A 115,343-nucleotide genomic window follows, 5' to 3' on the forward strand; every position below is an offset into this window, starting at 1 on the left:
TGCTTTGTTCACGGCTGTTTGCAACGACTTTCTTCGTTCTCACCAGTTTCACTGTGAACTATAGCCGTTCAAACTGAAAAAAGTTTGCCCTTTTCCTGGAAGGAATACCGGTGTGTCTTGACCGGTTATAGTGAGAACATAGGCATTGCAACTGAAGGAGATACACTTATGTCTGAGTTCAAACCTGGCGTGGGTAAAGTCGTCAAAGACTGGCGAGAAGTTCTAAACCCCCAGGAATTTGCCGTACTTCGCGAAGGAGGGACCGAGCGTCCCTTTACCGGTGAGCACCTAGATAACAAAACAGAAGGTGTCTATAAGTGCCGCGCCTGTGACGCCGAGCTTTTCCGCTCTACTGAAAAATTCGACTCCCACTGTGGTTGGCCCTCCTTCTTTGACCCCGCAGCCTCTGACAGCGTGCGCTACCTCGAAGACTACTCTTTGGGCATGAAACGGATTGAAGTCCGTTGCGCCGCCTGCGATTCTCACCTAGGTCATGTCTTTGAAGGCGAGGGATACGATACTCCCACCGATCAGCGGTACTGCATCAACTCCATCTGTCTCACCTTTGAGCCGCAAAAGTAAGCTCACGTGAGAAAAAATCCATCACCTCTGACGCCTCCGCCTTAACGAGGGCGCCAGAGGTGTTCAGCGTTAAAGTCATCTTCCGCCCAAAAATGCAACGGCAGTCGTAGAATAGAATTCTGTGCCAAGAATCAAAACCTCGGCAATCGGAAGAGCTATTTTTGAGGATCAAACGGATGGGTGGGTCTCGTATGAGTGGGCAGTCTGAATCTGTTGCTCCCACGTGCGAGCAACTAGGGCTAGGCGAATTCGCTATTCCTGACATCGTCCTCCTCAATCGGCCAGCCGACGGCATCCCTGCAGTCATCAGTACAGAACGCGGTTTGCGCAATGCTGCGCAGGTTCTCAAAAACGCCGAAGGTTCTGTGGCAGTGGACACTGAACGTGCTTCGGGAATCCGCTACGGTCAGCGAGCCTTCCTGGTACAACTCAAACGGGGAGACTCAGGAATCATCCTGATTGACCCCGAAGCATTTGAAGACCTCTCCCTCATTAACGAGGCATTACGCGGCGTCGAGTGGGTTCTCCACGCCGCCACGCAAGATCTACCCTGCCTCGCAGATTTAGGTATGCACCCCGATTTTCTCTTCGACACAGAACTGGGTTCACGCCTTGCTGGCTTTGACCGCGTGGGGTTGGGAACCGTCGTCGAACAGCTACTGGGCTACCGCCTAAAAAAAGAACACTCGGCAGTAGACTGGTCCAAACGACCTCTGCCGGCTGAATGGCTAAACTACGCGGCGCTCGACGTCGAAATCCTCGTTGACCTCAGAGACGCCATCGAAGACGTGTTGAGGGAGCAAGGAAAACTCGAAATAGCGTTAGAAGAATTCGCCTACCTAGCTTCAGCCCCTCCCAAAGAAACCGCTCCTGACCCCTGGCGCAAAACCAAGGGGATTCAGGCGTTACGTAACAGACGCCAGTTGACAGCGCTGAAAAATCTTTGGTTTGAACGCGACCATCTCGCTCAGAAAAAAGATATAGCACCCAAGCGCTTACTACCCGATTCTTCATTAATTCAAGCAGCTCGGGCAATGCCCCGCACTGTCCCAGCTATCCTGGCGATTCCAGGCTTCCAAACGCGATCGCTGCGCCGGGAAGCGCCCCGGTGGGTGCGGGCTATCCATGATGCAAAATCCGCTGAACAACCGGTGCCCTACACCACCCCTGCCAGTGGTCCGCCGCCCATCAAGGCTTGGGAGCATAAGCGTCCAGTGTCGCACGCGTTGATTCAGGCGGCAAAGGAAACGCTCAACGACTTGTCGGACGACATTAATATTCCCCACGACAACATCCTTCAGCCCGATACTTTACGCCGTCTCTGCTGGGAACCACCCCAAGAAATCAGCGAAGATTCTCTGGCATACGAGCTTCGCTCTTTGGGCGCGCGTAACTGGCAGATAAACTTAGTGGTACCAAGACTTCTGCCGCTCTTTGAAAAATATCTGGAGTAACCAGGTTTTCAACCCAAATGAGCCGGCACCCCTATGGGAGGAACAAACATGGAGAATGAAAAGACAACCGAGACAGGCGCAGTCAGCCGCCGTCTAGCCCTTGGCGGAGCGGGCGTAGGCGTTGCGGGTGTGACCCTCACCGCTTGCGGATCGAATAATTCAGATGCGGGCAAGTCCGCTGAAGGCGGTCTGACCGAGGTGAAAAAGCCTTCGGCTCCCACCGATGTTGCCGCTGCCGCAGATGTTCCCGTCGGCAGTGCTCTCAAAGCTACTTCTGGTAATCTTTCGGTCATGGTAACTCAGCCCAGCGAAGGAAAGTTCAAAGCATTCAGCTCCGTGTGCACTCACCAGGGTTGCCAGCTCAACGTGCAAAATAAGGACCTCGCATGCCCCTGCCATGCGTCGCAGTTCAGCATTGAAGATGGCTCCGTCAAGGGCGGCCCCGCCCCCGAACCTCTGCCCGAGTACGCCGTAGAGGTAAAAGACGGGCGAATCATCGTCTCCTAGCCTTCATGCCAGAAAAAACCGCTTGAACCTATTCAGATTCAAGCGGTTTTATTTATAACTCAATATTCTATGCAGAGGTAGCTATCAACGAGCGTGCTTGGGCTTAATTCCTTTGCCACGAGCGTAAGGAACCATTTCCCCCGAAAGCTGAGCCATAATATCTCCGGTAATTTTCTCGGTGGTGAGCCCAACTTCATCAAAAATTTCACTGCGTGAAGCATGGGGAATAAATTCAGAGGGCAATCCCACTTCGTTCAAAGCGGTATCCACACCTTGCGAACGCATCTCCTGACGGATTCGGGAGCCAACTCCCCCAGCCTTGACGCCGTCTTCTAGTACCACGACGATTCGGTGGTCGCGTGCTGCGCTGACAACCGACCCCGGTACGGGCATGATCCAGCGAGGATCAATCACCGTGCTCGATACCCCCTGCTGTTCCAGGGATTCGGAAACACTCAACGCCAGGGGCACCATCGCGCCCACAGCAACCAGCAGTACGTCCAGCTGCCCGCTGGAGCTATCTGAATCGCCGGATTGCCTCAGGACGTCCACGCCGTCGTCCATGCGGTGGATAGCAGAGATGTCGTCGCCGACGTCGCCCTTAGGGTAGCGGATAACGGTGGGAGCATCGTTAATAGCTACTGCCTCCCGCAGCTCTTCCCGCAAAGTCGCAGCATCACGCGGAGCTGCCAGATGCAAACCGGGGATGAACTGCAAAAGAGCAAGATCCCACATACCATGATGAGAAGGACCATCAGGACCTGTGACACCCGAGCGGTCGAGAACGATGGTCACTCCAGCACCGTGTAGCGCAACGTCCATTAATAGCTGGTCAAATCCGCGATTCAAGAAGGTAGCGTAAAGGGCAATCACCGGATGCAGTCCGCCAAAAGCAAGACCTGCGCTCATGGCGATGGCATGTTGCTCGGCGATTCCCACGTCGATTACACGGTTGGGGTAAGCCTGTTGCATGGGTTTGAGCCCCACAGGAATCAACATAGCGCCGGTAATGCCCACGATATCTTCACGCTCGTCGGCAATATTCTTAATCTCTGACGAGAAAACGCCAGTCCAAGACTGCCCACCCTTTGAAGCAAGAGGTTGACCGGTTTCGGGGTCGATAATACCCACCGCGTGGAACTGGTCGTCCTCATGTGCCCGTGCAGGAGCATAACCCCGGCCCTTTTCGGTAATCGCATGCACAATAACGGGGCCACCAAAGTTCTTTGCAGCTGTCAGCGCGGTTTCCACGGCATCTTGGTCATGGCCATCAATCGGTCCTACATATTTCATGCCCAAATCTTCGAAGAGACCGTTGGGCACCACGATATCTTTGAGTCCCGCTTTCATACCGTGCAGACCGCGGTAAACCATCTCGCCCACAGGACCAGACTTCTGTAGCTTCTGGCGCATCACATCGAGAGTCTTATCGTAGCGGCGATCCAGGCGAACCTGATCCAGACGATTCTGTAGTTCTTGCTGAAGCTCAGCCATATGGTTGGCAAAACCACCCACCGTAGGAGCATAGGAACGACCATTATCGTTCACCACAATCACTACTTTGCGCTGGCGGTCAGCAGCAATATTATTCACTGCTTCCCACGCCATACCGCCGGTTAGTGCGCCATCGCCAATCACCGCGACAGTATAGCGGTCGTCCTCCCCGTTATACTGGTGGGCACGAGAAATACCATCAGCCCAGCTCAGCGACGACGACGCATGAGAAGACTCCACGATGTCATGCTCTGATTCTGCACGGTCGGGGTAACCTGCCAGTCCGCCTTTTTGACGTAGAGTCTCAAAATTGTGGCGACCGGTCAAAATCTTATGTACGTAGGACTGATGTCCTGTATCAAAAATGATGGAGTCGTGTGGCGAATCGAATACGCGGTGAATACCGAGGGTCAGTTCAACCACGCCCAAGTTTGGTCCCAAGTGACCACCGGTCTGCGCCACATGCTGCACGAGGAAACTACGAATTTCCTGCGCCAGCTGATGCATCTCGCTCTCCGAAAGACGATCTAGATCTTTAGGCGTCGAGATGTTCTCAAGCAATCCCACGGTGATCTCCTTTAGTATGCACAATCTTCAGCGGTGACCAGGGTATCTCATCTCAGTACCCTGATGGTTCCGCTGTCTCAACTTTACCCGTCCCAGGGAATAACTTTGGAATTATCAGCCTTCAATCAGGCGAACAGGGCGCTTTCTAAACTTGGCGAACTGAATCTGCTGAGCTTCTTCTTCGGCGTCGATAACGCGCGTAAAGCGGGTTTTCATCGTGTCAAATGCCTGCTTGTTCTTATCAATGAGTAAGAATTTTCTGCCCAGCTGGCGGGCGGCATCACCGGTAGTGCCGCTGCCGCCAAAGAAATCCAACACCCAGTCGCCTTCGGTAGAACTCGCCTGGATGATGCGCCGCAATACGCCCAGAGGTTTTTGAGTGGGATATCCCGTTTTTTCTCGTCCGCTCGGAGAAACTATCGTATGCCACCAGACGTCGGTGGGTAGCTTTCCTAAGGCTACTTTTTCTGGAGTAACCAGGCCCGGCGCCATATAAGGCTCACGGTCAACCTCAGTATTGTTGAAATAGTAGCCTTTGGGGTCTTTCACATAGACCAAAATATTGTCATGTTTAGTAGGCCAACGCTTCTTCGAACGAGCCCCGTAATCGTAAGCCCAAATAATCTCGTTGAGAAAGCACTCTCTGCCAAAGAGGGCATCGAGAAGAACCTTGGCATAGTGAACTTCGCGGTAATCCAAATGCAGGTAGAGGGTTCCCGAAGAATTCAGCAACCGCCACGCTTCTTCTAACCTGGGCTCTAAAAATTCCCAAAAATCTTCAAACGAATCGTCGTAGCTAGTAATTTTTCCACGGATCGTCTCGTAAGTTTGCCCTTTGTACCCCACGCGAGTGCCCTCCTGCGAGCGCACCGTCTTCAGAGACTGGCGTTTTTGCACCTTCCCTGTGTTGAAAGGCGGGTCAATATAAATTAGCTGAAAAGACTCATCCGGAAGTTCACGTAGCACATTGAGGTTATCTCCTTGAATCACCGTGTTGGGTGAAGTCGGGGTCCAGATGGGTTCGTGGGGCATGAAGTCATTTTAACAGTATTACTTTGCTTGACAAGAATTTAGCTCTGAGTCCCAATGGAAGAATCATCGAAAGACCAGCGGTCACAATAGGAGTATGAGTAAACTACATCCTTCCCCTTTGCAGGGGCGTCGCCCGCATAAAGAGGAACTGCATCACTTCGAAAACGGTGAAATCACCGACCGTTTGCCTACCGAGGAAAATCCCTATCCGGTGAAGTTGTTGATGGTTGGCATAAACCCTGGTCTATGGACCGCGGCAGTCAACGCACCCTTTGCCCACCCGGGTAATAGGTTTTGGCCCTCGCTCGACGTCGCCGGTATTTTGAGTCCTAAAGTAGATGCTTCGACCGGTCTCAGCGATGAAGATGAACAACGCCTGATCGATGCGGGAATCGCCATCACTAATCTGGTACCGAGGGCAACAGCTCGTGCCGACCAGTTGACGGCAGAAGAGCTCAAGGAATCGCGCCAGCGCATTATTCGTCTTGCTGAAGAGCTAAAGCCTCGCGCCGTTGCCATCATTGGTATTACCGCCTACCGCACGGCGTTTTCAAATAATAAAGCTAAGCTGGGTCACCAGGATACATCGGAGATGGATGATTGGCCTCAGGATATCGAATTATGGGTGACCCCGCAGCCATCTGGTCTTAACGCTCATGAAACGATACAGACGCTCGGTGAGAAATGGAAAACTATCTGGGACTCGGTGAATAACTAGTCAGTCTGAGAATAATCCATCGCTAACTCATTTCTTATAAAAAACAATGGGCGGACTCCCTCCAGGGGACCCGCCCATTGTTTGTGTTCAACGATGAGTTAGAACTTGACGTTCAACTTACTTTGAATCACGAACCAGGTTACGCAAAACGTACTGGAGAATACCGCCGTTGCGGTAGTAGTCAGCTTCACCTGGGGTATCGATGCGTACTACAGCATCGAATTCGGTGGTGGAGCCATCTTCAGCGGTTGCAGTAACCTTTACGGTCTTAGGAGTCTTGCCCTCATTCAGCTCGGTCAGGCCGGTGATGGAGTAAGTCTCGGTACCGGTCAGACCCAACGACTCGTGAGACTCGCCCTCGGGGAACTGCAGAGGCACAACGCCCATGCCAATCAGGTTTGAACGGTGGATGCGCTCGAAGGACTCAGCAATAACTGCCTTGACGCCCAGCAAGGTGGTGCCCTTAGCAGCCCAGTCACGAGATGATCCGGTGCCGTATTCCTTACCGCCCAATACAACCAGAGGAATACCAGCAGCCTGGTAGTTCTGAGAAGCATCGTAGACGGTGGACTGTTCACCATCGCGGGTGAAGTCGCGGGTGAAACCACCCTCGACGCCGTCCAGCAACTGGTTCTTAATGCGGATGTTCGCGAAGGTACCACGAATCATGACCTCGTGGTTACCACGGCGTGAGCCGTAGGAGTTGAAGTCCTTACGTTCTACGCCATGTTCAATCAGGTACTGACCCGCAGGGGTTTCAGATTTGAAAGAACCAGCCGGTGAAATGTGGTCGGTGGTGACCGAATCGCCCAGCTTGAGCAGAACGCGAGCGCCTTCGATATCTTCCACAGGGGTGATATCCATGGTCATGCCCTCAAAGTATGGGGGCTTGCGCACGTAGGTGGAATCGGCATCCCAGGCGAAGGTATTGCCGGTGGGAGTATCGAGGGACTTCCAGCGATCGTCGCCATCGAAGATGGTTCCGTATTCGTTGTTGTACATCTCGGTATCCACTGCCGAAGCAATGATTTTCTCCACCTCGGCGGGGTCGGGCCAGATGTCCTTGAGGTAGACATCGTTGCCGTCCTGATCCTTGCCCAGTGCGTCCTTCTCAAAATCGAAGTCCATGGTGCCAGCCAGCGCATAAGCGATAACCAGAGGAGGTGAAGCCAAGTAGTTCATCTTGACGTCAGGTGAAATTCGACCCTCAAAGTTACGGTTACCTGAGAGAACTGCAGTTACTGACAGGTCATTTTCGTTGATAGCCTCAGAAATCTCAGGCTCCAGCGGGCCGGAGTTACCGATGCAGGTTGCACAACCATAGCCCACTACATAGAAACCAAGCTTTTCGAGCTCAGGGAGCAAGCCAGCCTTCTCGTAGTAGTCAGTAACTACCTTAGAACCGGGAGCAATGGAGGTCTTGACCCAAGGCTGCGCGGTGAGTCCCTTAGCCGCTGCGTTGCGCGCAAGGATACCTGCGGCAAGCATGACTGAGGGGTTCGAGGTGTTGGTGCAGGAAGTAATCGATGCGATGGATACAGCGCCGTGATCGAGCTGGAACTCGCGGCCGTCTTCCATCTTGACGTCGACCTTCTTGGACGCGCGGCCGAGGAGCTTCTTGGGGGCGTTGTTGTCGAACTCCCCTACCTTCTCTTCATCGCTTTCATCACCGGGACCACCCACAGCGTCAGATGCAGGGAAGGACTCTTCGATGTCAGAATCTAAATCGGTTTGCTCGACGTAATTGGGAAGATCCTTGCGGAACTGCTTCTTCGCTGAATCCAACTCAATGCGATCCTGAGGACGCTTGGGACCAGCGATAGAAGGCACCACGGTGGAAAGATCAAGTTCGAGGTACTCAGAGTATTCAACCTCAACTGAAGGATCATGCCACAGGCCCTGTTCCTTGGTGTACTGCTCAACCAGAGCAATCTGTTCTTCTGAGCGACCGGTGAGGCGCAGGTAGTCCAGTGTGACGTCGTCAATCGGGAAGATTGCAGCAGTCGAACCAAATTCGGGGCTCATGTTACCGATGGTCGCACGGTTTGCCAGAGGAACCTGGGTGACGCCCTCGCCGTAGAATTCAACGAACTTGCCGACTACGCCCTGCTTACGGAGCATTTCAGTGATGGTGAGAACGACGTCGGTTGCCGTAGCGCCCGAAGGAATGGAGCCGGTGAGCTTAAAACCAACAACGCGAGGAATCAGCATGGACACGGGCTGGCCGAGCATAGCTGCTTCTGCTTCAATACCGCCAACGCCCCAGCCGAGAACGCCGAGACCGTTCACCATGGTGGTGTGGGAGTCGGTGCCCACGAGGGTATCGGGGTATGCGCGCATGACTCCGTCAACTTCACGGGACATGACGGTGCGAGCCAGGTATTCGATATTGACCTGGTGAACGATACCCATTCCCGGGGGCACTACCTTGAAGTCATCAAAGGCGCCCTGACCCCAGCGAAGGAACTTGTAACGCTCGCCGTTGCGCTCGTATTCGATGTCCATATTGCGGGTAATTGCATCTGCAGTGCCGAACTTATCAATCTGAACCGAGTGGTCGATGACGAGTTCAGCAGGTGCCAAAGGATTAATCTTGGAGGGATCGCCACCCAAGTCCTTCACAGCTTCACGCATGGTAGCAAGGTCCACGATGCAGGGAACACCGGTGAAGTCCTGCATAATCACGCGTGCGGGGGTGAACTGAATTTCGGTGTTGGGTTCAGCGTGAGGATCCCAGTTAGCCAAAGCTTCAATGTGATCTTTGGTGATGTTCGCGCCATCTTCGGTGCGCAACAGGTTTTCTAGAAGAACCTTTAGGGAGTAAGGGAGCTTCTCAGATCCCTTGACCGCATTCAGGCGGAAAATTTCATACTCGGTGCCTTTGACGTTCAAAACGCCCTTGGAACCGAAGCTGTTCACAGTAGTCATGTGAACTCCTCTCGACACTGGTCTTTGGGGTAAAGCTCTTTCAAACCGCTCACTTTGCGCCGTTTGCGCCAGCCAATGACGCAAACGGCGAAGTTAGAGACAGTTTGACACTAAGCTCTATTACACACCAGTGTACCTGCTTATACCTCATTCCTATTTTCGCAACAAAACACTGACTAAATACAACGTCTTTTTCAGAAGTGGCTTAGCGGCGTTCGAAGCGGGCAATAGTTTCAACGTGGTGAGTACAGGGATACATGTCCAACCCCTGAACCTTAGCCAAAGACCAGCCCAGCTCTCGCAAGTAACCGGTATCGCGCCCCAGTGCCGCTGGATCACAGGCAACGTAGACGATAGCACGAGGGTCTAGCTGGTCAATCTGTTCCATAACTTGACGCCCGGCACCTTCACGAGAAGGATCAAGTACGACGACGTCGGGACGAGCGAATGCACGGTATTCAGGTTTAGTGGAAACGTTGCGCAGAACTTTAGCTACATCGCCACGCACCACTTTGATTACGGTTTTGGAAGAGCGTTCGGTGCGGGAGATTCCCTGACGGGCAAAGTTCTTTTCAGCGTTTGAGCTGGTCACCGGTGAACCTTCAACAGAGAGAACGTGCCCCTTCTCCCCCACTGCATCCGCGAGAACGCCAGTGAGAAGACCTGCGCCAGCGTAGAGATCGAATGCGGTCTCTCCGCTCTTCAAATCAGCAAATTCACGCACTAATGCACTGAGGGTTGCAGGCGCTGCCGTATGATTTTGCCAGAACCCCGCACCGTCCACCTCAAAGTTCAATTTCGCGCCTTCGAACGAAACGTTCTCTTGTAAGACGGGGTCACCCCAGAGAACATCCGCTGCTCTGACGCCGCGACCGCGACCGGAAATACGTTCCGCCGTGAAGCGAACCGCAATACGTCGTTCTTGGAAATCTCCCCAGAGTTGTTCAAGCTGAGGTTTGAGGTTCTCGGCAACCACTGCGGGTTTATTTTCCGCGCCTACAGTAAATTGCACAAAACGCTGCCCGGTAGAAGACACGGCGGCATCCACTCGGGAAATACCAGAAAGTTCCAATTGTTCCAGGTGCAGGTTCTCTAGCGCTGCTGCTGCCAGGGGGAAGCCATCCACAGTCTGAGGCTCATTCGACTGGTGCGGATACATAGCAATATGTCTCTGAGCGTCTACACCAAAATGAACACGTGTGCGCTGACCTAGCTCTTTTTCACTCACGGGTTTCACGGTCAACTGCTCCAGAAGCGGGTGGTCAGCAGCAATACCGCCCAAACGTTGGAGTTGCTCTGCTATCACGACGGCTTTCAGCTCCTGCTGAACCGACGGGGTAATATGCCCAAATTCCATGCCACCGACTGGCAACCGGTTCTCTTGAGCTGCCAGGAGAGCATCGGCAGGTGCCCAAGGGTGCTGCCGTCGGTTTGCAGAAGCAGAGAGAACCTCTACTGTATCTGCAAAAAAGAATCGGTTTTTCGGTCCGCTGCCCGTAATCACAGCTCGGACTGTTTCGCCGGGCAAGCTGTGACGCACGAAGAAAACTCTGCCGTTGGCTCGTGCCACGAAAGACCCACCGTGGGCAACTTTTTCGGGGTTAAGCTCCACAATATCGCCGATGGAAAAGTTAATTTGATCTTCGGACTGATGATTCATTAAAAACTACTTTCTACGCTCATCTGGCTGTTGAGACAGTTCCTGAGCTAGGGATGAAGGTGATGCCTGAGGCTTTTCCACCGGATGACTACGCCCAATATTCCAGGGAACCGAAGCAATAACTACTCCGTTTTCTCGACGTAGCTGATGGGCAATCCGATGAACGGTGCGGCGGTGAATCAGCGATTCCCACCAGTGGCTCACCACGTACTCGGGCAGATAAACCACCGTAACATCTCCAGGTGAAGTTTCGGCGCGGCGGCGCACATACTCCCGCACAGGCTTGACCTGGTCTCGATAGGGAGAATCAAGAATTGTTAGGGGTACGGGAACAGCCAACTGCTCCCATTTCGTGGTCATGGCTTTTGTCCGCTCTTCCACCACGTTGACTGCAATCGCTTCAATGCTCGACGGGCGGGACGCGCGGGCGTAGGCAACTGCTAACGCAACGGGCTTACGCACCCGCGGTACATAAATAAGAGCGTGGACTCGAGCGGGAAGAACTCTTGCTCGGGCAAGGGAATCATCGTCTGAGCCCAGTTTGAGGTCTTCATCAACCGTTTCATAGTGTTTGCGGGTCATCAGCATCAGTCCTACGGTGGCAGCAATAAGTATGAGAGTAATCCAGGCTCCCTGGGTGAGCTTGGTGAACAAAACGACGATCAGCGCAGCCACGGTGACCATCAGCCCAAGAACCGTTACAGCTAGGTCACGAAACAGCTTGCGCCGCTCCATCTGATCGAGGGTAATGCGTAGCGTGCGGAAACGGTGCCAGGCAACAGCGCACTGAGTCAATGACATCGAGGTAAAAGCACCGACAATATACAGCTGGATGAGTGCGTTCACGTCGGTTCCAAAAATCAGTAGCAGCACGGCAGCACTGACCGACAGCATGATGACGGCGTTGGAGAAGAGACGGCGCGAGTACCGGGCGCTGAGTTGAACGGGGAGGTACTGGTGCTCAGCAATAGTTGAGGTGAGGAGAGGAAATCCAATGAACGCAGTGACCGCAGCTATCATCAGGATCCCCACGGTTGCCAGAGAAACCAGCTCTGTCATCCACCCACCGCGGAACACGGCGTCGGTAATTTGAAAGAGCAACGGTATTTGGTGGAAATCTGCACCCACCTTTTGCCCGTCGACCAGGAGGAATCGCTGGGGGTCTTGCACCACCACAGCACCGGTCTTCTTCACCAGATAGGTAATTCCTACCATCAATACAGCTGAAATCAGACCCAAATACATGAGAGTACGGGCGGCGTTGTGCTTCTTGGGAGAGGCAAAGAACCGCATTGAGTTATTGACCGTTGAGATACCGGTAATTGCGACTGCACCCGAGGAGAACGCTCGGGAAAGCAGCATGGCCAGACCCACGCCAGTCACCAAATTCTGCACATGGCCTTGAGGAATCACCTGATAGTGGCTACTGGTAGCACTGTGCAGAGTACCCAAAGCATGCTGGATAATTCCCGCGGTAATCGTCAGTCCAAGGAGGACGAGGAAGGAATAGGTTGGAATAGGGGCGATTCTTCCCATTGACCGCAACCCGCGCAGACAAAATATGGTGATGAGCAGGAGCAATCCCAGGGCTATCCCCCGGTTATAGGGCTGAAGCTGGGGAAAAACAGAAATGATGTAGGTGGTGCCCGATGCGATAGAAACAGCCACCGTCAGCAGATAATCCACCATTGAAGATGCCCCCTGGATCATCGCAGGTACAGGCCCTAAACGGTTGTGTACCAGCATATAATCACCACGCTCAGAAATCTGCGAGATGTTATAGCGGTAAGTTCCCACCACAATCAGAAGCGTGAGTGAAATGCCAAAAGCAACCCAGGGGGAAAACACCAAGCCGGCAGTGCCAGCAAAAGAAAGCATGAGCACAATTTCATCGGGAGCATAGGCAACAGAGGAAATACCGTCTGCGCCCAAAAGTGGCAGGGCACGCCTTTTTGAGAGCCCCAGGCTCTCAATATTTGCACGGTGTGCAGGGGTTCCCCACACCGAGTTTGCCACACTGCTCCAAAATTTACTCACAGCCACTAAGAGTAGTCATTTGTGAAGATAAACAACAGCGCGCAACTAGCAAACACTGCAATAATCACAGAGAACACACCATTCCCGCCGTCTGCAGACGCGTAGTCTAGAATCGACATTGTTGTTGACGCTGCAAGTGAGGAAAAATCAGTGCCACATTTCGTGATTATGGGTGCCGGACGAGTCGGCGTCATGCTTGCCCACACGCTAGAAGATTCTGGTCACACCGTTGCGGTCATTGACCAAAACGAGCAAGCCTTTCGCAGGCTGCGTAAAGACTTTAGCGGCAAAAAAATCACCGGTGTAGGCTTTGACCGCGAAACGCTCAAACGTGCCGGAATTGAAGATGCCTATGCGTTTGCCGCCGTTTCCTCAGGAGATAACTCGAACATCATTTCCTCCCGTGTGGCACGAGAAACCTTTCGCGTTGCACATGTGGTAGCCCGCATTAATGACCCTAATCGTGCAGAATTCTACCAGCGATTGGGTATTCCCACCGTGGCAGCAGTGCGCTGGTCCACTGACCAGGTTCTACGCCGTATTCTGCCCGAGCAAGCTATGGCAGGCGACTTCCGTGAAGCTTCTGGTCGGCTTATCCTGGCAGAGCTTCAACTCAACGATGAATGGGCTGGGCACGCTCTGACCGACATTGAAGAAGCCGCCGGCGTCCGTATTGCCTACGTCACCCGTTTTGGCGAGGGCATCCTCCCCTCGGCACAGAGCTCCTACCAACAGGGGGACGTGGTTCACGCGATGATGCGTATTGAAGATATTAATGAGATTTCAAGCGTACTTGCCAGCCCTCCGCTGACTGAGGAAGAACGAGAAGAGCAGGAGAACTAACCATGATCGTCCTTATCGTTGGCGCAGGCTCGGTCGGTTCATCTATCGCCCGCGAGCTCGTCTCCCACGGACACCAGGTCACCATCTTGGATGAAAAACCAGAAACAATCGGCCGCACCGAAATAACCGGAGTTCAGTGGGTCATCGGAGATGCCTGCGAGCTATCCGTACTACGCCGCGCAAAGCCAGAGCTGTGCGATGTCATTGTTGCCGCTACCGGCGACGACAAATCCAACCTAGTGGTTTCCCTGCTCGCCCGTAGCGAATTCGGCGTACCCCGCACGGTAGCTCGCGTCAATAACCCTAAAAACGAATGGCTTTTTGATGACTCTTGGGGTGTCGACGTCGCTGTTTCAACACCGCGCCTGATGACCTCTCTGGTTGAAGAAGCAGTGGAAGTGGGCGACGTCGTGCGCCTGTTGGATTTGCAGACCAGCGGAGCGATGCTGGTGGAATACACAGTTCCTGCGGGCCACCCCATTATTGGCCATACCGTCAGCAACATTCAGTGGCCAGAAGCTACAACTCTCACCGCTATTTTGCGTGACGCCCAGCCTATCGTTCCCACCGGAGATGAACCCATCGTCGGTGAAGACGAACTCTTTTTCATCACCACCGCCGAGGGCGAAGAAGACATCCGCGCGCTATTTAGTTAATTCAGCGAAGTTTAGCTAAATCAGCGAAAGATCCCTAGCTGAGGTCGGTCGATGCCACGTCAGCGGGTTTTCTCGTCATCATCCAGGTCAGCCACAACAGCGCAATATAAAGCGGCATGCCCATGAAGAGGCGAGCGATGCCGAGCAAGGGCACATTATCTGCGAAGTAGAGCGGAACCTGAACTGCCAATCGTGCGACAAACATGGCAAAGATAACCCAAGTAGCCACGGTATAGGCTTTCAGTCTCGCCGGTTCAGCGCGCCAGGTCTCTGATTCGTTGCGGAGGAAAGAATAGAAAAATCCCAGCACCGGCCAGCGGAACACGATGGAAACCAAAACCAGCAGTGCATACAGACCGTTCAAGAGCAGACCGGGTAGATAGAAGTCAGCGGCATCGCCGGTGCGCAGTGATGACCACGCACAAATGAGTACTCCCACAAAACCTGAAAGCGATTGCACCAGCGAACCTCGCTGCGCCAGACGTACAAGGCTAAAGACCAGCGCCACAGAACCTGCTGCCGCCAGCGCAACGTAAAGATTAGCTGTAGCAATAAAAACGCAGAGAAAAAGAAATCCCGGAAGCAACGCCTCGACCATACCGCGGACCCCGCCAACGGCATCCATCACATCAACTTCCCCATTCTCGCCGCGCTTAAAACGCGTGCCTGCTTGAGATAGTGCAGAAGAAAGATTGGGGTCAGCTGATGATTCGGTGTCGATCGGGCGCTGGGGCTTTTCTGTTGGCATTAGAGACCTTGTGATTTCTGAAATTTTTGGTGGCCGCGATGGCGGATGAGGCGCAAAGGAACAATTTCGTAGCGCGGATTATAGATTCGAGCCGGCATTGGTGAAACGGTAAGCATACCACTACACCGAATGTAGGTACCCGCCACGATACCGGGCACATCTTTTTGTCCGTGCCAGATGAGAGTGACCCGCTCCCCTGGATTCAAAGGCGGATAGGTGGGATACAACGGCGGTGGAGATTTCGGACGCGGCGTGTACACACGATATTGGGGAAACGCTACAGAAGCGTCCTGCTCCTCGTCGTTTCCTGCAGAATCCTGATCCTCGTCGTCATCGTCGTCGCTACCTGCACTGATATCGACGGGCTCCACATCATCATCAAGAACTTCAACGATAGGAATACCCGTCAACTGATGGGAGCTCGACGGCGGAAGGGGTCGAGATTTTTCAACTTCAACCACTGCCTCATACCGCGGATTAGCACCTGACGCCGGAAGAGTCACCTGAATAACTCTCCCGGCAAGTCTCGCACGAAATCGCGAAGGATACTCGGTTAGTCGCTTAGGCGCTTGCTCTACCATTAGCCGATTTCAGTGATTTCAGGGCCGCGGCGGGGTACCTGACGGCTCTTAGAAGACTCCGCGGCAGATTCCGTTTGCTGGTTTTGCTGATTGTTTTGCTGAGCTTCCACCACCGATTCAGGAACGGTCATGGGTAGAAGATCTCGCGGAGGGCGAGGATCATCGCCACGTACTACCACGATAGAGCGGAAAATTTCTTCCATCTCTGCCGCTGATTCGGGCTTCACCGCCGCTTCGCCGGAGAGAACACCTCGCAAGAACCAGCGGGGACCATCTACACCCACAAAGCGAGCGACGCGGAAGCCTTGGCGTCCATCAGCAGTCTTTGCGGGAAGCTTTGAAATGAGCTGGCGTCCCAATGGACCATTGGAGTACTCCACCGTTCCGCCCTGCTGGCGCACAGAGTCAGCAATTTCTCGGGAGATATCCTCCCAGATGCCGCTTGACTTAGGGGCAGCAAAAGCTTGAACCTGCAGATTACCTTTACCCTTGGTGAGTGTGACAGCAACCATCTGCTGACTCTTCTGCTCCACGTCCAAGCGCATACTGAGACCATCGCTCATCTTGACCTTCATGGAACCAAAGTCTAGGTAACCCTTGTCTGTATCTTGCTCGGAGCTATCCCAAGGACCATTAGAGCGGTCAAATTCGAAAGAAACGAGATTATCTTCGGACGACGGCGCGCCCGGACGGGACACCTCTTGTTCTTGCTTCGAAGCGCTCTGTGACTCTGGCACCGCAGAATCATCTGGTGCGGTCGTAGCAGCTACGGAAGTTTCCTCCGCCTTAGCTTTTTTCTTTTTACCCAAACCAAACACAGCGAATCCTTCTCATTCTGGGGTCTTCATCTATTTCACATGACTCGATATCTATTTTATTTTAGTCACGCGTACTCTTGAATTCTTAAGGGAGCTCTAGCGAACGCCGCTTGAACCAAAGCCGGTGGAACCACGCGCCGATATTTCCAACTCTTCTACCTGGCGGAAATTAGCGTGTTCATACTTCTGAATAACGAGTTGGGCAATACGATCCCCACGCTCGATAGAAAATGATTCTGAGCGGTCGGTGTTGAGAAGGCACACCATAATTTCGCCCCGGTAACCAGAATCGATCGTACCCGGCGCGTTCACTACGGTGATCCCGTGTTTGACCGCCAGTCCAGACCGGGGGTGAACCAGACCCACATACCCGGCAGGCAGAGCAATCGCAATTCCGGTTTTCACGAGTGCTCGCTGCCCCGGCTCCAAGACCAGCTTCTCTGTGGAACGAAGGTCCACTCCGGCGTCGCCGTCCTTGGCGTAACGAGGAATTTCTAGCTCAGTATCAAGTATCTGAATCTGCACATCAATCGGTTTCATCACAGCTGTTACTGTACTAGAACTCTCTGAGCACTTCCCTGGGAAAACAGACTAGGATGGTAAAAGATTGTTATCTCAAAGAGGAATCCGACGCTCTCCAAGAGAAATGAAAATTCAGAAAGGTGCCGCATGCAGTATCAGGAAAGACTTTCCCCGGGCTTTGGAACGTGGATATTGATTGTCTGCGCAGGTGTGGCATCGTTTTTCGTGGGTGCGCCCATTTCAATCACCGTAGGTGTTATTGCCGCCATTGTAGTCACCATTCTTCTAGGACTCATTCTCTACCTGAGCTCCCCCGTCATCGAAATCACTCCCGAATTTGTTCGAGTAGGACGGGCACAAATTGAACGTGAATATGTAGGTCTTGCCGAAGGGTTCAGAGGGGAAGCTGCACGAATTGCAGCGGGGCCGCAGCTCGACGGGCGTGCGTTCATGTGTTTTCGCGGTTGGATTGATCCCAAAATCCGCATCGACATCACCGACCCAGCAGACCCTACTCCCTATTGGCTAGCTTCGACTCGGCATCCAGAAAAAATTGAAGAAATTCTCAACGCAGGAAAAGAGCTGGGCACCCCAGCTGAGACAGTGAGCTAAGGGCTTCGCCTCGTTCACTGATATAAAAAGGGAGGATGAATCAAATGATTCATCCTCCCTCTTATACTGCTGGAGCCAGGTTCAGTTCAGCTGAAATTTAGCCTTCGCACTCTACACAGAACTTGAGATTGCCCTCTTCGCGCGCAATCTGTGAACGGTGGCGAACCAAGAAGCAGGAGGCGCAGGTAAATTCGTCTTCCTGTGCAGGTAGAACAACAACGTTGAGTTCTTCATTAGAGAGGTCTGCACCGGGAAGCTCAAAACTTTCAGCAGCAGCGTTTTCATCCTCATCTACTGCACCGGACTGCATTTCAGAACGGTGTCCGTTGAGTTCCTCAATGGACTGGTTGTTATTGTCTTCATCTTGCTTGCGAGGTGCATCGTAATCGGTAGCCAAAGTTAGCTCTCACGCTCCGTTTGTCAGCGGTGGGGTCTCTTGTATGATGCCCAGCCTAGGTCAAAAAATTCGTTGTCAGCGCCACGAGGGATCATCTGCGATGTTCTTTTTTCGTTCGGTAACGCGTAGCATTTTCCACTATTAATTCTCATATGTCTAGTTCAGGCAGATAAATCAACTTCATACTCTGCCTTGCGAAGTAATTTTTTTTGGATCCTACAAGGGTCTTTTTTGCTGTTCTCTCTCGAAGATGAGTGAGTTTTCCTCTCAAAATCGGTTTATTTTTCCCATAGTTATCGGTAAACAGGTAGTCTTTTCATGAATCCCTGTTTGAGTTGAGGAGAAGTATGTCCGATTCGCACGCCATTGAGCTACGACTGGTCAAAATTCATGACGATGGTGAACATCTTGTTCTTAAATCGTCAGACGGCACCGAATTCACGTTGCCCATTGACCAAAATCTGCGCACCAGCGTCGCTAAAGCTCGACGCCTTCAGCCAGCTCGTTCGCGCAGTGGCTCAGGCGCGTTTGGTCCCCGCGACATTCAGGCACGATTCCGCCAAGGCGCAACAGTAGAAGAAATCGTTGAAGAATCAGGGTGGGACGCCGAGCGTGTACGCCGCTACGAATGGCCTATTGTTGCTGAACGCGCGCATATTATTACTGCAGCTCGATCCGTCTTAATCTCCTCCATTGATTCCTCGCGCAATGGCGAGGGCAAAGCTGCCAACCTCGATGAGCATATTGCTCGTCAGGCTCAAAAATTTGGCTTCGATGAAAACTCTGCCGACTGGAATACTTTCCAGCAAGAGTCTGGCTCTTGGACCATCTCTGTGGACTTCAATTTGCCCGATGCTGTAGCAAATGACTTGCCTCGCGGTGTCGTCTTTCCCGCACGGTGGAACTATAACCCTGCAAATCAGGGGATCTATGCTTCTAACGAAAGTGCCTACTTCTTGATGGGGCGTGATGATTCTTCCGACGGGCCGCTCCCAGGAATCGGGCACCACGAGACTCACGCAGAGGAACCAGAATCAACGCCTGCAGTACAAAAACCGGCTCGATCGGTGGGCGCTTTGGCGCCTGCACTTACCGCTGAACAGATGGAATCTGTACGACGGGCAGAAAAGTCTGCGGGAAACATCGGTCAAAGTGGCACTCGTAACATTCACTCCGCTCGTGAGCGCAAGCTAACTGATTTGCTGGAACGTGCACGCCGAGCATCACTGGAAAAGTCCGATTCGACTGTCGCATCTCAGACAACTGCAGAGCCCGTTGCACCGATGCCTTCTCCTGAAGTTCCCCAGGAGATGCCGCCCAGTGACTCTGCAAAATTTTCTCAGTCCGAGGAGAAATCGGCTCCAGTTAAAGAATCTTCTACTGAACAAGATTCAAAATCCAATGGGGATCAAACTGAATTCACTGTCCCGGTAGTTGTAGATACAAACGTCATCAGCGGTTATCAGCAGTATTCACCCCGGGAAAATCAGCAGGAGCAGCCTGGAGAAGATACATCCGCTACTGCGTCTGCGCCCAGCGCCCCCGAGTATGAGCAGAAGGCTTCTGAAGAACAGCAACCAGCCAAGCCTACCCGCCCCAAAAGGGCGTCAGTGCCGAGCTGGGACGACATTATTTTTGGAAACCAACGCAAGTAAGTTGATTGCATCGCCCTGAGATGTCCGCGCTGTCTGGAGTTCTTCATGAAACCAGGCAGCGTTTTACTCGTATCTGCAAACTTTAGATGGGTAAGATACTGTGAGAAGAAGTACCCTTTGATATTCCCCCATCAGGCGTACTATATATTGTCAGGCTTGAATAAATCACTCGCAATCCAGGTCTGAAGTTCGCATCACACCGCAATAACTAGGGAATCATTTCATGACGAAACCCCATCAGGACACATCCTCAGAGTTCGAGGACTTTTCCTCTGCTGACTCCCCCACAGAAAATCTGCCTATCCAAGAGGATTCAACTGAACAGTACTCCACCGATGAACTGGCAGAGGGCTATGAATATGTGCACCCCGATGGTACTACCACCGGATCTCCCGTCGAAGAAGATGACTCGCTCTCTCATCAGCTATTTCTCAATGGAACAGTAGTAGAAAAACGGTCCCTAGCAGACCGCCTTCAAGATCGTAAAGAGTCGCAAGCGCAGCAACGCGCTGAAAAAGAAGAACGGGAACGGCAAGAGCAGGCAGCGAAAATCGCTGCTGGTATCGCCGCAGTGCGTGCCTCACGAACTGACGAAGGTGTCGTAAGTTCCGTGGCCTCTGAAGAAGAAAAGCGCTCTCACCGTGGGCTTTGGGTGCTTGGCGCCTCTGCTTTTCTCGTTCTACTAGGTGGAGGTTCTCTATTGGCGTTGGGAAGCATGAACAACGACCCGCAACCCATGGCTGTGCCTGCCGAATCTTCTAGCTCCGCGGCATCTTCTACCTCCGCAACTCCGAGTTCGGCAAAGCCCTCCGCCACGCAGACAGTTGCTGCCCCTGAAGTCAAATACGTAGAGCAAACTACTGTTCCCGTTGCACCGGGTCAGGTGGATTATGTAGAAGATCCGGCAACACAGGCTACCGAACCGTCAGTTCCTGCACCCGTCCAGACTCCAGTGGCACCTGTTGCTCCTCCAGTTACCGCAGCACCATCGGCAGCGACCGCCGAACAGCCTTCGGTGGAACCGACGACCGAAGATCCCACTTCTGCTGCTCCTACGACTCCAGCTACGCAACCCCCAGCAACCCAAGCACCGGCACCGTCCGCTGCTCCTCAAACTGTTGCCCCAGTTCCTACAGTGGCTCCGGCATCGCCCAAGGGACAAACCGGTGCTCTACAGCAAACAAGCGCGGCAAATATACAACAGATGCCGGCACCCACTAACTAACGGGCGAGCCCCCGAGCGATCTACAAAGTGGTAGAGGTAGCGTGATTATCTACCTAGCGTTAAGTACACGCAGGGGAACAGCGGTTTCCTCACATGTGAGCGATCCGTGTTGCCCCACCATGTTTAGCGCATGCGGCTTGAAATGACGCATGTCATACAGTGCAATGGGTTCACGGCAGCTGATGAGCACATCACCAATACGATCCCGTGCCTGCTTGTTGAGATGAGGCCCAAAATAACCCTGCTCAAACAATTCTTCGCTGTCTAGAATCCAGGCTTTTGACCCCCATCGCTCTGCCCAACGCCGCATGGTCTCCATTTTGGCGGGCGCACTGGAATCTTTGAGGAGTAATTGCACCATCCGAGGCTCACCCGCTGTATGAGCCACATTCTCAAGCAACTCGGCATCTTCTGAATAATCGATTCGGTTTTCAACGGCAATATCAACCATGCCGTGGTCAGCGGTCAGCAGAATGAGTACATGCGGGGGCACGCGTTCTGCTAGCCGTCGCATGGCGAGGTTCAGTTCTTCGAGCTGTTCAATCCATTCTTGCGATTGAACACCATAGCGGTGCCCTGCCTGGTCAATTTCACCCCAGTACATGTAAACCAGCGAGGGCTTACGAGCAGAGAGAATACTGCTTGCCATAGTGATCCGAGCTGTAGTCGATTGAGCGTGGATAAACCGTCCACCGCGAAGACCAGATAGGCTAAGCCCACTTTTCTCATACTTATTCAGGGATACCGTAGCAACATCGCAGTGGTTCTCAAAGCGCTCGAAGACCGTGGGATAGGGTTGCCATTCTTTGGGGTCTACTCTTTTGTCCCAGCCAGAGAGCTGATTCATCACCGATTCGGTGCCGGGGTTATAGACCTCATATCCTGCAACGCCGTGATACCCGGGAGGTAGAGCGGTGCCAAAGCTCGTCAATGATGCCGCCGTGGTGGAGGGGTAAGCGGAGTGGAGCGGACCCAGGGAGCTTGTCTTTTTAAGGTAGGGAGCGTAGGAGCCATAGCGGTTGAGGAGGTGCTCTCCTAGCCCATCAACCATCACTACGCACACGCTACGATATTTTTTCGAATCAAATCCAGCGTGCGTAAGACGTTCTTCCAAGTTCAGTACGTCATGCCGCCCCTGCCCTAACCAGGGGTGGGGATCAGGCGTCAGCGATTGCCCGGCAACCAGCGTGCCTGCAGATTCAAAGAGATCTGCCACATTATTTTCAAAGTAACGCGGGGGTTCTGGCAGCTCAACGCCGCAATAATCCTGCAATTTCATCGTTTAGAGTCCTAGCTGGCGGCGTCGAAGTTCTTTCGCAAAATCACGAGCACGGTGCACGGCTTCTATACCATCTGCCGGGCCGCTAACTCTCAGCACTACGTCCTCACTCGGTGCGACCCCGGTATATCCGTGATCGGCGGTACAGGTTGGATCAGGACACTGTGCCGGTTGCACATCGAGACGCTGCCCGCCCGTCCACGAAATGGTTAGCGAAATTTCCGACGGATCAGTGGTCTGTTCAAACTGCTGGGGCTGTGGGTAGGAATAGCTCATACCCACAGAACGGAGGGCAGAGATTTGCACAGATTCCACGTTGACGTGCGCCATCACCGACTCCCCTTCGTCATCTAACTGCTGATCATCCAGATGAGCGACCATCAGCAATTCTTCGGCGATAGCCAAAACGGTGATGTGGCGGTGGATTTCGGCATTATCGATATGCGTTTCCAAATGCACCAAATGTGCCGAGGGTTCTAGTCCCAGCAGCCCATCATTGACGGCGCTCTTGACGAGTTCCGGATAAAAACCCAATCTGGAAATAGATTCTTCTAAATCCTGCATCACCGTATTCGCCACTGTTCACTCGCTTTCGCCAAAAAATACTGAGGTTAACCAGTCTAATAGTTTCTGCTTCTCATCCTATAAACCAGCTTTAGAATCCGTCGCTTCTGCCATTTCTGTGAACGCCTAGGCGCTCAAAGAACGACGCGCGGAATCTGTTCGTTGACGGGGATTACCCAAGGTAATTTTGGCTCGAGCTACGGTCAAAGTGGTCTCGGAAACGATAACGGGACTCAGCTGAAGTGAGGCTATTTCTGGGTGGTTATCTTTCATCAGCGCCACTCTGGTCGCTAAATCCTCAAGAAGATCCACACGCACTTCGGGCAAATCATCATCCCCAAAGAGTTTGGAGGCAGCTTTGGGCGAGCGAATGAGTTTTTCTACATCACGTTTAGTCAGCGGAGGAATTCTATAGGCCCAATCTTCTAGGAGAGCCGTGGTATCGCCGCTCATACCGAATGAGATTACGGGTCCCAACAGGGGGTCTTCGATAGCTTCCATTACTGCAGATTGCCCGGCCTCTGCCTGCTTTTGTAGCTCAATTTCCTGCTTGCCATAACGAGCCAACCGCTTTTTCATGGTCTCAAATTCAGCGCGCAACTGCTCTGCATTTTCAATGCCCAGGCGCACACCGCCCAAATCAAGTCGCTTGCTGAGCGCCTCGTCGGTGGACTTGAGAACCACTGGGTAGCTACCTAGTTCTTCCACCCTATCTACCGCTTCTTGCGGTGAGTCAACAGTGGTGGACGGTAGCAACTCAATACCGTAAGCATCAAGTAAGGACGCCACGTCCTCTTGAGCGAGAGGAAGAAGATTTTCTCCTTGAACTCGGGGCATAAAATCAGCAATCAGATGAGCCGCGGTATCGGGGCTCACTCCTGAAGGGGTAGCGTAAGTTCCGCCTTCTTTTTCACGCCATTCCACATAATTCATCACGGCAGCCAAAGAATCGACCGCCCCCATAGGCGATGCGTAGCAGGGCAACCCTGGATGCTCAATGGTCGAATCTTGTACCAGCCCCACCATCGAAGCGGCATTTTCAATGATCCCCGGAAAAACAGCAAGTATAGGTTTAGTGATTTCCTCTGCTACACGCTGGGCAAGTGAAGCGATTTCCCGGCAGACCTGCGCGTCCTCGTGCATAAAGACCACAATGAGGGCGTCGACGTCCGAGCTTTCCGCAGCGGTACGAAGCATTTGCTGAACAAACGCACTGTCCTCATGCTCGAGATCCAGAGCAGCATCTGCAAGCTTTACCTCTATTTCTTGGGTATTAGCCCGATCAGCTACCATCTGAGCCAGTGCGGTGGCATTAGAGACTACAGCCAGGCGGCGACCAGAAGGAAGTGGCATCGAGACTAATAACTGTGCAATATCCAAGACCTGTTCGCTGGAATCGGCGCTAATGACACCCGATTGTTTAAACAGAGATTCCAAAGCGGTCGCCGGTGCAATAGACGTCCTACCGGTATGCCCCGGAGGCAACTGCATTCCAGTGACGGCGTTCTTAGCTACAATAACCGGTTTGTTACGAGATAATCTGCGCGCAATTCGACTAAATTTTCGGGGATTTCCAATAGATTCAAGGTAGAGAGCACATACCGAGGTCCCCGGATCATCTTCCCAATACTGCATCAAATCGTTACCGGAGACATCGGCGCGGTTGCCCGCAGAGACCAAGGATGAAACACCGATTCTCCGGCGAACAGCCATATTAGAAAACATCTCGCCCATCACTGCAGACTGGGTAAAAACGCCAAGAGTTCCAGCTTGGGGATCGTGTTGATTCACCGTGGCATCTAGGTTGATTTCGGGAGAATTGTTGAGAATACCAAAGGACGCCGGTCCGATGATTCGCATGCCGAAAGAACGCGCTGTGCGAACCAAAGCTTTTTGGCGAACCTGCCCTCGTGCGCCGTCCTCTGCATATCCTCGTGTGAGAATTAAAGCGCCTCGGATGCCCGCCCGACCGCAGGATTCAACCACTCTCTCCACCTGTTCAATGGGAACCGTGATGAGTGCAAGTTCAACGCCTTCCGTTTGATCTACGGAAGTAACGATGTTGGGAGACTCACCTGTACTGTCAGAGATCGCTCCGCCTTCCAGGCAAACTCCCCAAATCTTGCCTTGAAACCCTCCCTGGCGAATAGTCTCAATCATGGGCTGCGCCTGATCAGACCATGTAGAGGAACTACCCACCACAGCAATCGACGCAGGATTGAGAAGCTCACTAATCGATTTGGCTTCTGCACGGTGCTCACGCGATTCCATGACCTGACGGGACCGATCGGTAGGGTCAATATCAAAACGCACCATCACGAACCCGTCATCAAACGCCCGTGAGACGTCGTAGCCGGTATCTGCAAAAACGTTGAGCATCGCACGGTTCTGAGGGAGAACTTCAGCGGCGAACTTATTGATTCCTAGTTCTTTGGCGGCCGCTGCCAAATGTTCGAGAAGAATAGAACCAATACCCCGCCCTTGGTGGCGGTCTGAAATCATGAATGCGACTTCTGCCTCAGTGGGGTCGTCGGTGCGGTCAAAACGGCCGATACCTATCATTTCGTCGCCCAGCATCAGCACAAATGCAACTCTGTCTTTATGGTCCACTGTCGTAAACCGAGTGAGCTCCTTTTCACTCAACTGAGGTTTGGGCGCAAAGAAGCGAAGGTAAATCGTTCGTTCGCTTTGCCCTGCATACATCTGCTGGAGAGCGTTACGATCGGTAGGAATCACGGGGCGCAGGTGAGCTGTTGCGCCGTCGCGAAGTACCACGTCTGCTTCCCAATGGGCGGGGTAAATAAAGGGGATTTCAGCGGTGGTTGGCGCGCCCTTAATTAATGGTTCCCGCGAACCTATTTGATGTGATTCGGTTGCGCGCAGTTGTTCAGACATTTTTGTTAACCCCTACCCGGTTGGCACAGTACTTCTGAGAGAAAGATTTATCAAAAGACATCTGGGGCATTCTTTCAATAACTCTTAGCCACTAGCCTATATCGAATATGGTGTGGATAACACAAAAACGATGCCCTCGTTCTTCATCTGTGAAGAACGAGGGCATCGTTTACATCTCGCAAACTGCAAGCGCAGAATCTACGGAGAGATTATTGCTTAGGCGTGACGGCGGCGGGAAGCCACAATCGCTGCACCGCCCAAAGCGAGCAGAGCTACAGCACCGATAGCTAGTTGCACGCCGGAGAAACCGGTGTGTGCTAGACGCTGACCTAGGCTAGGGGTCTCCGCCGTTGCGGTTCCTTCAGCAGGAGCAATTTCCTGGGAAGAGCCCACTACTGGGTTGTTATCCTGCGCTTCTTCAACGATGGAAGGCTGTGCAGAAGGAGCAGCAGCTACTGCAGCGGGTGCCGAAGACTCTTCTGAAGGAGCAGCCACCGTTGCCTGTGCCTGAATATACTGCAGTGGTTGCCTGCCCGGAGGTCGAAACACCCACGGCATTGAGTGCCCAAGTGTTGGTTGCTTCGGCGATGCCAGCGGTCGGAGTGGAAGAAACAAGGATGTGGATCAACTGATTTGCCGCAATCTGATCCATTTTCAGAGTGAAACCGTCCGCGAAACTGATCCTACTGCCATTCCGCCGATGGAAAGTGTGGCAGCTGCGATAGCTGCGACGTGCTTGCGCATATTTTCCTCTAAGTTAAGAAGCGCTGCTGAATTTAAATGGGTGTTGTTTTCAGCATTGTTATTTCAATTCAAGGGAATTGGTAAATCTAAGAAACAGATAATTATTATTAGATGTACCGCCAATTCACGATATGTTGTCCCTCATTGGCATCCCCGGTAGGCAATATTTCATCCTCGAAGTATCGCTTGATTGAAGCCTACCAACCCCATCCACCATAGAGTGAGACCCTGGGCACATCTAATACAAATGTCCCCTAACGTATTAGTTTTATCCATCCTTTTGGTTAACAATATTCCATTCTTTTTGTCGATTCTTTATCCTTTTTAATAATTAATTTCTTATCTTTTAAGAGAAATTAAACTCTCCTCAATAAAAGAAAATTAAGCACCTTGGCACCGCTGACCTGGAGTAATACTCTCTAGGCAAACCCTCATTTGAAAGTTCCTCTCCCTGTTCATCCAGGCGGTAAACTAGAGAGAAACAAGAACCCACAGCTGAAGAGGTATAGATGGCGCGCCGCTCCAAGACATTTCAGGATGATTACCCCACCGATGTCGTCGAAAATATCGTAGATATCGATGTTTCTTCTGAAATGGAAACCAGCTTCCTGGAGTACTCATACTCAGTGATTTACTCTCGCGCGTTGCCCGATGCCCGTGATGGTCTGAAACCGGTTCAACGCCGCATCCTCTATATGATGCAGCAAATGGGTTTACGCCCTGACAAGGGGCATGTGAAATCTGCCCGCGTGGTCGGGGAAGTCATGGGTAAACTCCACCCCCATGGCGATTCAGCGATTTACGATGCGATGGTGCGCCTTGCTCAACCCTTTGCTATGCGCATGCCCCTGGTAGATGGGCATGGCAATTTCGGGTCTCTCGATGACGGTCCGGCGGCGTCTCGCTACACTGAAGCTCGGATGGATCCCGCAGCTCTTGCCTTGACGGCGGATCTCGACGAGGACGTCGTCGATTTTGTACCTAACTATGACAATCAATTCATGCAACCTGCGGTTCTTCCCGCAGCCTTCCCCAACCTTTTGGTGAATGGGTCCTCAGGTATCGCTGTGGGTATGGCGACCAATATGCCGCCGCACAATTTACGGGAGGTTATCGCCGGTGCTCAACATCTGCTTGCGAATCCCGATGCCTCTCTCAAAGACATCATGAAGTTCATCCCCGGTCCCGATTTACCCTCCGGAGGTACAATCGTAGGTTTGCAGGGTATCAAAGATGCCTACGAGAACGGTCGGGGTATTTTCAAAACTCGTGCCACAGCGTCCATTGAGCAGGTTTCAGCGCGAAAACAGGGCATTGTAATTACCGAGCTACCTTACATGGTGGGTCCGGAAAAGGTCATCGAAAAAATAAAGGATGGCGTCAACAAGAAGAAGCTGGTAGGCATCTCAGACGTTACTGATTTGACGGACCGCAAACACGGTTTGCGCATGGTAATTGAACTCAAAAACGGGTTCAACCCGCAAGCTGTTCTTGCATCGCTCTATAAGTTCACCCCGCTTGAAGACTCATTCGGTATCAACAATGTGGCACTCGTTGATGGGCAGCCTCACACTCTCGGTCTGCTGGATTTGCTGCGGGTCTACGTCAACCACCGCGTTGAGGTTGTACGCCGTCGTACCGCTTTCCGCCTGAAAAAACGCCAGGACCGTTTGCATCTGGTGGAGGGTCTGTTAGTTGCGATTGTAGATATTGACGAGGTTATCCAAATCATTCGCTCCTCGGACGAGACTGCTCAGGCTCGCGAACGCTTGATGACTATCTACGATCTGACCGAGGTTCAGGCGAACCATATTCTGGAGCTTCGCCTCCGCCAGCTCACCAAGTATTCGCGAATTGAGTTAGAGAAAGAGCAAGAAGAACTTCAAGCGGAGATTTCCGAGTTAGAGTCAATTCTGGCGCAGGAATCTAAATTGCACCGGTTGGTTTCAGACGAATTGCAGCAGGTTGCCGATTTGTATGGCACCGATCGACGGACCAAGCTAACGCAGCGAGACGATTTGGAGAAAGCCGTTTTGGCAGCGGCTCCCGATGCGCCGAAGAGTAAGAAGTTGGGTTTGGCGCTCGAAATCGCTGACGATCCGTGCTGGGCGGTGCTCTCAGCATCAGGCATGATGGGGCGCACCAACTCAATCCGAACTCAATTACAGGCCTTGCCCGATCCCGCTAAGCGAGTGAAGCATGACGCGCTCCTCTCTCTTGTACCGACCACCGCTCGTGGAGAAATTGGTGCAGTTACTTCTGCCGGACGCATGATTCGTGTGAATGTTATGGATTTGGTGGTGCTGGAAGAGAGCAATGGCGCTCCCCTGCTGAATTCCGGAGTGAAAGCAACAGAGGCAATTACACTAGCGCGAGGTGAAACGCTGGTGGGGATTGCTCCGCTGAATCAGATTATTGCTCTAGCAACCGAGCACGGTCTAATTAAGAGAGTGAATCCCGAATACCCGCTCAACGCCGATGAGTGGGAAATTATCAAGCTCAAGCCCCGAGATCGTGTGGTAGCGGTGCATCAGTGCGCTTCTAACGATTTGAATCTCACCCTGGTCACCGAGCAGGCGAAGTTGCTGACTTTCGATGCCGCCAAGGTCCGACCCCAGGGCAGATTGGGAGGAGGCATTGCGGGCATCAAGTTGGCAGAGAACGACCGAGTCATTGCCTTAGGCGTTACGGCCCCCGGTGCTCCCGCTCAGGTGGTGACCATAACGGATGGTTCGGCAGAGGACGGCGCTGCTGCCTCCGCGAAGGTAACCGAACTCAGCGAATTCCCTGCCAAGGGACGCGCTACCGGTGGTGTACGAGCGCATCGGTTCTTAGCGGGGGAGACAAAACTTTCCGTAGCCTTTGTGGGAGTTGGTCCTGCTCGCGCCACCACTGCCGCCGGGGTTGCTCGTTCATTGCCCACCGAGTTTGGGGTGCGAGACGGCTCAGGAGTTTCACTGAACCAATCGATTGCTTTGATCGGCCCCAGTTTTGAAGAAACTCGCTACTTGCTAGGTGCATTGGGATCCCGTCAAGAAAAAGTAAAGTCTCCTGGTGCCCCGGCGGAAACTTCCGACCAGCCAGAGGCTGAGTCAACTGCCGTAGCTGAGTCTATGGACCCGCTCTTCTAAGAGCAATTCATCTTTAGCAAAGAAGACCCCGCGCCATCGCGCGGGGTCTTCTTTCGTTGTTCTGCTCTCTCGGCTCTAGCCTAATTTGACCGTGCGATCGCATGCGGCAATATCTTCTGCTCGGTGCGAGACGAGGATAACTGCCGGGTGCGTTACTCCGTTACGACGTCGAGAGGTGCCTTTAGTGCCTTCGGCAACTTCCTTAATCAGAGCTTGAGCTGCAGGAGCATCGAGGTGGGCAGTGGGTTCATCCATGAGCAGTAGCGGTGAGGCAGTTAACAGTGTACGGGCGATTGCAATACGCTGGCGTTGTCCACCGGAAACGTACGAGCCGCCCGCGCCCACCGGCGTCTGCAGCCCCTGGGGTAGGGATCGGACGAAGTTACCCAGCCCTACACGATCGAGCACCTGGAGCATCTGCTCATCGGTGGGTCGCTGAGAGCTATCGGTGGCTAACGCAAGATTATTGGCGATGGTCGATTCGAAGATGTAGGCGGACTGGGGACACCACGCAGCGTATCCCCTCAAATCTTCCTGAAAAAGTTCTTTGCCATTGATACTGATAGAACCTGATTCCAGGGGTAAGAAGCCGAGTAGGGCTGCTAGCGCCGTCGTCTTACCTGAACCCGATGGACCAGTGATGCCCAGCCACTGCCCTGACCAAATATCGGCAGACAACCCGCTAAAAACAGGTTCTTTCATCCCGGGCCAGCGCGTGGAAACATTATCCAGCATCAGGTTGATAGGAGCGCCAGTAGTTTTCTGCCGCAGCAAATCGGCTGGTGTTTGCGCTGCTTCTTGTTCTTCTGTTCGTAAAGAAATGAGCGGGCGCATCCGGGCAACTAGGTGGGCGAATGCCGGCCACGAACGAACCGCTTCAAGATGGGCAATGGTGGTTTCAAAAAGGGCGGTACACATCAGGACCACTACCGCTACCAAAGGAGCAGCAATTTCTCCTCCGCGCACGTCATTCCAGGAGAAAGCTACCACGCCCAAAGCTGCTCCCCACCAGCACAGGACGGTGAGGGCCTGACCGAATCCGCTGGCACCCGCAGTTGCTTGGGTAGCTTCAACGTTTTTCCGATCCTTATTCTCAAAGGTCTTAACCGCCAGGTAGGTCAGACCGTTTGCACGCAGTTCTTCTGCCGAGTCCATGGTAGATACACCGAGTCGGAGCATTTCAGAGGTTGCCTCGCGCGCTATGGAATCTGCCTGGTAATCCAGGTAGAGGGCTACTGCGGGAATCACAAAGGTAGCAACTGCCACGGCAATGGCCATGAGCGGAAGAACAGATGGGACTGTCAGAGCCGTCACTCCAAGCACCAACACCATTACAACGAGGTGGGAGGCTACCGGCAGAATAACTCGAGGCAGGGCATCCCGCAGTTCATCGATGTCTCCGATGAGTCGGTCAAGAATATGGTCGCCCCTCAGAAGCGAGCGGATAGAGAGCACTGTATGACCGGCTGATTTCCAGGCGCGAACGCGCAGACTATTTGCTGCTCGCAAAATCGCATCGTGAGTTTTCAGCCGTTCAGCGTAGCGCAAAGTAGCGCGCCCCAGCCCAAAGAACCGCACGCCCACTACAGCAATGAGCAAGTACATCATCGCTGGTTGTTCTGCGGCACGCACAATCAGCCAACCAGAGAGTGCCGTTAGCGCGACCGCACAGCAGACAGAAAGTACCGATAGAACGATGGGAACTATCGATTGGGCTATGGTTAATCCGCTGAGGTCCCTTACGTCACTAAGGGTCTGCAGAACGCCTCCCGCTTTCACGGGTTCAGCCTGAGATTTCTTTCGAACTGGTTTGGCTACCTGTGTGTCATTTTGTTGGTTCACTGCGCGTTTAAACGCTGCAAAATCCCAGCCAATGGATTTGGAAGGTTCGAGCTTCCACCTTGTACCGCTTGCTCCTGAGACTGCATGTAAATGGTAGTCGGTGCGGCGGGTCAGGGATTGGTCGTGCGTCACGATCAGTAAGGTCGCGCCCGTCTTCGCGAGCGCCGCTAATGAAGCATTCACCCTCAGGGCTGCCGCGGTGTCCAAATGGGCGGTGGGCTCATCGACCAGGACGGTCACGCGCTCCCCCAGCTCTTCCAAAGCATCGACGCGCGCCAGTGTACGGGCAATGGCCAGACGGCGCATCTGCCCGGCGCTGAGCGCTTCTGGGGAAAGGTCTGCATACTCTTGTAAACCTACAATACTGAGATAGTTCATGTAGCGGGCGCGACCGTTGGGCGAGAGCGCCAGCGGGCTTTCCTGGGTGATCAGCGATTGGGCGGCGGTGAGGTCTTCGATGGAGTGCACTTCGACCGGGAATCCGTAGAGAGCCACTTCGTTGAGGACAGTGGTGGCGATGAATGACGGTGATTGACTCACCCACACGACCGATCCGGTACCAGAGACTTCCCCGCTGACGCTCATGGGTTGGGAGTTACCGGTAGGTATGAGTCCCGGTGCCACCGAGCCGCTGATGACGCCCAACAAGGTGGATTTTCCGCAACCCGAATACCCGGTGATAGCCGTGGTTGATCCGTGGGGGAATGAAAAACTGACTCGGTCGAGGATTTGGGGTCTGCCGGGGTAGCTGACCGAAACGTTGGAAACGCGCAGTTCATCACCTTCGAAGGAAACGATGCTTCCGGGTACTGGGCGGTCAATCATTTGCTGGGCAGTACGAAGAGCCGCTATTCCTTCTTCAGATTGGTGGTAGGCAGAGCCGAGGTTGCGCAAAGGCTGGAAGCACTCGGGTGCGAGAAGAAGCGCGAACAGTGCGACGTCTAGCCCCATTTGCCCATGCACCAAGCGAATGCCGATAACAACTGCTACAACCGCCACCGATATCGTGGTCATCAGTTCGAGCCAGAATGAAGAGAGGAATGCCGAACGCAGGGTTTGCATGGTGGTTTTGCGGTAACGTTCGCCCAGGTCACCCATTGCCGCAGCTTGACTCCGTGCACGTCCCAACCCTACGAGGACAGGCAGACCTTTCACCAGCTCGACAATATGGTCGGATAGCCGAAGTAGCTCGCGTTGAGCCACCGCGGTGTCTTGCCGGGTTGTCTTACCAATCAGAACCATGAAAAGTGGAATGAGCGGAAGGGTAAGAACCAGGATGAGAGCTGAAATCCAGTCGTAGAACGCAATAACAACCAGCAAAATAAGGGGTGTAATGAAGGAGCTAACCATTGCCGTCAAAGTTTTTGCGTAGTAACTATCTAAGGCGTTGAGCCCACGTGACAGGAGGACGGCGGTGCCGCCTGTACCGTCCGGGGTATCGACGCCGCCGGTGGCCAGCACTCGCTGAATCAAGTTTGCCCGTATCTGAGATTTCACGCCGGTAGCAGCCCTTTGCGCGCTATAGCTTAAAGCCCAATCAGCCAGCGCCCGCCCTAGTGCGGCGAGCGCCCCCACGCTCACCAGCAAGAGGACTGTAGGCTCGTGCCCGAAGTTTGCCCACCAGAGTCCGTCCACTCGCGCTTGAGCATTTCCCTCAAATATTGCTCGTTGCGCAGCGTGTACTGATGGGTATTCCACCCCGGAGTTAACGGCAACGTAGGTGAGCCGTGCTAGATAGGCGAGGGCTGTTCCTATGACCGCAGCGAACATGATGGAACACAGTGTTCGCAGAATCGTAAAGATAGCAAAGACACTCAGGTGCTTGCGGGCTGAAGGCCCCAGCGGTGGAGGTTGATCCATTGATGGTGCGAATCCTTTGAATCGGTGCGAGTAGATTCTTTCAGTCTAACGAGGGTCAGCATTTTGGTGAATTAGCCGGCTCTTTTTGGCGAGACCTGTGCGTCACAGCTTGGTTGCTCTCCCCTAGTTCTGTGGGGTCATGAGCATCTGGAATATGTTCTACTTTCATGCGCTGGCGGAACTGATAGTAGCTCCAGCATTGGTAGCCAATGATGAGTGGCAACATGATTCCCACTACCCACGACATGACGGTCAGGGTGTAGGGCGAGCTGGATGCATTGGTAACTGTCAAGCTGTGTGCCGGGTTCAGAGTTGAGGGGAGAACGGTGGGGTAAAGTGCCAGAAAAATACCCAGCATTGAACCGCACACAAACAGGGAATTTCCTACGAAACTGCGTCCCTCGCGTCCTTGAAGCGCACTGATATATCCCAGGATTAGCCCAAGGACACCCACCAGGCACAGGATATAACTCAGCATCCCGGCACTTTCTCCCTTCCACTGCAGTAGCAGAGCCCAGATTAGCAGCGGCGCGGAGCCCACCAGCATGAGGGGACGCTGAACAGCTCTCGCCCTATAACGAATAGGACCATCCGTTTTGAGAGCAATAAACGCTAACCCCTGAATGAGCGAAAAACAGACGACGGCGATACCGCCTAAGTAGGTGAAAGGAGAGGTGGCCCAGGCGAAAATATCAATGGAATTTCCACGCTCGTTGAGAGGAATCCCAGTGGTGGTGAGTGCAAGAAGCGCTCCGATTAAAAATGCGATACCGAAGCTAGAGAGGCTCAATAGCGTGTTCCAGGTACTAATCCATCGCGGATTATTCTGTTTCCCGCGGTAGTCGATAGCTACTACACGCAGGATAAGAAATACCAGCAGGAGAGTCAATGGAATGTAGAGGGCGGAGAAGAGCGAGGCGTACCAGAAGGGGAAGGAAGCGAACATTCCTGCCCCTGCGGTAATAAGCCATACTTCGTTACCGTCCCAAACTGGGCCAATCGTATTCAGCAAGAGACGACGTTCTTTTTCAGTCTTGGAAAAGAGTCTGCTCATGAGCATCCCCACTCCTAAATCGAAGCCATCAAGCACTAAATACCCGCAAAAGAGTATCCCGATGACGATAAACCAGATGGTAGGCAACAACGGTTGATCAGCAAAAATTTCAAACATGTCTATCCCCTAGTAGGCAAACGCCAAAACGTCGCGATTATTGCTGTTCTCATCCGAATCCTCATGCTGCTCCACCAGCTCAGGCATGGCGGCTGGAATCCCAGCCCGCACATACCGCGTGAGCAAATAAATCTCCACCACAGCCAAAATGGCGTACAGAGAACCGAGCGCGATGAGCGAGAACAGGATGGTCCCACCACTGACCTCCGGCGATACACCGGCAGCGGTAAACAGCATGACCGACGTATCCTCCTGAAAATTAGGCGCCACGACAAAGGGCTGCCGCCCCATCTCGGTGAAAACCCAACCGGCAGTGTTTCCAATAAAAGGGAACCAGAGAGCAATTAAGTGGAAATTCTTCAACCACCGAGAATCAGGAACAGTTCCCATACCCTTCTTGCGAGTAATCCACAGCGCATAGATTGCCACAACTGCGCTCATCCCGCCAAAAGTAAACATCCCCCGAAATCCGTAATAGGTAATCTCAAAAATCGGGGTATAGGTAATCTCCTGCCCCGCCATCTGCCCAAAACGCTCAGGATCATCAGGATAATGTGTGCCCAATTCATCCTGATATTGCTTCAGCAGAGTCTCCACCCCAGGAACCGGCTCAGAGAAATTCTCATACGCCAAAAACGAGAGCAAACCTGGAACTTCGAGGGGCGTAGTTAGATGATCACAACTCTGCGACGACGGATCTATCGAATAAGAGAACACAGAGAAGGAGGTACCATCTTCACACGCAGCCTCTGCCGCAGCCATCTTCATGGGCTGCTGCTGAATCATCAACTGCGCCTGAGCGTGACCGGTAAAGGCTGTGCCCAAGAAGCCCGCTATCGCGATGACGGCACCAAAACGAAGCGCGTAACGCCAAGCATGGAAATCTTCTGCATCGCGAGCACCTTCACTGCGCTCGCCAATAACAACTTTGCCATCCACTACCGTGTCGATGCCCAGTTGACGACGTCGCCACAGATGCCACCAGGAAAGACCGACCAGGAAAGCGCCGCCTACCAAAAGGGCACCGGCGAGGACGTGGGGAACGGTTACCAGGGCTGTGCTGTTGGTGAGCACTGCCCAAACGTCGGTCATGACCGGGCGTCCCTCTTTCATCTCAACACCTACAGGGTGCTGCATCCACGAATTAGCCACCAGGATGAAGTAAGCAGATGCCCACGAACCAGCAACCGCAATGGTGATGGTGGTGGCGTGAATTGCTGGTTTGAGTTTGCCCCAGCCGAAAATCCACAGTCCGATGAAGGTTGATTCGAAGAAGAAGGCAAGCAAGCCTTCAAGCGCAAGCGGTGCCCCAAATACATCTCCTACGAAGCGCGAATATTCGCTCCATGCCATGCCGAATTGGAATTCTTGCACGAGCCCTGTGGCAACACCCATGGCAAAGTTGATGATAAAGAGTTTGCCCCAGAATTTTGTGAGTCTTTTATACCGTTCTGCGCCGGTACGAACGTAGCGCCAGTGAAAAAACGCGACCAGAGGTCCTAAACCTAGGGTCAGTGGCACCATAAAGAAGTGGTAGACGGTGGTTATACCGAACTGCCAGCGAGCGATGGTGAGCGGATCCATGCCTTCCTCTTTCGTGAGAAGTCAGGTGTTGTGATGTAACCAAAAAGTTTCCCCTCACCATACCCCCGATATTCTGAGTGTTCCCCGGTAAAACAGTGCGCTTCTCTGCAGTGAATCAGCGCTCCTCTTGACGCACGAATTAAGGTTCTGAAAACCTCAACTGCCTGATGGACGTATGTTTTTTTGTTATCTTGTGTGCCCCTTGTGGATGTTTTCCCACGTCCCCCACGAAAGCCTCTTCCTTTCTCCTTTTAAGCGCAAAAATCCCCGAATTCTTCCTGGGAAAACTTTCGGGAATTTTCGCTACGATTTTCAAATTATCCTGAAAATGGAGGAGCTGACATAACCCTCTTTTTCATGATGATTCTCATAAGGTATTTTTTACCCTATCGGCTGGTCTCATCCTATCGATTACCCAGCAAACCTAGGCTTTCAACCGCCGCTTTTTCCTGACGGAGTTCTTCAACTGATTTTTCAAACCGGCGGCGTCCTGCCTCTGATAGCTTCAGCCCTTCTTGCACACGGTATTCGCCACCTCCACAGGTAACGGGGAACGAACAAATTAGCCCCTCTTCAACGCCGTATTCCCCTGTGCTGGGTACTGCCATGGAGGTAATCTGCGGCCCTTTCACAGAATTGGATGTGTTCCATAGGTTGACATGTTCCAGAGCTGCATTTGCCGCTGACCCCACCGATGATCCCCCACGTACCTGAATGATTTCGGCGCCGCGGTTGGCTACGCGCGGAATGAATTCTTTAGAAAGCCACTGCTCCCCTAGATTCTTCTCGGCAAGAACTTCAAGAGCGGCTCGACCTGCGATGGTTGCATGTTCTAGCGAGGGAAATTGGCTCGCCGAATGGTTGCCCCAAATAGCCACTCCTTCGATATCTCGGGGATGCACCCCGGTTGCTTTCGCCAACTGAGCCACCGCGCGGTTGTGGTCCAGGCGGGTGAGTGCGGTGAATCGTTCAAGCGGGATATCCGGTGCGTGCGAAGCTGTAATCAGAGCATTGGTGTTGGCAGGATTACCCACCACCGTTACACGTACATCGGAGCTAGCGCCCTCATTGAGAGCGCGCCCTTGTTCAGAGAAAATTGCGCCATTTGCTTCGAGCAGATCGGCTCGCTCCATCCCTTTGGAACGCGGTTTAGCGCCCACGAGTAACGCGACGTCACACCCTTCGAATGCTCGGCGGGGATCGCTGAAAATATTGACCCCATCAAGCAGGTCGAAAGAACAATCGGTGAGTTCCATGGCAGTACCTTCTAAAGCGCCAAGCGCCTGAGGTATTTCCAAAAGATTAAGACGGATGCGGGTATTGGCCCCCAGCATGGCACCGGAGGCAATTCGGAAAAGCGTGGCATAGCCAATTTGACCGGCAGCGCCGGTGAGAGTAACAACGACGGCGGGTTTCTGTGCATTATGATGAACCATACTTATTATTTTAGTGGTTCAAATCACATTTTGGGGTGCGATTCCACCAAAATAAAAAGAGCTTTTACCTCGCAGTGCACACCGGACTACATATCAATTTGGCTTTCATCGAGCTGATGCGCCCCATTGATTATAAATTCCTTACGTGGAGCGACCTCAGACCCCATGAGGAGCGAAAAAGCTCTCTCCGCCGCTTCCGCGTCCTCAATACGCACCCGGCGAAGCAAACGGTGGCGCGGATCCATCGTGGTCTCTGCCAGCTGATCGGCGTCCATTTCACCCAAACCCTTGTACCGCTGAATTGGCTCTTTGAAGTTCTTCCCCTGAGCCTGCAACTGGGCAAGATAATCGCCCAGTTCCTTTTCCGAGTAGGTGTAGACCATCTCATTGGGCTTGCCGCGGTGAATCACCTCAATGCGGTGTAGCGGTGGCACAGCAGCATAGACATGACCGGCTTCAACCAGAGGTCGCATATAGCGGTAGAACAGAGTGAGTAGCAAGGTTCGGATGTGAGCGCCATCGACGTCGGCGTCGGTCATCATGATGATCTTGCCGTAACGCACTACCTCTAAATCAAAAGTACGGCCAGAACCTGCCCCAATCACCTGGATGATGGCAGCGCACTCGGCATTCGCCAGCATATCGGTGAGTGATGCCTTTTGAACGTTGAGAATTTTGCCTCTGATAGGCAACAACGCCTGATAGCTCGACGAACGAGCCAGACGCGCGGTACCCAGCGCCGAGTCGCCCTCTACGATGAACAGCTCAGACTGCTCGACGTTATCGGACCGGCAATCCACCAGTTTTGCCGGCATTGAAGAAGTTTCCAGGGCGGTTTTGCGCCGTTGGGTTTCTTTATGAACGCGCGCGGAGATTCGTGATTTCATTTCCGCTACAACTTTTTCACTCAAAGAACTTGCCTGCTGTTTATCCGCGCGGGCAGTTGCTTTCAACTTGGTGGCTAGTTCCTTGGAGACCACTTTGGACACAATCTGCCGTACCGCAGGCGTACCAAGAATCTCTTTAGTCTGTCCTTCAAATTGAGGTTCAGCCAGGCGCACGGTCAGAACCGCGGTCAGACCGGCTAAGACGTCGTCTTTTTCAATCTTTTCGTTTGCGCCGACCTTAAATTTGCGTGCGTTATCGCCCAGGTGCTTACGGAAAGTTTTCAACAATCCCTGTTCAAAACCGGTGAGGTGAGTGCCGCCCTTGGGAGTAGCAATAATATTGACGAACGAGCGGATATTGGTTTCATAGCCGATACCCCAGCGCAGGGCAATATCGACTTCGCACTCGCGCTCCACTTCGGTGAGCTGAGAATGCCCGTTCTCATCGAGTACCGGCACGGTTTCTTTGAACGTTTCCTGTCCCTGGAAACGCCAGATATCAGTCACTGAAGAATCGGTCGCCAGATAATCACAAAATTCGGAAATTCCCCCATCGTGCTGGAAAACTTCCTCGTGGGTTTCAAACTCACCGCGAGTACCTGCTAAGCGCCGTTCGTCGCGAATAGCAATACGCAATCCGGGGATGAGGAACGACGTCTGACGAGCGCGCTGTGCCAAATTGTCATAACTGAATTTGGCATCGGGAGTAAAAATCTGCGGATCAGCCCAGTAGCGCACACGAGTACCTGTTACACCTCGTTTAGCTTTTCCCACTACAATGAGCGCGTCATTGGGCTTCTGTGAGGGTGTAAATTCTGCCTCTGGTTTGGGGGTACGGCTCTTTTCGAACTGCCCTGGGATTCCGTGGCGGAAACTCATTTGATACGTCTTGCCACCACGATCCACCTGAACATCCAAGCGGCTTGAGAGCGCGTTCACAACCGACGCGCCCACGCCGTGCAAACCACCCGACGCTGAATAAGATCCACCGCCAAACTTACCGCCGGCATGAAGTTTGGTGTACACCACTTCGACACCGGTGAGCCCGGTGCGCGGTTCAATATCAGTCGGAACACCACGACCGTCATCGCGTACCTCAACCGAACCATCTTTATAGAGAATGATTTCTATGGACTGGCCATACCCGGCGAGTGCCTCATCCACCGAGTTATCGATGATTTCCCAGAGACAGTGCATCAACCCGCGAGAATCGGTAGAGCCGATGTACATACCAGGCCGTTTGCGAACCGCTTCCAGCCCCTCCAGTACGGAAAGGTTTTGCGCGGTATAGTTCGAAGCTGCCAAGAGGGGCTCTCCATTCTCTGCTCGGGTACCTAGATATTTTATGTTGTTTTTGAAACCGGCGCACTGATCTGGGGCAACGTGCGCCGTGAGCTGAGACGCCCACGAATTTCCACTGCACAATAAGACCTGCGCTCTATTCTGAAAGCGAAAGCCGGAATGAGAACCAGTACTGCATGGTTATATGGATACAACCTCATCATCTATGAAAGGACAAAATCATGACTGCAACACTTCAAAGCCGTGAACTCACTACTGCCGACCGTTGCGATGCATGTGGAGCGCAGGCGTACGTGCGCGTCGTCCTCAATTCAGGCAACGAGCTCTACTTCTGCGGCCATCACGCACGGGAGAATGAAAGCGGACTGCAGCAGGTAGCTGCTGAATGGGATAATCAGACTGACCGCTTAGCATAACTTTTGACGATAAAAAATAGTCGGTGCCTCTCCAGGTGTTAGAGAGAAGCACCGACTATTTTTATGCCCAGATTCTTCAGATTTTCTTAGTCAAGATAATCGCGCAGAACCTGTGAGCGGGAAGGATGGCGCAGTTTAGACATCGTCTTGGACTCAATCTGGCGGATACGTTCGCGAGTGACGCCATATACCTTGCCGATTTCGTCTAAGGTCTTGGGTTGCCCGTCGGTCATGCCAAAGCGCATGGCGACAACGCCAGCTTCGCGCTCTGAAAGCGTATCGAGTACCGAGTGAAGCTGTTCCTGCAACAGAGTGAAGGACACAGCGTCGGCGGGTACTACAGCTTCGGAGTCTTCAATCAAGTCACCGAATTCCGAATCTCCGTCTTCACCCAGGGGGGTGTGCAAGGAGATAGGCTCGCGGCCGTACTTCTGAACTTCGATGACCTTTTCAGGGGTCATGTCTAGCTCTTTTGCCAGTTCCTCAGGGGTGGGTTCGCGGCCTAAGTCCTGAAGCATCTGACGCTGTACGCGCGCCAGCTTATTGATGACCTCAACCATGTGAACAGGAATACGAATGGTACGTGCCTGGTCAGCCATAGCGCGGGTAATAGCCTGGCGAATCCACCAGGTTGCGTAGGTGGAGAATTTGAAGCCCTTGGAGTAATCAAACTTCTCTACCGCGCGGATCAAACCGAGGTTACCTTCCTGAATGAGGTCCAAGAAGAGCATTCCGCGGCCGGTATAACGCTTAGCCAGCGACACCACGAGACGAAGGTTAGCTTCTAGCAGGTGGTTCTTCGCGCGACGTCCGTCGTGAATAACCCAGCGAAGTTCCTTCTTAAGTTGCGCATCCATATCCGGGTTGTCCTTGAGCTTATGCTCAGCGTACAAACCGGCTTCAATACGCATAGCCAAGTCGACTTCCTGCTCAGCATTCAGCAGGGAAACCTTACCGATCTGCTTCAGGTAGTCCTTGACGGGGTCCGCAGTAGCGCCGGGGGCAATCACGCGCTGCGCGGGGGCATCGTCGTCATCGTTGGCGGTGAGCACAAAGCCGTTACGCTTTGCAGCGACTTTTTCAGACTGCTTCTTTTCTTCTTCTTTTGCAGTCTTCTCTTCGTTATCTACATCCGAATCTTCCTCTTCAGAGTCTTCATCGGAATCTAACACCTCATCTTCATCAAGATCGGTGCTCGCTACCTCGTCGTCTTCTTCGAAGTCGTCGGCAACAGCCTGCGAGGTTTTCTTCGCAGTTGTCTTCTTTGCCTTCGTGGCAGTGGTTTTTTTTGCAGTTTTTGTGGATGAAGTAGCCGTGGTTTCTTCTACTTCTTCAGCTTCTTCATTTGCCTTTGCCGCTTTAGTGGTTGCCTTTGAGCGGGTTGAAGGCTTCTTTTTAGCCGTGGTGGTCTTACTAGCCTTTGTACTATCAGACGCCTTCTGTTGTGCAGCAGGTGACACAGAGAACCTTTCCTTATACGTGACCGATGGAAAAAATCCAGAACAGTCAAAACACCTAAGACCCTGTCAAGTCTGAACTGAAAAATTCAGTAAAAACAGTAAGTGCCTGACGGGAACTATTCTTTTCAACGGCTTGGCGTAGAAAGATATTCCCATTTCTCTTGACAATTTACTGTTTTCGGACTTAAACGGGGTCAGTACTAAAGTATGGCAGATGATGGGCTAGTTCGTGTGCAGAACGGGCGCGCCGCCACGTGCTGTTGCTCAATTTTTGCATTTTGTCCCCCAATGAGCGACAGCACACAGCGCTTATGTCCATTTACTTTCTTTGAAACACTGGGATTCTTCTTGAAGCCAGCGAGGTAACAATGAATTTTCCAACAGGGCATCGAGCGGCAGGAGCGAAATCTCCCACGTCTGGCGGGCCCGAGCGAGATGCCGAGAAGCGGTTGAACTCGAACCCTTGAACCATGCAATCCATGCCTGGACGACGGCAAGGTAGGCGCTACGCTCGTCATCGGCTATTTCCTGCATTTGCAGGATGACCTGCTCCAGGAGACCAATATTTTTCCAGTCTGGGCCCAAGATACTGTTCCCCATCATCATTTCAGCGAAGTCTTCTGCCCCCGATGATAGTTCATCATTCTGGTCTACCACTTCTGCAAAATTCTTGATGTCCGCCAGTTTTCGGATGCAGTCATCAATGAAAGGCTGCCCGGTGTGATCAACAGGAACCAATAGAACAGAGGAATTCTGGAAATTTTCAGCACTGGCAGTTAAATGAGTTTGCTCTCGATGTAAATCTGCAAAGAGTTGGGTGAGAAGGTTGGTGGACGTCGCAGCCGCATAAAGAATGAATTGCCCGGATGTCACCGACGAGAGGGTTGCTAGCAAATACCCCGCAAGCTGGGGCGTCAGTATTTCTCTGATGTGGTCTGCATAAAGTGCATCTTCATGAAGACGCTCTTCTGCGCTGAAGCGTTCCCTGCGCGTCCTGGAAATAGTTTGAATCGCGGCATCCCACAGCAGATTTTCGGCATATTTTTGACCGAGATAGTCCCGGCAATAATCAGAGTCTGCACCATGGATGACTTGCAGATAGTGGGCAAACCAGTATTCAGCGTCGTCCAGCCAAGCCTGATATTCTGCCTGATTATTCGTTGCATTGAGAGGCGACGATTGTGCTTGAACCGCTTGTTCTTCGGTGGGGAGAACTGAAGACCCCTTCAGCATCAGGTCAAGATAGAGCGGGCATTTTTGAATGTCATCGATAAACCCGGAGAAGACCATCGCTGGTTCAGTGGGTTCCATTTCCCAGCGAGAGACCGACCCGATAAAAAGTAAATCGCAAAACAGGATTCCTCGAGTATCTGTAATGTGCATTCCCGCTCTAATCCACGCCTGGCAAATTTTTGCCTCAGCAGCGTCCTTCTGAATTTCTTCGAGGGTTGGAGTCTGTCTGAGCGAGGCTGTGAGCTGACGTGTGCGCACTTCACCGCCTTCGCCAAAGATCAGCAAGAAGAAACGATCAACCTGTTCCCCCTCTGCCAAGGAGGTGGGCATCATGTCAAAGAGGTAATCCAACAGTGCAGAAGCCTCATTTTCAGAGATATCTTCTAAGTTCACTCTTAATACGGGACCCATATGGCGGGCGCCGGTAGCTACCAGGACGACGGAGCGTGTGGGCCAAAAACCGAGGTTATGAATGGTGTAGGCAACGACGTCGCTCACCCCGCGTACGGGAGAAGGAGTATTGAAATCGGAAAAAGCATCAAGTGTAGTCATAAACTTGATTATTGATGTCATTTAATGCAGTTTGAGATCATATGAAAAAATGTGGAAAACTTATAGGCACTGTCATTCTCTGACAAGCACACATGAGTTTTCCACATTTTTCTCGTGCTATCGGTTCCCCAATCAGCCTATGGCTTCAACGGAAGTTACATTTAGCAGTTAAGCTACGAATCAAGCTCACGACTGGTGGCAGAACCACCTTCGTCGTCCATTCGAGCCAAATAATCTTCGATAACAGCACCCAGCTCATCACGATCCGGCAACTTACCTTCCTCACGTTCTGCCAGCGTGAGCATAGAAGATTCAACGTTCTTCATATTGAAGTCGTAACTCTCTTCCAAACGATTGATCATTGCCCCCACCTCAGGGTTAGCCTCAACCTGCTCGTTAATCTGAGTCAGAGCGGCATCGGCAGCATCAATCAATTGATCGGTGGGCAACGAAAGTTTGACCGCCATTGAAAGGTGCTCCATGGCCAGCAAAGCTGCTTGAGGCAGTTCTGCTTCTGCTAGATATTGGGGCACATTTACACCAAACCCTGCAGTACCAATTCCAGCATCGGTCAATGCTACTTCCAACAAGCTCGAAGCCGAGCCACTCATTTCTGCAACCGGCTTCCATCCAGAAATACCCCGCAATAAATCTTTACGGGAACCATGCGCAGTAACCGGCAAAGCTCGGGTATGCGGCACGGGCATAGGAAAACCGCTGACAATCAGTGCTACTGAGACTTCTAGCTGTTCAGCAATTCCTACAACGCCCTGCACAAACCGTTGCCATTGGAGATCAGGCTCGGTACCTGTCAACAGTAAAAAAGGCTTCTCAAGTCTGTCCTCTACCGCGTAAAGCTTAAGCTGAGGCATCACAGGATCTTCAAAGTGATCCTGCACATATTTAATACGCGGACGACGGGCGCGATAGTCATGCAAGCGATCAGCATCGAATTCTACGATAGAGGCATGCTGGAGTTCCTTGAGGAGAACATCTCCCAACAAACCTGCCGTCCCACCTGCGTCTTGAGGATGGTGAAGCGAAATCACCAGGGGCAAATGATGAAGTCTCTCGTTATCTAATGCGCCAGATTGCACCAGGTACAGGCTTTCTGGATCTAGCATTCTAGCCCCTCTTTCTTTACAACGATTCAGACTACTTTAATACATTGAATGTACTGCCACGTGAAAGTGTGGCACATAACCTACTATGCTGAAACAGTAAGTCATATTGAGCCTTCATGGTTCTATAACTCTAGGCGGTGGAGTTCTATTCCGCCTCAATGTACACCAGATATATAAGGAGAGAGATGACTGAATCAGCTGATCTCATGTTTTCCGTTGCCTCATCAGATTTAGAAGCGCTTGAAGCTCAGGTTCTTGTCCTCGGTGCCTACTCTACCGAGCAGGGTCCGCAGTTGGCAGAACATTCGCTAGATTCCAAGACTGCTGAAGGGCTCCAGGCCATCCTGAAAGATATGGGAGTGACCGGTTCTGCCGATCAGCTAACCCGTCTGCCCGGTTTCGAAGGAACTGCCACCGACGTCGTCGCAATTATCGGCCTAGGCGCTCCCACCGAGAACCCTCAAGATCAGCTCAATACGTTCCGACTGGCAGCAGGTTCGGCAGTACAACAACTCGCCGGTTTCGCAGAAATTGCCATTGATTTTCGTGCAGATTCAGTTGAAGCTGTTGCAGCTATCGCTGAAGGTGCAGCATTTGGTGCTTTCGTTGACACCCAGCTACGCACCAAGAATCTAGAAGAGGTCAAGGCACCGGTTGAAAGCGTCGTCATAATTAGCGATGTGGAAACCTCACAGGCTACTCCTGCCCTCACCCGTGCGCTCATCTTGGGACAGGCGGTGGATTCCACCCGTCGTCTCGTGAACACTCCTCCCAGCCACCTTTACCCTGATTCCTTTGCTCAGAAAGCTCAGGAGCGAGTCGCAGATCTAACCGACGTTTCGGTCAAAATCTTTGATGAGAAAAAACTTGCTAAAGAGGGCTTTGGCGGCATTTTGGGCGTAGGACAGGGCTCCGTTCGCCCGCCCCGTCTGGTAGAAGTTAAGTACTCCCCCAAGAAGGCCAAAAAATCGGTTGCACTCGTGGGCAAAGGCATCACTTTTGATACCGGCGGTATCTCTCTGAAGCCTGCTAATTCCATGATTCCTATGAAGTCAGATATGGCAGGTGCAGCGACCGTTCTCAACGCTGTTGCAGCTGCTGCTGAACTGGAATTACCGGTAGAAGTTACCGCTTACCTTTGCATCGCCGAGAATATGCCCAGCGGATCGGCGATTCGACCCGAGGACGTTTTGGTGATGCGCGGTGGCACCACAGTGGAAGTTTTGAATACCGACGCCGAAGGTCGCCTGGTCATGGCAGATGGGCTAGCGTATGCCTCAGAATCCAACCCTGATTTTATTCTCGATGTCGCAACCCTGACCGGCGCACAGATGGTCGCACTCGGCACCCGCTACGCTGCAGTCATGGGTGAAGAGACCACCCGCAATAAAGTTGTGGAAGCATCCTTAGAAGCCGGTGAAGATTTCTGGGCAATGCCCCTGCCTGAGCACATGCGCTCAGAGTTGAAGTCCCCCGTAGCTGATGTGAAGAATATGGGTGACTCCCGTATGGGTGGCATGTTAATTGCCGGTCTGTTCCTCGAAGAATTCGTCGGTGAGAAAAATGGGAAGAAAATTCCATGGGCTCACCTCGATATTGCAGGTCCTTCCTTCAACGAAGGTTCAGCCCACGGTTTTACACCAAAAGAGGCAACGGGTGCATCTCTTGCAACCGTGGTGAAGTTCCTCGAAAACCTGGTCTAATCTCCAGGTATTGACCAAAGCCCATAGAAAACACAGCTTTCTTATCATTTCTTCGAGATGCGGTACTGTACCGTTAGAAGAAAGTTCATTGTTTATCACATTCAACGGAAATAGACCGAATATTTTAGGTCATATTCACCATCGACTAATAAACTAAGAACGACGATAAAAAGTAAGGGTCATATTGACCCAGACCTACGCAAGGGAGCGTTACAGTGCCCGAAACAGCAAAAGAATTCGACATCCTCATCCTCGGTGGCGGTAGCGCAGGCTACTCAGCTGCTCTGCGAGCAGTGCAGCTTGGCTTCACTGTTGGCCTCGTCGAAAAGGGCAACCTGGGTGGTACCTGCCTCCATACCGGTTGCATCCCCACCAAGGCATATCTGCACGCTGCAGAAGTTGCTGAAGAATCACAGGAATCTGAGAAGTTTGGCATCAACGTCAAATTCGAGTCCATTGATATGGCTAAGGTTCGCGATTACAAAGACGGCATCGTTGCCGGCAAGTTCAAGGGTCTGACCGGTCTTCTGAAAATGAAGAAGGTCACCGTCATTGAAGGTGAAGGTAAACTCACCGGCAAAGACACCATCACCGTTGATGGCACCGAATACAAGGGTAAGCACATCATCCTTGCTACCGGTTCCGTTTCTAAGACCTTTGGTCTTGAAATCAAGGATCGCGTACTCACCTCCACCGAAGCTCTGCAGATGGATTACCTCCCCAAGAGCGCTATCGTTCTTGGCGGCGGCGTCATCGGTTCTGAGTTCGCTTCCATGTGGAACTCCATGGGTGTAGAGGTCACCATCATCGAAGGTCTGCCCCACCTGGTACCTAACGAAGATCCCTCCATTATCAAGGTGGTTGAGCGCGAATTCAAGAAGCGCAAGATTAAGTTCAGCACCGGCAAGCTCTTCAAGACTGTTGAGCAGAACGATTCAGGTGTGAAGGTAACCCTCGAAGACGGTAAAGAGTTCGAAGCCGAGATTTGCCTCGTTGCTGTCGGTCGCGGTCCCAACACCGAAGGCTTCGGTTATGAAGATCAGGGCATCACCCTGGATCGCGGTTTCGTTATCCCCAACGAGCGTCTGCACACCGGCGTAGGTAACATCTACGCAATCGGTGACATCGTGCCCGGTGTTCAGCTTGCTCACCGCGGCTACCAGCAGGGTCGCTTCGTCGTTGAAGAAATTGCAGGTTTGAAGCCTCAGGTTGTTGAAGACATCAACATTCCCAAGGTCACTTTCTGCAACCCCGAAATTGCCTCAGTCGGTTACTCCCAGCCCAAGGCTGAAGAGAAATTCGGTAAGGATAACGTTGAGGTCGCTGAATACAACCTCGCGGGCAACGGCAAATCCTCCATCTTGGGCACCGGCGGTCTGGTCAAGGTTGTTCGTGAAAAGGACGGCCCCATCGTTGGCGTTCACGCTGTAGGTAAGCGTATGGGCGAGCAGATTGGTGAGGCTCAGATGTGGGTTGTTTGGGAAGCATTCCCCGAAGACGTTGCAACTTTCATCCACGCACACCCCACCCAGAACGAGTCACTGGGTGAAGCCGCTATGGCACTTGCCGGCGCTCCCCTGCACGGCTAATAAAGACTGAGAAGGTGGCGGTTGCGAAACCGCCGCCTTCGCACTGTACGACTAAGCATCTACACGAAAGAGACGAGAAAGAGCATGTCCCACACAGTAGAACTGCCCGCACTGGGCGAATCCGTTACCGAGGGTACCGTTACCCGCTGGCTCGTAGAAGTTGGCGACACCGTATCCGTTGACGATCCCCTTCTCGAAGTTTCCACCGACAAGGTAGACACCGAGGTCCCTTCACCCGTTGCAGGTACCGTTGAGAAGATTCTGGTTGAAGAAGACGAAGACGTAGAGGTTGGTGGCGCGCTCGTCATCATCGGCGACGGCTCCGGTTCATCCGACGACTCCTCAGCTCAGAAGGCTGAAGACGAAGCTCCCCTTGAAGAGGAAGCTGAAGAGCAGGCAGAAGAGACCGCTGCAGAGGAAACCCCTGCAACCGAGTCCAAGTCTACTTCCGGTTCCTCCGAGGGTCAGGAAGTAACTCTTCCCGCACTGGGCGAGTCCGTGACCGAAGGTACCGTTACCCGCTGGTTGAAGGAAGTTGGCGAGACCGTAGAGGTTGACGAGCCCCTTCTCGAAGTTTCCACTGACAAGGTAGACACCGAGGTTCCTTCACCCGTTGCAGGTACCCTTCTGGAAATCCGCGTTGAAGAAGACGAAGAAGCTGAGGTTGGCCAGGTTCTGGCTATCGTTGGCGATGCATCCGCTGCTTCTTCAAAGTCTGAAGCTCCTGCTGAAGAGAAGAAGGAAGATCAGAAGCCCGCTCCTGCTGAAGAAAAAGAAGAAGCTGAAGCTCCTGCGAAGGACGAAACAGAAGCTGCTCAGGCTGAGCAGGCTGACGTTAAGTCCAGCGATTCTTCAGAGTCCTCTGAATCCGGCGACGTCTATGTAACTCCTTTGGTTCGCAAGCTGGCGAAGCAGGAAAACATTGACCTTTCCACCATCAAGGGCACCGGCGTTGGCGGTCGTATCCGCAAGCAGGACGTTCAGGCAGCAGCAGAGGCTAAGAAGGCATCTTCCGAGTCATCCGCAGCAGCAGATACATCTGCTCCTTCGCTGGCTCCCGCTACCCCCGCAGCTCCTCAGAAGCAGGCAGCTCCCAAGGCTGCGGCGTCATCCAAGCGCGGTACCACTGAAAAGGCTCCCCGCATCCGCCAGACCATCGCTAAGCGTATGGTTGAATCCCTGCAGACTTCAGCTCAGCTGACCACTGTTCAGGAAATTGATTTGACCCGTCTGGTTGCTTTGCGCAACAAGGCTAAGGATGGCTTTGCAGCTCGCGAGGGTGCTAAGCTCACCTTCCTGCCCTTCTTCACCAAGGTAGTGACCGAGGCTCTGCAGCAGTTCCCGCAGTTCAACGCTTCGATGTCTGAAGACCTCAAGGAAATCACTTACCACGGTTCTGAAAACATTGGTCTTGCAGTAGATACCCCCAAGGGTCTGCTCGTTCCTGTAGTTCAGGACGCCGGCGATTTGAACATCTCCGGTTTGGCTAAAAAGATTGGCGACGTCGCAGGTCGTGCGCGCGATGGCAAGATTGGTCCTGAGGAACTCTCCGGTTCAACCTTCACTATCTCTAGCACCGGTCAGACCGGCGGTGTATTCTTCACCCCGATCATCAACCAGCCCAACGTAGCTATCTTGGGCATTGGTTCGACCAACAAGCGCCCTGCTGTAATCCAGGATGCTGATGGCAACGATGTAATCGCTATCCGTAGCCTCGCTTACTTCTCCTTGACTTACGATCACCGTGTAGTCGATGGTGCAGACGCTGGCCGTTTCTTGAACTTCCTCAAGCAGCGCCTTGAAGAAGCAGCATTTGAAGCTGAGCTAGGTCTCTAAACCGTAGAGATCCTCAAGGGTTGATAAGAAGGGAGTCGCAGTTTTTGCTGCGGCTCCCTTTTTGGTGCTCTGTTCCACTACATATTTAGTCACAGACTGTCGATAAAGGTGGGTTATCTTAAGTAGACTAAGGTCATGGCTATCGCAACAAGTATTCTCGTTTTCTTGCACGTTTTAGGTGCAACTATGGTGGTTGGTATCTGGATTGCTAACTTCAAAAAAGGCATTGTAGTGCCCGGGCAGTTCCATGCGGCTCTGCTACAGATTGTGACTGGTTTTGCCCTGTATTTCATTATGATGAGCAATCTGGGTTCAGAATCGAACACCATGTTCCACATGTACGTTGGCATCAAGATGCTTCTGGGCATTATCGTGGCTATCGCTGCTTTCTTCGGACAGAAGAAATATAAGCAGGCGCGCGCAACTGGCAATCTGGAAGCCGCTCGCAATATTCCTTTGGCTCACACCGTAGGCGGCTTGGGTCTGATTAATATCGCCATCGCAACGATTCTTCTCTAATTCGTTCACCGTTGATTTAAAAGTGCCTCCGCTGTTGAGCGGAGGCACTTTGAGTTTAAGAGGAAGTCTTTGAGGGTGAACGAGGTTCCGCAGAAATAAGACGCCACCCTTCATCGCTCTGCCGCACCGTGAAAGTCACCTCTTGTTGGACCGTATTACCTTTAAGGGTGAGCCCCATGCTCTGGGCGTTCTCAGGGGTGAAGTTATCTGGTTTATCTGCGGAAAGAGTTACTCTCATACTCAGCTCCCCGCCGTCCGTCTGCATATCTTCGATAGAAACGATGTTCAAGGGCATAGATTTCAACGTTCTATGCGTATCCCGGGAGAGTAACTGAGCGTCCTGCTTTTCCAGGTTTGAGCCAGATAGAGCATAGGAGGAAATGAGAGTACGCTGTCCTTGGGCGAGTACAGAATTTCGTTGCTCCACCAGATGAGTCATGATTTCCTCAGGGTTTTGTTCAGCCATGGGTGATGCTTCCAGCGATGTAGTTGCCATAGAAGTCTGGGGGGAAGTTTCCTGGCTCTCAGCAGTAACCGGTGCTGTAGGAGAGTTGAGGTGTTCGAAAAGTGCATAAGAGCCTGCACCGATGATAGCCAAAATCAGACATGCGCTGCCGGCACGTCTCAGTTTCTGCTGTATTCCCTGCGCTGGTTGAGAGACCTTACTCCCCAGTACTTTCTGCGATGTTGCCTTTTTCTTGGAGGGTTGGCGACGCGCGGGTAGCTCCCCTCTGACCGAGGGATGGGCGCTAGCAAAAAGGTCAACGGGCTGCGCAGAGAAATGATGCTGAATGATGGCGTTGATTTCTTGAAGGCTTGGCTGCGGCTTATCTTGGTCAATGGCGTGTTCAAGAGTGACGCCGAGCTCTGGTTTGGTGGCGGGAAGCAAGAGTTTAAGCGGCGGACGGTGGAGAACGTCCCCGGGTGCCTCACCTGTCAAACATTCCCACAGGATAGATGCAACAGCTGCGATATCTTTTCGATAGTATTCTTCGGCAACCGTAGAGTTCTTGCCCCGCAAATCTACATCGGGCGCCAAGACCTTGAGTGTACCGTTAGAGGTGAAAAATATGCGGTGAGCGGTGAACTCTGTAAAAGCCATTTGTTGCTGATGAAACCACGTCATGGCAGATACAAGCCCCGCAGCTATGGTTGCTACTTCTTCACCGGGAAGTTTACCGCGCTGGGAGATAGCTTGGGCAAGGGTTCCGCCGTCAACCTGCTCGTACCAGATTTGGTCCCTGGCTCCGGAGCTGGCAAGAGCAAATACCGTGGCAACGTGCTGGTGCTGGGTGAGTGCGCAGAGGCGATCCGCAGGGCGCAGAAGTGCTTCGGAAGCTGGTCCGTGGGGAATTTCTTCCATACAGTAAGTCCCAGCAGGGATACCTAAGATGTCCTGTTCTGAAGTAGGTTGATACCTAGCTGACCAGATGGATCGTTCAGTATCGGAGTACATCGAAAATCTCAGGTCAATGAGCTGGTTCGACGGCGCAGATACGGCTTGATTCTCTGGTGCGGTTTCTTCGTTCTTCATAGGGATACTAATACCGCACCGCGCCAATCCGCGCCCAGAGTTATCCACAGCTTCAGTATCGGTACTTGTCACCTTCCCTTTGAAGTTGAGAGCGAAACCGTCTTAAAGCGTCACATTGGTTTGTAACGCAGATTCCTTCTGTGGGGTGCGGATTATTTGCTCGTTCAATCTCACAGTCCCCGCGGTTTCTCTCCTTTCCTCAATGGCGTTAGGGTAGATACATGACCGTGAACATTGAACGGGTTGGTTTTGCACCCGATTTTGTAGATTATGTTGAAGCGCTAGAACTTCAGCAAAAAGTACATGCGAAGGTGGCTGCCCAGGAACAGCAAAACACCGTTCTCTTGCTAGAACATGAGTCAGTTATTACAGCCGGTAAACGCACCGAAGACCACGAGTACCCGCAGGATTCCTCCACGCGCGTCGTCAAAATTGACCGCGGCGGTAAACTCACCTGGCATGGTCCCGGACAACTCGTGGGCTACCCCATCGTGCGCCTGCCCGAGCCAATTGACGTAGTGAAATACGTTCGCATTATTGAAGAAATTTTGATCAATGTGCTAGCTTCGCTAGATATTCACGCCGAGCGGGTCGAAGGTCGCAGCGGTGTGTGGATGGTCGGTAAAAATGGTGAGCAAGATAAGAAGATTGCCGCCATCGGAATCAGAGTTGCCAAGAACACCACAATGCACGGATTCTCCATCAACTGCTCTAACGATTTAGACCCGTTCGGGCAGTTCATTCCCTGCGGAATTTCTGACGCCGGAGTCACGAGTATTTCCGAGCAGCTCGGCAGGAATTTTGAGCCGGTTGAAATTGTTGAAAGATTAGAGAAAGAACTGATTGCATACGCAGATCAGTTAGCGGCCCAGTTTGAGCCCCACTCCGCCTAGGAAATCTAGCAAGAGTCGGAGTCAACACAACCGCCTGGGGTATATCCACTTGAATTTTTATCCCGTGAGGGAAGCACCACAAAGGAGCAGAGAATGAGTGTAACGGCCGAAGGACGTAAGTTGCTTCGCGTTGAAGCGCGCAACGCCGAGGTACCTATCGAGAAGAAGCCTCACTGGATTAAGACCAAGGCTAAAGTCGGCCCCAACTACAAAGAGATGATTGATCTCTCTACAGGCTCCGGTTTGCATACTGTGTGTGAGGAAGCGGGTTGCCCGAACATCTACGAGTGCTGGGAAGACCGTGAAGCGACCTACCTCATCGGTGGTTCAGAATGCACCCGTCGCTGTGACTTCTGTGCGATTGCTACGGGTAAGCCGGTTGCTCTCGATAAGACTGAGCCGGTCAAGGTTGCCTTGAACGTGAAAAAAATGAACCTGCGCTACACTACAGTCACCGGTGTTGCACGCGATGATTTGGAGGACGGCGGAGCGTGGCTGTACGCCGAGACAATCCGCCAGATTCACAAGGTCTCCCCCGGTACCGGCGTCGAAATTCTGATTCCTGACTTCAAGGGTAAAGAATCAGATTTGCAGCAGGTAATTGATGCTAAGCCCGAGGTTTTTGCCCACAACCTAGAAACCGTTCCGCGTATTTTCCGCAAGATTCGCCCCGCGTTCCGCTATGAGCGCTCGTTGGAAGTTATCCAGCAGGGTAAAGAAAACGGCATGATTACCAAGTCAAACCTCATCTTGGGTATGGGTGAGACCGACGAAGAAATTTATGAAGCCCTGTGCGATTTGTACGACTACGGGTGCGACACCATTACACTCACCCAGTACCTGCGCCCCGGTCCCCTGTTCCACCCCATTGATCGATGGGTGAAGCCTCAGGAATTCCTCAACTACGCCAAGATGGCTGAGGATATTGGATTTGCCGGTGTGATGGCGGGACCGATGGTTCGCTCCTCCTACCGTGCAGGTCGTCTCTGGGCTCGCGCTATGAAACACAATGGTTACCCGATTCCTCCCGAATTGGCACACATCGATGACGACGGCGCAGCGCTGCAGGAAGCTTCGGCGCTGGTGGCGGCAGGCTACTAAGCCGTGAATACGCCACGCATCGTTGAGGCTATTTGCAACGGTCAGCTAGAATGAGACCGAGAGCGGTGGGTCTGACCCGCCGCATAATTCAAGACCCTTTGGACGAAGGACAGATTGTGGCTTCAAGACGCGAAGATGCACGCGCTGAAAAAGAACAGAAGAAAAAAGATAAAGGTCCGGGCATGTTTGCCCAGATGAAGCAGGTCTTCGCCATGACCCGCAAGTCAGACCCTAACGTTGTTTGGGTTATGTTGGCATGTGCTCTTGCTGTTCTGTTGCTCTTCATCCTCATCGGTGTATTGACGGGTAACTGGATTACCTGGACTCTCATCGGTATTCCCTTTGCCATTTTGGTTGCTGTTTTGGTTCTTTCGCGCCGCGCAGAACGAGCTGCTTTCAATCAGATTGATGGTCAGCCCGGTGCCTCTGGTGCCGCTTTGAGCTCATTGCGCCGCGGTTGGATTGTCGAAGAGCGCCCCGTAGCAATGAACCCCCGCACTCAGGATTTGGTGTTCCGTGCCCTCGGTCGCCCCGGCGTCGTCTTGGTCGCTGAGGGTCATTCTCAGCGTGTGGGCGGACTTATCGCCCAGGAGAAGAAGCGTCTCAAGCGTATTGCGCCCAACGTTCCTGTGCATGTGATTAAGTCCGGAAATGGCGAAGGTCAGACTCCGGTCAAGAACATCACTAAAGAAATGCGCAAACTTCCCAAGACTCTCACCGAGCAGGAAGTTCACGCTATTAATGGTCGACTCTCGTCGCTGGGTAATAACCTGATGCCCATGCCGAAGGGGATTGACCCCACTCGCATGCGCCCCGACCGTAAGGGTATGCGCGGCCGCTAAGTGATGGTTACTCCGTTTTTCTCTACAAATAGCTCCCTGGTGCGCCGGGGAGCTATTTTTGTGCGCTATTGTCTGAAGGGAGCAGTGCCCTCCCGTTCTTAGTTAGCAGGTAAACATGTAGAAAATAGTCCCTTCTCTCTGGTCAGACCACGATGCAGATCACTTGGCAGAGCTCTACGGAAGGGCATTGGGGGCAACTATTACCCAAGAAGTGCGGTATCCAGAGAAGCCTATCGGGTATTAGTGGACGACGGCGCCCAGGTACTGATGGAGTTAGGTTCCTACCCTTTTAGCGACTTATATGCCTGGGTCGAAGACCGCTGTGAGGTGAGCTGGCAGTTGATGCTTGCGCAGCCAGAGAATGAGCCCCGACCCTTTATTATGCCGGCGCTGATGTTTACGCGAGGTCATCACACTCAAGAATTTACCCAGATGCTTCTGTGCCTTTTCCCCGGTTCCACTGCAAAAACTCCAATTTTGGTTCCCGGACAAGACCAGCAAGTGATGTTCTCCGAAGCTCGCATCGCAGGAGACTGGATGATGATTTCAGACGGCGGCGACGTCCACGACTTTACATTCACGATGAAAAAGATTGAAATCGATCAGTTCTAAAAAGAGCTGTTAACGGATACGAACCAGCGCAGTATTGCGAATACGATCGTGAGCACCGCGCTGATCAGCATCCATCAAGAAGACAGGAATTACCAACATAATCAGGGAAGAGCGGATAAAACCGGTTGCCCACCCCGCTGGGGTGCCGTCCAAACGCTGAACCTGCATGCCCAACAGAAGATGCCCTAAGGTGTGCCCCATAAATCCTACGCACACGCTCTGATACAGCCATACGAAAATCAGAAGGGTTATGGATTGAGCGACATTGCCCTGAGGCCAGCCGATCAGTGCCAGAATTCCCCAGCACAGATACCAGTCGACAATAAAAGCGAGGATACGCCGTCCGAAGCGAGCCAGGGATCCAGGACCTTTTTGCGGTCTGCCCATATACTCGCCGGGATAATTCTGGGTAGTGGGAGGGCCGTTGAGCCAGCCGCCCACGTCGTTGCGATCAATCACAACAACAAGACTACCGAATCAGTCCGAGGAGGGGGAAACTACTGCAAACCCTCCCTTGAAAACTAGGTTTTGGGTGATTCATCTCTCAATTTACTGTTACAAGTACGAAACAAAGATGATACCGAGCCGCAAAAAGGGAACAATAGACTGTAGAGACAACCTTTGAAGAAAACGCTTCAGAGAAAATCGGGTCGCCTCAAACTCGACTAAGGAGAAAACCGACCATGTTTACAAGCTCACAGGAAGTTCTGGATTTTATCCGGGATGAAGAAAACGGCATCAAGTTCGTCGACATTCGTTTCTGCGATATGCCCGGCGTCCAGCAGCACTTCAACATGCCCGCAAAGTCCATTGACGAAGACTTCTTCGTGACCGGACAGATGTTCGATGGCTCCTCCATCCGAGGCTTTCAGGGCATCGCTGAATCGGACATGCAGCTGATTCCTGATCCCAAGAGCGCCTACGTCGATCCTTTCCGCGTTGAGAAAACCCTCAACATCACCGGTTCCATCGTGAATCCCCGCACCGGCGATTCCTACCACCGTGATCCTCGCGGCGTGGCTGAGCGTGCTGAAGACTACCTGAAGTCCACTGGTATTGCTGATACCGCGTTTTTCGCCTCTGAAGCAGAATTCTTTGTCTTCGAAGATGTTCGTTACGAAGTCACTCCCCAGTCCACCGGTTTCAAGATTGATTCCGATGAGGCTTACTGGAACACCGCTCGCAAGGAAGAGGGCGGCAACCTGGGTAACAAAACTCCCATCAAGGGTGGCTACTTCCCCGTTTCTCCTGTAGACAAGCAGGCGGATTTGCGCGATGCCATGAGCGTCGTCATGGACGAGGTTGGACTAGAAGTTGAACGTGCCCACCACGAAGTTGGCGCAGCAGGTCAGGCTGAAATTAACTACAAGTTCTCCACTTTGACTCAGGCTGCAGATGATTTGCTGAAGTTCAAATACGTCATCAAGAATACTGCCGATGCCTATGGCAAGACCGTTACGTTCATGCCCAAGCCTGTGTTCGGCGACAACGGTTCTGGTATGCACTGCCACCAGTCACTGTGGCAGGACGGCGAGCCCCTCTTCTTCGACGAGCGCGGCTACGCAAACCTCTCCGATACCGCACGCTGGTACATTGGTGGTCTGATTGAGCATTCCTCCGCTGTTCTCGCGTTCACCAACCCCACGGTGAACTCTTACAAGCGCCTGGTACCCGGTTACGAAGCACCCATCAACATGGTGTACTCGCAGGGCAATCGCTCAGCAGGTATCCGCATCCCGATTACCGGCACCAACCCCAAGGCAAAGCGTCTTGAATTCCGCGCGCCGGATCCCTCCTGTAACCCTTACCTTGCTTTTGCCGCACAGCTGATGGCTGGTTTGGACGGCATCCGCAACCGTATCGAACCCCCAGCACCCATCGACAAGGATCTCTACGAGCTCCCCGCCGAGGAAGCTGCAGATATCAAGAAGGCACCGGAGAACCTCGAAGAAGCTTTGGCAGCACTCGAAGAAGATCATGACTTCTTGTTGCAGGGTGATGTCTTCACCGAGGACCTCATCGAAGCATGGATTTCTTACAAGCGCCAGGTTGAACTTGAACCCCTCAAGCTCATCCCCCACCCGCTTGAATTCCAGATGTACTTCGGTGTCTAATATTTTGATTCTGATGTGACTTTGTGAAAGGGAGATTCCACCATCTGTGGAATCTCCCTTTGCTTAGGTCCAGCGAATGATGGAGGAAACCATGAAAACCCCTAATTTAGCCAGCGCCCATCAGCCTATTCAGCGCAGGAACGAGGTATTCCAAACCGGATTGATGTCCCAGCTATTGGATGGCATTTACGACGGCGAGCTCACCATCGACGAGTTGCTCACCCACGGCGATTTTGGCGTGGGTACCTTTGACGGGCTCGACGGCGAGATGATCGTTCTCGACGGGATTTGCTATCAGATGCGCCATGACGGCACCGTTACCCCAGCCGGACTAAATCAACGCACCCCGTTTGCCGTCGTCACCCATTTTCAACCGGTACTACAGCGAGAATTGCCTGAGAATCTTTTGCGCACTTCTGCCGCTGAAATCCTCGATCATTTCACCGGTTCCAAGAATTATATGTATGCACTAAAAATCTGGGGCGAGTTCGATTGGGTACGCACCCGCACGGTCATCAAACAGAGTAAGCCCTACCCCAAAATGGTAGATGCCACCGATAACGAAGAGATTGTGCAGTTCGACGACGTCGAGGGCACCATTGTGGCGTTCCGAACGCCCATTTATGAGCAGGGCATTGGCGTTCCCGGCTGTCACGCACACTTCATTGATTCATCACTCACCCGCGGTGGGCACGTGGTCGACTTCAAGCTGAAAAGAGCCCACGTCGAAATCTGCCCAGGCACCGATTTGCGCTTGCAATTGCCGCTTACCGAGGCATTTTCTGAGGCAAATCTATCCCCCGATAACCTTTCTGAGCAGATTTCAAAAGCGGAGAAACACTAGAACCGAGGCTCCAGCCGCAGTAAATCGGTATCGAAGAAGAGTCGTTCAAACACCTGCCGCGAATGGCGGGTGAGCCGCAGGTAATCCTCTTCAAGATCACGTGCGTGCCCGGGCGCATAACCGCACCAGCGGGCTATTGCTTCCAAATCTGTACGCTGGGAGGTCAGCACGTCAGAGGCGCGCCCGGTACGCAGCACATTGCATCCGCGGATTTTGGTGGCGAGTCTCCAGGCGTCTTTGAGGGTCTCGGCATCCTCTTCCCCTACTAGACCCAACTCTGCAGCAGCGTTTAGCGCGGAGATGGTGCCGGTGACCTGAAGCTGCGGAAAATCGTGAGCAAAACACAGCTGCAAAAGCTGAACGATCCACTCCACATCGCTCAGCCCGCCTCTGCCCAGTTTGAGTTGCCGGGTACGGTCGGCACCACGCGGCATCCGCTCATTCTCCACCCGCGCTTTCATCCGGCGAATTTCAATGATTTGTTTCTGCTCGAAACGAGAGGGATAGCGGTAGCGATTAATCAAATCGACAAAAGCCGCCGCCAGCTCATAGGAACCCGCAATAGGACGGGCGCGCAGTAACGCCTGGAATTCCCAGGTATCTGCCCAACGCTCATAATATTCGCGGTAGGAATCAAGCGAACGCACCATAGGCCCTGATTTACCCTCGGGCCGCAAATCCGCGTCAATCTCTAGAAGCTTTTCAGCGCGGATAGGTGGCTTGCATGGCTGCTTGAGCAGGTGAACGGTGCGCTGAATCAGCTCGTTTGCCTCGGCGAGAGCTTCGCGTTCGTCCGCCTCGGGGCGGGGCTGGTGAACGTACATCAAATCGGCGTCAGAACCGTAACCAATCTCGCGACCACCTTGTCGCCCCATGGCGATAATGGCGACGTCGGTGAGAGGCTCGATGACGTCGTCTGAGTCCTCGCCCAGGTAACGCTCGCGCTGGGCAATCATCAGCGCACCTTCTATGGCCGCCTGGTCTATGTTGGACAAGCCAATCGCAATGTCTTCAATATCCAGCAGGTTTGCCGATTCGCCCATGGCAAGTCGGAGAATTTCCCGACGGCGAATCAGGCGCAGATTTCGGATGGCGCTGTCGGTTTGGGGATGGCGAGTGAGCTGATTACGTATTTGAGTGTTGAGATCATCAAAACTACGCGGTTTGAGCTCGGCGTCCCGGTCGAGCCAGGCAATGGATTCGGGAACGTCTTCAAGAATATCTGCAATAAAACGCGATGAGGCGAGAATCTGGCACAGGCGCTCTGCTGCTGCCGGTGAATCTCGTAGCATTCGAAGATACCAGGGGGTGGTACCTAGTGATTCTGAGATTCTGCGGAATCCCAGAAGACCAGCATCGGGATCTACGCCTTTGGCAAACCAGCCTAGAAGTACCGGCATGATGGTGCGCTGGATTTCTGCTGAGCGTTGGATGCCCTTGGTAAGCGCCTCAATATGGCGCATCGCTCCACGGGGGTCTTTATAGCCCAGGGCCGCAAGACGATCCTGTGCAGCTTCTTTAGTCAACGCAAGCTCGTCTTTGCTCAGGTTGGCAACCGCTGCCAGCAAGGGCCTAAAGAAGAGTTGCTGATGCAGCGATTTTACATGGCGTTTGAGCCGGTTCCATGCCTTCATCATTTCATCAACGTTGAGCTTGCCGATTTCGTCTGTGGGAACAATAGAACGAGCAAGAACCCTCTGATCTGCCGGTTTATCGGGCATCAGATGGGTTCGGCGCATGCGCAGAAGCTGGATGCGGTGTTCTAATAAGCGGAGATATTTATAGTCATCGGTGAATTGGGCGGCATCGGCTCGCCCAATGTAGCTGGCGTTAGTGAGTGCTCCCAGCGAGTCAACGGTAGCTTGAGTTCGCACCGTAGGGTCGGTTCGACCGTGCACCAGTTGCAGAAGCTGAACGGTAAATTCGACGTCCCGCAAACCGCCCGGGCCGAGCTTAATCTGCCGGTCAATTTCTGCTTTTGGAATGTTGTCAGTCACGCGAGCGCGCATTGCTTGAACCGATTCCACAAAACCATCACGCGCCGCTGATTCCCAGATGAGAGGGTGCATGGCGCTCATCCAACGTTTGCTCAGTTGAGCGTTGCCAGCAACCGGGCGGGCCTTGAGGAGCGCCTGGAACTCCCAGTTCTCTGCCCAGCGTTTGTAGTAGGTTTTGAAGGAATCTACGGTACGCACTAACGCGCCGTCTTTGCCTTCGGGGCGCAAGTTTGCGTCAACTTCCCACAGCATCGGTTCTGGGGCTGGGCCCATGATGGCGCGGGCGAGACCTTGCACGAGCTCGCTACCAATGGCGGATGCGGTAGATTCATCTATCTGCTGGGTATCGGCGGGCAGGTCGGAAAGCGGCACACGGTCCACCGCGTAGACAACGTCGACGTCGGAGATGTAGTTGAGTTCACGGGCGCCGCATTTGCCCATACCAATGACGGCAACTTCAACCTGTGCGACTTCGGCTGCATCAAATTTTTCGCCGGCTTCTTGACGGGATATCGCCAGCGCTGCGTCGAGTGTGGCGGCAGCGAGATCGGAGAGCTTTCGCCCCACGGTGGGCATGAATTCGTGGGGTGCTGGTGAGCACGTATCACGAATAGCTATTTCACAAAGGAACCTGCGGTATTGCGAGCGAAGGGTAACGTAGGCATCTTTTCCGCCCATAGTGGCAATCGGGTTGGCCGCTGCAGGGTCTGCCCCTACCGTTTGAAGCATCTGTGTGCGGTACTGGGTGTCAAGCGGCGCAAAGGGGGTGAGGTGCTCGTGGTCTATTTCGGGTAGCAGAGTGCGGGGAAATTCGTCGACCTGCGGTGCAGTCGGATCAATGTTGAAGACGTCGGTATGCTCCGGTCGTCGCATCAAAAAGTCTCCGAGAGCCTCTGATGACCCCAGTAACCGGAAGAAAGGCAGTTGCTGATCGCCCTGTTCCACATAGCGGGCAAGAGTCGGATCTTTGTCCAGCATGCGCACGATTGCAGGCAACGCGATGTCAGGAGAGGGCGCATACCGGAGCCCGGCAAAAAGCTTCTGGCGATCGATGCTCTCTAACTCAGGAGATTTGAGCCAGCGGGCGCTTTTGGCAGCGTCGAAGAAACCGATGCTAACCATTTCGGCGAGCATACGGCTTTCGTTGCGCTTGGCTATTTCTGCCAGACTCATGGCGTCAGTATTGGGCTCATTTCCTGCCACTGATCTTCCTTCCGGTGAGGTGTAACGAGGTTAGGACAGGGGTTAGAGGATGCCGAGATTATGTTTAAGCTCGTAAGGGGTGACTTCGGCTCGGTAGGCGTCCCAATCATTACGTTTGTTGCGCAGGAACTGTTCGAAAACCTGTTCGCCGAGGATTTCTGCCATGAAGTCAGAATCTTCTGTGCGCTGGATGGCATCGTGTAGGGAGCTAGGGAGCGAATGGTAGCCCATGGCGCGGCGCTCTACTGAGCTGAGTGCTTGAAGGTCTTCGGTGACTTCTGGCGCCAGTTCGTATTCGTTTTCAATACCTTTGAGCCCTGCTCCGAGGATAACGGCGTAGGCAAGGTATGGATTCGCTGCCGAATCAACACCGCGATATTCGATGCGAGCTGATTGCATTTTATTGGGCTTGTACAGCGGTACACGAACCAGTGCTGAACGGTTATTATGCCCCCAGGACACGTAAGAGGGTGCTTCTCCCCCACCCCACAGTCGCTTATATGAGTTCACAAACTGATTGGTCACAGCGCTAAATTCTGGTGCGTGTTTGAGCACGCCGGCAATAAAGTGGCGGGCTGTGCGGGAGAGCTGGAACTCTGCCCCTGCTTCAAAGAAAGCATTGGTGTCCCCCTCAAAGAGGGAGAAATGAGTGTGCATACCCGAGCCGGGGTGGTCGGTGAAGGGCTTGGGCATGAATGTCGCATAGAGGTTCTGTGACAGTGCCACTTCTTTGATGATGGTGCGGAAGGTCATGATGTTATCTGCTGTTTGCAACGCATCGGCATGGCGCAGATCAATCTCGTTTTGACCGGGACCTGCCTCGTGGTGGGAGAATTCCACCGAAATACCGACTTCTTCCAGCATGGTTACCGCGCGTCGTCGAAAATCTTGGACGATACCGCCGGGAGTGTGATCAAAGTAGGATTCGCTATCGACCGGAGTGGGAAATCCGTCGGCACCGAGTTCGCGTGATTTGAGAAGGTAGAACTCAATCTCCGGTGAGGTGTAGCAGGTAAATCCCATACCCGATGCCTTTTCTAAGGTTCGTTTGAGAACTCCGCGAGTATCCGCGGCACTAGGCTCACCATCGGGTGTGAGAATGTCGCAGAACATGCGAGAGGTAGGGACTTCGTCCCCGCGCCAGGGAAGAATTTGGAAGGTGGATGGATCAGGCTGTAACAGCATATCGGATTCATAGATGCGAGAGAGCCCTTCGATGGCAGAGCCATCAAACCCCAGCCCCTCGGCAAAGGCACCTTCAACTTCTGCAGGAGCGAGCGCCACCGATTTTAGGGTGCCCACCACATCGGTAAACCACATGCGCACAAAGCGAACGTCTCGTTCTTCAATGGTGCGCAATACGAACTCTTGTTGGCGATCCACGGGGCTCCTTCAATACATGGTCGTTTTCTTCCCAGCGTGGGAAGAAAGTTGTTCTCTTTCACTTTATAAGGTTCTGAGCTCAAGGCGGGTAAAGTCGTGGGTATGACTTCTTCAGATGATTCATTGGGTGCCGGTTCTGAGGAAACCGCACCGTATTCCGAAAGCTCCCCTGACCCAGTTACTCCGGCGGAGCACCCAGAAAAACAGTCTGCCAGTGTCTTTGATGGTGTCCGCAAAATTCGTACCGTACATCTTGCTGCGGCAAAGAAACAGGGTGAAAAGTTTGCGATGCTGACCAGCTATGACTATCTCACCGCTCAAATCTTTGATAGTGCGGGAATCGAGATTCTTCTGGTGGGCGATTCTGCCGGATCCAACGTGTTAGGGCACGAATCAACTCTCAGCATCACCGTGGATCAGATGATTCCACTCGTTGGAGCAGTAGCTGCCGGGGCACAGCGAGCACTGGTTGTAGCTGATCTGCCCTTTGGTTCCTACCAGCAGTCCCCTGAGCAGGCTGTGGCAACAGCTGTTCGAATGATGAAAGAAGGAGGCGCTCACGCCGTCAAAATGGAGGTCAATGATTATTTCGTTGACCACGTCCGCGCGGTTGCTCAAGCTGGTATCCCTGTCATGGCGCATATCGGATTCACACCCCAGTCTGAACACGCTCTGGGCGGTTATCGAGTGCAGGGGCGCGGCGAAACAGGGGCAAAGGTTGTAGAAACGGCCCGACTCATGGAAGAAGCAGGCGCTTTCTGCATTCTGATGGAAATGCTCCGATCAGACGTCGCCGCCGAGGTTGAACGCATCGTGGAAATCCCCACCATCGGAATTGGCGCCGGTGGCGCAACCACCGGTCAGGTTTTGGTCTGGCAAGACATGTTTGGCCTACGCCAGGGCAAGATGGCCCGCTTCGTCAAACAGTACGCCAACCTCTTTGACACAATTCAGGACGGCGCTCGCGCCTACCGTGCCGACGTCCGCTCCGGAGCCTACCCTGCTGCCGAGCATCGCTTTGATGACTAAAGGAGCACTAAAGGTGAATGTTGAGATCCGTTTAGAGGCTCCCGCTGACTATGAAGCAGTTGAAAATCTTAACCGGGATGCTTTCTGGAACGTTTTTCAGCCTGGCTGCAACGAACACTATCTGGTGCACGTCATGCGTACCCATGAAGATTTCGTGCCCGAGCTAGCTCTGGTTGCCGAAGTTGACGGCAAGCTGGTGGGAAACATCATGTATACGATGTCCACTCTGAAAAATGATGCGGGTGAGGAAAAGAAAATCCTGACCTGCGGCCCCTTAGCGGTGCACCCTGGCTATCAGCGGAGAGGCATCGGCAAGATGCTCATGCAAGAGAGTTTTGAACGAGCTAAAGCGCTGGGCTACGAAGCTGTTGTTATTATGGGCAACCCAGAAAATTACGTCGGTAGCGGATTCCGCGCCTGCCTCGATTTTAAGGTCTGCATAGCCGACGGATCTTTTCCGATGGCGCTTCTGGTTCTAGAACTCAAAGAAGGCTCACTCGGCGGACAACGGTGGGTCTATAGCGAAAGCCCGCTCTTTCAGATAGATGCGGAAGCTGCCGAACAGTTTGAGAAGACCTTCCCAGCACGTGAGAGAGGCTATGCCCCTTCCCAGGAACTCTTCGCTATCTATAGCTGGGCATTTCTGCACCCCGCTGAATCCTAATGTCGGCGCAAAATGGCGGTCACTACTTCACCAGTAGTGACCGTCCTGAAGTTTAAAAACCTTCTCGCTCAACAGCGAAACGATTAAATTCTAGAGCCAGGAATCCTTCTGGGCATCAAGTTCTTCGTTGCGTGCTTTTGCCTTTTCCATCGCGTGCGAAGCTTCTTCAGCCGTATCAAAAGGTCCCCACAGCTCAGTTATCTTAGACTGCTGTCCTTTCTCTACCTGACCGGTGGAAAGGTTGTACCAGAACTTTTCGTCGCGGGCACCGCTCAAATCTTCAATAGCCATGTTTACTCCTTGAGTTTAATGAAATGCATTCAGTGAGTCTGCTTACTTCTCTATCATAGCGTGTTCAATCCAACCGCTTGGGTGAGCTCTGTCCAGCTCCTCTTCGCCTCTCGGTTGGCAAAAGATTCTGAGCTTGAAACATCACCTCAACACCCTTACCCTGCCACAAGGTTTAAGATAGAGGGTATGGCTACAACTCCTGCTTCACATAACTTACCCGCCGAACCCGGCAAGGCGCCCCTGGGCAACCTACGCCCCGGCGTCATTGCCCCTATGCGCTCCGTTCCCGCCCACATCGAACGCCCCGAATACGTGGGCAAAGCAGAGGCGAACGAGGGGAATGACTCCAACATGTACACTCCCGAGGAAATTGAGATGGTGCGTGCCGCCGGTGAGATAGCTGCCAATGCCATTGTTGAAGCATCGAAAATTGCCCAGCCCGGAACAACTACCGATCAGATTGATGTGCTTATTCACGAGTACATCTGCGACCACGACGCCTACCCTTCGACCGTCGACTACCGCGGATACACCAAAGCAGTCTGCACTTCTCTCAACGAAGTTATCTGCCACGGTATCCCCGACTCCACCGTTCTAGAAGACGGCGATATTCTCAATCTAGATGTCACCGCCTATAAGAACGGCGTCCACGGAGACACCAATGTAACCCTGCTAGTGGGCGATGTAGACGAAGAATCACGCCTGCTCGTTGAGCGCACCGAAGAATCCCTACGCCGCGCTATCAAGGCGGTCAAACCCGGGCGAGAAATCAACGTGATTGGCCGCGTTATCGAAAAATATGCCGCACGATTTGGCTACGGTGTGGTGCGCGATTTCACCGGTCACGGCGTAGGCCGTGAGTTCCACTCGGGACTCATTGTGCCTCACTACGACGCAGCTCCGGCATACAACACCGTGATGGAACCGGGCATGATATTCACTATTGAACCTATGCTCACCCTCGGTGAGATTGCCTGGGATATGTGGGAGGACGATTGGACGGTCGTCACCCGCGACCGCAAGCGCACTGCCCAATTCGAGCACACCCTCGTGGTCACCCAAGACGGCGCAGATATTCTTACCCTTCCCACCATTTCCTAACCCGAAAGATAGAACTCATGACTGAAACTGTTACCGAAACCGTAGAAATTCAGGTAGAGGTCACCAAACCTACTCCCGCTGATCTTGCCATCGGCATTGATATCGGGGGAACCGGCATGAAGGGCGGTATTGTCGATATCCGCACCGGTAACCTGGTGTCGGACCGCTTCCGCATTCCCACTCCTTCACCGGCGACACCCGAGGCTTGCGCCGAGGTTGTAGTGCAGATTGTGGAAGAACTACAGTCCCGTGACCTCGCGCCTGCACCCGATTCTCCCATAGGTATCGACTTTCCCGCCGTCGTCAAAAACGGTCGTACTCTCTCCGCTGCCAACGTAGACGAAACTTGGATTGGTGCTGATTTGGAAGGCATCATGTCCAAGGCGCTAGGTGGGCGCCGCGTGTATGGCCTCAATGACGCCGATGCCGCCGGACTCGCCGAAGCTCACTACGGGCAGGGCAAAGACAAAGACGGTCTGATCGCCGTGATTACTCTGGGCACCGGCATCGGCTCTGCCCTCATTATCAACGGTCAGCTCGTTCCCAACACAGAGCTGGGCCACCTGGAAATCGATGGGGAGGACGCCGAATCGCGTGCTTCAGCACGTGCCCGCGAACGCGAGGATCTCTCCTGGAAGAAGTACGGTAAACGTCTGCGCCGCTACTTTACCCATGTTGAGATGCTGTTCTCCCCCGATTTGTTCGTGATCGGTGGCGGCGTTTCGAAGAATCCCGATAAGTTCCTTCCCTACTTTGAAGATGAAGTAGAGACCCCCATCGTCATGGCAACCCTGCGCAACAATGCCGGTATCGTCGGTGCAGCGCTGTGGGCTGCTGGCTGGACCCAGACTGTGGAGGATGTCGACTAAGAGTCAGTTGATAGTTAGGATACAAAGGTGCGGATGTTCACGGAACATCCGCACCTTTTGCTTTCCATGGCTGAAATTTTGTGATGTTCATTCACTCCAGATTGTTTTGTTGCTACTATGGTGAGGTGTCACACGGGGTGCGCTTTACCGAAGAAGCGCTGAGATTACACCCGTTGAACCTGATCTAGTTAGAACTAGCGAAGGGAATGTGGAAATGACTTCGTCGCATCCAAGCCTTGAATCTATACACCATTCTGTCCGCGCCACGAATCCTTTGGTGCATTGTCTGACCAACTCGGTGGTTCAAGAAATCACCGCAGATGTGTTGCTAGCGGTAGGAGCATCTCCTGCGATGGTCAGCCATCCGGAAGAAGCCGAACAGTTTGCTGCGGTAGCCTCTGCCGTCCTAGTGAATGTTGGGAATCCAGATCCGCCGATGATTGATGCCATGCGTTCGGCGGTTAAAGTGGCACGCGAGCTAGGGACTCCTTGGGTATTGGATCCGGTCGCGGTAGGCGGTTTAACAGTGCGCACCGAGCTTGCCAGTTCCTTGGTCTACGCCAATCCGGCAGTTATACGCGCTAATGCCTCAGAGGTTATTAACCTTCACGCCGCGGTAACACGCACGCAGGCGCAAGGTGGGCGTGGAGTCGACTCCACCGATTGCCCTGAATCGGCGCTTGAGGCGGCGAGCGCCCTGGCAGAAATTACTGGTGGTGTTGTAGCGATTTCTGGTGCAACAGACATTATTGTTTCAGCGCACCGTATCACAAAAATTAGAGGCGGTAGCGAGCTCATGCCGCTGGTGATAGGTACCGGTTGTTCACTCGGAGCAGTGGTTGCCGCCTATACAGCCTCCACGGATTACTATCATGATGCAGCAGTAGCAGCCCATGCTGCTTACGCTACTGCTGCTGAACACGCGGCCAAGCATTCCAACGGGCCTGGAACTTTTCATGCTCAATGGATAGATGCGCTTTATGCTTCTTTGCCCAACATGGCAGAAATCGAGGAGTCTTAGTCATGAGCCGTCCTCCCCTAGATTTTGGTCTCTATTTAGTGACCGATTCAGTGCAGGCAGGTGGGTGGCAGAACGTAGCAGGGATTGTGGAGCAAGCCATCGCAGGTGGTGTCACTGTGGTTCAGGTGCGCGATAAACATGCTGACGATGCAACTTTTACCCAACTTTTGCTCTCTGTTGCTGAAGTAGCGCGACCACACGGGGTCGACGTCGTTGTCAACGACCGCGTACACATCGCAGCCCGCTTTGGTTTTGACGTCCACATTGGTCAGGACGACATGCCCCTTCACCAAGCGAGAGAGTTGCTCGGACCGAGTCCTCGTATCGGCTTGTCGGTGGGTTCAGAAGCAGAATTGGACGCTGTACTCGATACTACAATTCGCCCGGATGTTCTGGGATTAGGCCCGGTGTTCGCCACCTCTACCAAGTTAGACGCCGGTGCTTCTCTGGGCATCACAGGATTACAGAAACTCGCCCGGCGAGCTGCCCAGAACTCTTTAGCATCGGTCGCCATTGGTGGAATTACTAGCAGCAATATCAATGCAGTGCGTCAAACCACGGTGGACGGTGTCTGTGTGGTCTCTGCCATCATGTCTGCCGAAAATCCCCGCCTAGCGGCTCTCACTCTGAGCGCTCATCCACCCCAGGTTACGAGCCATACGCCATCTTCTTTTGCCCCTTCCCCGAAGGAAAAATAAACAATGATTCCCCGAGTACTCTCTATCGCTGGCACCGACCCAACGGGTGGTGCAGGATTGCACGCAGACCTCAAAGCCATTGCTGCTGCCGGAGGTTACGGCATGGGGGTTGTGTCCTCCTTGGTCGTACAAAATACACAGGGCGTGCAACAGGTACACACCCCTGAGCCAGAGTTCTTGCGAGCGCAGCTTAAGGCAGTCTCAGATGATGTAGTTATTGACGCCGTCAAAATCGGGATGCTAGCAGATGAAACCTCAACTCAAGTGGTGGTTGAGTGGCTGGATGAGGTTCTTTTCTCTACCCATGAGTCTGAGGTTCCGATTATTGTTGACCCGGTGATGGTTGCTTCCTCTGGCGATGCGCTGGCAGATTCGGTGTCTCATGAGCTACTCCATCGAGCCAGCATCATTACCCCGAATCTCGACGAGTTGGCGCTCCTACTACATCAGCCGCCCGCAAAAAATCCGGACGATATGGTTAAACAAGCCCAGGAACTGGCGCAAAGCACCGGTTCTTTGGTATTGGCTAAAGGTGGACATCTACCCGGCAAGGATAAGGGCAACTTCCTGGTAGGTACGAGCAGTGTGATAGCCCATGCAAAGTCCCCCCAAATTACCACTACTGCCTCTCATGGAACGGGTTGTTCGCTCTCATCAGCATTAGCCTGCCGTATCGCTAACGGAGATTCCTTGCCCGACGCCGTCCAGTGGTCGACAGCGTGGGTAAGAGAAGCACTCGAGTTTGGTGAAAATCTACAAGTGGGTCATGGTAATGGCCCCCTCGATCATTTCCACCGCCTCCGCCGCCAGGCCCAGTTCTCGCTGCAGGTTCCCCATAGCACCATCTCTTCACCATCTAGAAGACAAGCTGTTGTGCCCGCAGCGGGACCATTTACCCAGCAATTGTGGGAATTAGCAGGCGATGCGTTGGACCGGTTTTCGCAGGAGAGCATTGTTCCCGCTTTGATGCAAGGTACTCTCAACGCAGAACAGTTCCATTTCTATGTGGAGCAAGACGACTACTATTTGCAGGTCTACAGCTCTGTATTGGCGCGGCTCTCTTCCCTCGCCCCTCATGAGGAGGAGCGAAAGATGTGGGCGAAGGCGGTCACCCAGACTATTACGGTGGAGCAGGAAATGCATCGAGAGTTCCCTCTGCCAAACATTGTGGAGCCTTCTCCCCTTACCCTTGCTTACACTGACTTTTTAAGGGCTGAAGTGGCTTCCGACTACGTTGTAGGAGTTGCTGCGATACTCCCCTGTTTCTGGTTGTATGCCCAGCTTTCGGAGTACCTCCCAGAAGAAATTAAGGATGACCACCCCTACAAACTGTGGATAGAGACTTACCGGGACGAAGAATTTTTGTGTGCCACTGCTCAAGCACTCGAAGTGATGGAGCACCAGCTCACACACGCCTCAAATGCACAAAGGGAGCAAGCCCGGAACGCTTTCGTACGTGCCTGCTCCCTCGAAGCGGATTTCTTTACCCAGGCTCTACTGATTGATCCCCGTTAGAGTCTCGCCCCTTCCCCCGGGCAAGACAGGGACTTTAAACCAGTTAGAGCAGAGTCGGCTGGTCTATTTCGCCGGAAGACGATGTCTTGGATTTCTTCACCGTCTTATTAACCGGAGAATTCCGTTCCTCTGCGCTCCCTTCTTCTTTTACAGGAGCAGGAGTGTCAACCCGGTCTTTACGCAGGTCAGCGATTGCTTTTTCAAAGTCTTCCAGGTTATCGAAGGCCTGGTAGACACTGGCGAAACGCAAAAAAGCTACGGTATCAAGCTTGGAGAGCGGTTCTAGAATGGTGAGCCCGACTTCATGGGCGTCAATTTCTGCAAGCCCGCGAGCGCGGATTCTCTCTTCCACCTCCTGTGCCAGCTTTGCCAAATCATCTTGGGAGACTGGCCGCCCCTGGCATGCTTTGCGCACGCCAGAGATAATTTTCTGGCGGTTAAACGGCTCAGTTACACCTGAACGTTTGATGACCGAAACAGAGGTGGTTTCCACCGTAGAGAATCTGCGCCCACATTCAGTGCACTGGCGGCGCCGGCGAATTGCTGCGCCGTCGTCGGATGTACGCGAGTCAACCACTCGGGAATCGGGATGCCGACAATAAGGGCAAATCATGCGTTATTTCCTCGGGTACGGGCGGTAATGGCTTCACCGTGGGCTGGTAAATCTTCGTCAGTAGACAACGTAACAATGTGATCCCCAATTGTAGCGAGTGCGTCCTGGGAGTACTCAATGAGCTGAACAACCTTCATAAAAGTGCTGGTGTTCAGCCCCGATGCGAAAACCGCAGTTCCTCCGGTGGGAAGTACGTGGTTTGATCCGGCGGCGTAATCACCCAGCGAAACCGGCGAGTAGGGGCCGATAAAGATTGCCCCGGCGTTGCGAATCTGCGCAGCTACTGCGCTTGCAGATTCGGTATGTACTTCGAGGTGTTCGGGAGCGTAGGCGTTAGCGACGTCCACGCTATGTTGCAGTGAATCGGTGAGAATAATTCCCGATTGGGGGCCTTCTAGGGCTTCTTTAACGCGGTCACGGTGCTTTGTGGCGCTGGCACGCCTAGCAATAGCCTCTTGCACTTTCTCCGCCAATTCTGGCGAATCGGTGATGAACACTGATCCTGCGTGGGGATCGTGTTCTGCCTGGGAGATAAGATCTGCCGCAACGAAATCAGGATTCGCTGAGGAGTCTGCAATGACGGCTATTTCAGTCGTTCCGGCTTCACCGTCTACACCGACGACGCCCTGCAACGCTCGCTTGGCAAGGGCAACAAAGATGTTACCGGGGCCGGTGATGGTATCGACTGGTTCAAGAATATCCGCATCATCGGTGAGCCCGTACGCCATGGACGCTAGGGCTTGGGCGCCTCCAATAGCCCAGACTTCATCGATTCCTAAGATTGAGGCAGCAGCTAAAATAGTGGGGTGTGGCAACCCGCCGAATTCTTTTTGCGGCGGTGTGCACAGCACGATGGACTCTACTCCTGCCGCCTGAGCCGGAACGGTATTCATAATGACTGACGAAGGGTAAACCGCCAATCCCCCGGGCACATACACCCCCACTCGGCGAACGGGAGTCCAGCGATTAATGAGGTGAGCACCCGGCGCTACTTCAATGCTGGTTTCACCAGGTTTTTGAGCGGCAGCAAACGCACGATTACGTTCGATAGATACTTCCAGCGCCGCCTTGAGTTCGGGGCTGATGGAGTCGACGGCGTCTTTCATGACTTCCGGCGGCACCCGCAAAGCCCCCTGCTCTACGCCGTCAAATCGCTGTGAGAGTTCTTTGACGTAGTCAGCACCGCGTTCGCGTACTGAGGCGATAATTTCGTCCACGGCCTGCTGGGCGTTACCTACATATTCGCTGTTCTGCCGAGGCATGAGCGAGCGCAACTCGGCGTAAGTGTGATGAGTTCCGCGCAGATCAAGAGTTGAAAGTCGAGGAGCACGGTAGTTTTCTGCTGCTTCAGTACTCATGTCTCCATCATAGCGGGCGGTCAAGCCTGCTGAGGTTTTTCTGCCAGATACTGAAAATGCGCTCCGAAGAGGGAGCGCATTTTCAGTGATGAATACTTGGGTGAAAAGGACTATGAACCCTCTAAACGTCTAGGCATGCCGGCCCCAACAGAACTTTGAGGTCCCCAAAGAGGGCGGGATTGGGCTGAACTCGCAAGTCGGCGCCCAAACGCATGACAATCCGCTTTGTTCGCGTATTCATAGCAATCCGAACTTCTGATTCGCCGCGGTGATTGCGCAAGATAGAGCGCAACTCCCCCAGAGTCTCCTCTGTTGCTTTGAATTCGGGAATGGCGATAACAACCGGGCCCGAGGTGCCGTCGGCAGAAATCTCGGGGAGGTTCAGTTCCTGCGCACTAATGGTCGTCGAGCCATCGTCTCGACGTTGCAGGCGGCCCTTGATAGTACAAATCAAATCTTCTGAAAGCACCGGTGCAATAGGCTCGTAAGCGCGGCCAAAGAACATAACTTCAATGGAACCTGTGCGGTCTTCCAGCTCGATACGGGCGTAAGGGTTACCCGAGGATTTCGCCACGCGACGAGATACCGAAGTAATCATGCCAGCCACCGTGACCACGGCGCCATCAGGTTTATGAGAATCCTCTGCCAAAAGACCCTGCACCGAAGAATCCGATAGCGCATCAAGCTGATCCTCAATACCGCGTAGCGGGTGATCGGACACATAGAGACCGAGCATCTCGCGCTCAAAGTTGAGTTTGTCGCGCTTATCCCACTCGGGTACGTCAGGGATAGTCACCATCAAATCGGTGCTGGGATCGTCGTCATCCATCCCCATACCGCCAAAGAGGTCAAACTGCCCCGCTGCTTCCTGGCGCTTGACCGACACATTCGAGTCCACTGCTTCTTCATGAATCATGGACAACGCCCGGCGGATATGTCCCAAATCGTCAAACGCGCCCGCTTTAATGAGCGAATCAATCGTACGCTTATTACAGACGACAGCGGGAACCTTCTTCAAGAAGTCGTGGAAAGACTCAAAGCGACCCTTTTCTTTACGCGACTGAACCATCGCGTTCACCACATTGGCACCGACGTTTCGGATAGCACCCATACCAAAGCGAATATCCTCGCCAACAGGTGTAAAGTTCAGTTCTGACTCATTGACATCCGGCGGCAAAACGGTAATTTTCATGTGCCGGCACTCGTTCAGATATAGCGCCAGCTTGTCCTTATCATCGCCCACCGAGGTCAGCAACGCCGCCATATATTCCTGCGGATAGTGAGCCTTCAAATAGGCAGTCCAGTACGACACCAAACCGTAGGCGGCTGAGTGCGCCTTGTTAAACGCATAGTCAGAGAACGGAAGCAGGATGTCCCAGAGGGACTTGATAGCAGCCTCAGAGTAACCACGGTCAATCATGCCCTGGTGGAAACCCTCGTACTGTTTGTCCAGCTCTGCCTTTTTCTTCTTACCCATCGCACGGCGCAAAATATCCGCCTGGCCCAGCGAGTAGCCAGCAACCTTCTGGGCGATAGCCATCACCTGCTCCTGATACACAATCAGACCGTAGGTGGTGCCTAGAATTTCTTTGAGTGGCTCCTCCAGCTCAGGGTGGATAGGCGTGATTTCCTGCTGCCCGTTCTTACGCAACGCATAATTCGTATGCGAGTTAGCGCCCATGGGCCCCGGTCGGTAAAGCGCGATTGTCGCCGAAATATCTTCGAAGTTATCCGGGCGCATCAAACGCAGCAAGGAACGCATAGGCCCGCCGTCGAGCTGGAAAACTCCCAAGGTATCGCCGCGCGCTAGCAAATCATAGGAACCCTTGTCGTCTATATCGAGCCCCTCAAGATCCAAATCAAAATCGCGGTTGAGCTTAATGTTCGAAATAGCATCAGAAATGATGGTGAGGTTACGCAAGCCCAAAAAGTCCATCTTGATAAGCCCCAGGCCTTCACAGGTGGGGTAATCAAACTGCGTGATTACCTGGCCGTCTTGCTCACGGCGCATCACGGGAATAACATCCAGCAAATCGTGGCTGGACATAATAACGCCCGCAGCGTGCACGCCCCACTGGCGTTTCAGACCCTCAATGCCCTTAGCGGTCTCAAAAACCTTCGCTGAATCGGGGTCAGTTTCAATGAGTTCACGCAGATCTTTGGCATCGGAATAGCGTTTATCTTCTTCGTTGTAGACGTTTGCCAGCGCAATGTTCTTACCCATCACGTCATCGGGCATTGCCTTGGTCAGACGCTCACCGGTGGAGAAGGGATAGCCCAGCACGCGGGAAGAGTCCTTTAACGCCTGCTTCGCCTTGATGGTGCCGTAGGTGACAATCATTGCCACTTTGTCTTCGCCGTACTTTTCGGTCACATAGTGGATCACCTCAGAACGACGGCGATCATCGAAGTCGACGTCGAAGTCGGGCATAGAAACGCGGTCAGGGTTGAGGAAGCGCTCGAAGATAAGGTCGTGCTGCAACGGATTCAGCTCGGTAATGCGCATGGCATACGCCACCATGGAACCCGCACCTGAACCACGCCCGGGGCCCACTCGAATTCCGTTATTCTTCGCCCAGTTGATAAAGTCGGCGACCACCAAGAAGTAGCCGGGAAATCCCATCTGGGTAATAATCCCTACTTCATAATCTGCCTGCTTGCGTACGTCATCGGGAATGCCCTCGGGGAATCGGTAGTGTAAACCGCGTTCAACTTCTTTGACGAACCAGGATTCCTCATTCTCCCCCTCCGGGGTGGGGAAATCGGGCATGTAGTTTGCGTTTGTGTTGAATTCAACGTGGCAACGCTCAGCGATTTCCATAGTGTTATCGCAGGCTTCAGGGAAATCACGGAAGAGGTGGCGCATTTCCTCGGGCGATTTCAAGTAGAACTCATCGGCATCAAATTTGAAGCGCTTGGGATCCTGAAGAGTGGATCCTGACTGCACACACAATAGTGCGGCGTGCGCTTTGGCGTCTTCAGCGTGTGTGTAGTGCAAATCGTTAGTCGCGACCAACGGCAAATTGAGCTGTTTGGCAACCCGGTGCAGATCGGTCATCACGTTCTTCTCAATGCCGAGACCGTGATCCATGATTTCGCAGTAGTAATTTTCTTTGCCGAAAATATCGCGGTAGTCCGAAGCAGCCTGAATCGCAGCGTCGTACTGTCCCAAGCGCAAACGAGTCTGAATCTCGCCCGAGGGGCAACCGGTGGTAGCAATCAGCCCCTTGCCGTAAGTCTGCAACAATTCTTTGTCCATACGGGGCTTATAAAAATGCCCCTCCAATGATGCCAGGGACGACGCACGGAAGAGATTATGCATGCCCTGAGTGGTCTCAGCCCACAGGGTCATATGCGTATAGGCACCGCCACCAGAGACGTCGTCACGGCCGGCGTCTTCACCCCACCTAATACGGGTACGGTCAGTGCGGTGAGTGCCAGGAGTGACATAAGCTTCGACGCCGATAATCGGCTTGATATCAGCCTGTTGTGCCTTGTTCCAAAAATCAAAGGCACCGAAGAGATACCCATGGTCTGTGGTAGCAACAGCCCCCATCCCCAAATCTTTTGCATGGTCGAAAAGATCAGTAATGCGAGCTGCACCGTCCAACATCGAGTATTCGGTGTGTACGTGCAGGTGGGTGAAGCCTTTTCCACTCAATGTCTTATCTCTTCTCTGCTAATCTCACGACGTCTACTCACCAGGCGCGGCAAGGTTTAGAAATTGCCTTCGCGCAGGGAATCCAAAGCGAACTCTAAATCCTGCGGGTATTCGCTCTCAAAATGCACCTGTTTACCGGTTCCCGGGTGCACAAATCCCAGTTGAAAAGCGTGCAACCACTGGCGAGTAAGCCCTAGGTTAGCACTGATCGCGGGGTCTGCGCCGTAGGTTAAATCACCTGCGCAGGGATGGTTCATTGCTGAGAAATGCACACGAATCTGGTGGGTGCGCCCGGTTTCCAGATGAACCTCTACCAAAGACGCTGGCCCAAAAGCTTCCAGCACTTCATAGTGAGTCACAGCGTTACGACCGTCCTCCACCACAGCGAATTTCCATTCGTGGCCGGGATGGCGCCCCAATGGTGCATCAATGGTGCCCTTCAAAGGTTCGGGGAGGCCCTGAACCAGCGTGTGATAGACCTTGGTGACCGTACGTTCTTTAAAAGCGTGCTTGAGCTCTGAATAAGCGTGTTCGTTTTTGGCTACTACCATCAACCCTGAAGTACCAACGTCCAGGCGATGCACAATCCCCTGTCTCTCAGCTGCGCCGGAAGTAGATACATTGACACCCAGCCCCAGCAAAGCGCCGACGACGGTGGGGCCGTGCCACCCCGGTGAAGGATGCGCAGCTACACCAGCAGGTTTATCCACTACCACGATGTCGTCGTCCTGATAGACAATTTCAAAGCCATCGACCTGTTGCGGTTTAATATCCGCTAAATCGCGAGGTGCGGGTGCATCAACATTGACGGCGTCGCCGGCTGAAAGCTTATAGCTTTTTGCCGATTTCTGCGGGCGACCCTTGCTGTCCTTTACCTCAACATAGCCCTCTTTAATCCAGGTGGCAGCAAGAGTACGGGGAATAGATAAGGTCTCTGACACTGCCGCATCCAAGCGCAACCCTATGAGCTGACCAGCTTCAAAGGTATGTTGTATTCTCTCGCTCATTGATAAATTCACTTTCAAAATCTAATTTTGTTCTTCTCTGGTGCCATCGAGGTTGATGCCTCGGAAAACCAGAACAACAATTAGCGCCATAGAGACGCAAATGCAGGAGTCGGCGATGTTGAAAATTGCGAAATTTCCCACCGAAATAAAATCGACGACGTGACCCACGCCAAAGCCCGGCGCGCGAAAAAGCCGGTCCGTCAGATTACCCAGGATACCGCCGAGCAGAAGGGCCAGGGTGCAGACCCATACGGTTGCGCGTGCTCTTATAAGGCTGACCAAGCATATTACTGCTGCCACACACGTAATTATGGTAAAAACCCAGGTGTGATTCTCCCCCATAGAAAAGGCAGCACCGGGGTTGAGAATATAACGCCAGCGTAGGACACCGTCAATCACACTGATCGTCTCACCCAGCTCCATATTCTTCTGTACCAGGTATTTTACGAGCTGATCTGCGCCATACGCCAACCCAAAAATGGCCAGAGCAAGAAGAGCTCGCGCCCCCGAAGAAGATAGAACTGAGCTCGACTTTTCAACGTCGGAATAACCCACAGGGTCTTCAAGGGGTAAGTTTTTCCCCTGCTCGGATTGGATGCTAGAACGTGAAACCATCTCGACCTTTCGCGAATCTGAGTTACGACGTCATGCACCCCAGCAGACGTGAAACCGTTCTTCTACTTTACCCAAGAAAACACTCATGGCGGTATGCATAACCCGCATATCCGGGTGTGCATACCGCCATATTATGAGTATTTTCAGAACTTTATACACCGCACGCCACCGATGGGTAGCGTTCAGGGAAGTACCTCAGCCAAGAATTAGTTATTGTGCTGAACGATTTCGCTTTCCACCAAGGGAGTGGACTCCAAGCCCACCAGCTGATCTTCCAGGTAAGCGCGCAAGCCTGAACGGTACTGCTGTTCGAACTGACGAAGCTGGGCAACAGAGGACTCAAGGGAAGACTTGGTTGCATCCAAATCACCCAGAACCTGTGCGCGCTCTTCCTGAGCTGAGGTGAGCAACGAAGAAGCTTCTTCGCGGCCCTCTGCCAACAAACGATCTTTCTCGCGCTGGCCCTCGAGTACGTAATCGTCGTGAACCTTCTGCGCCATTGCAAGCAGCGCTGCTGCACTTGAGGTGCCAGCCGATGCTGCTTCAGGAGCTTCCTGAGCAGGTCCTTCTTCAACTGCGTGAACTTCTTCAGCAGCGGGTTCATCCGCAACAATGAAATCATCATCAGAGAAGGTGGAAACAGACGTTGCTTCTGCCTGTGCCGCGCGAACCTCGGCGTCATCAAGCTGACGCTTCAAACTGGAGTTCTCAGCGTTAAGGCGACGAAGTTCAATTACGATTTCATCCAGGAAATCGTCAACCTCTTCAGGATTGTAGCCTTCCTTGAATTTGGTTGCCTGGAACCGTTTGTTAATGACTTCTTCTGGTGTAAGGGCCACTAAAAATTCACCTCTAAAATTTCTGCATAGCTGGACTCCCGAGCGACACAATGAAAATCCCTAAAACATTCATCGCCGTTAGAATTCTACCTATTTTTCGATATTCATAGCCAACAATACATGTGAGTTTATTCAAAATAAATATTTTACTTAGAAAACATTACAAAGCTCTCACTTACTGGCAAGGGAAAACGCGCCACAGAGACAGTGCGAGTGCCGAAATAAGAAATTTCAGGGCGCCCCTCGTGTTGCGAACCATACCGGTGATTACCCCTCTTTGACCCACATATCGTCTTCCTACATTGTGATGCAATCCAGGGTTAAAACGCCAGAGCCAAAAATGTTAACAGATTTCCCCTATGCCCCTCAGGAGCTAAGCGCTGTCATCTGCACCAAGAAAGAATACAAAAATGAAACACCAATAATCAGGATAAGAAAACCCAGATCAAGCGAAATACCGCCAAGATTGAGTGGAGGAATTTTTCTTCTCAAAAAATTCATCGGTGGATCGGTCACCGCATAGACGGCAGAAGCAAGCACCAAAGCAGCCCCCTTAGGGCGCCAGTAGCGGGCAAACATCTGTACCCAGTCAAAGACAATGCGCAAAATCAATGCCCATTTGACCAGGTTCACGGCAATAGCGAGCAGTGCAAAAAGGTAAGCCATAGAGAAAATTAATCCTGATCGAACAGATGGGAAGGTTCGCTATCGAGAGCAACCGGAACCTCAGCTCCCTCAGCCCCCAACACTTCCAAATTCGCAGGAGTCAGCAAAAATACCTTATCGGTGACACGCTCAATGGAACCGTGCAAAGCGAATGCCAAACCAGCGGAAAAATCAACCAGACGCTTGGCCTCAGATTCACCCATGTCAGTGACATTCATAATCACAGGAATACTCTCACGGAAAGACTCACCAATGATTTTGGCATCATTGTAAGAACGGGGGTGGATCGTGGTGATACGGCGCAATTCGTCTTCGCTTTCATCGTTTACTGCTGTGGTCTTAGTGTTTACTGCACGGGAAGCAGGCTTGTTCTCTGCGGACGTCACCACGTGCAGTGGCCCAGTTGAAGCGGGTCCTGCACTCTGCTGGCGGACAGCCGCCCGCGGAGCAGGTTCAGATACTTCTCGCACACTCCGCTGCTGAGATTTTTCTTCGTGGAAATCCAGAACGTCCTCGCGTACCGAACCGCTTTGGGATTCTGAAGGCAGGTGCGCGACGTCGTCGCCAAAGGAGTCTTCCTCAGGGTAGCCGTCGTAGCGATCGTCATCATCGAAGTCATAGGCAACACCGCGAGTGTCGTCGTAAACATCAGCATAATCATGCGGATAATCATCATTCGATCGCCGAGAATCACGCACCGGCTCAGTTTGTTCAGCGAGACCAAGATAAGCCATCGCCTGATGCAGGGTACGTGGTGCCATTTCTACTCCCGTTTACGGTGCATTACCTGATGGAAATGCAATGAAAATATTGTACTTAGTCTCTAAGGTATCAACTAATCCTCAGCATACTGAAAAACGAAAGCTGAGGATATTCTGTGAAGCGTCAATATTCTGGCTCTTATGCAGTGGGGCGGGCGCCCATAATCTTGGACCCAATCCGAACATTCGTGGAACCCCAGCGGATAGCTGCCTCCAAATCTCCGCTCATACCCGCAGAAATTTCTTGTGCAGACGGATGATGCTCGCGGAGCTTTTGCGAAATGTTATATAGCTTTTCAAACGCTGCATCTGGGTTCATGCCCAGAGGAGCCACCGCCATGACACCCGAACATTCCAGCCCTGCAGAAGAATTGAGCATGTCGGCAATCTTCAGTAAGTCGTCGAGCTTAGCGCCGCCCCGTTTACCTTCAGCGGCATGCCCAGCGGTAGATCTATCATGGTCCTCTAAACTGACCTGCACTAAACACTTCAGTCCGCCGCGGACTGCTGCGAAAGGTGCCGGTGCTTCTTCCGATTCCCAGCGCGTAACCTGGAGAGAATAAGCCTTCGCCAAAGCCTGAGCTAACGAAATTCTGTCTATCGAGTGCACCTCGGCTGCATATTTCACCACTGATTTAGCTTTATTCGTTTGAAGCTGCCCAATGTAGGACCACTGCAGAGGATCCTGCGCATCAGTAATCTCTGCCAATTCAGTAGCTTTAGCAGACGCTTCCTGATCACGATTTTCCCCGACGTGCCGAACTCCGAGTGAATAGAGCGCCTCGACGTCGGAGCTAGGGAAAAACTTAGTCACCACCGTCAATCTCGGAAGCGGACTCTGGGGATCCCTAACCTGCGAAAAATCTTCGCTCGCAGACTTCACCGCTTGCTGGGCAGCTTCCAAATTAATGCGTAGCTCTTCTCGACGCTCTTGAGAAAAAGACATTTTTATCTCCTCACCTATTTCTCTACCCAGACCAGCCCAGCAAATCGCCCCTGGGGCTCTCCACGGCGGTGGGAAAAGAGTTGTGGATTTTCCAGCGTGCATGCCGCCAAATCACGGTGAATTTGTTGGACGCCGTCGAGGCTCTTCAAGATTGCCTCAGCAGCGGCAGGTAGATCTAGGGCGGGTGTGCCCCACGATGTCTGAGCATAAATTTCAGGAATCAACTGGCTCGATTCCTCGCGCATCTGTTCGGGAACTTCATAGCACTTGCCACAAATCGAAGGTCCGACCCATGCCTGAATCTTGGTAGCACCTCGATAAAGTAGTTCACCGACTGTCTGCTGAATGACACCGTCGAGCAGTCCCTGTCGTCCGGCATGAGCGACAGCAATCACCGGCTTATGGGAAGCAGTTTCTCCCACTAAAACCAGAGGAATACAATCAGCCACCATCACCGCTAGCGGGTGTTCAAACGAGCTCACGGCGGCGTCCGCTACGGGTGCCTCCTGCTTAATTTTCAGCCCCTCCAGAGGGGTCCTAGATTTTCCCACGCTTCTAACATCAGCAGAATCCGGATCAAAAACTTCGATCCCGTGCACCTGCTGTAGATAAGGAAAAGCCCCGTGTGCCAATCTCAATTCGTCCTCCAACCGGGCGCGGTTATCCAGGACTTCACGGGGGTCATCCCCCACATGCAGTCCAAGGTTGCCTGCCTTCACAGAGGTAAAAGCCACCCTCACCCGGGAATCTCCCATAGTAAAAGTAGTCTCAGAAAATAGAAGAGGCGATGTACTCATCATGGGGTTTCCTCACATTTACACTGAGCGCACATCGACTGCACCCAGGCATCACTAATATCTTGGAGATAAAAAATGCGCTTCTTCTCAGAAGCAAGAAGAAGCGCATTTTTAATCAACGTATTGTCATCGTTACTTCAGAAAGTCAGGAACATCCAAGGTGTCTTTACGCTGAGGAGCTGATTCTTCAACTACCGGAGGCAAATCCACATCGAAGCCGTTATTGGAGCTCGAAGAGTTGTTCTGCTGCCAGGAATTATTTGAAGGAGCCTGGTTAGGAACAGTGTTGTTACTACCGAAAGTAGCTGCAGTGCGCTGTTCCTGCTGCGCTGCAGAGTTATTAGCGTTGGAGTTGGTTTCGGGGTTGACCGAATCAAAGCCAGCTGCAATAACTGTGACGCGAGCTTCGTCGCCCAGAGCGTCGTCGATAACTGCACCGAAGATGATGTTCGCATCGGGGTGTGCAACTTCCTGCACCAAACGTGCAGCTTCGTTAATCTCGAAGAGACCGAGGTCTGACCCACCCTGAATTGAAAGCAGAACGCCGTGTGCGCCGTCGATGGAAGCTTCCAGCAGAGGTGAGGCAATTGCCAGCTCTGCTGCCTTGACTGCGCGGTCTTCACCGGATGCAGAGCCGATGCCCATGAGCGCAGAACCTGCACCCTGCATGACGGACTTGACATCTGCAAAGTCGAGGTTGATTAAACCGGGGGTGGTAATCAAGTCAGTAATACCCTGCACGCCTGAAAGCAGAACCTGGTCAGCAGACTTGAACGCATCCAGCATGGAGACGTTGCGATCAGAGATAGAAAGCAGACGGTCGTTAGGAATCACAATGAGGGTGTCAACTTCATCGCGCAATGCCGCAATACCGGTCTCAGCCTGGTTTGAACGACGACGACCTTCAAAGGTGAAGGGTCGGGTAACAACACCAATGGTCAGCGCACCGAGGGAGCGTGCAATACGTGCAACGACAGGCGCGCCACCGGTACCGGTACCGCCGCCTTCGCCTGCGGTCACGAAGACCATATCGGCACCCTTGAGAACTTCTTCGATGTCCTGTTCGTGGTCTTCAGCTGCTTGGCGACCAACCTCAGGATTTGCGCCCGCACCCAGACCGCGGGTGAGTTCACGACCTACATCCAGCTTGACGTCTGCATCAGACATCAACAGCGCCTGAGCGTCGGTGTTGATAGCGATGAATTCAACGCCACGAAGGCCGACCTCAATCATGCGGTTGACTGCGTTGACGCCGCCGCCACCGATTCCGACGACTTTGATGACGGCCAGGTAGTTCTGGGGGGTTGCTGTATCCATGAAGTCCCTCAATTGTTATTTTGATCAGCGCGAAACCCTAAACCTTTAGCTTAGGTTTTGGGGGCTTCAGCATAAAATCTGTTCCTTTTCAGAGAAAGCGTATCAACATCGTTGTAATTATGTCTCTTCAATTCTGCAAAATTCGTCAACTTTTCAGTAAATTGACGGTTTTCAGCACCAACCTATAGTTGAGCTTTAACTATTTCGTGGTAGGCACCAACGGGCTGGACACATCATAGGTAGAGATTGCCCCAGACTCTCCCAAAGTAGAGCGTAACTGAGTTAGAACCTTAGCTTTAAGTTCACTGTCTTCTGCTGTTCCCCAAACTACCTCGGTGTCATCATGCATGTTCAAACTAATCGTAGAAGCTGAATCTGCCTTTGCTTCTTTCACCTCAGCAAGCAAGCTCTGAGGCAACGCTGAAAGAACCGCGGTAATAGTCTTGAACTCCGGCGTCTTCAAGGTATCTGTACCACCAGAAATTTCAGGTAGCCCAGCCTCTTCAACAGAATCCACTTCCCCCAGTTTCACGCCGTCCACATCAACCAGGCTGAACTTATCGCCGTCCTTGACCACGGCAACCGGAATTCGCTCATGCAGAGTCACCACCAGCTCGTGCGGCGGGCGCGCTTGGATGGTGACGTCCCGCAAAATGTGAGAACTGCCAATCATAGACTGAACTTCGTCTTCGCTAATTCGCGTGACAGGCGTACCGTCTAAAGGTTGTAGCTGCTCCTGAACGGTCTCAGCTGGTAATAGATGCGCGCCTTCGACTGTAATCGTCCGTACCGCCAGCAGAGGAGAGAAGAAGACCAACCCAATGAACACGGCGCCAAGCACGAGCAAGCTCAACAACGCAATAAGCCATTTCTTCCACTTCTGAAAAGATTTGGCAGAGGTACGGGTAGAAGATACCCTGCCGCTCAAGCTCGTAACGTTAGAAACCGTCGGCTCTTCCACAAGTTCCTGGCGAGATCGATTCTGCCTCCACTCAGAAAATTTGCTCTTGGGCTGAACCTTCTGAAGGGTTTCCTGGCTCAACGGCGTAACCTTCGAGCTATTGACCCGAATGGAAGGATTCTTCTTCGTCTCTTTGGACGTCGTTTTTCGACCCTTGCTGTGTTCAGGCATCCCTATTCAGTCTCTCGCTGCTTCTCCTGCAACAGCTCCACCATACGGGGGCCGAATTCTGTCACGTTACCAGCCCCCACCGTCATAATGACGTCACCGGGAAGAGCTTGCCGCACTATCTGTTCCATTGCTTCTTCTGGACTCGCATAGTGAACCTCGGAGAAACCAGCGTCGGTAATAAGACGGCTAGTCACACCTTCGATAGGAAGCTCACGGGCGGGGTAAATGTCCATGACGTACGAACGATCTGCAGTGGAGAGCGCCTGTGCAAATTCCTGGGCGAACTCACGGGTTCGAGAAAAGAGGTGGGGCTGGAACAACGTGTACAGGCTATGCCCGGCGGCAACCGTACGACCGGCTTCTAGCGCACGGAAAACTTCGGTGGGATGGTGTGCATAGTCATCAAATACCTTGATATCATTGGCTTCCCCGCGTAGCGTGAAACGGCGGTCGGTTCCGGTGAACTGCGCAACGGCGTCGAGCACCGTCTGAGCTTCTTCGCCGGCAAGTAGCCCGCAGATAAACGATGCCGCAGCATTGAGCTGGTTATGGATGCCGGGGACCTTCAGCAAAATTTTTCCTTTGCCCTGATAATGGTCTTCCTGCAGTGTGAAGTCCCAAACCAAATCTGAGGTGCATACAATTCCCTCACTGGTGGTGTTGCCCAGGCGTACATTTGCCTGATCACTTTGACCGTAGGTCACCACGTTAATACCTGACTCACGGGCGCGCTCTGCCAGATCCATTGCTCCGGCATCGTCTGCACAGGTTACGAGTACGCCGCCAGGCGCCATCGACCCCACAAAACGATTGAAAGATTCGAAGACTCGCTCGTCGGTGTCGTAGAAGTCCAGATGATCGGGTTCAACGTTGGTCACCACAGCAATTTCAGGGCGGTATCGAACGAATGAACCATCAGATTCATCAGCCTCTGCCACAAACCACCGCTCACCCTCAGATGTGCTCATACGGGCGTTCGTATCGAAACCAGCGATGACCGACCCGACAGCGAATGAGGGATCCTTATGCAAAGCATCCATCATCACCGAAACCATCGAGCTGGTAGTGGTTTTACCATGAGTTCCCGCCACTGCAATCACATGGGAATCGCTCATCGTTGCCGCCAAAGCCTCAGAGCGATGCAACACGCGAAGACCCTGAGCACGAGCTTCTACCAGCTCAGGGTTATCTTCTTTAATAGCCGTAGAAATGACGACAGTGTCAGCATCGCCGATATTAGCGGCTGCCTGGGGAACTACCACGGTCGCTCCTTGTGAGCGCAATTTCTCCACCGCAGCGCTCTCGGACTTATCAGAACCGGAAACAGTCATTCCCGCTTGAAGCATCAACGTGGCAATCGCAGACATGCCGGCACCACCGATACCCACGAAATGAACCTTACCCAGCGATTTGAGATCGGGGCGCTCGGCAAAAGGCGGGTTAAGAGGGGAGGGCAAATCTAAAGAGAGGTTCATCATTGAATTAGTCATGTTGTGCTACTTTCAAAATTTCTTGGGCCATAGTGCGAGCGGCATTACGAATACCCTGCTGGTAGGAACGCTTACGCATTTCTTCAAGGCGCTGGGAGTCGTTCATGAGCGTAGGAATATTGTTCACAAACCATGCAGCATCGAATTCGGAATCATTGATGAGAAGGCTTGCACCGGCGTCGACGAGGGAAGTGGCGTTCAATGCCTGTTCTCCGTTGCCGATGGGGAGAGGAACGAAAATAGCAGGCACCCCGACGGCAGCAACTTCAGATACAGTTGCCGCGCCCGAACGCACCACCATGAGGTCGGCTGCAGCATAGACATCTTCCATGCTGGTAATGAATTCGCGTTGATGGTACTGAGGTGCGGTGAGAAGATTTCCGTTCTCATCGGCGAGTGCTTTATTACGCCCGGTGATGTGAAGCATTTGAAATCCCCAGTCTTCCAACCGCTGATAGATTTCCCGTACTGCATTGTTGAGGCTCTGAGCACCCAAGGAACCTCCGGTGACGACCAAGGTGGGAAGGTCTGTATCTAGACCTAAACGCTGACGAGCACCCGTTTTCTGGGAGTCCTTATCGAGAGTTTCGATAGCTGCCCGCATGGGCATACCCACGTGGTGCGCGTTCTTAATGGGCGTGTTAGGAAAAGCTGTGGCAACCAAAGCCGCATGCGCTGCACCCACCCTGTTAGCTAACCCTGGTTTTGCATTTGCCTCATGAATAATCACGGGGATATTAAGTTTGCGGGCAGCCAAGTACATGGGAGTACACACATACCCACCCACGCCTACCACTGCATCTGCCTTTGCCTCTTTCAAAATGTTCTGAGCTGTTTTCAGTGAGCTCAGAAATTGCCCGGGGAAAGTCAGAACTTCTGTGGAGGGGCGGCGGGGAAAAGGCACCCGCGGAATGAACTTTATATCGTATCCGGCTTGAGGAACCATGGTTGCTTCCATGCTGTTTTCAGTACCGACGGTCACTATAGAGGCGTCCGGTGACAGTGCTCGAATCTCTCGAGCGATTGCCAACATGGGGTTGATATGCCCTGCTGTGCCACCGCCTGCAAGCACAATTGAAGGAACTTTATTCATTCTTCTCTCCCCAGAATCTCGCGGGCATTTGGCTGTTCTGCCCCTTATTTTACGTTCTTCACTCCCCCAACCTAAAACTCACTTCAGTTGATTAGCGCGAATCCCGATTTTTCTGACGCAGTTTTTTGAGAGGCGCCAGACCTTCAGGCAGGCGCTCTTCCTGTACAGGTGCGGGTGCCGCCTGCTGTTTTTTCCGCTGACTCTGTTGGAGTGGGAGCTGGCTATGCTGGGGACCGGTTGAAGAAGTGGCTCGTGCCGTTCTAGTCTGAGGGGTAGTTCCTTCTCCACGAATCTCCGAGCGGCGACGTCGTTCAGAACTTTGTTCTTTCTGCCCGCGTTGAGGAGCGGTACGGGAGGAAACTGTACGCCGGCTATCGGCAGACCGCTCAGCGGCGCCGGCGGGTCGTCTACTTGTTGGTTGCGGACGTTGTTGCTGCGCACGCGAATGTGAACCGCGCGGAGCTGTTGAACGCGGTGCGGTATTTCGAGCACGCTGTTGTGATGCTCTCGATGATTGCCCCACGCCGATTCCTAGATTACGTAAGAAAACCATGATGTCCCAGCCCGCTTTATCACCCTGAGCTTGCAGAGCACGGTTCTCCCGCACCAGCATCTCATTGAGTGGGCGTCGTCGCTTCTCGTCCTTCATGTCAGTCTGCGGCGCAAAAGCATAGTTACCCTGCGTATCTGTAATCGTGAGTAACGGTGTTTGCCGGGCAAATGCAATGAGCACCCCAATAGCTACAAGCGAGGTAATCAGGGATGAACCGCCGTAGGAAATAAGAGGTAGAGGAATACCGATAACCGGCAAGAAACCGGTGACCATTGCAATATTGATCATTGCCTGACCCATGAGCCAGACCATGATTGCACCGGTCGTGAGAGCGATAAAGCGGTCGGCAGTGCGCATCATGATACGTACACAGCAAAAGACCAAACCGAGATAGAGCAAAATAATCATCAGCGTACCGATCAGCCCCAGTTCTTCTCCCACGATGGCAAAAATATAGTCGTTGTGAGCTTCGGGAAGGTAGTTATATTTCTGGCGTGACCGACCCAGCCCTACACCCCAGAAACCGCCCGTAGCTAATGCAGCGAGGCCGGCGTTGGACTGATCGCACGTCGCGCCCTCACAGTGCCCGAAAATGCCCAGGACGCGCGCCATGCGGTTGGGCGAAGAAAATACAGCAATTGCACCCGCAAGCACTGCAACGCCTAGCCCGGTGACCATCGCTCTATTACTGAAGCCCGCGAACCATAACAGTGCCAGTAGCATCAGCGCGTAGACCAGCACGGTGCCGACGTCGTGCCCCATCAAAATGAAGAGGATCAGAGGACCCAAGCCCAAGAGGAGAGGGAACAGTCCCTTCCGCGGGAAACGGGCTATATTCCCCTGGTGGATCAGCACCCAACTCCCCCACATGGCAAAAATGAGTTTGCTAAATTCTGAGGGCTGGACTTGAAAAGGACCGAGCACAATCCAGTTTCGGTTACCGTTTACATCTTTACCGATGATGACGGTCAGCAACTGCACCAAGATAGCTACAACCATCAGCGCATAGAGCACATTCTGACGGCGATACCAACGCACCGGCATAAACGCCATCACGCCCAAACCAATAAAACCTAGCAGAGCAAAAATTCCCTGACGCGACACCTGGCTAAAGGGCGAAAGTCCCATCGAAATCTGCTCCACGCTGGAGGCAGAAAGCACCATAATGATGCCAAAAAAAGTCATGCCGATAGCAATAAATAAAAGCAAGATGGGCACACCGCGCAGGGGCGAAATGCTGAGCCTGCGATACTGGCTCTCTCCGAACGCAACAACGTTTCGTTTCAATCGTGCGCCCCAAGATTGCGAAGAACCATTGTGCGGTTTTTTCCCTGGACGGGTAGGGCTGGCAATGCTCAAGCTAATGGTCCCCTTTAGTGTCTCGAATGCTCTTAGTTTCTGTTCTATCACACCAAACACAGGAGTCTTTCACCTCGGACGAGGTGAAAGACTCAAAGTGTGCTCTGAATATGAAATTTCTTTAGGAGTTGATCTCTTCAACGAGCTCTGTCACCGCGTGGATGAACGAATTACCGCGGTCGGCGTAGGACACGAACTGATCCATGGAAGCCGCTGCGGGCGCGAGGAGCACCGTATCATTTTGCTCTGAGAGCTCGTGAGCCTTAGCTACTGCCTTTTTCAAAACGAGCTTGCCGTCTGCCGAATCCTCAACCTGGTCAGTAATGGAGTAGACGGGCACCGACGGCGCTTCAGCCTCTAAAGCCTGGAGCAGGTTCTTGGTATCGGTGCCAATGACCAACACCGCCTTCAGCCGGTCTGCGTGTTCTTGCACGAGTTCGGTGTAGTCAACGCCCTTGGAGAGTCCACCGGCAATCCAAATGACCGGATTGAAAGAAGCCAGAGAGGCGTTGGTGGCGTGAGGATTAGTTGCCTTAGAATCGTTGACCCACAGCACGCCATGCGTATTAGCGACCAACTGAATACGGTGAGCGCCGGGTTCAAAAGTTTGTAAGCCTTTTTGCACATCTGCAGGGGAAATACCAGCAGCTCGCGCCAAAGCTGCAGCTGCCAGGGCATTCTCAACAGTGTGTTTGGTGGGCAGCGCACCGGTATCGCTAACCGCCGCCACCTCCAGTGCCTCTTTCTGGCGGTTCTCGGTGAATGCGCGATCGACCAGCAGGCCTTCCACCACACCCAGCATAGAAACGGCTGGAGTGTCCGCGTGGAAGCCGATGGCGCGGCATCCTTCTTGGACATCTGCCTCTTCTACCATCGAGATAATTTCAGGCTGGTTCGCGTTGAAAACGCACGCTACCTGAGTGTTCTCAAAGATACGTGCCTTATCAGCCAAATAGTTGGGGTAACCTTCGTGCCAGTCCACGTGATCTTCTGCAACATTGAGAACCACCGATGCCAAAGGCGCCATCGAATGAGTCCAGTGCAACTGGAAGCTGGAGAGTTCTACGGCAAAGTACTCGTACTCCACCGGATCACGGAGAGCATCGAGAATGGGCGTGCCCACGTTCCCCACGGCGATAGCTTTTTTACCGGCTGCTTGCAGAATAGATTCGGTCATTCCCACGGTGGTGGTTTTACCGTTAGTACCGGTGATGCACAACCACTGAGGGGTTGCACGACCTTCGCGGCGGTTCAAGCGCCAGGCGAGTTCGACGTCGCCCCAAATCTGAATTTTCTTTTCTACAGCATCTGCGAGCAAGCCCAGGGTCGGGCGGAGACCGGGGCTGGTTACTACCAATTCCGGATCATCGCCTTCAACCTGAGGTAGAGAATCCATAAAAGTGGCGCCCAGCAGGACGTCGGTGGCCCCGACAATCTTCAGCGTTTCAGCTTTTTGCTGGTTAGCTTCTGAATCGTTGCCGTCCACAACCACTACGCGCGCACCCAGTTCAATGAGCGTATCTGCAGCGGCGAAACCGGAGACGCCCAGACCCGCTACTACCACGCGCAGACCAGCCCAGGAAGCGTCCCAGCTCGTGAGCTCTTCCAAGCGCGGATTATTCCACAACGGGTTTTCGTTCGTAGCTTTCACCGGTTACTTCACTACTCCTCCGTGACTGAGCAACCAGTCACCATAGAAAATTCCGAGCGCAGCCATGGTAAAGAGTCCGGCAATAATCCAGAACCTAACCACCACAGTTACTTCTTTCCAGCCACCTAGTTCAAAGTGGTGCTGCAGCGGCGCCATGCGGAAGACTCGCTTGCCACCGGATAGCTTGAAGTAGCCCACCTGAATAATCACGCTCATTGCGATGATGACGAACAAACCAGCGATGATAATGAGCAACAATTCAGTGCGGGTCAAAATGGCAAATGCTGCGAGAGCACCGCCCAAACCGAGGGAACCCGTATCTCCCATGAAGATGGTCGCGGGCGAGGTATTCCACCAGAGGAAGCCAATCAGAGCACCAATTAGCGCCGCCGCAAGCATCGCCATCTGCGAAGGATCACGCACTTCATAACAGACGGCATCGGTAGAACCAGGAGCGCACAGATGCTTGGTCTGCCACATAGAAATCAGCATGTACCCGGAGAACACCATAATGGCGGCGCCGGTTGCTAGACCGTCCAAACCATCGGTGAGGTTCACCGCGTTTGTGGTTGCCGTAGCAATGAGATTCGTCCAAATCACGAACAAGATAAAACCGATAATCGGTCCAAAGAAAGCAAAATCTATCGCCGTATCTCGCGTAAAGGAAATATGAGAGGACGCCGGCGTCCAACCATGGTGGTTAGGTAACAACAACGCCAGAACGGCAAAAATGGTGCCCACAGCTCCCTGCAGAAGAATTTTTCCGCGCGGGGTAAGTCCCTCGGACTGTTTCTTAGAGATTTTCTTATAGTCATCGATAAAGCCAACACCGGCCATACCCAACGTTAAAAAGAGCGCCAGCATGATAGACGCCGAAGGCACCCAGGTGGTGTCGAAGAAAAGGGCCGTCACCCATAAGGAGAGGAAAAAGCCCAATACCGTGGCACCCATAATCATCACGCCACCCATCGTGGGCGTCCCACGTTTGGTTTGGTGGGACGTGGGGCCATCTTCACGAATGAACTGACCGTAGTGCTGCTTCACCAGGTACTTTGTGAACATCGGAGTGCCCACAATTGAAATTATCAGGCCAAAGGCAGCCGCTAGCAAAATGGGAATCATGCGTGGAAATTAGCCTTCCCGGGTCGTATCGTTATCGTGTGCATCGGACATATCGCATGCGTCGGTGTTTGAGTCTACCGCGCCAATCTGGTCGCCGGCGCTGAGCCACTGGGTATTTCTGCCAGAACTCTCGCGGTTCATCAGTTGCTCGGCGGTCGAAACAGCCTCACCTAGCATACCTAAGCCTGCACCGTTTGATGATTTGAACAGGACGATATCGCCAGGTTCCAGCTCACTTTTGAGAAGTTCTAAAGCTTCATCGGTAGACTTTACCCAGGTTGCCTCATTGCCCCAGGAGCCTTCGAGATGGGCCGCATTATAGATGGGTTTGGCGGTTTCCCCCACGGCAATGAGTTTAGAGATATTCATGCGCACGGCAAGCTGCCCTAAGCGGTCATGTTCTTCCACCGAGACATCGCCGAGCTCAAGCATGGCACCCAGTACAGCCCAGGTTCGCCGTCCAGATGCGCGACCCAGCTGAGCCAATGAACGCAAAGCTGCTGCCATAGATTCGGGGTTGGCGTTGTAGGCATCGTTGATGACTGTAATGCCGTCGGCTCGGTCAATTCGTTGCATGCGCCAGCGGGATACGGCGCCTGAGGTATTCAATTTGTCAGCAATAACCTCGGGGGCAATTCCTGCCTGAAATGCGGCAGATGCTGCTGCTAGGAGGTTGTAAACGTGGTGCTCACCGATGAGCTGGGACTTCACATCGAAGGATTCACCGGTAGGAAAATGGATAGTGAATTCTGGGCAGCCGGTTTCCCCTGTGACCAGGTTTTCCGCATAAACGCGTTCTTGTTCTCCACCGTCGTGGTTTTTTGTGCCCACACCAAAGTACAGAGTGGGGACCGCTGCACGAGAAATCATGCGGCGGACGCGGAAGTCGTCATCGTTGAGCGCCAGGCTGACAGTGGAGCCTTCAGCCAATTCACCCTTGGTCTTCTCGATGTTTTCTACACCGCCGAATTCACCGGCGTGGGCGGTGCCTACTTTAAGGATGACGCCGTGATCGGGCTGGACAATATTCGCTAGGTATTCGATGTTCCCCACGTGATCGGCGCCCATTTCGCTGACCAAATAGCGAGTATTTTCATCGGCTCGGAAGATGGTGAGAGGTACTCCGACTTCACCGTTGTAGGACCCCACAGGAGCCACGGTGGAGCCTGCCGTTTCAAAGATGCCTGCGAGGAGGTCTTTAGTGGTGGTTTTACCAGCAGAGCCGGTAATACCGACTACGGTCAGCTCACCCTGGGCTCGCATCTTTTCCAGGCAGTATTTCGCCAAGCGCCCCATTGCTAGAACGATATCGTCAACCTGCACTTGGGCAAAAAGGTTGCCAGCGGCGTCGGAAATAGGGCGCTCTACCAGCGCTAGGGTTGCTCCGGATTCGAAAGCTGCGGGCACAAAGAGGTGGCCGTCCGTGGTTTCTCCCGGCTTGGCTAGAAAGAGCGTGTTTTGGTTAACTTCACGAGAATCAGTGGTGGCGAAGGTGCATTCCACAGAATCTGCTTGCTCAGAGGAAAGGCCAAAAAGCTCGCCTTCTGTTGCCTGAGCTACTTCGCGGGCGGTTAGTAATATCATCTCTTATGCCTCATCAACCATTGCTTGATATGCGGGAAGTACTGAATATCCCTGAGCTTGCAGTGAACGTGCAACTTCTACGCGATCATCGAGTTCTAAATCGACTCCGGCGACTTCTTGAGCTACTTCGTGCCCGCGCCCTGCCACCAAAATTGAATCGTGTGGGCCGGCAAGTTCAATAGCTCGTGCAATTGCCTGTGATCGCGGTTCGATATTGAGAATCTGTTGAACGCGAGCACCGTCTTGGTTTGCTTTTTGCACACCCGCTTCGACTTCAGCTCGAATGGGTTCGGGGGCTTCGTCGTGGGGATCGTCGTCGGTAACAATCACGATATCGGCGTTGCGGCCTGCAATTTCGCCCATGATGGGACGCTTAGTCTGATCGCGCTCCCCGGTGGCGCCAAAGACTACTATCACTTTGCCGTCTTCTTCTGCCGGGTCAAGCGCCTCTAGTGCCCGCTGAAGAGCATCGGGATTGTGGGCGAAATCTACGATAGCGGTAGGTTCGGTAGAAATGAGTTGCATGCGACCGGGAACAACGGGGGTGAGAGTTTCTGTCTCCGCGAGTTGAGCTTCTAAGGCATTGGAATCAATGCCTGCTTCATAGACCATGACCGCAGCTAGTGCCGCGTTGGAGACGTTGAAATCTGCCGGTAGCTGCGTGGAAGATTTAAGGCGGACGCCGTCGCCGCGTACCACTTCAAAGGAGTGCCCGATACCCTGCCGACGTACGGCAGTAAGAGCCCAGTCAAAAGTTTCAAGTTCGGGCAAAGATTCATAACCGTTCCCGTGTGCAGTAAAGAGACGAACAACGTTTTCCCGGCCCAGAGCGTCGATAGCTTTCTGCGCCATCGACTCGCCCCACTGATCATCAGCAGTAATAACTGCGCGGGATGTGCGGTCTGGAGTAAATAATTGCGCCTTAGAATCGCAGTAGTTCTCCATGGTGCCGTGCAAATCCAGGTGATCTTGGGTGAGGTTCGTAAAGCCTGCGACGTCATACTTCACGCCGTCGACTCGCCTGTAGTCAAGAGCGTGGGAGGAGACCTCCATAGCCATTGAGGTAATCCCCTGCTCGCGCATGAGGGAAATCAGCGAGTGCACATGCGTTGACTCCGGAGTGGTGAGTTTCGAGGGTATGGATGCCCCGCCCGCAAGAATTTCGATGGTTCCAATCAACCCGGTGGTATGCCCCAGGTGCTGCATGATGGAATTGACCATATAAGTAGTGGTGGTCTTACCGTTAGTACCGGTCACTGCAAAGAGAGTAGGTGCAGACCCGTCTGCAGGCTGTGAACCGTAAATTTCTGCAGAGAGAGGACCGACGACGCCGCGCAGGTTCTCCGTGCGCAACAGCCCTATCTGCGAGCTGGTATCTTTGCACAGTTCTAACCCTGCTCGATTGGTCAGGATAGCAGCGGCACCTGCCTCGACCGCGGTTTTTGCAAAGGAAGCGCCGTGAACTTTTGCACCGGGCAATGCCACGTAGAGATCCCCGGGCTGGATTTCGCGTGAATCCATGGCGATACCTAGGATAGGGGCGTTTTCTTCCGAGAGGAGTTCGACGTCAAATCCGCGGTCGTTTAACCAGGTAAAAATCTCTTGAGCGGTGTGTTCCTTCACCGTCGCAGGCCGGAGAGTCTGCGCTGTTCCTGCGAGTGCGGAATCGTTATTGCTCATCGGGTTCTGTGCTTTCATGATTTATTGATTCTATCGTCTGAGACGCCCATTGGAGGTGAGGCGGTCACAGCCTCGCTGTATCTTCCGCTGAAATTCCTTATCCCTTTTCGTCGTGTCCGTCGGGGAATTTAGGAATTTCAACAGGTTCGGTAGTGGAATAGGGAACCTTGTAGGTGTGCAAGACTTTCTCCATGATTTGTGAGAACTGGTCGGCGCCGCCTGCAAGACCTACATTGGATGCATTGGATTGGGGACGCTGAATAGTCACAGAGACCACGAACTGGGGATTTTCTATGGGCGCCACGCCAAAGAATGAGGTGGTGTAGCCGTCGTAACCCGCTTGCGTTTCGCTCGGTGCCTGCGCAGTACCCGTTTTGCCGCCGGTACGGTAGCCGGTGATTTGCGCGCCCTTGGCGTTCTGAACCACCACGTTTTCCATGAGCGAGAGGGTTTCACGGGCTGTTTCCTCAGAAATAATCCGCCTACCTTCTTCGACAGGAATGGGGTGTTCGGTGCCGTCGGAATCTATAACAGCTTCTACAATGCGCGGTTTCTGATAAATGCCCAGGTTGCCCACGGTTTGGAAGACCAGGGAGGTCTGTAGCGGAGTTTGTGCCACACCCTGACCGAAGAGAACGGTGTACTGCTGGCGTATATCCCAGTCGGTGTAGTTAGGAACAAGCCCCTGGCTTTCACCAGTAAGTTCGATGCCAGTCAGCTCCCCCATGCCGTACTTTTTCAGCCAGTTATAGCGCTGCTCTTTACTGAGTTTTTTGCCGGCGAGTACGGTACCGGTGTTCATTGAATCGGTGATGATACCGGAGAACGTACGTTTCTGGGCGGGGTGGGTGAACGCATCGTTGATAGTTTGACCCTCGATTTGGAGTTCGGCGGGTACATCAAAGACCGTGGTGGGCGTGACATCGGTGTCCTCCAAAACGGCGGTGGACGTCAAGATTTTTTCGGTAGAACCCGGTTCAACCGCCTGGCTGATGGAGCGGGGCGTCATATCTTCGAGTTCAAATTTCTCCGAACCGGGATCCATCGTCTTAGAGTCTCCCAGCGCGATGATCGAGCCGTCGTCGACCTTCATCACGACGACGGTGCCCCACTGTGCCTTCAATTCTTTGACGCGTCGTGCGATAACTTCCTGGGCAAAATATTGGATGTCCTGATTGATGGTAAGACGAACATTCTGCCCATCTTGAGCTTTCTTAGTCTGTTCGTCGCCCACGGGAATACGAATGCCGTCAGCAGAGATTTCAAAGATTCTTTCACCGTCTGTACCGCGCAGAGCTTCGTCATAGACCCGCTCGATACCGGTGGAATTGTTGGTGGTCTGAGTCTTATCGGATCCTTCAACCGCAGCTTCAATCATGCTGAATCTGCCGACTACCGAACCGCCTACAGAACCGTTGGGGTACATGCGTTCGGATTTAACTTCACCGTAGAGGAAAGTAGCCCCCAGATCCATTACTTTGGTGTAGACCTCAGGGGTCACGTTTTCTTTAATAACCTTGTATTTGCTAGTGCCGTCGAGGGCAGATTTGACCTCAGAATCTTTCATGTCCAAGATATCTGCCAGCTGATACACCAGTTGCGTGGGGGTAACCTCTTCTTTGTCCTGCGACTGGTTGTTCTTGAAACGCTGAAAAGTGGTGACCGCGCTTTGATCTACGGTGATGTTGTAACGCTGGACTGACCTGGCCAAAACCTTATTGTTCGTATCTAAAATTTGGCCACGCAGGGCAGGAATAATCTGAGTTCTGGTGCGAGACTCTTTGGCTTGCTCAGCGATACCGCGAGGGTCAAACCCCTGAAGATAAAGTAACCGGGTGCTCAGAATGCCGAGGCCACCCACCGCAGCTGCACTGGCAAGAAAACCACGCCGCCCAATACCGCGCGGGTCGCCTGGATTGACTCCGTTAGAGTTCTGAGGTGCCACCGGTTTCCTTTCTATAAAGAACCATTCCCACTGTAGTTGATAATAAGGATGCCCGGAAAATGAGAATTCCGGGCATCCAGGCTAGAGCTTGCTCCACGCTGATGCGTTAGTGACCGCTAGAGGAAGGCGAAGGAGACGCTGAAGCAGATTTCTTGGCCTCTTCAGCTTTTCTTGTTTCTTCGGCTTTCTTCTCTTCTTCAGCCTTAGCCTTAGCGGCCTCCTCGTCCTTCTTCTTTTGCTCCTCAGCGCGCTGGCTTGCCGTTGCATATGCCTGCGTGTCGTAGAGAGCGGGTGGATCGATGAGGTTTTCGGTCTTCGACTGATTGTCTTCAGCCAAGGGAGCGGCAGGTACCGGCGTTCCGGTGATTTCCCCGGTTTGCAGGTTGATAGTTGCCTGTGCTTGCGTAGCAATGAGTCCCAGCTGTGAAGCTCGCACCGCTAAATCCTGGGGCGCTTGGTAGTAGGCAATCTCTTGGGAGAGAGCCTCATTTTGCTGACTCAGTGAAAGCTCCTGGGTTCGCAAATCCACCAGGTCGTATTGGCGCGATGCGGTGAGGATGTTCGTGAGCAGAATCAACATCAGGGTCAACGGGATGGATGCGATGACAAAAATCAGCATGGTCCAGCGGGTGCGCGGAGTAGCATCGGGCACCAAAGCCTTTTGCGAGCGCGAAGATTTCTCCGGCACGCGCCGGTCGTCGCCACGAGGCACGACGCTCAGGTGGCGTCGTTTGACCTCCCGCTCGTTGCCGGGGAACTGTGGTTCGGCGCTCATGATGCAACCTTCGTCATTTTGATTTTTTCAGCGGCACGTAGTTTGGCACTGGCGGCTCGAGAGTTTTCTTCAATCTCGGTTTCAGTGGGTGGTTCTGCTCCGCGGGTAATGATTTTGAGCTCAGGTTTATGTTCCTCTAGCTCTACAGGGAATCCCTTGGGCGCGCTAGATCGAGCTTTTTCGGCAATGGCCTGTTTGACTATCTTGTCTTCCAGGCTGTGATAACTCATAGCAACCAGGCGACCGCCCAGATTCAGGGCATTGATGGCTGCGGGAACGGCGCGTTCTAAGGCCTCTAGTTCGTGGTTGACTTCAATACGCAAGGCTTGGAAGGTGCGCTTGGCTGGATGTCCGCCCTTACGCTGGGCGCCAACTGGTACCACATTTTGGATGACGGCAACCAGCTCGCCTGTGGTTTTCAGCGGCTGGTTGGCTCGTGCCTCTACGATTCCTCGTGCAATGCGGGAAGCAAACTTTTCTTCACCGTAGGTTCGGATGATGCGGCGTAACTGGTGTTCTTCGTATTCGTTGACAACAACCGCTGCGGTAAGTTCTTCGGTCGAATCCATGCGCATATCGAGCGGCGCGTCATAGGAGTATGCGAAACCGCGTTCACGTTCGTCTAGTTGCATGGAGGATACGCCCAAATCCATCAGGATGCCGTCGACTCCCTGAAGTTGGCGGTCGAGTAAGATCTGTTCAATCTTGTCATAGACAGCATGGACAGGTTTGAATCTATCGCCAAAGCGCTGTAGGCGTTCTCCTGCCATGCGGTGTGCCATGAGGTCTCGGTCAATTCCGATGACGGTGAGGTGAGGAAAACGTTCCAGCATGGCTTCCGAGTGTCCGCCCATACCAAGGGTCGCATCAATGACCACGGGGTTCTCGCGGTCAAAGGCAGGGGCAAGCAATTCAAGGCAACGCTCTAGCATGACGGGCATGTGACGTTCTTCTGCGCGCTTACCCGAAACACCTGGGATGTTGGCGTTTTCGGTCACTGGGGCTCCTCTGGCTTTTGGTCAGCTGGTGCGATATTTGGTGGCTTGCGCCGGGTGATTAAAGAAGTCCGGGGATTACTTCTTCATCGGTTTGGGAAAATTGCTGTTCTTGCTCTTCAAGGTAGGAATTCCACACGGCTGAATCCCATATCTCAGCCCGTGCACCTGCACCAATCACAGTCAAATCTTTTCCCAGTCCCGCATAGTCCCTCAATGCTTGAGGAATAGTTACACGACCCTGTTTATCAGGTTGCTCGTCGGAGGCTCCTGAAAGAAACACGCGGATGTAGTCTCTGGCTTGCTTCGAAGAAAGCGGCGCTGAACGCATTTGTTCATAGACTCGCTGAAATTCCTGGGCGGAAAAGACGTAGAGGCAACGCTCCTGCCCCCGGGTAAGCACTAGACCCGCAGACAGTTCCTCGCGGAACTTTGCCGGGAGGATGACTCGGCCTTTTTCGTCCAGTCGAGGTGTGTATGTTCCAAGGAACATGGACCACACCTCATTTCTCTTCTTCTTGCGTGCAGAGCACCAAAACTACATGTTTGTTGTTCTACTTTCCTCCACTTTACTCCACAATGAACCACATTCAATCAAAAGACGCTCCACCCTGCGAATTTTCAGGGTTTTCTGCGGAAAATTTTTTGGGTGAAAGAGCTTATGGGAGTTCGAATGCGCCACGATTCTTCGCCGAACGTCATCAACGGGGTGGGAAGTGGAGGGAAAAGTTATTAAAGAAAAAGAGCAAGAATCTTTCTCAAGATTCTTGCTCTGCTCCATCGAAGCAATGCGGTTAGAAGGAGCCACCCTGGCGGTTATCCCAACGCTGTTCCAGGTTCTTCATAAAGGTGCTGGATTCACGACGTCGGGGCGCAGCTGTTGAAGCGCCGGCGGTTCGTTCTGCGCTCTTGGCACCTCTGTCAGAGGTAGATGCCCAATAGACTCCGCCTGCCGCCACTAAGAAACCAAGCACTCCCAGCAAAATAATTTTAGTAGATACTCCCCAAATAATGAGACCCAGTCCCACAAGTACGGCAACAACACCCAATACAATCTTTCGTACCGAAAGCTGAGTAGCTTGGGTAGACTCAGACGTTTCAGCGCTGATTGAGCTCACAAAATCCGGATCATTCTCCCGCAACTCACGCTCAAGTTGGTCAAACAGTTGCTGTTCATGATCCGAAAGAGCCATGATTTCTCCTTGAGTGGTGCGGTTAGTAATCCAATAGGAAGTGTTCTCAATATTACAGATATTGCGGGGTGCACGCTATGAATCACCCTGAGTGTTTTTTTAGCAGAGTTGCAGGGAGCAGTCCGTGGGAGCCGAATTTACTGTGTATCTGGTCCATAGCACTTTCCACCGAGTACCAGTCTGGAGCCCCCTGCTCACGCACCGCCGTCATATCTTCGGCAAAGAGAGATTCTTGAAAACCAGAGGAACGAGTCTGTAACCGTTCAGCTCGCACACCCAATAATCGGATGGCGCGAGGGGCAATGAACGCGCCGTCGTTCTGCTTCTCCAAGATGCCCAATTCCAATAGCCGCTTGATCACCGCTCGGTAAATTTTCTGCCCCGAATCGGTGGGGCTGGTGAGCATACATGAGCGAGTAATGGTTTCAAATCCTTCAAAACGTATCTTGAGACTCAGATTCTGGGCATATTTATCTGCCGAACGCAGACGCCGGGCTACTCCCATCGCTAAGGAAAAGAGCTCTTGGGTTATTTGTGTGCCTTCATGGGTGTCTTTAAGAAAAGTATGTTCTGCGCCCATGGACTTTTCTTCGCGCTCGGTAACTACCGCGCGGTCGTCCTTCCCTCTGCAAATTGCAAAGAGATGCGCCCCTAAAGACTGCCCAAATTTTTGTTGCAAAAAAGGAAGAGTGCATCCCCGCAGCTGTTGGACCGTGTGGATGCCCATGGACTCAATATTCTGCGCTGTTTTCGGCCCTATCCCCCACAATTTCCCCACCGGCAATGGATCAAGAAACTCCTGCACTCTATAAGGAGGGATAACCCACAGCCCATTAGGCTTACTGCCTGAGGATGCCATCTTGGCAATAAACTTATTGGCAGCAATACCTGCCGAGCAGGGAAGGTTAAGTTCATCACGGATACGCTCCCGAACCCGCTGGGCAGTCTGCACAGGATCTCCCAGCCGCTTTAGCGTTGGCGTCAAATCAACAAAAGCCTCATCGACGCTGACCTGCTCCACCCGGTCAGTGACCTCATGCAAAATCTTCATCACTTTCGCCGAGTATTCCCGATACGGCTGTGAAGGTTCCACAACAATCGCAGTCGGGCACGCACGCTTGGCCTGCACTAACGGCATTGCCGATCGCACTCCATAAACCCGTGCTTCATAAGAAGCAGACAAAACCACCGAACGCTCAGACTCCCGCGCCACAATAATCTGTTTGCCGCGCAGTTCAGGGCGCTGTAGAAGTTCAACGTTGACAAAGAAAGCATCCATATCCAGATGCATAATGACCCGACCAGACATTCGTTCCACAGCACCCCCTCAATTCGAATACATATTCGATTCTAGTCCGCAATGGTCTGTAACGCTACCCCGTCAGAATCCCTCAATAGTCAAAACATTTACTCTGACCTAAGCTGGAAAGAGATTCTCCCAACCGAAAGGGCAGCCCATGGGCACCGCGCAACAATTTCAGAGCGTCGCCGCCGAAGAAAAGGCATACCTCGCAGCTCTCGAAGAAGAACTGAGCTACTTCTTCGCCCAGCAAAAAACTATCCTTGAGAGCATCTCCCCCGAATCATTGCCCCTGCTCGAATCTATCCAACAGCTCTCCACCGGCGGCAAACGACTCCGAGCTCTCCTTGCCTACTGGGGTAACCGTAGCGCAGGAGGAGACGCAAACTCCCCCGAAATCATCCGCTGCGGTGCCGCTATCGAACTTTTCCAATCGGCAGCGCTCATCCACGACGACATCATCGACCGCTCCGACACTCGACGTGGCGCACCCGCCGTCCACCGCCGGTTCCAAGCTCAGCACACCCAGCAAAACTGGCGAACCGACAGCGAAACCTTCGGCATCTCCAGTGCTATTATCACCGGCGACCTCTGCCTCTCCTGGTCAGAACAAATGTTTAACACCATTGGAGAAAAAGCCCAAGGACTCTCCCAAGGAAGAGCAATCTTCGACCTCATGCGCACCGAAGTTATGGCAGGTCAATATCTCGACATTCTCGGCGAAGTAGTCAACACCGAAAAAAACAGCGCCGCCATCACGCGCAGCCGCAATGTACTGCGCTTCAAATCTGCAAAGTACTCCTGCGAACACCCCCTCGTGCTGGGCGCAGCCCTGGCGCTTTCCGCCCGCGTGGACGAACCCGCACCACTCCTTCAAAACCTCAGCCAATTCGGGCTCCCCCTCGGCGAAGCTTTCCAAATGCGCGACGACGTCCTGGGCGTCTTCGGCGAAAGCGCCATCACAGGAAAACCCACAGGGGATGACCTCCGCGAAGGCAAGCGCACCCTCCTGATTGCCCTCACCCAGCAAAAAGCAGAACCCGCGCTCTGGGAAAAACTCGATTCTGCCCTCGGCAACCAAGACCTCACAGAGACCGACATCGTAGAGCTCCAAAACATCATTATCGACTGCGGAGCACTAGCCAGCTTAGAAGCAGAAATAGAGAAAATCGGTCAGCACGTGATTTCATCGCTTGAGGCAATGCCGATTGAAGAAACGCCTCGGCTGGCTCTAGAAAATATTGTGGCTCGGCTGCTTCACCGCGCGTCCTAATTTTTCACTAAAAAGCGTGCGTGTGATCCATCCATTAGATGAATCACACGCACGCTTTTATAAAATACTGAGCGGTTACCGAGTGAGGTACTACCAGGCAAGCGCAGAGGCACGACGGCGAATTTCGGTCTTGCGGCCATCGATGAGTGCATCGATGGGGCGGCCCGGCAACGATTCGTCATCGGTAAAGAGCCACTCGATTGCTTCTTCATCGGTAAATCCAGCATCGCCCAAAACCACTAAGGTACCCTTGAGCGGTTCCAACGGGCGGTCTCCGCGTACGAAAAGGGCAGGAACCTTCCGCACCCCGGTTTCAGGATCACGCAGAGCAAGCAGAGCCCGCTCGGAAATCAAAGTGTGTACCCGAGTTACTTTGAGGTCAAATGCCTCAGCAAGGTCGGGGATGGTGAGCCATTCGCCCACGAGGTCAAAAATCTGTGCAGTTGAGTTTTCTTCAGTCACATCTATGAGTCTGCCAGAAATCCCCAGTGTTTGACGAGTTTTAGCTGCAAATTCTTTCACCGCTTGCCTTACACCTCCCAGGCCTCTGGCTCAGTACACGAACTTTCCAGCTTTTTCCCCTACTATCTATAGGGATATGAGTGAGAAGAAGAAACAGCCCTGGCTAACAGGCGAAATATTTGATGGCCACTACGAGGTAGGCCACCTGATTGCCCGTGGCGGAATGGCAGAGGTTTACCACGGCGTGGATTTGTGGTCCAACAACCCGGTGGCGATTAAAGTTCTCTCTCCTCAACTTTCAGCCGACCCTTCGCAACAGCAGAAATTCTTTCGCGAAGAACGGTCTTTACGGCAGATTAGCCATGAACACGTGGTGGGCGTTCTGGGGTCTGGAACGCAAACGGTACACGGTTTGAAGCTGATGTTTATCGTGCTCGACTATGTGCACGGTTGTACACTCCAGCAGCTGTTGACCACGCGCCCAGTCCTGTCCGTTGGTGAAACCTTAGACATCATCGTTCCGGTAGCTGAAGGCCTGTCTGAAGTACATGCCCACCGCTTTATTCACCGAGATATTAAGCCCAGCAATATACTTCTCTCATCGCTGGAACGCTCTATCAAACTCACCGATTTTGGTTTGACGCGGCGCACCGACCAGTCATGGACCGGCGAGCTCATGGGAACTCCAGCCTACGTGGCTCCTGAAATTGTTGACCCCAAAGCCAGCGTTGGTCCCGGCGTCGATATTTTTGCCCTGGGTATAGTGATGTTTCGGATGCTCGCTGGTCGGCTACCCTTCACCGGGCTCAGCGACGACCAGCAAATTATTTACCACAACATCAATACCGAAATACCTTCACTGGCGCAGTTTGCACCGGGTATTGATTCGGATATTGTCGGGGTCGTGAAGTGGTGCACGCGCAAGCAAGCATCTGCCCGCCCCGCCGACGGGTCAGAACTTTTTGAAGTTCTGCAGTCTATTCGCGAGCGACTCACCCAGGACGAGTTAGCGTATCGCGCCCAAAGTTCTGCCCCTCAAGAAACGCAGATGTGGGACGACGTTGAATACATCGCGGAGCGCACCGGCGCGACCAACGTGCTTCAACGAACTTCCATCAGCGGGTTCAGAACTCTTGAAAATGACCACGACGACTCCTCGTGGAACGAGACAGATTCTGATTTCCTTGAAACCGAGTACTACGAGCCCCAGGAAATTTCAGGGGTTGGCCCCCAACCGGCGCCCCATACTTCTTACCTTGAAGAATTCATAGAAGACGAAACAGGCGCCACCTTCATCGACGAACGCGGCAGCACCCGCTATGAACCGATTTCAGCGTCCTACCGGCATGAAAGCAGCTCATCGGCCCAAGAACATAGTCTTCCTCGTACCTCACAGTTGGAACAGGTACCCCCCGCCAGCGAAGATTTCCCCACCAAAGGGGATCCTCGAAAAGCACCCGAACTATGGCAACCTGCCCCAGCCCTGCCCACCGTTGTTTTAATCTTTATCGGCATCCTGCTGGCATTTGTGGTTGCAGGATTTGTGGGTTGGCAAATAGCCCAATCCACGGTGCAGTCAGGCTGGTTTGCCAGCTGGGTCAGTTTTGTTGATAGCTTTTCCGGTTCCGCCTAAACAGCCCACCTTGGCACCTAGCTCATTCAATGTGCTCAGCAAAAAGGAGCGCTACCTCCCAAGGTAACGCTCCTTTCTCTCACTCTCTTTAGCGGCGGGAAAGGTACTCTGCCACCAAGAAAGCAATCTCTAGTGATTGTCGGTGATTCAAACGCGGATCACACAGGGTCTCATAACGATCAGCAAAAGCTTCTTCATTAATCGGATCCGAACCGCCCAAGCATTCTGCGACGTCGTCGCCGGTCATCTCAATATGGATACCGCCGGGGAAAGAACCCAACGCCTCATGCACCTCGAAGAAACCCTTGACTTCATCAACCACGTCATCGAACCGGCGAGTCTTGTAGCCCGAAGGTACCGAAATAGTGTTGCCGTGCATAGGATCAGTCACCCACACCACCTTGGCACCGGAGGCCTGAACTCCCTCCACCAGCGCAGGCAGATTCTCCCGAATCTTAGAAGCCCCCATGCGGGTAATGAAGGTAAGACGGCCAGGTTCCCGCTCAGGGTCGAGCTTGTCTATCAGACGCAGGGCATCATCAGCAGTGGTGCTGGGACCGAGTTTGACGCCGATGGGGTTGCGTACCTTCGAGAGGAAATCGACGTGAGCGTCGTCGAGCCCACGCGTACGCTCGCCAATCCAGATAAAGTGTCCTGAGGTGTCGTACGGCTGATTGGTACGAGAATCAATCCTGGTCAGAGCGCGCTCGTAATCGAGCAAAAGACCTTCGTGACCCACGTAAAGTTCGGTGGTCTTCATGGCGTCGAAGTCCGCTCCGCATGCCTCCATGAACTTCAGTGCACGATCAATCTCACCCGAGAGCGATTCGTAGCGGGCATGAGCGGGGTTAGATGTGAACCCACGATTCCACTGGTTAACCAAGCGCAAATCAGCAAAGCCGCCTGTGGTGAACGCACGCACCAAATTCAGCGTCGATGCCGAAGTGTGGTACCCCTGCACCATCCGGCGGGGGTCATGTGCGCGTGCTTCCTCAGCGAACTCAAAACCGTTGACCATTTCACCGCGGAAAGTCGGCAGAGTCACTCCATCGCGGGTTTCGGTGTTAGACGAGCGGGGCTTCGAAAATTGCCCAGCCATACGCCCCATTTTGACCACGGGCATCGAGGCACCGTAGGTCAAAACAACTGCCATCTGCAACAGGGTTTTTACGCGGGCTGAAATCTTATCGGCAGTTGCTCCCTCGAAAGTTTCAGCGCAATCGCCGCCCTGCAGGAAGAATGCCTTTCCCTTTGCTACCTCAGCGAGGTTCTTGCGCAGGCGGTCAACTTCCCCAGCAAATACCAGCGGGGGCACGGTGTTGAGCTCGTTGATAACATTCGTATAGTCAGGATGCTCTTGCCATGTGGGTTGCTGGTCAATGTTAAGTTGGCGCCAGTCGTCAAGACCGGGAAAATTTTTTGCCGAGCTTGCGCTACCAGCTAGTCCGTTTTCCAAAGTCTCTTGATCCATAGTCATGGTGGAGAATCCTTTAGTTATGTAGTCAATGAGAACAGGGTTTAAGAATTCACTCAAGCCTGTTTGTCCAGTCTAGGGTCGGGGCAGGCGCTCTCGGTCTCTTATTTCAGATGCTGAGAGAATTTCACGTAGCCCCTAACCATGACTCTATTTGTTCAATAATTCTTCAACAGCGGCGGAGGCTGAAATATTCTTCTCTGCCATGAGATCTTTAACATCACTGGCGTAGAGCGGCACATATTCTTGCTCACTGAGTTCTCTAATAGCTGCAGAGATTTTGTCTGCCACCATACGCTGAACTTTATGGTCTTTGGCGCGGTCCCAGTATTCGGAGAAATCAAGAGGTTCACCAATGACGGTGCGGATGGTAACTTTCTTGCCATTCTTCCGCAGGTTAATCTTATTGCTACCACTAGGCTGAAAATCGTTGTTGCCGATTTGTCCCACCGGTACCACGGGTACGCGCTGAGTCAGTGCCAGACGTGCGACGCCAAGCTTGGCGCGGTAGCCGCGACCGTCGGGGCTGCGGGTGCCTTCTGGATAAATACCCAAGTAGCCGCCTTCTTGGAGTTTCTGCGCTCCGCCATCTAGCGATGCCTGGCTCTTAGCGCCACCGGAGCGATCCAGCGGTAGCTGCCCTACCGCGGTAAAAAACCAGCGACTGACCGCGCCCTGAATGCCGGTGCCGGTGAAGTAGTCAGACTTAGCCAAGAAGTATACCTGGCGCGGAACAGCAAGGGGCAGAAAAATAGAGTCGCAGAAAGCAAGGTGGTTGCTCGCTAAGATGGCGCCTGTCTGGGGAAGGTTTTTCACGCCCTGCATTTCATGGTGTACTAGTCGAGACATCAGCGGCCCCACCACGGTCTTTTTCAATGCCATATAGAGCATCTAAAACTCCTCAAACGTATTTTTCTGCCTGTTTCTTAAAATTTTACCTGCCTGGCTCTCATTTCCGCACAAAGCTCTCCCCGGCTAAGAAAGAATGCGCTGAGAGCGAGCTATATGGTGCAGGTCCTCGCCGTCGAGCGCTGGAAATGTCAGAATAAAGTGCACCGACAGAGAGGCATCGCACTATGAGTTCCGAGATTATTCACGACCCGCTATCGCATCCAGGTAGCCGTCCCATCGGCATTTTGCTAATCCACGGTTTTACGGGCTCGCCCTGGAGCATGCGACCGCTTGCGGAATTTTTTGCCGAGCAGGACTACCCTGTGGAGATGATTCTGCTGCCGGGCCACGGTAGCCATTGGAAAGACATGATGCCGGTGACTCACCACGATTGGATGGCGGAAGTTGACGCCGCCTATTGGAAACTTCGTCAAAGAGCTTCGCACGTCGTCATTTTTGGGCTCTCAATGGGTGGGATGCTGGCTCTACGGGAATCTGTGCGCAGGGAAGTTTTAGGGACAGTGCTCATCAATCCTTTTGTGCAAGATCCAACCGTCTTATTGCGCTTTGCAAGATTGTTTTCTCGTTTTGTGGCAAGCACTAAGGGGATTACCTCTGACATTGCTAAACCCGGTGCTGACGAGGGAGGATACCCGCGCGTTCCATTGAAAGCCGCCGCTGAGCTACATGCGCTGGGCAAAGAAACACGCCCGCTCGTTCGCTCTCTTAAGGCTCCCGTTCTTTACTTTCGGTCAGCTGAAGACCATGTGGTTTCGGACAAATCCCACCATTTTTTTCATAAGCATGCTGAATGCCCTGTAAAGTTTATTGAGCTTGAACGCAGTTACCACGTAGCAACGCTCGATTATGATGCGCCCGTTATTTTGAAAAACTCCCTTGAGTTTGTGCAATCACTAGAAGCTGATCTGAAAGGTCACGCATGAAACACATCTCTATACCTGAAGCAGTAGTTTCCGACCCCTCGCAGAACCTCACCAGCATCCTCGAACGCAAGGTATCGGATTCTACTGATCCTGTCCTTTACAAGGTGCAGCGATCGAGCGGCAACTGGGTTCCGGTACGAGCCACCGAATTCAAAAAGCAGGTAGTGGAGCTCGCCAAGGGCATGATTGCAGCCGGTCTTAACCGCGGCGACGTCGTAGGTATTATGAGCCGCACGCGTTATGAATGGACGCTTATCGACTTCGCTATCTGGTATGCGGGTTTGGTTTCTGTTCCTGTGTACGAAACTTCATCGCCGGCTCAGGCAGCCTGGGCGCTCTCCCATTCCGGTGCTAAAGCAGTTTTTGTGGAGACTGAGAAACTTGCCGGTGTCGTCGAGCAGGGCAACGACTTTGAAACGCTTTCCCTTAAAAATACCTGGGTGATTGATAGCGGTGCACTCGCTGAACTGGTAGAACAGGGGCAGCATATTTCAGATGAAACGGTTGAGCGACGCCGTTCTGCAGCTACCCTCGAAGACACAGCCTCTATCATCTACACCTCTGGTACCACTGGAAAACCAAAGGGGTGCTTGCTGACCCACGGGAATTTTGCGCGTCTCTCTGCAAACGTTAGGGTATGTGAGCCCAACGTAGCGCGCGAGGGTAACTCCACCATTATCTTCTTGCCACTGGCACATGTTTTAGCACGTGAAATCCAGATTTTGGCTCTGGATGCTGGAGTGGTGGTTGGTCACTCCCCCGATATTAAGAACCTCACCTCAGACCTTGACTCCTTCAAGCCAAACTTTCTACTGGTGGTTCCGCGCGTCTTTGAAAAGATTTATGAGGCATCGGTTCAGAAGGCCGAAAAGGGAAGCGCCATTAATTCCAAGCTCTTCCACCGCTCGGTTGATGTGGCTCGTAAATGGTCTGAGGCGAAGATTGCCGGTAACGTACCCAAGCGTTTAGAAATGCAGTACTGCTTCTATGACCGCTTGGTCTACTCCCAGTTGCGCAAGGCGATGGGTGGTGAAATTAAGTACGCTGTATCTGGCGGTGGTGCGTTGGCGCCGCGGCTTGGTCATTTCTTCCACGCTGTAGGCGTGAAGATAATCGAGGGTTACGGTATGACAGAGACCACCGGTTCCTTGGCTGTAGGGCGCACTCGTGAATTCGAAGTGGGCAATGTGGGACCTTTGATTCCCGGCACTTCAGCGCGTTTGGCGGAGGATGGCGAGCTGGAAATTAAGGGTATCGGAGTTTCCCCTGGCTATTTCAACAATGAAGAAGAAAATAAGGTGGCGTACACAGAAGACGGCTGGCTACGCACCGGAGATTTAGCGCAGATTGACGAGCGCGGTTTCCTTAAGATTGTGGGACGCAAGAAAGAAATTATTGTGACGGCGGGCGGTAAGAACGTCATTCCCGTCTCTGCAGAGGATCGTTTGCGTACCAGCCCCATGGTTTCTAATGCCATGCTGGTTGGCGACGAAAAGCCTTTTATTGCAGCGCTAGTTACACTCGATCCGGACACCTTACCAGATCAGCTGGAACACCTGGGTCTACCCCGCGATATGAGTGTCTCTGAGGCAGCTATTAATCCTCGTGTGCGGGAGGCTGTACAGAAGTTTGTGGATGATGCCAATACTTTTGTATCTCGTGCCGAGTCGATCCGCGAATTCCGTATCCTTAACCGCGATTTCACTGAGGAAGACGGACATTTGACTCCCTCGCAGAAGATTAAGCGTCCAGTTATTCTGCAGGAATTTTCGGCGTACGTAGATGATATGTACAACCGCACCAAGGATTCTATCGCGGAATCTCGCAAGAAGCTCCAGGAGTATTCGGATAAGCGTTCGGAGCGGGTTGAGGTTAAGCGTGCAGAACGAGCTGAGAAGTTTGAGGAATTCCGCCATGAGACCGGCAATAAGTTGATTGACTTGGGCTCACAGCTAAAGAATCCTCAACCGAAGAACTCTAAGAAACATGGAAAGTCTAGGGCTGAGGAGAAGTAGGAAGCCTAAGAACAAATCAACAACAGGGTATAAGCGGTCATGAAAAGGGCACGCGCGAAGCGTTTACTGTAGAACCCGACTTGCGAGTTTTGCGAAGCGAGCAATGTCTGCACTGAAGGAAGCTACAGTAATAAGCTAAGCCAGTGTCCTTTTCATACCGTCGAGTTTTTACTTTTCTAGTTCTAGGCCAAGAAGCGCATTCTCTACTACCTCTGTAAGCGCTGGGTGAATCCAGAACTGCCCACGCGCCATCTCATGGGCGGTGAGTCCAAAGCTCATTGCCTGAATCAGTGGTTGAATGAGCATCGAGGATTCTTCGCCCACCAGGTGTGCGCCCAAAAGTTCGCCGGTATCTTTGCGGGCAATGACCTTGCACAGCCCGACCTGATCTTCCATTGCCCAGCCGTAGGCGACGTCGCCAAAGTTCTGCACTTTCACCGCAATTTCGAAGCCTTCTTCGGTTGCTTTGGTGCGCGCTTCGTCTTCGGTCAAACCGACTGTAGCGATTTGCGGGTATGTGAAGACGGCGGCGGGAACAAAGCGCTCATCGGTTTCGCGTAGCGAATCGGGGTGGACGAGGTTGTGCTGTACCGTGCGGGTTTCGGCATTGGCAACGTGCTTGAGCAGGTAATTGGAACTGATGTCGCCGAGTGCGAAGACGCCGTCGACGGGTTTTCCACCGGATAGTACACGGTGAAAACGGTCGACCTCAATGCCACCAGAATCGCGCAGATCAAAGAAACTTGCGGCGTTGAGGGATTCTGAGTTGGGTGTGCGGCCTGTTGCGATGAGCACGAGGTCGGTGTCAATTGAAACCTTTTTGCCGTCGTGTTCGAAGACGACGCGGGCTGAGCCGTCGTCATTGCTCTCGATGCTCGCCAGTGCGTAGTTGAGGCGCAAGTCCCACTGTTTTGCGGCTTCACGTTTGAAACGCTCGACGATTTCTTGGTCATAGCTACGTAGCAGGGTTTCGCTACGGTTTGCCTGCACGACCGTTGAGCCGAGCCCGTTGAATACGTGGGCGAATTCGGCGGCGATGAATCCACCTCCAACTACCACGACGCGCTGAGGTAGTTCGTCAATACGCATGACGGTGTCAGAGGTGTGGACGGCGGGGTGGTCGATTCCGGGAACCTGGGGAAGTTGATTGTGGGAGCCGGCAGCGATAACGATTTGCTTGCCGCGTAATTTTTTACCAGATGCGGTTTCAAGTTCGTGAGTGCCGGTGAACTTTGCATATTCTTCGAAGACGGTGACGTTGTCCAGGCTCTTGCGGTAGTCGAGCCCGCCGTGGGAGATAGCGTCGATGCGTTTGAAGATGCGGTCGCGCATGGACTTCCAGTCCACGTGGGTGACTTCAGCTTCAACACCGAGGCGTCCGATGTGCGTGGCTTCGGTGGCTACCGTTGCCGGGTAGACGTACTGCTTGGTGGGGATGCAGCCGAAATTGAGGCAGGTACCGCCGAAGGTGCCGCCGTCGATGATGGCAACCTTTTTGCCGTCCCATTCTTCGTTGATGATTGAGTTGCCTGAACCTGATCCGATGATGATGAGATCGAATTCTTGGATGTTCGACATAGGTGACTCCCCCTGTTTCCGTTAGCTTGTTCTCACCCATTAAACAGTAGGACGGCATGGTTTTATTCCGCGAGTGGCTGGGTGCGATTAGGATGAGTTGAGCAAGCTCAACAACGTGCGGAATCCGCGAACTTCTTCACTCGCTCTGGACGGACGAATGAGTTTGAGGCGGTCAAGGGTGAATTCGAGGCGAAGTACGGTCGTTCTGATGTGCCAGAGCGTACCGACGTGGACTGGTTGAGTACTGATGGTGAGTATGCTCGTCGCGCTGGTGTAGCTGACGAGGCGCAGAAGAGAGTAGAGGCAGCAGAGTCCGAGGTTGGTTCCTTAGAGTCGAAGGCCACAACCGCAACCGATACCCGCCAGCGTGCTTATACGGATTACGTGGCAGAGCATGAGTCCCATGAAGAATCACGGGTCATCAAACCGTCGATGACCGAGGCGAAGGCACATGAGGTTTCTGAACGTCAGATGAAACGCGACCAGCGATACTTGGCAGCAGGGTCTTCACCTGCAAAGGCACGTGAAAGCCTAGCCGCCGAGAAAGCACTGATTCAGCGCAAGAGTCAGACAGTGGCACAGAAGAAATCGGCTACCTCCGTAACCCCTGCGGCGCGATTGCAAGAAACCCGCCAGCAAAGTATGAGAAGACGATAAAAGGCGAGTTATTGCAAAATTCAGATGAATCAGTGGTTCGGTTCTCGACTGAATAAATTTCTAGGATGTTATCAGGGTCTTATCAGAAGGCTAGGTTAGATTTAAAGAACTAGCTATACCCAGTTTTAGTTATCTGTCTAACTTAAGGAGAGTTTACTATGTCCCGTAGACCCATAATATTCGCCACCGCTGTAGTAGCTACGCTTGCTTTAGCTGGATGTGGAACGAATACATCGAATGATTCCACATCACATAGCTCCTCATCGGAGGGACATTCGATGGGCAGCCACAGTATGGATGGCGGTTCAGCTCCTGCGGGTATCGTTGACGCCAACGCCCCCAAATACCCGGTAGGTACCGAGGTGACACTTACTACGGACCACATGGAAGGCATGAAAGAAGCGCCAGCCAAGATTGTTGGTGCATACAAGACCACAACTTACGCCGTAGATTACACTCCCACAAATGGCGGAACACCCATCAAAAATCATAAGTGGGTAGTTCAGGAAGAGCTCAAAGATGCAGGCAAGACGCCTCTTAAAGTCGGAGATAAAGCGGTGCTTGAGGCAGACCACATGCCAGGGATGAAGGGTGCTGAAGCGACAATTTCCCAGGTTACCGATCAGACTGTTTATATGGTCGATTATGAGGCAAATGGTATGACAATGAAGAACCATAAATGGGTCACTGAGGACGAAATCGCCCCAAGAAGCTAGCGTTCAAAATGTTTTAATAGTGCCCCCTCCGGCGAAAGAGGGGGCACTATTAATTCCACTCTGATAATGAAGCTTCCAATAAACCTCTATAAATTAGTTGGTACTAAGAGGCTTATTCATAAGGGGTCCGAAGCCGCAAAGAAAATCAGCGCCCGCACCAGAAGAAAACACCCGCAAATAAACACCGAGCGGCCGACGGAAGCCCGTATGTAAAACCCGCCAGGTCTTCACCTGCGCAATCGTCCATTCAACCACCGAACGTAACCGATTGATCCTCCGATTATTCTCCTTCACCCTAGCCCTCATCCTTGCACCCGCTTTTCGTTTAGTCGGTGTGAGCAACCCCAGCCCGATGTACCCCTTATCTGCCAAAGTGGACTCATCCAAGAACCTCCCTAGCTGGTGAAAGCGAAAAGCATAAACATCATGCCTAGCCCCCGGCACCGGGTCGGTAATGGCTAGCAATCTCCCGTCTAAGGTACAGATGACTTGGTGATTGAAACCGGTTCTTCTGTGCTTACCTGAAAACAGTATTTGCCCTTGTGAAGACCAGTTCCAGATGGGAATTAACGTGCCGTCTACTACGAGTGAGCCAGGGACATTCTTGAGTGATTCAAGCTCGGGAACCTTCAACTCAGTCAGCTTCAATAAGGCACTTTCGATGCGGTTGATGATTCTAGAAACGGTGGCTTGCGAGAGATCAAAGATATCAGCTAAGAGGTCTTCGGTGATGTTGTGGCGTAGATAGATGAGGGTAATTTTCAGGGCTTGTGTCAGGCTGGTTTTGCGAGGTCTGGTGCCTGGTTGATTCCAGATAAGGTTCTTGTTCAGGGCTGTGGCGAGTGTGGCGAATTGTGCGCTAGTGAGCCCAGTTGTACGCTTGTTGTGCAACGGTTCTTCCGGTTTGGCTTGAGGTTATTTGTGATGATTTAACGCTCATTTTTGCCTTCGGTGGGACCGTTGTCTAGTTGGTGGCGGGTTCCTGGTTTTTACCCCTTATGAATAAGCCTCATCATATCCATCTATCTCAATAGGTTTTCTACGGAAGTAGTTAGAAATCTTGAGAGCTCGTACCCGTGACCAGGTGGGCAGGGGATTCCTTACTCCTGACCCGCTCGTATCTCCGGTGGGCGCTGGTTGGTCTTCGAATGTGTATGCGTTTGCTGGGTTTGATCCGGTGTCTTTGGTGGACCCTTGGGGGCTCTTGCCGGTGTCTCGGGCTGATTTCGCGGTGTATGCGAAGGAGCATCCTTCGTCGACGTTGAAGGGCTGGGCTAACGAGCACGCAGATACTATCGCTGCAGTTGCAATTGGCGTGGGCATGGTAGTAGGAGCGGTCGCCCTCATCGCTACCGGACCGGTCGGTCTCATCGTGGCAGGAGCAGTATCAGGGGCCGCGCTCTCTGGAGGGCTCTCCATCCTCACCAACAAAAACGACGATGGAACCGTTGAATGGGGCAAAGTCGGTAAAGATACCCTTATTGGTGGTGCGGCCGGTGGCCTCGGCGGAGCCGCGGTATCAGCAGTGAGTAAAGTAGGCGCCGCTATGAACGCGACCAGAGCGGCTAGTGCAGCTGCCAAGGCTGAGCGTTTTGGTACTAAAGCCACGACCTTAGCTCAAAAAGCCACCCAGGCGTCCCGTTTTAATCCCATGAGATACGTGAACTCATGGCGCGCAGGAAACGCAGGTGAGAAAGCTGCTGTATTGGGGGCTCGGGCTGAAAGGTTTTCTCAGACGGCCGCTCATTATAAGGACGTCGGCGGTTTTGCGAGGTCGTTGCCTGGGCAGACTGTGCAGAGTGTTACTTCTAATGTGGTGAGCAATAATTTGACGTACGCGGCAGGGGATTTTAAGGAGCATACTTTTGGTGGTTATGCTTGGGCGACGGCCTCTGCGGTGGGTGTGGGTGTGGTTTCGCCGAGAATTACCCCGTTGCGTCAGAAGGTTGTTGATATTGCGCCTGATGCAGGTTTGATGGAGAAAGGTCTTACATCTGTAACTGGTTTTACGATGGATCGAATTGCTGATTTTGGTGTGGGTATGACGAATTACGCTGTGGCTCCACAGGATAAGAAACTTAACTGGGAAGATGCATTTAAGGATGGTTTCAAGGGCGCGGCCAGTGGCGGTTCGGGTGTTGCTAGTACGGGGTATGCTGATGGTGTTCGTGTGGCTACTGCTCGTCCTGGTGGTGAATAAATATTATGAAAAACGAGTCTCAAAAACCGAGAAAAATGCCAAAAGGGAAACTTGTGGTTTCGATTGTTACGTTGTTAGCAGGGGCGTTACTATTTATCGGTTATCCGTTGATGAACAAATACCGTGAAGCCAACCCCATCGACAAACAATGCATCATCGAATCCGCCGAAGTTTTCAACAGCTCTAGCGGCACCGGTGGCATAGCAACATCAGGTACAGAACTTAAAATCAACACCGATGGTTGCGGAACAGTCTATGTGGATCATGCCATAGCACCCCAAAAAAAGTCGTATCAGGACATGGCAGATGAACTGAATCAGCATCAAGGTCAGAAAATCACTTTGATTTTCCCTCCTTTTCAGTTGCCCGGCACGAGGGACTCAGTTCTTACAGGTTATGGTTACCGGCTCTAAAGCATAGTCGCTAGGCGCAGAGACGCTGTTTTCTTTCCTGAGAGGTCATCGGGTAAAAAAACAGCGTCTTTCTTTTGTAGTATGGGCCATCCTGAGATAGACATGCGCCTATTACAACGCTGAAGTCCTGGTCATCGGCACCGATGATACTGCAGATACCACGCTCCCATCAGTTATCGTGTGGGGTTCGGGAGTCGGTACCGTTGGCTATTCGTGTTGTCGGGATGGGCCTTGCAGGTGTCCGCGATAGGGAGTAATACCTGTTCCCTCCGTGAGTACTACGGCAGCTTTTACTTATATCGTCTTCTTCGCCAGTCTTCTCGCTTACATCTGCTGGTTTACCGGAGTCACGCGACTACCTGCCAGTACTGTCAGCATTATTGGATTGTTGAATCCTTTAACAGGGCTTGTCTTAGGAACAGCGCTAGTCGGTGAGGTGCTCTCGTTTGTGCAGGTTTTGGGGTGTTTAGCAATTCTTGGAGGTATCTACGCGGGAGTGAGAACACCCTCCACACAAAAGTCTTAGCACCTTACCTAGCGTTTTACACTATGAAAGACCCACAAACCCGAGGGATGAAATAGAGTGACTTCTATGCACCACCGAACCACCTCTCTGGAAAGAACCACCGAAGCTTACAATCAACGGGCCACCGCCTACACAAACGCACTAGGGAACATTAATTCCACCTCACCGATTGACCAGAGCAGAATCAGCCAGTGGGCAACCAATATTCACGGAAGAATCTGCGACTTGGGATGTG

The 115,343-nt window shown here is 52.9% G+C and carries 96 protein-coding genes and 1 riboswitch (2 of these 97 running past the window's edge); of the genes, 38 read left to right on the top strand and 58 right to left on the bottom strand.

Annotated features, from left to right (window positions below):
• A protein-coding gene (locus IDM48_RS06885) for an alpha/beta hydrolase family protein (RefSeq protein WP_202939862.1) crosses the window boundary here: on the bottom strand, window positions 1–24 show its 5' end (the start). It extends 1,263 nt beyond the left edge of the window; 24 of the gene's 1,287 nt are visible here — the first part of the coding sequence; the start codon lies at window positions 22–24; its stop codon lies beyond the left edge, outside the window.
• Between the two features lie 144 nt (window positions 25–168).
• Between IDM48_RS06885 and msrB the strand changes: the two genes are divergently transcribed.
• The 3 genes from msrB to IDM48_RS06900 all read left to right on the top strand — a co-directional run bounded on the left by msrB (window position 169) and on the right by IDM48_RS06900 (window position 2,543).
• Window positions 169–582 carry a peptide-methionine (R)-S-oxide reductase MsrB gene (gene msrB, locus IDM48_RS06890; protein WP_068173059.1) on the top strand — a complete coding sequence of 138 codons (414 nt, stop codon included), beginning with the start codon at window positions 169–171 and terminating at the stop codon, window positions 580–582.
• 176 nt (window positions 583–758) lie between these two features.
• On the top strand, window positions 759–2,036 hold the full coding sequence (locus tag IDM48_RS06895) for an HRDC domain-containing protein (RefSeq protein ID WP_238397923.1): 1,278 nt from the start codon (window positions 759–761) through the stop codon (window positions 2,034–2,036).
• Between the two features lie 48 nt (window positions 2,037–2,084).
• A complete protein-coding gene (locus IDM48_RS06900) occupies window positions 2,085–2,543 on the top strand; it encodes a Rieske (2Fe-2S) protein (protein ID WP_238397925.1) in 459 nt (152 codons plus the stop codon).
• An 84-nt stretch (window positions 2,544–2,627) separates the two neighbouring features.
• Here IDM48_RS06900 and dxs read toward each other — a convergent pair whose 3' ends face one another.
• Window positions 2,628–4,604: a 1-deoxy-D-xylulose-5-phosphate synthase gene (dxs, locus tag IDM48_RS06905; RefSeq protein WP_190616653.1), complete on the bottom strand. Its 1,977-nt coding sequence runs from the start codon at window positions 4,602–4,604 to the stop codon at window positions 2,628–2,630.
• Window positions 4,605–4,718: 114 nt separating this feature from the next.
• Window positions 4,719–5,636, bottom strand: coding sequence for a DNA-methyltransferase (locus tag IDM48_RS06910; RefSeq protein WP_190616655.1), 918 nt, complete (start codon window positions 5,634–5,636; stop codon window positions 4,719–4,721).
• A 94-nt stretch (window positions 5,637–5,730) separates the two neighbouring features.
• Between IDM48_RS06910 and IDM48_RS06915 the strand changes: the two genes are divergently transcribed.
• Window positions 5,731–6,354, top strand: a complete 624-nt coding sequence (locus IDM48_RS06915; RefSeq protein ID WP_190616657.1) for a mismatch-specific DNA-glycosylase — start codon at window positions 5,731–5,733, stop codon at window positions 6,352–6,354.
• A gap of 117 nt (window positions 6,355–6,471) precedes the next feature.
• Here the strand turns inward: IDM48_RS06915 and acnA are convergent, their stop codons facing one another.
• The 3 genes from acnA to IDM48_RS06930 all read right to left on the bottom strand — a co-directional run bounded on the left by acnA (window position 6,472) and on the right by IDM48_RS06930 (window position 12,958).
• Complete coding sequence (gene acnA / locus IDM48_RS06920) at window positions 6,472–9,282, bottom strand: aconitate hydratase AcnA (protein WP_145174411.1); 2,811 nt, start codon at window positions 9,280–9,282, stop codon at window positions 6,472–6,474.
• A 205-nt stretch (window positions 9,283–9,487) separates the two neighbouring features.
• Entirely contained in the window at window positions 9,488–10,942 is a 1,455-nt protein-coding gene (locus IDM48_RS06925) for a class I SAM-dependent RNA methyltransferase (RefSeq protein ID WP_190616658.1), read from the bottom strand.
• A gap of 6 nt (window positions 10,943–10,948) precedes the next feature.
• Entirely contained in the window at window positions 10,949–12,958 is a 2,010-nt protein-coding gene (locus IDM48_RS06930) for an APC family permease (protein ID WP_190616660.1), read from the bottom strand.
• A 171-nt stretch (window positions 12,959–13,129) separates the two neighbouring features.
• Here IDM48_RS06930 and IDM48_RS06935 point away from each other — a divergent pair, with 171 nt between their 5' ends.
• Together IDM48_RS06935 and IDM48_RS06940 are read left to right on the top strand one after the other, a co-directional pair.
• Entirely contained in the window at window positions 13,130–13,822 is a 693-nt protein-coding gene (locus tag IDM48_RS06935) for a potassium channel family protein (protein ID WP_068173070.1), read from the top strand.
• A gap of 2 nt (window positions 13,823–13,824) precedes the next feature.
• Window positions 13,825–14,478, top strand: coding sequence for a potassium channel family protein (locus tag IDM48_RS06940; RefSeq protein WP_190616662.1), 654 nt, complete (start codon window positions 13,825–13,827; stop codon window positions 14,476–14,478).
• Window positions 14,479–14,512: 34 nt separating this feature from the next.
• Here IDM48_RS06940 and IDM48_RS06945 read toward each other — a convergent pair whose 3' ends face one another.
• The 4 genes from IDM48_RS06945 to dut form a co-directional block, all read right to left on the bottom strand.
• Complete coding sequence (locus IDM48_RS06945; RefSeq protein ID WP_145174399.1) at window positions 14,513–15,226, bottom strand: DUF3159 domain-containing protein; 714 nt, start codon at window positions 15,224–15,226, stop codon at window positions 14,513–14,515.
• Window positions 15,226–15,729 carry an asparaginase gene (locus tag IDM48_RS06950; protein ID WP_190616664.1) on the bottom strand — a complete coding sequence of 168 codons (504 nt, stop codon included), beginning with the start codon at window positions 15,727–15,729 and terminating at the stop codon, window positions 15,226–15,228. Before IDM48_RS06950 ends, IDM48_RS06945 begins: the two co-directional genes overlap by 1 nt.
• A gap of 77 nt (window positions 15,730–15,806) precedes the next feature.
• Window positions 15,807–16,625, bottom strand: a complete 819-nt coding sequence (locus IDM48_RS06955) for a DUF3710 domain-containing protein (RefSeq protein ID WP_068173079.1) — start codon at window positions 16,623–16,625, stop codon at window positions 15,807–15,809.
• Window positions 16,626–16,721: 96 nt separating this feature from the next.
• Window positions 16,722–17,165 carry a dUTP diphosphatase gene (gene dut, locus IDM48_RS06960; protein WP_190618685.1) on the bottom strand — a complete coding sequence of 148 codons (444 nt, stop codon included), beginning with the start codon at window positions 17,163–17,165 and terminating at the stop codon, window positions 16,722–16,724.
• A 129-nt stretch (window positions 17,166–17,294) separates the two neighbouring features.
• Between dut and IDM48_RS06965 the strand changes: the two genes are divergently transcribed.
• Complete coding sequence (locus tag IDM48_RS06965; protein WP_068173081.1) at window positions 17,295–17,759, top strand: DUF3093 domain-containing protein; 465 nt, start codon at window positions 17,295–17,297, stop codon at window positions 17,757–17,759.
• A 97-nt stretch (window positions 17,760–17,856) separates the two neighbouring features.
• On the opposite strand, the gene IDM48_RS06970 is transcribed toward IDM48_RS06965, so the two are convergent.
• A complete protein-coding gene (locus tag IDM48_RS06970) occupies window positions 17,857–18,156 on the bottom strand; it encodes a DUF4193 domain-containing protein (protein WP_068173084.1) in 300 nt (99 codons plus the stop codon).
• Window positions 18,157–18,503: 347 nt separating this feature from the next.
• On the opposite strand from IDM48_RS06970, the gene sepH reads away from it, so the two are divergent.
• Together sepH and IDM48_RS06980 are read left to right on the top strand one after the other, a co-directional pair.
• Entirely contained in the window at window positions 18,504–19,811 is a 1,308-nt protein-coding gene (gene sepH, locus IDM48_RS06975) for a septation protein SepH (RefSeq protein ID WP_068173087.1), read from the top strand.
• Window positions 19,812–20,034: 223 nt separating this feature from the next.
• Window positions 20,035–21,036 (top strand): hypothetical protein, encoded by a 1,002-nt coding sequence (locus tag IDM48_RS06980; protein ID WP_190616666.1) that lies wholly within the window; start codon window positions 20,035–20,037, stop codon window positions 21,034–21,036.
• A 49-nt stretch (window positions 21,037–21,085) separates the two neighbouring features.
• On the opposite strand, the gene IDM48_RS06985 is transcribed toward IDM48_RS06980, so the two are convergent.
• From IDM48_RS06985 to IDM48_RS07000, 4 genes are all read right to left on the bottom strand, one after another.
• Entirely contained in the window at window positions 21,086–22,315 is a 1,230-nt protein-coding gene (locus IDM48_RS06985; RefSeq protein WP_151146725.1) for an alkaline phosphatase family protein, read from the bottom strand.
• Window positions 22,316–22,318: 3 nt separating this feature from the next.
• The gene (locus tag IDM48_RS06990) at window positions 22,319–22,894 is read right to left on the bottom strand and encodes a DUF5998 family protein (RefSeq protein ID WP_068173094.1); all 576 of its coding nucleotides are present in this window, start codon (window positions 22,892–22,894) and stop codon (window positions 22,319–22,321) included.
• 111 nt (window positions 22,895–23,005) lie between these two features.
• Complete coding sequence (locus IDM48_RS06995; protein WP_190616668.1) at window positions 23,006–25,774, bottom strand: bifunctional acetate--CoA ligase family protein/GNAT family N-acetyltransferase; 2,769 nt, start codon at window positions 25,772–25,774, stop codon at window positions 23,006–23,008.
• A 216-nt stretch (window positions 25,775–25,990) separates the two neighbouring features.
• Window positions 25,991–26,269, bottom strand: coding sequence for an NPXTG-anchored protein (locus tag IDM48_RS07000; RefSeq protein ID WP_202939863.1), 279 nt, complete (start codon window positions 26,267–26,269; stop codon window positions 25,991–25,993).
• Window positions 26,270–27,027: 758 nt separating this feature from the next.
• Between IDM48_RS07000 and IDM48_RS07005 the strand changes: the two genes are divergently transcribed.
• The gene (locus tag IDM48_RS07005; RefSeq protein ID WP_190616671.1) at window positions 27,028–29,649 is read left to right on the top strand and encodes a DNA gyrase/topoisomerase IV subunit A; all 2,622 of its coding nucleotides are present in this window, start codon (window positions 27,028–27,030) and stop codon (window positions 29,647–29,649) included.
• Window positions 29,650–29,724: 75 nt separating this feature from the next.
• On the opposite strand, the gene cydC is transcribed toward IDM48_RS07005, so the two are convergent.
• The 5 genes from cydC to IDM48_RS07030 form a co-directional block, all read right to left on the bottom strand.
• Window positions 29,725–33,351, bottom strand: coding sequence for a thiol reductant ABC exporter subunit CydC (cydC, locus tag IDM48_RS07010; protein WP_190616672.1), 3,627 nt, complete (start codon window positions 33,349–33,351; stop codon window positions 29,725–29,727).
• 55 nt (window positions 33,352–33,406) lie between these two features.
• Window positions 33,407–34,522, bottom strand: a complete 1,116-nt coding sequence (gene cydB, locus IDM48_RS07015; protein WP_190616674.1) for a cytochrome d ubiquinol oxidase subunit II — start codon at window positions 34,520–34,522, stop codon at window positions 33,407–33,409.
• A gap of 9 nt (window positions 34,523–34,531) precedes the next feature.
• The gene (locus tag IDM48_RS07020; protein ID WP_190616675.1) at window positions 34,532–36,106 is read right to left on the bottom strand and encodes a cytochrome ubiquinol oxidase subunit I; all 1,575 of its coding nucleotides are present in this window, start codon (window positions 36,104–36,106) and stop codon (window positions 34,532–34,534) included.
• A 404-nt stretch (window positions 36,107–36,510) separates the two neighbouring features.
• The gene (locus IDM48_RS07025) at window positions 36,511–37,542 is read right to left on the bottom strand and encodes a malate dehydrogenase (RefSeq protein WP_190616677.1); all 1,032 of its coding nucleotides are present in this window, start codon (window positions 37,540–37,542) and stop codon (window positions 36,511–36,513) included.
• Window positions 37,543–37,628: 86 nt separating this feature from the next.
• Window positions 37,629–39,734 carry a DNA gyrase/topoisomerase IV subunit B gene (locus IDM48_RS07030; RefSeq protein WP_190616679.1) on the bottom strand — a complete coding sequence of 702 codons (2,106 nt, stop codon included), beginning with the start codon at window positions 39,732–39,734 and terminating at the stop codon, window positions 37,629–37,631.
• Window positions 39,735–39,952: 218 nt separating this feature from the next.
• Between IDM48_RS07030 and IDM48_RS07035 the strand changes: the two genes are divergently transcribed.
• Window positions 39,953–40,147, top strand: coding sequence for a DUF7455 domain-containing protein (locus tag IDM48_RS07035; protein ID WP_190616680.1), 195 nt, complete (start codon window positions 39,953–39,955; stop codon window positions 40,145–40,147).
• Window positions 40,148–40,233: 86 nt separating this feature from the next.
• On the opposite strand, the gene IDM48_RS07040 is transcribed toward IDM48_RS07035, so the two are convergent.
• The 3 genes from IDM48_RS07040 to IDM48_RS07050 all read right to left on the bottom strand — a co-directional run bounded on the left by IDM48_RS07040 (window position 40,234) and on the right by IDM48_RS07050 (window position 44,516).
• Window positions 40,234–41,607: an RNA polymerase sigma factor gene (locus IDM48_RS07040; RefSeq protein WP_145174357.1), complete on the bottom strand. Its 1,374-nt coding sequence runs from the start codon at window positions 41,605–41,607 to the stop codon at window positions 40,234–40,236.
• Between the two features lie 309 nt (window positions 41,608–41,916).
• Window positions 41,917–43,392: a DUF4192 family protein gene (locus IDM48_RS07045; RefSeq protein ID WP_190616683.1), complete on the bottom strand. Its 1,476-nt coding sequence runs from the start codon at window positions 43,390–43,392 to the stop codon at window positions 41,917–41,919.
• 173 nt (window positions 43,393–43,565) lie between these two features.
• Window positions 43,566–44,516, bottom strand: a complete 951-nt coding sequence (locus IDM48_RS07050) for a proteasome assembly chaperone family protein (protein WP_190616685.1) — start codon at window positions 44,514–44,516, stop codon at window positions 43,566–43,568.
• 185 nt (window positions 44,517–44,701) lie between these two features.
• On the opposite strand from IDM48_RS07050, the gene IDM48_RS07055 reads away from it, so the two are divergent.
• From IDM48_RS07055 to IDM48_RS07070, 4 genes are all read left to right on the top strand, one after another.
• The gene (locus IDM48_RS07055) at window positions 44,702–46,219 is read left to right on the top strand and encodes a leucyl aminopeptidase (protein ID WP_190616687.1); all 1,518 of its coding nucleotides are present in this window, start codon (window positions 44,702–44,704) and stop codon (window positions 46,217–46,219) included.
• A 215-nt stretch (window positions 46,220–46,434) separates the two neighbouring features.
• Window positions 46,435–47,808 (top strand): dihydrolipoyl dehydrogenase, encoded by a 1,374-nt coding sequence (gene lpdA / locus IDM48_RS07060; RefSeq protein WP_190616689.1) that lies wholly within the window; start codon window positions 46,435–46,437, stop codon window positions 47,806–47,808.
• Between the two features lie 84 nt (window positions 47,809–47,892).
• Window positions 47,893–49,644 carry a 2-oxoglutarate dehydrogenase, E2 component, dihydrolipoamide succinyltransferase gene (gene sucB, locus IDM48_RS07065; RefSeq protein ID WP_190616691.1) on the top strand — a complete coding sequence of 584 codons (1,752 nt, stop codon included), beginning with the start codon at window positions 47,893–47,895 and terminating at the stop codon, window positions 49,642–49,644.
• Window positions 49,645–49,779: 135 nt separating this feature from the next.
• The gene (locus IDM48_RS07070) at window positions 49,780–50,163 is read left to right on the top strand and encodes a hypothetical protein (RefSeq protein ID WP_068173170.1); all 384 of its coding nucleotides are present in this window, start codon (window positions 49,780–49,782) and stop codon (window positions 50,161–50,163) included.
• Between the two features lie 55 nt (window positions 50,164–50,218).
• On the opposite strand, the gene IDM48_RS07075 is transcribed toward IDM48_RS07070, so the two are convergent.
• The gene (locus tag IDM48_RS07075) at window positions 50,219–51,769 is read right to left on the bottom strand and encodes a serine/threonine-protein kinase (RefSeq protein ID WP_190616693.1); all 1,551 of its coding nucleotides are present in this window, start codon (window positions 51,767–51,769) and stop codon (window positions 50,219–50,221) included.
• A gap of 149 nt (window positions 51,770–51,918) precedes the next feature.
• Here IDM48_RS07075 and lipB point away from each other — a divergent pair, with 149 nt between their 5' ends.
• The 4 genes from lipB (at window position 51,919) to IDM48_RS07095 (ending at window position 55,145) form a co-directional block, all read left to right on the top strand.
• Window positions 51,919–52,590 (top strand): lipoyl(octanoyl) transferase LipB, encoded by a 672-nt coding sequence (gene lipB, locus IDM48_RS07080; RefSeq protein WP_145174339.1) that lies wholly within the window; start codon window positions 51,919–51,921, stop codon window positions 52,588–52,590.
• Between the two features lie 93 nt (window positions 52,591–52,683).
• Window positions 52,684–53,691, top strand: a complete 1,008-nt coding sequence (lipA, locus tag IDM48_RS07085) for a lipoyl synthase (protein ID WP_190616694.1) — start codon at window positions 52,684–52,686, stop codon at window positions 53,689–53,691.
• Between the two features lie 116 nt (window positions 53,692–53,807).
• Entirely contained in the window at window positions 53,808–54,533 is a 726-nt protein-coding gene (locus tag IDM48_RS07090) for a DUF4191 domain-containing protein (protein ID WP_238397926.1), read from the top strand.
• 243 nt (window positions 54,534–54,776) lie between these two features.
• The gene (locus IDM48_RS07095) at window positions 54,777–55,145 is read left to right on the top strand and encodes a VOC family protein (RefSeq protein WP_190616698.1); all 369 of its coding nucleotides are present in this window, start codon (window positions 54,777–54,779) and stop codon (window positions 55,143–55,145) included.
• A gap of 9 nt (window positions 55,146–55,154) precedes the next feature.
• On the opposite strand, the gene IDM48_RS07100 is transcribed toward IDM48_RS07095, so the two are convergent.
• On the bottom strand, window positions 55,155–55,604 hold the full coding sequence (locus tag IDM48_RS07100) for an RDD family protein (RefSeq protein ID WP_190616700.1): 450 nt from the start codon (window positions 55,602–55,604) through the stop codon (window positions 55,155–55,157).
• A 224-nt stretch (window positions 55,605–55,828) separates the two neighbouring features.
• Between IDM48_RS07100 and glnA (IDM48_RS07105) the strand changes: the two genes are divergently transcribed.
• Together glnA (IDM48_RS07105) and budA are read left to right on the top strand one after the other, a co-directional pair.
• A complete protein-coding gene (gene glnA, locus IDM48_RS07105) occupies window positions 55,829–57,259 on the top strand; it encodes a type I glutamate--ammonia ligase (RefSeq protein ID WP_190616701.1) in 1,431 nt (476 codons plus the stop codon).
• Window positions 57,260–57,350: 91 nt separating this feature from the next.
• Window positions 57,351–58,103: an acetolactate decarboxylase gene (budA, locus tag IDM48_RS07110; protein ID WP_190616703.1), complete on the top strand. Its 753-nt coding sequence runs from the start codon at window positions 57,351–57,353 to the stop codon at window positions 58,101–58,103.
• Here budA and IDM48_RS07115 read toward each other — a convergent pair.
• Both IDM48_RS07115 and glnA (IDM48_RS07120) read right to left on the bottom strand, forming a co-directional pair.
• Window positions 58,100–61,273, bottom strand: coding sequence for a bifunctional [glutamine synthetase] adenylyltransferase/[glutamine synthetase]-adenylyl-L-tyrosine phosphorylase (locus IDM48_RS07115; RefSeq protein ID WP_190618686.1), 3,174 nt, complete (start codon window positions 61,271–61,273; stop codon window positions 58,100–58,102). The genes budA and IDM48_RS07115 overlap by 4 nt on opposite strands.
• 72 nt (window positions 61,274–61,345) lie before the next feature.
• Window positions 61,346–62,686, bottom strand: coding sequence for a type I glutamate--ammonia ligase (glnA, locus tag IDM48_RS07120; protein ID WP_190616705.1), 1,341 nt, complete (start codon window positions 62,684–62,686; stop codon window positions 61,346–61,348).
• A 102-nt stretch (window positions 62,687–62,788) separates the two neighbouring features.
• On the opposite strand from glnA (IDM48_RS07120), the gene panB reads away from it, so the two are divergent.
• Both panB and IDM48_RS07130 read left to right on the top strand, forming a co-directional pair.
• Window positions 62,789–63,715: a 3-methyl-2-oxobutanoate hydroxymethyltransferase gene (gene panB / locus IDM48_RS07125; RefSeq protein ID WP_190616707.1), complete on the top strand. Its 927-nt coding sequence runs from the start codon at window positions 62,789–62,791 to the stop codon at window positions 63,713–63,715.
• A gap of 13 nt (window positions 63,716–63,728) precedes the next feature.
• Window positions 63,729–64,379 carry a GNAT family N-acetyltransferase gene (locus tag IDM48_RS07130; protein WP_202939864.1) on the top strand — a complete coding sequence of 217 codons (651 nt, stop codon included), beginning with the start codon at window positions 63,729–63,731 and terminating at the stop codon, window positions 64,377–64,379.
• A gap of 90 nt (window positions 64,380–64,469) precedes the next feature.
• Here IDM48_RS07130 and IDM48_RS07135 read toward each other — a convergent pair whose 3' ends face one another.
• On the bottom strand, window positions 64,470–64,670 hold the full coding sequence (locus IDM48_RS07135; RefSeq protein ID WP_068173204.1) for a hypothetical protein: 201 nt from the start codon (window positions 64,668–64,670) through the stop codon (window positions 64,470–64,472).
• A gap of 186 nt (window positions 64,671–64,856) precedes the next feature.
• On the opposite strand from IDM48_RS07135, the gene map reads away from it, so the two are divergent.
• The 5 genes from map to IDM48_RS07160 all read left to right on the top strand — a co-directional run bounded on the left by map (window position 64,857) and on the right by IDM48_RS07160 (window position 69,874).
• Window positions 64,857–65,771, top strand: a complete 915-nt coding sequence (map, locus tag IDM48_RS07140; protein WP_190616710.1) for a type I methionyl aminopeptidase — start codon at window positions 64,857–64,859, stop codon at window positions 65,769–65,771.
• 116 nt (window positions 65,772–65,887) lie between these two features.
• Window positions 65,888–66,640 (top strand): polyphosphate--glucose phosphotransferase, encoded by a 753-nt coding sequence (gene ppgK, locus IDM48_RS07145; RefSeq protein WP_233126075.1) that lies wholly within the window; start codon window positions 65,888–65,890, stop codon window positions 66,638–66,640.
• A gap of 123 nt (window positions 66,641–66,763) precedes the next feature.
• A riboswitch (TPP riboswitch) is annotated at window positions 66,764–66,864 on the top strand.
• Window positions 66,855–67,661 carry a hydroxyethylthiazole kinase gene (thiM, locus tag IDM48_RS07150; RefSeq protein ID WP_145174314.1) on the top strand — a complete coding sequence of 269 codons (807 nt, stop codon included), beginning with the start codon at window positions 66,855–66,857 and terminating at the stop codon, window positions 67,659–67,661. (Overlaps the previous riboswitch by 10 nt.)
• Window positions 67,662–67,663: 2 nt before the next feature.
• Window positions 67,664–68,359, top strand: coding sequence for a thiamine phosphate synthase (gene thiE, locus IDM48_RS07155; RefSeq protein ID WP_190616712.1), 696 nt, complete (start codon window positions 67,664–67,666; stop codon window positions 68,357–68,359).
• A gap of 3 nt (window positions 68,360–68,362) precedes the next feature.
• Complete coding sequence (locus IDM48_RS07160; protein WP_190616714.1) at window positions 68,363–69,874, top strand: bifunctional hydroxymethylpyrimidine kinase/phosphomethylpyrimidine kinase; 1,512 nt, start codon at window positions 68,363–68,365, stop codon at window positions 69,872–69,874.
• A gap of 43 nt (window positions 69,875–69,917) precedes the next feature.
• On the opposite strand, the gene nrdR is transcribed toward IDM48_RS07160, so the two are convergent.
• The 25 genes from nrdR to dinB form a co-directional block, all read right to left on the bottom strand.
• Entirely contained in the window at window positions 69,918–70,487 is a 570-nt protein-coding gene (gene nrdR / locus IDM48_RS07165) for a transcriptional regulator NrdR (RefSeq protein ID WP_068173213.1), read from the bottom strand.
• Complete coding sequence (gene hisD / locus IDM48_RS07170) at window positions 70,484–71,845, bottom strand: histidinol dehydrogenase (protein ID WP_190616716.1); 1,362 nt, start codon at window positions 71,843–71,845, stop codon at window positions 70,484–70,486. The genes nrdR and hisD overlap by 4 nt, the downstream gene beginning before the upstream one ends.
• A 121-nt stretch (window positions 71,846–71,966) precedes the next feature.
• Window positions 71,967–75,506 (bottom strand): DNA polymerase III subunit alpha, encoded by a 3,540-nt coding sequence (dnaE, locus tag IDM48_RS07175; RefSeq protein ID WP_068168641.1) that lies wholly within the window; start codon window positions 75,504–75,506, stop codon window positions 71,967–71,969.
• Window positions 75,507–75,562: 56 nt separating this feature from the next.
• Window positions 75,563–76,513, bottom strand: coding sequence for an RluA family pseudouridine synthase (locus IDM48_RS07180; protein WP_190616718.1), 951 nt, complete (start codon window positions 76,511–76,513; stop codon window positions 75,563–75,565).
• Between the two features lie 21 nt (window positions 76,514–76,534).
• Window positions 76,535–77,128, bottom strand: a complete 594-nt coding sequence (lspA, locus tag IDM48_RS07185) for a signal peptidase II (RefSeq protein ID WP_190616720.1) — start codon at window positions 77,126–77,128, stop codon at window positions 76,535–76,537.
• A gap of 206 nt (window positions 77,129–77,334) precedes the next feature.
• A complete protein-coding gene (locus IDM48_RS07190; protein ID WP_068168647.1) occupies window positions 77,335–77,967 on the bottom strand; it encodes a DivIVA domain-containing protein in 633 nt (210 codons plus the stop codon).
• A gap of 366 nt (window positions 77,968–78,333) precedes the next feature.
• Entirely contained in the window at window positions 78,334–78,633 is a 300-nt protein-coding gene (locus IDM48_RS07195; RefSeq protein WP_145174299.1) for a YggT family protein, read from the bottom strand.
• Window positions 78,634–78,641: 8 nt separating this feature from the next.
• Window positions 78,642–79,181, bottom strand: a complete 540-nt coding sequence (locus tag IDM48_RS11870; protein WP_141669340.1) for a cell division protein SepF — start codon at window positions 79,179–79,181, stop codon at window positions 78,642–78,644.
• A gap of 352 nt (window positions 79,182–79,533) precedes the next feature.
• Window positions 79,534–80,340, bottom strand: a complete 807-nt coding sequence (locus IDM48_RS07205) for a YggS family pyridoxal phosphate-dependent enzyme (protein ID WP_190616722.1) — start codon at window positions 80,338–80,340, stop codon at window positions 79,534–79,536.
• Window positions 80,341–80,354: 14 nt separating this feature from the next.
• Entirely contained in the window at window positions 80,355–81,137 is a 783-nt protein-coding gene (locus IDM48_RS07210) for a purine nucleoside phosphorylase YfiH/LACC1 family protein (protein ID WP_190618688.1), read from the bottom strand.
• 132 nt (window positions 81,138–81,269) lie between these two features.
• Complete coding sequence (ftsZ, locus tag IDM48_RS07215) at window positions 81,270–82,454, bottom strand: cell division protein FtsZ (RefSeq protein ID WP_151146786.1); 1,185 nt, start codon at window positions 82,452–82,454, stop codon at window positions 81,270–81,272.
• A 199-nt stretch (window positions 82,455–82,653) separates the two neighbouring features.
• On the bottom strand, window positions 82,654–83,586 hold the full coding sequence (locus IDM48_RS07220) for a cell division protein FtsQ/DivIB (protein ID WP_145174293.1): 933 nt from the start codon (window positions 83,584–83,586) through the stop codon (window positions 82,654–82,656).
• Window positions 83,587–83,588: 2 nt separating this feature from the next.
• Window positions 83,589–85,076 (bottom strand): UDP-N-acetylmuramate--L-alanine ligase, encoded by a 1,488-nt coding sequence (gene murC / locus IDM48_RS07225; RefSeq protein WP_238397927.1) that lies wholly within the window; start codon window positions 85,074–85,076, stop codon window positions 83,589–83,591.
• Window positions 85,069–86,169, bottom strand: a complete 1,101-nt coding sequence (gene murG, locus IDM48_RS07230) for an undecaprenyldiphospho-muramoylpentapeptide beta-N-acetylglucosaminyltransferase (protein ID WP_068168658.1) — start codon at window positions 86,167–86,169, stop codon at window positions 85,069–85,071. The genes murC and murG overlap by 8 nt, the downstream gene beginning before the upstream one ends.
• Window positions 86,170–86,260: 91 nt before the next feature.
• The gene (locus IDM48_RS07235) at window positions 86,261–88,081 is read right to left on the bottom strand and encodes a peptidoglycan glycosyltransferase FtsW (protein WP_190616724.1); all 1,821 of its coding nucleotides are present in this window, start codon (window positions 88,079–88,081) and stop codon (window positions 86,261–86,263) included.
• 121 nt (window positions 88,082–88,202) lie between these two features.
• The gene (murD, locus tag IDM48_RS07240; RefSeq protein ID WP_190616726.1) at window positions 88,203–89,732 is read right to left on the bottom strand and encodes a UDP-N-acetylmuramoyl-L-alanine--D-glutamate ligase; all 1,530 of its coding nucleotides are present in this window, start codon (window positions 89,730–89,732) and stop codon (window positions 88,203–88,205) included.
• 3 nt (window positions 89,733–89,735) lie between these two features.
• Complete coding sequence (mraY, locus tag IDM48_RS07245) at window positions 89,736–90,854, bottom strand: phospho-N-acetylmuramoyl-pentapeptide-transferase (protein WP_068168666.1); 1,119 nt, start codon at window positions 90,852–90,854, stop codon at window positions 89,736–89,738.
• A 9-nt stretch (window positions 90,855–90,863) separates the two neighbouring features.
• Window positions 90,864–92,438, bottom strand: coding sequence for a UDP-N-acetylmuramoyl-tripeptide--D-alanyl-D-alanine ligase (locus IDM48_RS07250; RefSeq protein WP_151146792.1), 1,575 nt, complete (start codon window positions 92,436–92,438; stop codon window positions 90,864–90,866).
• Between the two features lie 3 nt (window positions 92,439–92,441).
• Window positions 92,442–94,136: a UDP-N-acetylmuramoyl-L-alanyl-D-glutamate--2,6-diaminopimelate ligase gene (locus IDM48_RS07255; protein ID WP_190616728.1), complete on the bottom strand. Its 1,695-nt coding sequence runs from the start codon at window positions 94,134–94,136 to the stop codon at window positions 92,442–92,444.
• A gap of 79 nt (window positions 94,137–94,215) precedes the next feature.
• The gene (locus tag IDM48_RS07260) at window positions 94,216–96,063 is read right to left on the bottom strand and encodes a peptidoglycan D,D-transpeptidase FtsI family protein (protein ID WP_190616730.1); all 1,848 of its coding nucleotides are present in this window, start codon (window positions 96,061–96,063) and stop codon (window positions 94,216–94,218) included.
• Window positions 96,064–96,169: 106 nt separating this feature from the next.
• Complete coding sequence (ftsL, locus tag IDM48_RS07265; protein ID WP_068168676.1) at window positions 96,170–96,838, bottom strand: cell division protein FtsL; 669 nt, start codon at window positions 96,836–96,838, stop codon at window positions 96,170–96,172.
• Window positions 96,835–97,779 (bottom strand): 16S rRNA (cytosine(1402)-N(4))-methyltransferase RsmH, encoded by a 945-nt coding sequence (gene rsmH / locus IDM48_RS07270; RefSeq protein ID WP_190618691.1) that lies wholly within the window; start codon window positions 97,777–97,779, stop codon window positions 96,835–96,837. Before rsmH ends, ftsL begins: the two co-directional genes overlap by 4 nt.
• Window positions 97,780–97,894: 115 nt before the next feature.
• A complete protein-coding gene (gene mraZ / locus IDM48_RS07275; RefSeq protein WP_068168681.1) occupies window positions 97,895–98,326 on the bottom strand; it encodes a division/cell wall cluster transcriptional repressor MraZ in 432 nt (143 codons plus the stop codon).
• 301 nt (window positions 98,327–98,627) lie between these two features.
• Window positions 98,628–99,026, bottom strand: a complete 399-nt coding sequence (locus IDM48_RS07280; protein WP_068168684.1) for a DUF3040 domain-containing protein — start codon at window positions 99,024–99,026, stop codon at window positions 98,628–98,630.
• A gap of 82 nt (window positions 99,027–99,108) precedes the next feature.
• Window positions 99,109–100,335, bottom strand: coding sequence for a DNA polymerase IV (gene dinB, locus IDM48_RS07285; RefSeq protein WP_190618701.1), 1,227 nt, complete (start codon window positions 100,333–100,335; stop codon window positions 99,109–99,111).
• 148 nt (window positions 100,336–100,483) lie between these two features.
• Between dinB and IDM48_RS07290 the strand changes: the two genes are divergently transcribed.
• Window positions 100,484–101,599: a polyprenyl synthetase family protein gene (locus IDM48_RS07290; RefSeq protein ID WP_145174275.1), complete on the top strand. Its 1,116-nt coding sequence runs from the start codon at window positions 100,484–100,486 to the stop codon at window positions 101,597–101,599.
• Window positions 101,600–101,689: 90 nt separating this feature from the next.
• On the opposite strand, the gene IDM48_RS07295 is transcribed toward IDM48_RS07290, so the two are convergent.
• Entirely contained in the window at window positions 101,690–102,061 is a 372-nt protein-coding gene (locus tag IDM48_RS07295) for an Rv2175c family DNA-binding protein (protein ID WP_068168722.1), read from the bottom strand.
• A 136-nt stretch (window positions 102,062–102,197) separates the two neighbouring features.
• Between IDM48_RS07295 and IDM48_RS07300 the strand changes: the two genes are divergently transcribed.
• Complete coding sequence (locus IDM48_RS07300) at window positions 102,198–103,694, top strand: serine/threonine protein kinase (protein ID WP_068168693.1); 1,497 nt, start codon at window positions 102,198–102,200, stop codon at window positions 103,692–103,694.
• A gap of 88 nt (window positions 103,695–103,782) precedes the next feature.
• Here the strand turns inward: IDM48_RS07300 and IDM48_RS07305 are convergent, their stop codons facing one another.
• Window positions 103,783–105,165 (bottom strand): class II 3-deoxy-7-phosphoheptulonate synthase, encoded by a 1,383-nt coding sequence (locus IDM48_RS07305; protein WP_145174675.1) that lies wholly within the window; start codon window positions 105,163–105,165, stop codon window positions 103,783–103,785.
• A gap of 153 nt (window positions 105,166–105,318) precedes the next feature.
• Window positions 105,319–106,059 (bottom strand): lysophospholipid acyltransferase family protein, encoded by a 741-nt coding sequence (locus tag IDM48_RS07310; RefSeq protein WP_145174272.1) that lies wholly within the window; start codon window positions 106,057–106,059, stop codon window positions 105,319–105,321.
• 185 nt (window positions 106,060–106,244) lie between these two features.
• Here IDM48_RS07310 and IDM48_RS07315 point away from each other — a divergent pair, with 185 nt between their 5' ends.
• Together IDM48_RS07315 and IDM48_RS07320 are read left to right on the top strand one after the other, a co-directional pair.
• On the top strand, window positions 106,245–107,003 hold the full coding sequence (locus IDM48_RS07315; RefSeq protein WP_145174270.1) for an alpha/beta hydrolase: 759 nt from the start codon (window positions 106,245–106,247) through the stop codon (window positions 107,001–107,003).
• Window positions 107,000–109,018 carry an AMP-dependent synthetase/ligase gene (locus IDM48_RS07320; protein WP_190616732.1) on the top strand — a complete coding sequence of 673 codons (2,019 nt, stop codon included), beginning with the start codon at window positions 107,000–107,002 and terminating at the stop codon, window positions 109,016–109,018. Before IDM48_RS07315 ends, IDM48_RS07320 begins: the two co-directional genes overlap by 4 nt.
• Window positions 109,019–109,186: 168 nt before the next feature.
• Here IDM48_RS07320 and IDM48_RS07325 read toward each other — a convergent pair whose 3' ends face one another.
• Window positions 109,187–110,596 carry a mycothione reductase gene (locus IDM48_RS07325; protein WP_145174265.1) on the bottom strand — a complete coding sequence of 470 codons (1,410 nt, stop codon included), beginning with the start codon at window positions 110,594–110,596 and terminating at the stop codon, window positions 109,187–109,189.
• Window positions 110,597–110,806: 210 nt separating this feature from the next.
• On the opposite strand from IDM48_RS07325, the gene IDM48_RS07330 reads away from it, so the two are divergent.
• A complete protein-coding gene (locus IDM48_RS07330) occupies window positions 110,807–111,253 on the top strand; it encodes a hypothetical protein (protein WP_068168708.1) in 447 nt (148 codons plus the stop codon).
• A gap of 158 nt (window positions 111,254–111,411) precedes the next feature.
• A complete protein-coding gene (locus tag IDM48_RS07335) occupies window positions 111,412–111,969 on the top strand; it encodes a YdhK family protein (protein WP_190616734.1) in 558 nt (185 codons plus the stop codon).
• A gap of 93 nt (window positions 111,970–112,062) precedes the next feature.
• Here the strand turns inward: IDM48_RS07335 and IDM48_RS07340 are convergent, their stop codons facing one another.
• Window positions 112,063–112,860 (bottom strand): transposase family protein, encoded by a 798-nt coding sequence (locus IDM48_RS07340; RefSeq protein WP_190616735.1) that lies wholly within the window; start codon window positions 112,858–112,860, stop codon window positions 112,063–112,065.
• Between the two features lie 169 nt (window positions 112,861–113,029).
• Here IDM48_RS07340 and IDM48_RS07345 point away from each other — a divergent pair, with 169 nt between their 5' ends.
• The 4 genes from IDM48_RS07345 to IDM48_RS07360 all read left to right on the top strand — a co-directional run.
• Window positions 113,030–114,169: an RHS repeat-associated core domain-containing protein gene (locus IDM48_RS07345; RefSeq protein ID WP_190616737.1), complete on the top strand. Its 1,140-nt coding sequence runs from the start codon at window positions 113,030–113,032 to the stop codon at window positions 114,167–114,169.
• A 5-nt stretch (window positions 114,170–114,174) separates the two neighbouring features.
• Window positions 114,175–114,582 (top strand): hypothetical protein, encoded by a 408-nt coding sequence (locus tag IDM48_RS07350; protein ID WP_151148145.1) that lies wholly within the window; start codon window positions 114,175–114,177, stop codon window positions 114,580–114,582.
• 271 nt (window positions 114,583–114,853) lie between these two features.
• On the top strand, window positions 114,854–115,108 hold the full coding sequence (locus IDM48_RS11875; protein ID WP_190616739.1) for an EamA family transporter: 255 nt from the start codon (window positions 114,854–114,856) through the stop codon (window positions 115,106–115,108).
• Window positions 115,109–115,174: 66 nt separating this feature from the next.
• Window positions 115,175–115,343, top strand: the 5' end (the start) of a protein-coding gene (locus tag IDM48_RS07360) for a class I SAM-dependent methyltransferase (RefSeq protein WP_238398075.1). It continues 443 nt past the right edge of the window; only the first 169 of its 612 coding nucleotides appear in the window; the start codon lies at window positions 115,175–115,177; the stop codon falls past the right edge of the window.

Origin of the sequence: Rothia amarae (genome assembly GCF_014705945.2) — a bacterium.
GTDB classification, from domain to species: Bacteria; Actinomycetota; Actinomycetes; order Actinomycetales; family Micrococcaceae; genus Rothia; species Rothia amarae.

Coding starts and splice junctions, on each gene's coding strand:
- msrB (WP_068173059.1), top strand. CDS start 169: ATGTCTGAGTTCAAACCTGGCGTGGGTAAAGTCGTCAAAGACTGGCGA.
- IDM48_RS06895 (WP_238397923.1), top strand. CDS start 759: ATGGGTGGGTCTCGTATGAGTGGGCAGTCTGAATCTGTTGCTCCCACG.
- IDM48_RS06900 (WP_238397925.1), top strand. CDS start 2,085: ATGGAGAATGAAAAGACAACCGAGACAGGCGCAGTCAGCCGCCGTCTA.
- IDM48_RS06910 (WP_190616655.1), bottom strand. CDS start 5,636: ATGCCCCACGAACCCATCTGGACCCCGACTTCACCCAACACGGTGATT.
- IDM48_RS06915 (WP_190616657.1), top strand. CDS start 5,731: ATGAGTAAACTACATCCTTCCCCTTTGCAGGGGCGTCGCCCGCATAAA.
- acnA (WP_145174411.1), bottom strand. CDS start 9,282: ATGACTACTGTGAACAGCTTCGGTTCCAAGGGCGTTTTGAACGTCAAA.
- IDM48_RS06925 (WP_190616658.1), bottom strand. CDS start 10,942: ATGAATCATCAGTCCGAAGATCAAATTAACTTTTCCATCGGCGATATT.
- IDM48_RS06940 (WP_190616662.1), top strand. CDS start 13,825: ATGATCGTCCTTATCGTTGGCGCAGGCTCGGTCGGTTCATCTATCGCC.
- IDM48_RS06945 (WP_145174399.1), bottom strand. CDS start 15,226: ATGCCAACAGAAAAGCCCCAGCGCCCGATCGACACCGAATCATCAGCT.
- dut (WP_190618685.1), bottom strand. CDS start 17,165: ATGAAACCGATTGATGTGCAGATTCAGATACTTGATACTGAGCTAGAA.
- IDM48_RS06965 (WP_068173081.1), top strand. CDS start 17,295: ATGCAGTATCAGGAAAGACTTTCCCCGGGCTTTGGAACGTGGATATTG.
- sepH (WP_068173087.1), top strand. CDS start 18,504: ATGTCCGATTCGCACGCCATTGAGCTACGACTGGTCAAAATTCATGAC.
- IDM48_RS06980 (WP_190616666.1), top strand. CDS start 20,035: ATGACGAAACCCCATCAGGACACATCCTCAGAGTTCGAGGACTTTTCC.
- IDM48_RS06985 (WP_151146725.1), bottom strand. CDS start 22,315: ATGAAATTGCAGGATTATTGCGGCGTTGAGCTGCCAGAACCCCCGCGT.
- IDM48_RS06995 (WP_190616668.1), bottom strand. CDS start 25,774: ATGTCTGAACAACTGCGCGCAACCGAATCACATCAAATAGGTTCGCGG.
- IDM48_RS07005 (WP_190616671.1), top strand. CDS start 27,028: ATGGCGCGCCGCTCCAAGACATTTCAGGATGATTACCCCACCGATGTC.
- cydC (WP_190616672.1), bottom strand. CDS start 33,351: ATGGATCAACCTCCACCGCTGGGGCCTTCAGCCCGCAAGCACCTGAGT.
- cydB (WP_190616674.1), bottom strand. CDS start 34,522: ATGTTTGAAATTTTTGCTGATCAACCGTTGTTGCCTACCATCTGGTTT.
- IDM48_RS07020 (WP_190616675.1), bottom strand. CDS start 36,106: ATGGATCCGCTCACCATCGCTCGCTGGCAGTTCGGTATAACCACCGTC.
- IDM48_RS07025 (WP_190616677.1), bottom strand. CDS start 37,542: ATGGTTCATCATAATGCACAGAAACCCGCCGTCGTTGTTACTCTCACC.
- IDM48_RS07035 (WP_190616680.1), top strand. CDS start 39,953: ATGACTGCAACACTTCAAAGCCGTGAACTCACTACTGCCGACCGTTGC.
- IDM48_RS07045 (WP_190616683.1), bottom strand. CDS start 43,392: ATGACTACACTTGATGCTTTTTCCGATTTCAATACTCCTTCTCCCGTA.
- IDM48_RS07050 (WP_190616685.1), bottom strand. CDS start 44,516: ATGCTAGATCCAGAAAGCCTGTACCTGGTGCAATCTGGCGCATTAGAT.
- IDM48_RS07055 (WP_190616687.1), top strand. CDS start 44,702: ATGACTGAATCAGCTGATCTCATGTTTTCCGTTGCCTCATCAGATTTA.
- sucB (WP_190616691.1), top strand. CDS start 47,893: ATGTCCCACACAGTAGAACTGCCCGCACTGGGCGAATCCGTTACCGAG.
- IDM48_RS07070 (WP_068173170.1), top strand. CDS start 49,780: ATGGCTATCGCAACAAGTATTCTCGTTTTCTTGCACGTTTTAGGTGCA.
- lipB (WP_145174339.1), top strand. CDS start 51,919: ATGACCGTGAACATTGAACGGGTTGGTTTTGCACCCGATTTTGTAGAT.
- lipA (WP_190616694.1), top strand. CDS start 52,684: ATGAGTGTAACGGCCGAAGGACGTAAGTTGCTTCGCGTTGAAGCGCGC.
- glnA (WP_190616701.1), top strand. CDS start 55,829: ATGTTTACAAGCTCACAGGAAGTTCTGGATTTTATCCGGGATGAAGAA.
- budA (WP_190616703.1), top strand. CDS start 57,351: ATGAAAACCCCTAATTTAGCCAGCGCCCATCAGCCTATTCAGCGCAGG.
- IDM48_RS07115 (WP_190618686.1), bottom strand. CDS start 61,273: ATGAGTCTGGCAGAAATAGCCAAGCGCAACGAAAGCCGTATGCTCGCC.
- panB (WP_190616707.1), top strand. CDS start 62,789: ATGACTTCTTCAGATGATTCATTGGGTGCCGGTTCTGAGGAAACCGCA.
- IDM48_RS07135 (WP_068173204.1), bottom strand. CDS start 64,670: ATGGCTATTGAAGATTTGAGCGGTGCCCGCGACGAAAAGTTCTGGTAC.
- map (WP_190616710.1), top strand. CDS start 64,857: ATGGCTACAACTCCTGCTTCACATAACTTACCCGCCGAACCCGGCAAG.
- ppgK (WP_233126075.1), top strand. CDS start 65,888: ATGAAGGGCGGTATTGTCGATATCCGCACCGGTAACCTGGTGTCGGAC.
- thiM (WP_145174314.1), top strand. CDS start 66,855: ATGACTTCGTCGCATCCAAGCCTTGAATCTATACACCATTCTGTCCGC.
- thiE (WP_190616712.1), top strand. CDS start 67,664: ATGAGCCGTCCTCCCCTAGATTTTGGTCTCTATTTAGTGACCGATTCA.
- IDM48_RS07160 (WP_190616714.1), top strand. CDS start 68,363: ATGATTCCCCGAGTACTCTCTATCGCTGGCACCGACCCAACGGGTGGT.
- nrdR (WP_068173213.1), bottom strand. CDS start 70,487: ATGATTTGCCCTTATTGTCGGCATCCCGATTCCCGAGTGGTTGACTCG.
- hisD (WP_190616716.1), bottom strand. CDS start 71,845: ATGAGTACTGAAGCAGCAGAAAACTACCGTGCTCCTCGACTTTCAACT.
- IDM48_RS07180 (WP_190616718.1), bottom strand. CDS start 76,513: ATGAGCGAGAGAATACAACATACCTTTGAAGCTGGTCAGCTCATAGGG.
- lspA (WP_190616720.1), bottom strand. CDS start 77,128: ATGGTTTCACGTTCTAGCATCCAATCCGAGCAGGGGAAAAACTTACCC.
- IDM48_RS07195 (WP_145174299.1), bottom strand. CDS start 78,633: ATGGCTTACCTTTTTGCACTGCTCGCTATTGCCGTGAACCTGGTCAAA.
- IDM48_RS07205 (WP_190616722.1), bottom strand. CDS start 80,340: ATGTCTTTTTCTCAAGAGCGTCGAGAAGAGCTACGCATTAATTTGGAA.
- IDM48_RS07210 (WP_190618688.1), bottom strand. CDS start 81,137: ATGAGTACATCGCCTCTTCTATTTTCTGAGACTACTTTTACTATGGGA.
- ftsZ (WP_151146786.1), bottom strand. CDS start 82,454: ATGGATACAGCAACCCCCCAGAACTACCTGGCCGTCATCAAAGTCGTC.
- IDM48_RS07220 (WP_145174293.1), bottom strand. CDS start 83,586: ATGCCTGAACACAGCAAGGGTCGAAAAACGACGTCCAAAGAGACGAAG.
- murC (WP_238397927.1), bottom strand. CDS start 85,076: ATGACTAATTCAATGATGAACCTCTCTTTAGATTTGCCCTCCCCTCTT.
- murG (WP_068168658.1), bottom strand. CDS start 86,169: ATGAATAAAGTTCCTTCAATTGTGCTTGCAGGCGGTGGCACAGCAGGG.
- mraY (WP_068168666.1), bottom strand. CDS start 90,854: ATGATTCCCATTTTGCTAGCGGCTGCCTTTGGCCTGATAATTTCAATT.
- IDM48_RS07250 (WP_151146792.1), bottom strand. CDS start 92,438: ATGATATTACTAACCGCCCGCGAAGTAGCTCAGGCAACAGAAGGCGAG.
- IDM48_RS07255 (WP_190616728.1), bottom strand. CDS start 94,136: ATGAAAGCACAGAACCCGATGAGCAATAACGATTCCGCACTCGCAGGA.
- ftsL (WP_068168676.1), bottom strand. CDS start 96,838: ATGAGCGCCGAACCACAGTTCCCCGGCAACGAGCGGGAGGTCAAACGA.
- rsmH (WP_190618691.1), bottom strand. CDS start 97,779: ATGCCCGTCATGCTAGAGCGTTGCCTTGAATTGCTTGCCCCTGCCTTT.
- mraZ (WP_068168681.1), bottom strand. CDS start 98,326: ATGTTCCTTGGAACATACACACCTCGACTGGACGAAAAAGGCCGAGTC.
- IDM48_RS07280 (WP_068168684.1), bottom strand. CDS start 99,026: ATGGCTCTTTCGGATCATGAACAGCAACTGTTTGACCAACTTGAGCGT.
- dinB (WP_190618701.1), bottom strand. CDS start 100,335: ATGTCTGGTCGGGTCATTATGCATCTGGATATGGATGCTTTCTTTGTC.
- IDM48_RS07290 (WP_145174275.1), top strand. CDS start 100,484: ATGGGCACCGCGCAACAATTTCAGAGCGTCGCCGCCGAAGAAAAGGCA.
- IDM48_RS07300 (WP_068168693.1), top strand. CDS start 102,198: ATGAGTGAGAAGAAGAAACAGCCCTGGCTAACAGGCGAAATATTTGAT.
- IDM48_RS07305 (WP_145174675.1), bottom strand. CDS start 105,165: ATGGATCAAGAGACTTTGGAAAACGGACTAGCTGGTAGCGCAAGCTCG.
- IDM48_RS07310 (WP_145174272.1), bottom strand. CDS start 106,059: ATGCTCTATATGGCATTGAAAAAGACCGTGGTGGGGCCGCTGATGTCT.
- IDM48_RS07315 (WP_145174270.1), top strand. CDS start 106,245: ATGAGTTCCGAGATTATTCACGACCCGCTATCGCATCCAGGTAGCCGT.
- IDM48_RS07320 (WP_190616732.1), top strand. CDS start 107,000: ATGAAACACATCTCTATACCTGAAGCAGTAGTTTCCGACCCCTCGCAG.
- IDM48_RS07325 (WP_145174265.1), bottom strand. CDS start 110,596: ATGTCGAACATCCAAGAATTCGATCTCATCATCATCGGATCAGGTTCA.
- IDM48_RS07335 (WP_190616734.1), top strand. CDS start 111,412: ATGTCCCGTAGACCCATAATATTCGCCACCGCTGTAGTAGCTACGCTT.
- IDM48_RS07350 (WP_151148145.1), top strand. CDS start 114,175: ATGAAAAACGAGTCTCAAAAACCGAGAAAAATGCCAAAAGGGAAACTT.